The sequence below is a fragment of the Streptomyces sp. NPDC052043 genome (assembly GCF_044548235.1).
Lineage (GTDB): Bacteria > Actinomycetota > Actinomycetes > Streptomycetales > Streptomycetaceae > Streptomyces.
The window spans coordinates 288357-402429 of record NZ_JBIUBT010000007.1; the positions used below are offsets into that span (position 1 = coordinate 288357).

Here is a 114073-nt window from a genome sequence, read left to right on the forward strand (position 1 = left end):
CCGTAGAAGAGGCGGTCGACCAGGTGCTGCGTGCGGTCGCGCAGCGGCACGAAGGACAGTGCCACGCCCGCCGCGGCGACCGGGGCCGCGACCTGCCGGGAGACCACGCGGGTGGCCAGCCCCGTCAGCACGGCGAAGCCGATGATCAGGGCGGCGGTGATCGCGCCGTAGACCAGGGAGCGGCGCAGGATCGTGTCGATGGACCACAGCCGGTAGCGCAGCACGGGTACGGCCAGGGTCAGGACGAACACGACCGCGTCCAGACTGTTCGTCAGCGACGGCAGTCGCTCCGTGACGGCGAGCGGGAACAGTGCCAGCGCCACGATCACGCCGACCGCCCGCCACTTCAACTGCTGACGGGCGACGCCGTCGGCCCGGGCGAACCGGACCACGACACCGATGCCCGCGATCAGGCCGAGCAGCACCACCACAGGCGCGAGGAGGGTCGCCGCGTCGGCGATCCGGCCGACCGCGCTCCCACCGGTGAGCGGGTGGGAGAGGCCGGTCACGCCGCCCCCGACGTCCCGCAGGGTCGTGCCGCCGAGCAGCCCGCCCACCATGACCAGCGCGGTGCAGGTGATGATCACCTTCTCCAGGACCGCGCTCCACCGGCCGGCCGGACGCCCGGACGGGAACCGGAGGTTGATCAGCCCCTGCGCGGCGACCGGCGCGAACGCCAGGGTTCCGGCGGTCAGCCCCCAGCGTGCCGGGACGCCGCGGTCGCCGTCCAGGACAGCCGCGTACGCCGGCGGCAGGGCCAGCACCTGCACGACGACCAGCACCGCCGCCCCGGCGAGCAGCCACCCGAACGGCAGGTCCGGACGGCGGTCGATGAGCAGGGCCCCCGCCACGCCGTACGCGATCAGCGTGACCAGTGGCTCCACCCAGGCCGGGGACCCGTCGGAGTCCGGCATCGGATGCCCCGCGGTCACCCACCACAGCAGGAAGCCCACCCCGACGAGGACGGCCGCCAGCGTCGCGGCGGCCCATCGGCTGCCGTCCCGGGTCCGGTGTCCGCGCGGAGTGTCGATACCGCGAGTATCCCGACCCGCGTCCGGCGCCGACAACGGCCGCGTTTCCCGAGTTTCCGGGAAACCTTCCCGATCCGCCCGGGAACCGGGGCGTCCCCCGCCGGACACGACCGCGCGGACTCGGGAAGGCGAGCCCTGGGCCGGGGATCCCGGCGCGCCCGACGCTGGTCCGGCCATCGCCGTGTCCAGGAGGCCGTCATGAGGACGATTCGCTGCTCCGCCGCCGTCGCGACCCTCGCCATGTCGCTGCTCAACCTTCCGATCGCCCTCGACGACGGAGGCAACGGCGTACCCACCCCGGCCGCCTGGCTGATCAGCCTGCTCGGCGTCGTCGGCGTCATCGCCGCGATCGCCCTGCTCCGCTCCGCCGCCTGGGCCACGCCCGCCGTGCTCACCGTCGGCGCGCTCAACCTGATCGGCGCCGTCGTCGCCCTCGTCCGGAGCTGGGACGGCGCCGTCATCGGTCTCGTCCTCAGCGCCGCCGGCACCGGCCTGGCCCTCGCGTACGCCGTGGGCCGGACGGCGAAGACGCCACAGACGAGCTGACCACCTTCACCTCTCCCACGGGAACGGAGGTTCCACCATGCAGTCCGACACCGACACCGACACCGACACCGACCCCGAGCCGACCCGCGCGGCCTCGCCGCAGCAGCCCAAGCCGCTGAAGGACGTGCGAGGGTTCTGGCGCGTCCTGCTCGCCGTCGTCACCCCGCTGCCGATGACCGGAATGGGGCTCAGCTACATCCTCAGCCCCGTCGACGGGGGCTCGTCGTTCGAGGACACCGTGACCGCCTACACCGGCCACCTCGACCAGGCCCGCGTCACCCAGTACCTCGGTCTGCCGTTCCTGGTCCTGCTGATACCGGCGACGTTCGCCGTGATCTGGGTGTCCCGCCGGGGCGCACCCCGGCTCACCACCGCCGGCGGGCTCCTCGCGCTCCTCGGTCAACTGGCCGGATTCCCCCTGAACCAGGGCGGCGACCTGCTCGCGTACACGACGGCGAAGAACGGCCTTGACGTGACGACCGTGGCCGCGCTTCAGAAGGCCCTGGAGGAGGACCCGTTGGCCCTGACGGGCGGCCTGCTGTTCATCATCGGCATCGTCCTGGGGCTGCTGCTGCTCGGTCTCGCCCTGTGGCGCAGCGGGGCCGCGCCGGCCTGGGCGGGCATCGCCCTGGCACTGGGCGGCTTCACCCACCCCTTCATGCCGGGGCACGTCGCATCCGGCGTCGGCCTGCTCGTCGCCGCGGTCGGCTTTGCCGGGGCCGGCTGGGCGCTCCTGCGCATGAGCGACGACGACTTCGACCGAGCGCCCGGCCGCCCCGCCTGACAGGTCCGTGTCCGGCGGGTCACCCGCTACCGGGGCGCCGGAACCACGTGTCCGAGCGCGGGCGGCGCGGCCGGGATCCGCTCCAGGACGCCGCCCGCGAACACGTCGTACAGCGGCAGCGTCTCCAGGTGCACGTAGCCGATGTGGCAGTCGCACACAGCCAGCGGGCACGGACGGGGGCGCAGGGCCCGCCGGTAGGAGCTGTCGTACAGATGGCCCAGCTCCGACCGGACGAAGTGGCAGCGGCGCACTGTGCCCTCGCCGTCCACCGAGACGACCGACTCTCCCGTACGGCAGGGCAGACCCGCGCTGCGGTGCGGGTGGCGGCTGTACGGGAAGAGTGGGTCCAGGGCCGTCCACCGGTCGGCCTCGGCGTCGGTGTAGGTGTGCCCCTCGGCGGCGTTGACCCACAGGTACACGTGGGAGGGGAGGTCGGTGCGCAGCCGGCGCGCGTCCTCCAGGTGCTCGGGGAGGCCGACGACTCCGACGCTGTGGCGGACACCGCGCGCGGCCAGGTCGTGGCACTTGGCCAGGAAGCGGTCGTACGGCGTCTGCCCGGGGTGGAAGGTGCACCACAGGGCGAGGGTGTCCAGGTCGGCCGCGTCCAGCCAGTCGGTGCGGCAGCTGAGGTTGGTCTGGATCGCCACCCGGCGGATGTGCGGCAGCCGGCTCAGCTCCGCGAGCGTACGCCGGTACCAGGAGCGCACCAGGCCCTCGCCCCACGGGGTGAAGAGCAGCGAGAGACGGTCGTCGCGCTGCGCCGCAGCCCAGGCGGCGAAGCGTTCCAACGCGGCTCGGTCTGCGGAGAGTTGGGCACGGCTGTCCCGGCGCTTGGCGAACGGGCAGTACGGGCAGTCGTAGTCGCACGACGCCAGCGGGCCGCGGTAGAGGATCGTCAGGTCCATACGGGATGCGGCCTCCGTCACTTCGGCCGGTAGGCGGTCATGCGGTCGCGCACGGCGACGGAGAACAACTCGGGGCCCAGCGCGTCGGAGTGGGCCAGGCCCTCCGGGGAGAGCCGCAGCAGCTCCGGGCCCGTGGAGTCGTCCAGCCAGCCGCGCGCGCGGAACCGGTCCAGCTCGGCGGCGAAGTCGTCGTCGGGCGCCGTGCCGAAACGGGTCCGGTACTCCGCCACGGGCAGGCCCTCGGCCTGAAGCAGCGACTGGAGCAGATGGCGGCGCCGGGACTCGTCCGCGTCCATCTCCCAGCCGAAGTCCGCGTGCCTGAAGCCCTCGGCCGGGCGTGCCGTGTAGTCGTCGATGATCGCGCGGATGCGGTGCATGTCCACGGCGTAGTCGAAGGAGTAGTGCAGCGTGGAGGTGTACGAGCGGGAACCGCAGCCGAGGCCGACCATGCCGTCGGTCTGGCACGCGTAGTCCTCGCCGCCGGTGGCGGGGGCGCCCGCACGGCGGAACATGCGCATCGACACCTGCTCGTAGCCTCGCGCGAGCAGGTGGTCGCGGCCGTGGCGGTACAGCCGCAGCCGCTGCTCGTCCCAGTCGGCGTCGCCGCCGGGGGCCGACCCGCGGTGCCGGCCGAGACCGGTGAGCGGGCGCACGTAGAGGGGATAGAGATACAGCTCCTCCGGCCGCCAGGCGAGGGCGGCGTCCAGGGAACGGGTCCAGGACGCCTCGGTCTGGCCGTCGATGCCGTAGATCAGGTCGATGTTGAGGACGGGGATGGCCGTGTCACGGATCCGGGCGAGGGCCGCCTCGACGTCCGCCCGGCGCTGGGGGCGTACGGCCGTCCGCGCCTCGGAGTCGACGAAGCTCTGCACGCCCAGGCTCAGCCGCGTGGTGCCGCGGGCGGCCAGCACGGCCAGCCGGTCGGCGGTCGCCGTGGCGGGCGAGGCCTCCACCGACAGCGGGATCGCGGAGAGGTCGGCGCCCAGACCGCGCTCGGCCAGATCGCACAGCCGCTCCAGCTCCGCCGCCTCCAGGAACGTCGGAGTGCCGCCCCCGAAGGCCGCGTTCGCGAACCGCGCCTCGTCGCCCAGCGCCTCGCGCACGGTGTCCGCCTGACGCTCCATCGCGTCCAGGTAGGCGGTGGTCAGACCGTCCGGCGCCCCGATCCGGGTGAAGAGGTTGCAGAAGCCGCAGCGGACTTCGCAGAACGGTATGTGGAAGTAGAGCGAGAGGGCGTCCTTCGGTTCGTTCGCCCACAGCGCGCGCAGGGACGCCCGCTCCCGGGGGAGTGGGCGGTACGCGGTCTTGTGCGGGTACGCGTAGACGTACTGCTGGTACGGGCGGACGGTGCGGGGCGCGGCCGCCGCCCCGGTGCTGGTGCTGCCCATGGTCATCGGGCCCCGTCGACGAAGAAGTGGGCGTAGGGCACGGTCCAGACGACGTCGTGGCCGATGCGGTGGCCGTGGTAGCCGTCCTCGCCGTACGCCGTGCCGTGGTCGGAGCAGACGATGGCGAAACAGGGGCGGCGGCTGCTGACGGCGGCCAGGAGCCGTCCCATGTGCCGGTCCACGTACTCCAGTGCCGCGGCGTGGCTGGCCCGCGTGTCGCCGGCCTCGCGGGTGGCGCCGGGCAGGTGGAACCAGTTGGGCTGGTGCAGGGCCGACGCGTTCACGAAGAGGAACAGGCGCTGATCCTGGGGGAGTTCGGCCACGACCTTCTCCGCGCGAGCCACCTGGGCCTCGAAGGACGTGGGGGAGGTGACGCCGAACTCCGGTTCCCAGTGGCTCTCCTGGAACATCCCCGGCAGGACCGAGCCCAGTGGCCCCTGTTGGTTGAAGAAGCCCACACCTCCGATGCACACGGTGCGGTAGCCGACGGCGGCCAGACCCGAGACCAGGTCGGGGGTGTCGTGGACGAAGGTGCCGTTCGCGGTGGTCTCACTGCCCGCGAACCGGGCGGCGAAGAGCCGGGGATGCGGACCGGGCGCGGCCGGTGTCGGCAGGAAACCCGCGAACATCGCCTGGTGGGAGGCGTAGGTGAAGCTGCCGGGGGCGTGCCGGCGCTCCCAGGCGCCGCCGGGCAGGTGCCGGGCCAGGTGCGGGATGCGTCCGGCCGCCGCCAGCTCCTGCGCCACGTCGTAGCGGAGGGTGTCGAGCGTGACGAACAGGAGGTCGTGGCTGCCCACGATGTCGTTCATGTCAAGCGGCGCTGTCATGGTGGTGCTCCTTGCGTTCTGCTCGCCGTGCGGCGGCAGGGGCGACGGCAGGTCCGGCGACTGCGGGGGTCGTCGCGGGGGTCGGTGCGGGAGCCTGCGTGAGGGCCGGTGCGGTGGCGACCTGTGCGAGGGCCGGTGCGGCGGCGACCTGTGCGGCGTAGGTGTCCAGGCCCTCGGCGCCGCTGCCCGGCAGGCCGGTGAGGCGGGGCAGCAGGTCCCCGAAGGCGTTCACCTCGCCGACCGTGAAGCGGCGCCAGCCCGTCGCCGGGAGGATGTCCACGCCGACGCACAGGGTGCCCGGGAAGCACGAGGCCGCCTGTTCGGCCACGTCCAGCACGTCGGTGAAGTCGCCCCCCGCGGCCCGGATCGCCGCGCGTGCCGAGTCCAGGTCACCACGGGCGCCACCGAGGTGCAGATTCGTCATGGGGTGCCGGCTGGTCCGTACCACGGCATGCGTGGCGCGTCCTGCCACCACGACCACCCGCAGGTCGGCGGCCCGGCCGCCCTGCGAGGCCTTCGGCAGCCACCGCTCGACGTGGACCCCGTCCGGGACCAGGGCGTCGACGAGGGCCGCGACGCCGGCCTCCGAGGTGTAGTGGCGCACCCGGAGGGAGTTGTGGAGGCGCCCGTCGGCAGTGGTCTCCACGGAGGTCGTCGCCCTGACCCGGCCCGGTCCCGCCAGCGTCAGCGCCACGACACCGGAGGCCGACGACCCGTGCGCCGGCTTCACGAACGCCCGTGAGATCCGGGCCGCCGTCAGCTGCTCCCGAAGCCCGTCCCGCCCCGACCAGCCGCCGAACGGACCCGTCAGAGCCGGAGGGACCGGGACGCCCGCGGCGGCGAGCCGCGCGTGGCAGCGCCGCTTGTCGAACATGACCGCGACGTCCTCCGGGTCGGCGGTCGTCACCGCGCCCGCACGCCGCGCCGCGGCGGTCACCTCCCGCACCGCGGCGGTGAAACGGCGGTGCCACAGGGCCGTTCCCTCGACCCGGGTCGGGTCGTCGGTGTCCCGCAGCAACCGGTCGACCTCGGCGTTCTCGCCGGGGGAGTCGAGCCGCACCAACTCGCCCGGCGTGAAGGCGTACCGCCCGCGCAGCACGTCCCGCCACGCGAGCACACGGGGTGCCGGGTGACCGGCCGCCCGCACGGCGTCCGCGAACATCGTCGTCCGCCGGTTCTCGGGATTGCCGACGACGGCGAACCGAAGGCCGACGGCGGACGCCGGACAGGACGGCCTCATTCCGCGACCGCGGTGAAGCGGTGGACGACGCCGTCGTCCTCCCACACCTGGCCGCGCTCCGACAGGTCGACCTCGACGCCGGACGGCTCCAGCGCCGTACGGATCCGCTCGGCCACGGGCTCGCTGAGGAAGTTGTGGTGGAGGTCGAGCCGGGTCAGGTGGGTGAGCGGTCGACCGCCGAGCAGGGCCGTCGCGCCCTCGTCGGTGAGTACGCCGAGCGACAGGTCGAGCGAGGTCAACTCGGCGACGACGGGGGCCCCGGCGACGGCGGTGGCGATCTCGTCCTGGATCTCGCTGTTGCGCAGCCCGAGATGGCGCAGCGCAGGGAAGCGTCCGCCGGCCAGGATCGGGGCGAGGTCGGCGACCTGCGTGTCGCCGCCGTACTCCTCCACCCCGAGCCACAGGTCGAGGTGCTCCAGGGCGGGGAACTCGCCCGCGGCGACACCGCGCACGACCTCGCCGGGCAGACCGCCGGCCTCGAAGCGGAGCCTGCGCAGACGCTCGTGCCGGACCGCCGGGAAGCGCAGCCCGGTGCCGCCGCGGACCCCGAACTCCTCCAGCAGCGGATACGCCTCGAGGACCGGCGTGACATCGCACTGCTCGATCCAGGAGATCTCCGCCTCCTCCATCTCCAGGTCCCCGATGAACACGGCCCGAAGCGCGGTCAGCCGGTCACGGGCGGCCACGAGGCGCCGCACGATGCCGCTGGAGTCGTTGTCGTACGGCTCACCCCACTGACCCACGATGAGGGCACGCACACCGGCGGGGTCGACGGAATCGAGGAAGCGGTCCCACAGGGCACCGAAGTCCTCAGGGGAGTCCCCGTACGGTTCGACGGCCAGCCGCCAGGCCGCGGCCCCCGCCTCCGGCAACTCGCGCTTCCCCGCGAACTGGGCGAAGTCGAAGGCCGGGAGGCCATGCAGCTCCTTCAGATGCTCGACGTGGGACATGTCGCTGGCCTCCTGGTGCTCGCACGCGTTGCGCCGTTCGCGAAGAGTTGTACCAAGCGGCTCTGACATCGAGGTGACGGGCCGGGTGCGTCGGGGGGCGCGACGCACGATGTCGGCCCTGTCCAGGGCCTAACGGCCCCTGCCACCAGGGACGTTGGGGAAAATGCCCCTAATGTCATACTGACCTGCGGTTTCATCGGACGGAGCGTCCGTTGTTCCCGTCGTATCCGGCTACCGTTCCGCACACGTTTCTTCAGGAGCCCACCCATGTCTCGACTCATCCGCCAGCTCCCGGGCAGCGCACCTGACCGCCCGGCCCGGTGCGCACCGGCCCCGGCCGTCGCACCGGGCACGGCTGGAAGGGACGCCGCGCGGTGGACCGCCGTCGGGCGTGAGACGCGGAAGGGTCGCTGATCATGAGCGCGGAAGACGGGACGTACCACGCACTCCTGGCCCGGCACGACGCCATGCGACTGCGCCGGCAGATGCTCTCCACCGGCGGCTTCCCGGGCACGGACAGCGGCAGCGGCATAAGCGGCCCGGTCGGGCCGTCGTGCGACGGGCAGCCGTATGGCGGCCAGCCGCACGAGGGGCAGCCGTACGAGGGGGCGGCCGATCAGCAGATCATCATGCGGCACCTGGACCTGGTGACGCCGTTCGAAGAGCTGATCGCCCACCTCTACGACGCGCTGTTCACCCGGCACCCCTCCCTGCGGTCGCTGTTCCCCGCCGAGATGGCGTTCCAGCAGGCCCACCTGGCGAGGGCGTTCTGGTACCTGCTCGAACACCTCGACCGGCCCGAGCAGATCACCGCGACGTTCACCCAGCTGGGCCGCGACCACCGCAAGCTCGGTGTGCGCCCGGCGCAGTACGCGGCGTTCGAAACCGCGCTCGGCGAGGCGCTGCGCATCCGTGCCGGCGAGCACTGGTCCGCGGAACTCGAGCAGGCGTGGGTCCGGATGGTGCGCTTCGGGATCACCGCCATGGTGCGGGGCGCCGACGCGGCGCTGCACGAGCCGCCGTGCTGGGAGGCCACGGTGACGGCCCATCGGCTGTGCGGCCCGGACCTCGCGGTGCTCCGGGTACGACCGCACGAGACGTTCCGGTACCGGGCCGGGCAGTACACCGCGTTGGAGTCCGCGCGGCTGCCGCACACCTGGCGCTCGTACTACCCGGCCGGCGACCCCGGCCGGGACGGGGAGCTGGAGTTCCACGTCCGGTGCACCGGCACCGGCGGCGTGAGTGAGGCACTGGTGTGCCACACCGCGGTCGGGGACCGGGTACGGCTCGGTCCTCCCAAGGGGAACCTGGGGCTCGGCGAGGAGCCGACGGGTGAACTCCGGCTGGTGGCCTGGGACACCGGCTGGGCCGCGATGAAGGCGCTGCTCGAGGAGCTGGAAGGCCGCCTGCGGCCGGCGTCCGAGCACCGGACGGGCCGGGTGCGGCTCTTCCTGGGCGCCGACGCGCTGTCCGACCTGTACGACACCGAGTACCTGACCGGGTTCGAACGCCGCCGCCCGTGGCTGACCGTGGTCCCGGTGACGGGCGGGGTACCGGGGGAGGGCGCGTACGACCGCCTGGCCCGCGCGGTGACCCGGAGCCGCCCCTCGCCGGCCGGCCGCGCGCTGCTCGCCGGGCCGCCGGCGATGGTCCGGACGGTGACGGCCGCGCTCACCCGCGCCGGGCTGCCCGCCGAACACGTCCGCCACGACCCGCTGCCGGCCGGCCCGCGGGACCTGCCCGCATCCGTCGGCGCCTTCGGCTCGGCCGGCGCCCGGATGTTCCGGAGCCAGTCGATCCTGGCGTGACCGACCGCCGCGACGGCCGCCGCCTGTTTCCGGAGCCGACCGGGAGCTGACGGAGGCCCCGTTTACGCGAAAGCCCTGCCAACCGCAAGGAACGGCAGGGCTTTCGTGTCGCCTGCACGGCTGGCACCATGGCCCGCCAGGGGGGCGTGAATGTCATGTTCGAGTCAGAGTCGGCCCGGGGGACTCGCGTGACCGCGGCACGATCCGCTACGCCGACGCCCGAACCAGGCTGCGACCTGCCCTCCGGACCACTTGTCCCCTGCTTCCAGGCGGTGCAGATGAAGAAGAGACTGTGCGGTGCCGGTGCTGCCCTCGGCGCCCTCGTCGTGATGGGCGTCGTCCCGGCACAGGCGAACCCGGCACAGGCGAACCCGGCACAGGCCACACCGGCGCAGGCGTCGCCGGACACACAGCCGGGTCGGCAGGCCCGGACCCTGCCACTGGGACCGTCCGACCTGACCGAGACCCGCACGACGACAACCCTCCAGCCGGGCGTCACCCTCACCCGCATCGTGCGTGGTGCCACCGACTCGGCACTTCGCTGGACGGTCGAGGTGTCCATTCCCGGCGGTGAGACGTCACCGGACCCCGACGCGCCGCCGACCGCCCTGAAGGACAGAGCGAGCGCTGACGAGCTGGCCGCCGATCTGCAGCGCGACGGCTTCCAGGCCCGGGTCGAGCAGGTGACGACGTCGAGTACGGCCGACTACGCCGGAGGCACGCTCGGGTGGCGGGTCCGCATCGGTTCGTTCGACGCGCAGTCCGACGCGACCTCCGAACAGACCCGGTTGAAGGCGGCGGGGTACGCGGGATCAGCGGTGTACACCGGCTGGGACGGCGACCGCACGGCCCGGGGCCCGTGGCGGGTCGACGTGCTCACCATCGACCCGCACCGGTTCCACGGGGGCCTCAAGGCGTCGTACGGCCCCGACCTGGAGAACCGCGAGACGACCAGCGAGCTGTCGAACGCGGCCGACGCCACCGCGGCGGTCAACGCCGGGTTCTTCGTCCTCGACCCCCTCGCGGGCGCGCCAGGAGACCCGGCAGGCGTCGGTGTCTATGACGGCCGCCTGCTGAGCGAACCCGTCAACGGGCGTCCCGGTCTCGTCACGCACGCCGACGGCAGCCGGACCGAGATCACCCGCTTCACCTGGCAGGGGCGGGTCACCGGCCGGGGCACCTCGCTGAGCCTGAACGGCATCAACCGCGTGCCGGGACTGATCAGGAACTGCGGCGGCGACGCACACGACATCCCGACCTCACTCCCGCTGCACGACGTGACCTGCACCAACGCCGACGAACTCGTCGCCTTCACCAGTGACTTCGGGCAACGCACCCCGCAGGGCGAGGGACTCGAAGCAGTCCTGGACGCCCATGACCGAGTCGTGGAGCTGCGCACGCCACGTGGCGGACCGCTCCCGGCCGGCGGCAGCTCCGTGCAGGCCACCGGCCGGCGCGTCGCCGAGCTGACCGCCCTCGCACGGACCGGTGACCACCTGAACATCAAGGCCACCCTGCTGGACGGACGGGGACACCCGGTGACGCCCTCACCCAGGACCGACATCGTGAACGGCGGCCCCGAACTGGTCCGCGACGGCCGGCTCCACGTCACACCGGCCACCGACGGCATGGTGCACCCGGACGACCCGAGCTTCTACTACGGCTGGGTGCACAAGCGAAACCCGCGCACGCTGGCCGGAGTGGACGCCGCCGGACGCACGGTGCTCATCACCGCCGACGGACGCAGCACCGGCGCGCTCGGGCTCAGCATCACCGAGAGCGCCGACATCGCCAAGGCACTCGGACTGCGCGACGCGATCAACCTGGACGGCGGCGGCTCCACCACGATGGTGGTCGACGGCAAGGTCCTCAACCAGCCGTCCGACGCCGCCGGCGAACGCCCCGTCGGAGACGCCTTGCTGATCCTGCCCCAACGGAGTTGACCCCGCCCGGTCGAAGAAAGCTCGAGCCGCGACCAACCACAGGGAGCCGCGATGACCCTTCGAACCCGAGTCCTGCTCGTCCTCTCCGCACTGCTTCTCACCCTCGCGCCGACCACGCCGACCGCCTTGGCCCGCGCCGCCTCGCCCGCGGCGACGGGGGCGGCCGACGCCGCCCTTGCCCCTTCCCCGAAGCCACGAGGCGCCGAGGTCGTCGCGGTCACCCAGGTCGCGGACCGCCAGGTCGACCTGTCCGTGCGCTCACCGGCCCTGGGCGGCCGGACGGTCAAGGTCCGGCTCCTCACCCCCGACGGCTGGAACCCGAGCGATCGACGCCAACATTGGCCGACCCTCTGGCTGCTGCACGGCTGTTGCGGGGACTACACCTCCTGGACCGCCCTCACGGACGTCGCCCGCATCGACAGCCTGCGCAACGTGCTCGTGGTGATGCCGGAGGCCGGCTGGAACGGCTGGTACAGCGACTGGTGGAACCACGGCCGGGGCGGCGACCCCGCGTGGGAGACCTTCCACACCGTGGAGCTGCGGCAGCTCCTGGAGCGTGACTGGGCCGCCGGCAGCAACCGCGTCGTCGCCGGCCTGTCGATGGGAGGCCAGGGTGCCCTGCTGTACGCCGCCCGGCACCCCGGAATGTTCAAGGCGACCGCGGCGTACTCCGGCTCGGCGCACCCGCTGCTGAACGAGGAGTCGGTGAACCGCATCCTGGGCTACTTCGCCGGCCAGGGCGACGACCCCCTGCGGGTCTGGGGCGACCCGGTCGCCCAGCGCGGCATCTGGGCGGCGCACGATCCGTTCCACCTGGCCAAGCGGCTCAGGCCGATTCCCGTGTACCTGTCGTGCGGTGACGGCTCCACGGGCCCCCTGGACTCCCCGGGCAGCACGAGCGAGCTCGAGTCCGACTTCAACCGCCAGAACCACGCCCTGGCCGCCGAACTGGCACGCGTGGGCGCCAAGCACGTGACCACCCATTTCTACGGACCGGGAACCCACGGCTGGGCCTACTGGGAGCGCGAGCTGCACGCCTCACTGCCGATGCTGCTGGGCGCCCTGCGCGTCGACGGCTGACCCTGCACGCCTGGTGGCGATGAACGCGGACCGCTCAGGGAGAACCTCCTGAGCAAGCCGTGAGACGAAAGCGGTCAGCGTGGCGCGGCGGCCACCGGCGCACCGGGCCGGCTGGGTCCTGGTGGGGGCCCAGGACCCGGCCGGCGCCGTGGACCGTCGCTGTCATGCGGTGGTGAGCAGGGACTCCAAGGCCGTCGCCGTGGCCGGATGCCGGCTCGTCAGCGCGGCGCCCGAAGGCGCGGAGCCGTACGCCGCCGCCCACACCCCGTCGCAGCCCAGCAGCTCCGCCACCGCGTCGCACGTCGCCGGGTACGCGGTCAGCAACCCGACACCCGACGGCAGCGGGACGTCGGCCGGCGTCCACCCCTGCGTGCAGCCGAGCAGCTCCGCCACCGCGTCGCAGGTCGCCGGATGCGCCGGCACCAGCGCGGCGCCCTGGCGGCCGTGCTCCGCGGACTGCGTCCGGCGTCCGGCGGGCGTGGCCGGGGGCGTGCGCCACGGCGGTATCCACGTGTCCAAGGCCGCCAGCCGGCCCGGGAAGATCCGCCCGGCCTCGCGGATCAGCAGCGGGGCGAGCTCCGCGGCACCGGACCGCAGGGTGGTGATGAGCAGCGGCAGCCAGGGCAGCAGCACCGCGTCGGGCAACCGCCCGAACGCGTTCGACACCGCCTCCACGACCACGTCCGCCAACCCCGGCACCGGCTCCAGCGCGTGGACGAAGCCGCTGAGGTAACGGGGATAGGCGGGCACCACCAGCGGATTGTCCAGCAGCGCCTCGCACCGGGCCCGCAGCTCCGCCCGGGACAACGTGCCGAGCTGCACCTGCGCCGCCCACAGCAGGGCCGTCTTCGACGGCTCCTCGGGATGCGACTGGGCGACCGCCAGCTCCAACTGGGCCCGGTCGCAGCCCAGCGACAGCGCGAGGCTCTCCATGCTGAACAGGAAGCCGAGCATCGCCGCGACCTGCCCGACCGTCGCGTCCTCGTCCCGGAACGCCATCGGCAGCAGCGTGCAGTAGTGGGCGTAACCGGTCTTGACGAACGACTCGATCCACGACGGCAGCACCGGTTCACTCGTGCGGTAGTACGCCAGCAGCCCCCGCACCCGGCGCAGCACCTCCGGAGCGCCGTCGACACTGCGTTCGGTGGCGAGCACCTTCAGCGCGTGCGTGCCGAGTTCGTCGGCGAGGCGGCGGCTGCGCAGGTACAGGGTCGTGTCCTCCACCGCGGCCAGTACGGTCGCGGTCGTGGCCTGCGGGGCGTAGGCGTCGCGCCGCAGCCGCTGCTCCAGGACCTGCTCGATGCTGACGCCCTCGTAACCGAGTTCGATGAGGGCCCGCTGGTGGGTGCCGAGCGCCAGGTCCCAGGACTCCTGGATCGAACGCTCACCGAGCCGCCGTTCGCCCATGATCGGCCGGGCCGCGCCGTGCGGCATCAGGCGCCGCAGCATCCACAGGACGCCGGAGCAGGCCTCGAGTTCCGGCCGGGAGGCCATGTCCAGCAGGGCGCGTTGCACGCCGCGCTGCTGGAGCTTCAGCCCGAGCGGCGCCAGCCGGTCGTGCACGTCGCGGGCGAGTGGCGGCAGCGCGTCGTAGCCGACCTGGCCGATCCGGTCGCCGCCCATCATGATCTCGACGAGGCGCCGCACGTCCCGCCGCCCCGGCACGGCGTCCTTCTCGATGCAGGTGACCGCGGCGTCCTGGAAGTCGTACGGCGTGGGCTTGGCCCGGTCCCGCATCCCGGCGAGCAGGACCGACGTCTCGAACACCGCGATGGCGTCGGCGGTGGAGGCGAGATAGCCGTTGCGCCGGGCCGCGCGCACGATGTCCACCGACCAGCCGAGCAGTTCGGCCTCGTCCAGGCCGTCGAGCACGGGCGGTCTGCGCAGGAAGCCGGACAGCCGGTCCGCGGCGGCGGACTCCGGTGCCGGAACGGTGACTTCCCCTCCCCGGACCTTCGCCGCCGAGGCCTTCTTCGCGGGGGTCTTCTTCGCCGCGGACTTCTTCGCACCCGCCTGGCCCGCCAGCCGGTACGGCCGCACCCGGGTGCGCTTGAGGCTCTTCGCCCACTCCGTCGAGGCGATCGACACCGAGCCGGCGGCAAGGCCGAACTGCGCCTCGATCGCCGCGTGGCTGGACGGGATCAGCCCGTACTGCCAGGTGGTGGCGGTGCGCGGGGAGATCGTGAACGTGTCGGTGCCGCCGTGCACGCCGAACTCCTCGACACGGCTGACCGCGTGGAACGCCCCGCACACGTACAGGCAGTCCGCCGGATCGGTCCCGGTGGCCTCCAGGTGCTCGCGCATCCGGGTCCACATGTACCGTTCGCGGTCCTCGTCCACCCGGACGCGGTCGCCGTCGCCCGGAGCGAGGCGCCGGAACAGGCTGCCGACGAGGAGCATCACCTGGCGATAGGTGTCGTGGTCGGCGGTGCTGTCGCCGAGCGGCACCTCGACGTACTGGTGCCACCACTCCGACCAGTGCCGCACCTTGCCGTGGCGCAGCAGGTGCTCCTCCAGTTCGGCGAAGCGCGGCCTCAGGTCGCCGAGTTCGACGCCGACGGCCTCGCCGTGCAGCGCGGCCTCGGCCTCGGCCGGAGGGTCGGTGTCCCGCGCCGCGCCCTCCCGCGTCTGCTCGCCGCGGGTGTCCCACTGGAAGACGTGGTCGGCGGACCGGTCCACGAGGACCAGCTCCACACCCGGGGTGTCCAGGGCGTAGGCGACGGCCTGGTACTCGGCGGACGCCTCGGTGATCGGCGCGACGACCGACAGCGGAGCCCAGTCCTGGGGGAAGCCGTCGACGTCACCGGCGAACGCCTGCACCGCCACCGGCAGGCGGCAGTTGCGCAGTTCGGTCAGCAGCGGTGCCATGTCCTCGCACAGCTCCAGGTAGACCACCTTGGGCTGCTTCTCGCGCAGCCGCCGGGCCATGGCGGTCGCCGAGGCGGGGGAGTGATGGCAGACGGGGAAGATCTCCAGCGGCTCCCGCAGCGCCCGGTCGACGTCGTCGACCATGCCGAGCAGGATGCCCTCCAGGGCGTCGGGCCCGCCCGCGAACGTGGCGGCCGCCTCCCTCAGTTGCCCGCGCAGCGGGGCGAACGTGCCGCTCTCGTGGGGCCCGCTCATGACAGCGTGGCGATCGCGTCGCGGCCGCCCTCCAGGAACTCGGGCCAGGAGCCGCCCTCCTCCTTGCTGCGCGGCTCGACGACACCGTGCAGGTACTTGTTGAGGATGGCCAGGTCCTCGGGCTCGCGGCGGGTGAGGGAGCCGACGAGCGAGGAGGCGAGCGTGCGGGCCGTGAGGGCGCGCTCACCGAAGAAGTTGCTGTGCAGGACGGCGTCCTCCAGCACGCCGATCTGTTCGGCCGTCGACAGTGCCGACTCCAGCTTCTCGTCGTCGCTGCCGGCCGCGGCGGCGGACTCGCGCAGGTCGGCGAAGCTCTGCAGGAGCACGTCGAGCAGGGTCGGCGGCACGTCGAGGTCGATCGAGTGCCGGCGCAGCAGTTCCTCGGTGCGGAAGCGGACGATCTCCGCCTCGCTCTTCTTGTTCGTCACGACCGGGATGCGGACGAAGTTGAAGCGGCGCTTGAGCGCGGAGGACAGGTCGTTGACGCCCCGGTCACGGCTGTTGGCCGTGGCGATGATCGAGAAACCGGGCTTGGCGAAGACGATGTTGTCGCTGCCGCCGCTCTCCAGTTCGGGGACGGAGATGTACTTCTCGGAAAGGATCGAGATCAACGCGTCCTGGACGTCACTCGTGGACCGGGTCAGCTCCTCGAAGCGGCCGATGGCACCGGCCTCCATCGCGGTCATGATCGGCGAGGGGATCATCGACTCCCGTGACTGGCCCTTGGCGATGACCATGGACACGTTCCACGAGTACTTGATGTGGTCCTCGGTGGTGCCCGCCGTGCCCTGGACGACCAGCGTGGAGTTGCGGGATATCGCGGCGGACAGCAGCTCCGCCAGCCAGCTCTTGCCGGTGCCGGGGTCGCCGATGAGCAGCAGACCGCGGTCGGACGCGAGGGTGACGATGGAACGCTCGACGAAGCTGCGGTCGCCGAACCACTTCTGCGCGATCTCCCGGTCCAGGCCGTCGGCGCGCTCGGAGCCCAGGATGAACAGGCGGACCATCTTCGGGGACAGGCGCCAGGAGAACGGCTTGGGACTGTCGTCGATCGACTCCAGCCAGTCGAGTTCCTCTGCGTACTTGATCTCGGCGGGGGCACGGAGCAGGTCGGACATGAGGCAAGGGCCTTTCCATGGGGTGATCACCACGACGCGGACGTACGGTCGGTGATCAGGTGAGAAACGTCTTGAGTTCGTGTACGAGCTTCTTGATGTGGCCGGAGATCACCGGCGTGCCGAGGTCCTTGAACCGCTCCCGGAACCACGGGTTGACGCTGCCGCGCCCGGAGCTGGTCACCGAGCCGACCGGGATGAACTTCGCTCCCGAGCGGTGAACGGCGGCCATGCTGTCGAACAGCTCCTGGTGGCGCCACTCGTAGAAGTCGGAGATCCACACCACGACGGTGTTGCGCGGCTCGGCGATCTTCGGCTGGGCGAGCTGCATGGCGACGGTGCCGTCGGTGCCGCCGCCCAGCTTGGTGCGCAGCAGCGTCTCGAACGGGTCGTGCGCCCAGGGGGTGAGGTCCAGGGCCTGGGTGTCGTAGGCGATCAGGTGGACGTCCACCTTCGGCAGCCCGGCGAAGATGGAGGCCAGGATGGTGCAGTTGACCATCGAGTCGACCATGGAACCCGACTGGTCCACGACCACGATCAGCCGCTGAGGCGTCGTTGTGCGGCTGGTGTGCCGGTAGTAGAGGCGGTCGACGTAGAGCCGTTCCTCCTCCGGGCTCCAGTTGGTGAGGTTCTTCCAGATGGTGCGGTCGAGGTCGAGGTTGCGGAACACACGCTTGGGCGGCACGGACCGGTCGAGCTCGCCGACGGTGGCCTTCTCCACCTGGGTGCGCAGCACCTCGGTGACCTCGTCGACGTAACGGCGGATCAGCGCCTTGGCGTTGGCCAGGGCCACGCCGGAGAGGTTGTTCTTGTCGCGCAGCAACTGCTCGATCAGGGACATGCTCGGCGTCAGCCGCGAGGCCAGCTGCGGGTCGGCCAACACCTCGCGCAGGTGCATGCGCTTGACGAGATCGCCTTCGATGGAGCCGAGTTCCGGACCGATCGCGGGGATCAGCCGGCTGAGGTCGGGCGCGGGGCCGCCGATGCCGGTGCCGGTCGGGCTGACGCCCCCTCCGGCTCCCCTGCGGTGGGTGCCGCCGCGCCCGCCGCGCAGTTCGCCGGGCCGGCAGCCCAGGGCCCGCTCCAGCCAGCCCGCGTCGGACTGCCAGCGGGCCAACTGCTCGGCGGTGACGGTGCCGGGGCGGGCGTCGAAGACGTTCAGCAGCACCTTGGACGCGAGCGCCGCCCGCCGCACCTCGGCGGCCCGGTCGCGCTCGCCGTCCTCGTCGGGCGCCGGTGCCATCAGCCCGTCGAACTCGGCGGCCAGCTCCGGATGCCGCTGCACGACGGAGTCGACCGACGCACCGGGATCGAGCAGCGCGGACGGCAGGCCGATGTCCTCGACCACGGCGAGACTCGCCGACTCCAGGGAGGCCTGCTCCTCCGGGTCGAAGAGACGGGCCAGCAGCCGCCAGTAGAGGACCTGCCGCCGGTTGTCGTACGGATCGGGCTCGGGGGCGTCCGCGTGCCCGCTGGCGTAGTGGGTCAGCCGGTGGGTCATTTCCGCAGCAGCCTTCCGGCACGTTCGCGCAGCACGGTGACGGCGTCGGTGGCGGCCTTCTCGGCCCGGACCCCGGCCTTGTCGGCCGTACCCCCGGCCCAGGCCCCGGCGTGCACGGCGACGGACTTCTTCCGTACGGTCCGCTCGACGGCGAGCGGCTGGAGGAGGAACGCCCCGGCGTCCCAGCGCAGCAGCCCGACACACGCGCCGGACGCGGCGACGACCTCGGGCGAGAGCGGGCCCGCGGCCGGGACGCGGTCGGTGTCGACGGCCAGGCGGTACCCCGCGACCTGGAAGACGACCCCGTCGTCGCCCTCCTCCACGCCGTACCCCTCCAGCAGGACGGGCACCGCGATCCGGGCCGGGTGCCGGTCCAGCGGCGCCACGGCGAAGGCGGCGGCGGTGGGCAGGGCCACCCGGGCGGTGGTGAGGACCTCGGCCGCCTCGCCCATGCGCGCCCGGGCGTCGTCCCACATCAGGTCGCCCTCGGCGGTGACGGGCATCGCGTCCAGGTCCATGGCGCGGCCCTCGCTGACGGCCCCCAGCAGGGACATGTGCGGCCGCAGCAGCTGCCACAGACCGGCGCCGACGACCGTGTCGGGCTTGGGCGCCGAGGCCGAGGCGCGCACCAGCCGGGGCGTGCCACCGTCCGCGGGCTCGAACACCGCGTGCACCTGCACCTGTACGGCGGTGGCGTGCTCCTGCACGTCGACACCGAGCGGCAGCAGCCGGCCGGTCGCCTCGGCCACGGAGGCAGCGCGCCCCGCACCCGGCAGCGTCAGCAGCAGGGCACGCGACCACAGGTCGGCCCAGCGGCGCACGGGGACGCGCTCCAGGGTCGCCCCCGGGCAGGAGGCGGCGAGTTCGGCGGCGAAGCCGTCGAGCAGCGTGGCCAGGCGGCGCAGCGCCGGGTCGGGCAGCAGCGCGGAGACGACCGGCGCGGCCCCGTCGACGAGTTCGTGGTCGATGTTCTGCCAGCCGGCCCGCGCCAGGTCGCACAGCCAACCACGCGCGGCGGCGTACAGATTCGCCGCGTGTTCGTCGTCGCCGGCCGCCGCGGTGACGGCTTCCTCGACCCGCGGCCGGCCGACGGCCTCCTCGACGCGGGCGGTCAGCGCGTCGTGCACGGAACCGAGCAGGGCGGTGCGGGCCGCGGCGAGCGCGACGAAGTGGTCCTCGCCGGCGGCTCCGGCGACCGCCTTGTCGGCGGCCTCGGCCACCCGCGCGGCCAGCGGCGTCCCGGCGACGCCGTCGGCGAGCCCGGTCAGCCCGGCGGCCTGGCCGGGCTGCGGACGCAGCAGACCGGCGACGAGGGCCTCGTCGAACCCGTCCACGGCCGCGAGCGCCTCGTCGAGGCCGTCGACGGCGTCGGAGAGCAGATCGACATGCATCAGGCCACCGCCCTCGTCGTCGGGAACCACTGCATTTCGGGCAACGGTGCGGTACTCGGCGCGAGTTCGAGATAGGCCAGGTGCCGAAGGAACCGGCTGAACACCCGGGCCGCGGCGGAACTCCCGGCCGCCACGGGGCGGGTGACCGTCATGGCGTCGGTGACGGCGTGCGCGTCCGGCTCCGCCGCGTCCACCTCGACCTTCAGGTAGCGGGCCACGCGCGCGGCGCCGTACTGCAGCACGGCCTCCCCGACGAGCGCGCGGATGTGGTTGCAGAACATCCCGCGGGCCCCGCCGCAGGGGCGGTTGTTGTTGGTGCTGCACGCGAACGCGTACGTCCCCGCCTCGACCGAGGACACGTACACGCGCCCGATGTCCGACCCGCTGGAGACCACCCCCTGCAACCGCCCGTCGGCCAACTCGACGAACGGCACCTTCGCGAGCTTCCGCGGCCGCGCGGACGGCACCACCCGCGCCGTGCTCGACTTCTCCCAGACCGACAACGCACCATCTCCCATGCATGCGAAAGGGGGCGCTCACGCCACCTCGGCGGAACGAGATCGAACCTAGCCGGGGCCACTGACAACGCCCCGGAAGACGGTCGGGGAAGAGAGCGGGGGCGTCGGTGTGCGGCGCGGCGAAGGCGACGCGCCGGCTCGACCCACCACCGCGGCCTCACTCGTTGCGCAACGCCTGGGCCACCGTCAGCCGTGCCGCGCCCCGTGCCGGGACGAACGCGCCCAGGACCGCGATGGCGACGCCCGACAGGGCCAGGAGAGCCAGGGTGCCGGCCCGCCAGACGTCCGTCATGAAGGCGGGCAGGACGATGTCCACGGCGTCCGCCATCCGCGGCACCACCAGGTGGTAGCCGGCGATGCCCAGCGGGACACCGAGCAGGGAGCCGACCGCGCCGAGCAGCGCCATCGACGTCACCACCATCACCGTCACCTGACGCGGTGTCATGCCGATCGACTTCAGCATGCCCAGGTCGCGGCGCCGGTCCCGGGTGTTGAGGACGACCGTGTTGAGGACGCCGAGGGAGGCCACCACGGCGAGCATCGCGGTGAGCAGCGCCGCGGAGCCGACGATGGTCTGGGTGATGGTGTTCGGGCCTTGCGGCACCGGGTCGATCCCGTTGTCGACGGTTCTGGCCGCGCGCGCGTAGGCGGCCGGGTCCGCGCCGCCGCGCAACGTGATGAGGTACGCGATGGGCTTCTCGCCCGGGGACAGCGCCGTCAGCGTCGGCCAGTCGGCGAAGATCAGCTGACCGTTGACGTCCATGGACTCGCCGACGACGACCACCTTCTCCCGGCGGTCGCCCTTCCCCAGGACGAGCCGGTCACCGACCCGCAGGCCGTGCCGGTGCAGAAAGGCCGAGGGGGCCACGATCTCGCCGGTCCGGCGCGTCCACCGGCCTTCGACGAGCACGGTGTCCGACTGCGGCCGGTCACCGCGGCGCCCCTCGATCATCACCGACCGCACCGAGCCGGCGATACGGGCCTCCGCGACCCCCCTCGCGGTGATGCCGCTCGCACCGGGCAGCGCGCGCAGCAGCGACTGGAGCGCGAGGTCCTCGTGCTCCGCCTCGATCACCTTGCCGTGGCTGACCCTGCTCGCGTACACCGAGACCTGGTAGGCGTCCCGGCCCGCGTCCCCGAACCTGGTCATCGTCGTTCCCAGGCCGGTCGCGAACGTCACGGTGGCCACCCCGAGGACCACGGCGGCGAGCGTGAGGCCGCTGCGACCCGGCCGGGCGAACGGCAGGCCCACCCCCAGGCTCACCGACCGCGGCAGCCCGCTGCCCGCCAGCCGGCGCTGAATGCCCAACGCCCGCCCGGCGCGCGGGGCGCTGCCCGCGCTGATCGCCCGCGCCGCGGACAGCCGGTGCGCACGCGCCGCCGGACCGAGCGCGGCAAGCACGCAGACGGCGGGCATGCCGAGCAGCGCGAGCACGTTCACCCAGGGCGCGATGCCGACGCTGTGGTGGAACATCCCCGCGTCCGGCCCCATGAACACGAACTGAAGGAGGGGACGCGCCAGCAGATTCCCGACGACGGTGCCGACCACGCAGCCCGCGACCGCGGGGACGGAGACCATCGTGAGGTAGACGGCGACGACCTGCCCCGGCGTGAACCCCAGGGCCTTGAGGATGCCGATGTGCCGGAAGCCGGAGATCACCGCGCCGCTCACCACGTTGCCGACGATGAGCACCGCCACCACGATGCCCAGAACACCGAACGCCATCAGGTACGGGGCGTAGGCCCGTGCCGAACTTCCCACCTGGCTCTTGAGCGTGAGATACGACTGGGATGCGGTGAGCGCCTCCTTGGGCAGCCCCGGGGTCACCGCGGACAGGTCCGCGCGGAGCCGGCTCTCCGAGGACGCGTCCGTGAAGCGGAACAGCATCTGCGTGGCCGTCGGGTGCAAGGCCGGCATCTGGCCGGGCGCGACCCAGGCGTCCGCGGTGCGGCTCATCTCGAAGCCGAACCCGACGATGGTGAGCGTCGGGCCCGAGGGCACCTTGATCCGCTCGCCGAGGTCGTGCGCCGTCCCGTCCGACTGCCGGTTCACGACGATCTCACCGGGCCGGGTGGCCCAGCGGCCCGCCCACAGGTCCACCCGGTCCACCGGGCCCCCGGGACCGGGACGGCCCACGACCGTGACCGCGCCGGGAAGACCGTGGGCGTGGGCGCCGTCCCTCGGCAGGTCCAGCACGGCCTGCGCGAAGGGCCCGGCAGCGGCCTCGACCTCGGGCCGCCGCGCCGCCCGCGCCAACTGCGCGTCCGAGACCCTGGCCGGATCGAACGCGGCGACGACATGCGGGCCGCGCTGCTCGGCGAACGCCTTGTCGAACGGCGCGGACGCCGCGTCGACCAGGCCGAGCGCGACCACGATCGCCCCGGTCGAGGTCAGCGTGACCAGCCAGATGACGATCGTCTGGAGCCTGCGCCGCCGTACGGCCGCGCGCGCGGCCCGCCACACCGCCCTCATGCGGACGGCTCCAGGGTGTGCTCGCCGGCCACCCGGCCGTCGGCGAGCAGGACCAGCCGGCTGGCGCAGCGTCGCGCGAGGTGCTCGTCGTGCGTGACCAGGACCAGCGTCTGCCCGATCTGGTTGAGGTCGAGCAGCAGGTCCATCACCTGCTCGCCGGAGCGGCTGTCCAGGGCGCCGGTCGGCTCGTCGGCCAGCAGCAGGGCGGGGCGGTTCATCAACGCCCGGGCCACGGCGACGCGTTGCCGCTCGCCGCCGCTGAGCACGGCGGGATAGGCGTTGCGGCGGTCGGCGATGCCGAGTTCCTCGAAGAGCTCCAGGGCGCGGCGGCGGGCCTGCCGGGCCGGGGTGCCGGTCAACTGCGCGGCCAGGGCGACGTTGTCCAGCGCGGACAGGTCGTCGATGAGGTTGAAGAACTGGAAGACCATGCCGATCCGCCGCCGCCGGTACAGGGCGAGACCCTTCTCGCTCAGTGCCCCGACGTTCTCCCCGTGCACGAGGACCGTGCCGCCCGTCGGACGGTCCAGGCCCGAAATCATGTTGAGCAGCGTGGATTTGCCGCACCCCGAGGGTCCCATCACCGCGACCGCCTCCCCGGCCCGGATCCGAAGCGACACCCCGTCCAGGGCCGTCGTCCCGCCGTACTCCTTGCGCACACCGTCGAGTCGGACGACGGCCTCTCCGCTGCTGTCCTCAGTGACCATGCACGGGACGCTAGGCGAAGACGAGTGCGGGGACATCGCCCTGCGGAGGGCACTCGGACCCGCACCTCATCCTCCGGATGCAGCGCCGTGGATCCACAGGCTGATGCGGATCGGACGCCGTTCTGCGAAGGTGACCTTCGTGTGGGAGTGGGAGACGGACGCCCTGGTCGCAGTGCTGGGGGTGACGTGCGCGGCCGCCGGATGGCTGGCGGTGGCGCTCGTGCGTACGAGGCGCCGCTGGCGGACCGCCGTGGGAGAACGCGGCTGGCTGCTGGAGCGGGAGCGGGCGAGCGCCGCCCGCAGTGCGGTGGCGGCCGAACGCGACCGTATTGCCCGGGAGTTGCACGACATCGTCAGCCACAACGTCAGCCTTATGGTGGTTCAGGCCGGGGCCGCGAGGGAGGTGCTGGGCACCATGCCGGACGAGGCCGCGGCGGCGCTGAGGGCCGTGGAGGACGCGGGGCGCGGCGCGATGACCGACCTGCGGCACCTGCTGGGCCTGCTGGCGCCGTCGCAGAGCGGCGAGGACACGGACTACGACGACCTGGTCGAGGGCGCGGGAGGCGATCGCAGAGCCGCGGGGCCGGCGCCGCAGCCCGGCCTCGACCGGCTCGGCCCGCTCGTCGACCGGATCTCGTTCGCCGGACTCCCCGTGGAGGTACGGATCTCCGGCGAGCCGCGCCCGCTGCCCGAAGGCATCGACGTGACGGCCTACCGCATCATCCAGGAGGCCCTGACCAACGCGCTCAAACACGGCGACGGCGGCAAGGCCGAGGTGACCGTGCGGTACGCGGACCACACCCTGCGCGTCGAAGTGCTGAACACCGGCCCCAGCGTGCTGACCGGCACCGCACCCACACGGAGCACAGGTCGCGGGGACGGTACGGGCCGTGGACTCCTGGGCCTGCAGGAGCGGGTCGCGGTGTACGGAGGGGACCTGGACGCCCGCCGCCGGCTCGGCGGCGGCTACCGGGTGCGGGCACGCATACCCCTGGACCGCCCATGACGACGACCACGCCAGGTCCCGCGCCCCGCGTCCTCGTCGCCGACGACCAGACCCTCATCAGAACGGGCTTCCGGCTGATCCTGACCGCTCGCGGCATCGACGTCGTGGGCGAGGCGGCAGACGGCGAGGAAGCGCTGGCCGCGGCGAGCGAACTCAGGCCGGACGTCGTCCTGATGGACATCCGCATGCCGAACATGGACGGCCTCGAAGCCACCCGCCGCATCCTGGAACGGCTCCCCGACTGCCGGGTGCTCATCCTGACCACCTTCGACCTGGACCGCTACGTCTACACCGCGCTGTCCGTCGGGGCCAGCGGCTTCCTGCTGAAGGACGTCACCCCGGAACACCTGGCGGCGGCCGTACGCCTCGTCGACACCGGCGACGCCCTGCTGGCCCCGTCCATCACCCGCCGCCTGGTCGAACGCTTCGCCTCGGAGCCCACCCGTACCCCCGCCGTGCACGCCGACCTGGCCACGCTGACCCCCCGCGAGCTGGAAGTCCTGACCCTTCTGGCCCGTGGCCTCTCCAACGCCGAACTGGCCACCGAACTGACCCTGAGCGAGGCCACGGTGAAGTCGCACGTGGCCCGCATCTTCGCCAAACTGGCTCTCCGCGACCGCGCCCAGGCGGTCGTGCTCGCGTACGAGACGGGGCTAGTCCGGCCCGGCGGCGGCGGGGGGAGCAGACTCGCGGAGCCGTGACCGGGCCCATGGCCCGGCCTTCTTCCTTGGCCTGGTCACCTACTTGACGCACCTTTTGGTCCAGTCCACTCTGGGCGTGCGCATCACGGCTGCCGTTCCCCACCGAGGCAGCACCCCCCATTTGCCGCCGGCCCGGGAGGCGCCGCCATGGTCAGAGCACTCTCACCCTCAAGCCCGGCCTCGCGGCAGGCGAACCGTGGCACCAGGACGGTGGTGGGCGCGGCCGTGGCCGCCGCTCTCCTCAGCGCCGGCCTGCTTGTCCTGCCCGGCACCGCGTTCGCGGACGCCGTCCTGCCCACCCCTGCGCCCTCCGGCGGGGAGCAGACGGTACGCGTGTCGGACGGCAAGGGCCTCAAAGCGGCGCTGGCGGCCGCCCTGCCCGGGCAGACCATCGAGCTGGCGGACGGCGCCTACTCGGGCAACTTCAAGATCACCGCAGGAGGAACGGCGAGCGCGCCGATCACCCTCACCGGTTCCCGGAACGCGGTCCTGTCCACGCCCTCGGGCGGCGGCAACGGCATCCAGCTCACGAGTGCTCCGTACTGGACGATCAGCGGCATCACCCTCACCGGTGGCCAGAAGGGCATCATGGTCGACTCCTCCGACCATGTCGTCGTCGACGCGGTGGAGGTCCACCGCACGACCATGGAGGGCATCCACTTCCGGACGTCCAGCAGCTACGGGGTCGTGAGGAACTCCTTCGTCCACGACACGGGCACGTCCCGCAACGGCATGGGGGAGGGGGTGTACGTCGGGACCGCGAACACCCTCACGGACGCCAGCGATCACGTCCAGATCATCGACAACCGGATCGGTCCCAACGTCGGCGGCGAGAACATCGACATCAAGGAAGGCACCACCGGAGGCCTGATCTCCGGGAACACCTTCGACGGCAGCGGTCTCACCGGGGCCAACTACGACGACTCCTGGGTCGATGTGAAGGGCAACGGGTACACGATCGAGAACAACCGGGGCATCCGCACGACCAACGACGGCTATCAGACGCACAGTCAGTTCCCGGGGTGGGGATGCGGCACGGTGTTCCGCAACAACGCCTCGGACCTGACCGGTTCCCCCGGCCCCGACCGCTATGCCATCAACATCACCAACTACGACCCGGCCGCCTGCCCCGCGACGGTCACTTCGGACAACAGCGTCACGGGCGGCAGGGGCCTGGTCAACCCCGGCGTTCCGGTCACCTGACGGACGGGGTTCACCTCTTCGCGTCGGCGGTTCCGCGGGCATTCACCGGTAGTCGTCGGGGTGGCCCTGCATCCAGGTGTTGACCTCCTCCCGGGAGTCCAGCAGAAGCTTCTGGTGCCGTTTGAGGTTCTCGAAGGAGAAGTCGCCTTCGAGGGCGTCCTGCATCGCGCGGATCCGGGCGAGCGGACCGGCGAAGTGACCGGTGCCCTTCGGGCTGGCCTCCATCGAGTTGTAGAGGTCGTCGAGGTTGGTCAGTACCCGGTTGAGGAAGTACTCGCAGTTCCCCGGGGTGGTGCAGCCGTCGCTGTACGTGGCCTGGAGGACGGCGAAGGCGTCCCGGACCTGCGCTACCGGTGCTCCCGGCGCGGCTTCTGTGGTCGGGTAGCCCGCCGTCGCGGAAGGGCTCGCCACTGGCGCGGCGGGAGTCACCGGAGCGCTGCTCGCGGCACCGACCGGCCTGGCCGAGGACGAGGCCTTGCCCGAGGCCGACGCCGTGGCGTCGCCGTCTCCGGACGAGCACGACGTCAGCAGGACGGCGGCCAGCAGTATCGGCGCCGCGCGCCGTGCGGCTGTGGCTGAATGCATGGGTATCCCCCCGTTGGTCGAGACGCAGTGATCACTGCCTAACAGCCCGACCGAAGCCCTGTCCACCTTTCCGCCGGCTGGTACGGATGGCCGCCGGACAGTCCTCTTCCTGAACACGGCGCGGGCCGGTCCAGGGGACCGGCCCGCGCTGTTTCACGGAGATGGCGTCACGAGCTCTTCTTCAGCGTGAAGTTGCCGGTGGTCGTCTCCCCCTTCTTGATCTTCACGGTGGTGGTCACCGGCTGGTAGCCGTCCTTGGACACGATGACGGTGGCCGGCTTGCCGCGGCTGTCGAACCACAGGCCGAAGGTGCCGTCCTTGGCGGTCCGCAGCGTGTAGCTCGCCGCAGCGGTGTCGATCTGGACGGTTGCCCCGGCCAGGGGCGCGCTGCCGCCCTTGCCGTCGGCCTCCAGCACGGTGCCGGCGTACTTGCCCCAGTCCTTCGGCGGGCTGACGTGCATCTTCACGTCGACCGGGGTGCCGGCGTACGGGGTGTCGGTCTGGACGGTCAGAGCCGCGGTGTACGCACCGGGCTGGGTGACCTCCTCGACGGTGGCGTCCAGACCGACCGTGATCGTGGCGCTCGCCCCGGGCTGAAGCGTCACCTTCTGCTCGGAGAGGGACAGCCAGCTGACGTCCGAGGAGCCGCCGGTCTGGTCGTAGCCGGGCAGCACCTCCACGGTGGCCACCGGCGGCGTGAAGCTGCCGCCGGGGCTGCCGCCGACCTTGTAGAAGCCGGCCGCGCCACCGGTGCGGTAGACGGAGTTGTTGGCGTTGGGCAGGGCGGTCCAGGCGCCGGTGCCCGGGTCGAAGGCGAAGCCCTGGTTGGTGATGGCGGTGCTGTCGTTGGTGACACCGGCCGAGACCAGCAGCAGACCGTTGGCCGCTGTGGACGCCGAGCCCCACAGGTCGATGGGCAGGTCGGCCAGGGCCGACCAGGTGTCGGACGCCGGGTCGTAGACGTAGGTGTGCTTCACCGAGCCCGCGTCGGTGGTGCCGCCGGCACAGTAGAGCTTGCCGCCGATACCGCCGCAGGCCTCCCAGGCGATCGACTCAGGGTAGGAAGCGACCTGCGACCAGCTGTCGGACGCGGCGTCGTAGACGGTGACGTCCTTGGTGCCGCAGACGCTGGCGGTGCAGCCGCCGACGACGTACAGCTTGCCGTCGAGTACCGCGCTGCCCGAGCCCGCGTACGGCTTGGGCGAGGACGCCTTGGTGCTCCAGGAGTCGGAGGCCGGGTCGTAGACCTCCAGCTTGGCGTCGGGGTTGCCGCTGGCACCCCAGCCGCCGACCGCGTACAGCTTGCCGCCGATGAAGCCGCGAGCCGGGGACTCACGGGTGTCGGTGGCGGAGGCCAGCTTGGACCAGGAGCCGGTGTCGGGGTCGTAGGCGTACAGCGCGTTGGTGTCCACGCTGCCGGTGTAGCCGAAGGCCGAGTAGACCTTGCCGCCGTCGGCCGCGACCGCGTTGTCCTGCACGGTGGTGGGCAGGTTGGCCACCGGCTGCCAGGCATCGCCGCCCGCGTTGCCCACCACGGTGGGCTCCGCCTTGTTCTTTCCGTCGGCCTTGGCCGCGGAGAGCGGGGAGTAGTGGCCCTTCACCAGGTTGAGCGGTGCACCACCGGTGGACTGGCTCGTGAAGCCGCCGGACTGCTTGCCCAGGGTGAGGGTGGCAGGCGCCCCGCCGGTGTTCTTCACCGTCAGGTCCTGGGAGGCCGTCGTGCCCCACTCGACCGTCTTGTCGACCGAGCTGGGAGTGAAGACCAGCTTGCCGGCCTTCAGACCGAAGTCCGCCCGAGTGGTGCTGTCCGGTGCTACGTCCACCGTCTTGGCCAGGTCGGTGTAGTGCGACTTGGAGGCGGTGAGGGTGTGGCTTCCGGTCTTGGCGGTGAACATCCAGTAGAAGCCGCCGCCGAGCGCCGGGTCGTCCGGGGTGGCGGACGTGGTGGCCTTGTCCTGCGAGGCATCGGCGTTGACGACGGTCGCGCCGTTGATGCCCTCGCCGGTGTTGGAGTCGGTCACGGCGCCGGCGACCAGAGCGCCGGTGACGGGCTCGTAGGCACGCTTGCCGACGAACACGTTGTCGAGCGCCCACCAGTAGCCCCAGGTGGCCGTGAAGTGGAACCGCAGCTGCACACCGGACTTGCCGGCGTAGGCGGTCAGCGGGACCTCGACGTGGGCGGGGCCGGTCAGCGTGGTGGTGCGGTTCCAGACGTTGGTCCAGGTGGCGCCGCCGTCGGTGGTGACGTCGATGTCGCCGCTCTGGCCGGAGTAGCTCTTGTAGTCGGTGTCGAAGGAGAGCTGCGGGTTGGTGTTGCCGGTCAGGTCGAAGACCGGGCTGATCAGCGAGCTGTCCTGCTTCTTGCCGCTGCCGTAGTGGTCGCTGTCGACCATGGCGAAGCCGCCGGAGCCACCGGTGGTGTTGCCCCGCTTGCCCGGGTCGCCGAAGTCCCAGCCGCCGGTGGTGCCGTCGGCGTTGACGACGCTCCAGCCCTCGGGGGCCGCGGTGGTGGAGTCGAAGGGCTCCGTCGGACCGGTCAGCTTGAGCGCGTAGCCGGGGGCCGTGGCCGCCTCGACGTCCACCGGGACGGCGACGTTCAGGCTCTGTGCCGCGTCACCCACGGTCACCTGCTTGGTGACGGCCTGGTAGCCGGGGTACGCGGCGGTGAAGTGCAGGGTGAAGTCCTCGCCCTGCGGCAGGTCGACGCTGTACGCGCCGGTGTACGGGTCGGTGAAGACCGGAGCGCCGGGCATGCCGTCGACGGCGATCCTCGCGTAGAGCGGCCAGCCGTGGCCGGAGCCGTCGGTCACCTTGCCGCTGAGGGTCTGCCGGGCCACCGCGGCCAGCGTGAAGTCGGCCTTGACGGTGCCGTCCTCGACGACGGTGACCTTGGACGTCTTGGTTCCGTACCCGTAGGCGGACGCCGTCACGTCGTAGGCGCCTGGCGGCACGGTCAGACTGTAGTGGCCCTGGGCGTCGGTGGTGGTCCGGTAGTCACCGGCCACGACCGAGGCGCCGGCGAGCGCCTTGCCGGCGGTGTCGGTGACGCTGCCGGAGACCTCGCCGTGCGGGCCGCTGCGGAAGGCGGCGGGGCCGTTGGGCGTTCCCAGGCCGGTCGGTCCGTCGTAGCCGGGTCCGGCGGTGCACAGGTAGGCCGGGCTGCAGCTGCCGTTGGAACCCTCGGTCACGTCGTTGAGCGCGGACGGGCTCTGGTACGGGTACGCGTTCGGGTAGCTGCCCGGGGCGGGGGTACCGGCCACGGCGTACACGCCGGCGATGATCGGCGCGGAGGCGCTGGTGCCGCCGTACACGGACCAGCCGGAGCCGCCGTAGGTCTGGTACACCGAGACGCCGGTGACCGGGTCGGCGACCGCGGAGACGTCTGCGACAGTGCGCATGGCGCAGCCGGTGTCGGTCTGGAAGGACGGCTTGGGCTCGTACAGCGAGCAGCCCGAGCCCGGGCCGCCGTAGCTGTTGTGCCACACCGACTCGGACCAGCCGCGGGCGCTGGTGTCCTGCTTCAGGGCGGTGCCGCCGACGGCGGTCACGTACTGCGACGCGGCCGGGTAGGAGACGCCGTAGTCGTCGTCGCCGGAGGAGGCGACCATCGCCACGCCCGGATGGTTGTAGTGGGGGTCGTACTCCGTGGTCTCGGACGGGTCCTCACCGCTGCCCGGCGCAGAGGTGTAGCCGGTGCCGTAGGAGTTGGACACGTACTTGGCGCCCTGCACGACGGCCTGGTCGACGGCCGCGGCCATGTCGTCGAAGTAGGCGCTGTCGGCCTCGACCAGCAGGATGTGGGCGTTGGGGGCGGCCGCGGACACCATGTCGAGGTCGAGCGATATCTCGCCCGACCAATCGGGGTCGGGGGACGGGTAGTTCGTACCGCCGTGCTGGTCGATCTTCTTGAAGCAGCCGTTGTCGGTGGTGCAGGGGGGCAGGCCGTACTGCTGGCGGTAGACGGCCAGGTCGGCCTCGGCGGCCGGGTCGTCGTAGGCGTCGACGATGGCGATCGTCTGACCCGCTCCGCCGTTGGCCGGCAGGTTGTAGGCGCTCTGCAGGTCAGCAGCGCCGAAGCCGCTCGGCGTACTGGCCATCGGTTGGATGCCCTTGATGCCCTTGACGTCGGTGCGGCGCAGCGCCATGCAGCTGAATTCGCCCTTCTTGGGCGTGCTGCAGACCTGTTCCACCCCGGGATGTGCCGCGGTGGCGGCCTTCGGAGCGGCTGCCGCGGTGCCGCCCGCGGCCTGGGCGGCGGGCAGGGCCACCGTCATGGCGGCGACGGCGGCCGCGGTCAAAGCAGCCAGGCGCGCGGAGATCCTCCGCGCGCCCGGTCTGGAGTGCCTCGAAGTGCGCAATGTGTGACTCCCATGCTGTTGAGCCGGGGTCGACCTGTGCGCTGGTTCAAGGTCGACAGCGGATGGAATTCATCCGCTGTGAGACAACTAAGTGTCGACGCCATGTTCTCGACAAGAAAGCTTCAATGGCGGGGACATGACATGGCATGGATCCGCCAAGAGTGACAAAAGTGGATTTTCCAACGGAACATCATGGTTGGTGTGACGGACCCCCACAGTCGGGGTCGCGGCCAGGACGAGGAAAGAGCGGCTTCGCCCTCCCCGCGGCCCGACCCGACCCGGTTCTGAGCGGCCGGGTCGGGCTGCCGGGTCGGGCGCCGGCGGTGGTGCTGTGTCAACGGCGTGGCATTCGCACGGTGATCGGGGAGCTCTCGCGGCTCGCGCGGTCCACCGACGTGACCGTGTACGTCGTGCCTTCCGGGGCCGCCGGACCGGTCCACTGGCTGTCGCGGGCGCCCGGGAGCACCGCCACCAGATCGTCGTCGTCGGCGGTGTGCTGCCGCACTGCGTACAGCGCGGGGACGTGGTTGCCGCGGGAGCGCACCTCGATCCGGATCCCGCCGTCGGCCGTCCGGGCCGCCGACGCGAGCGGGGGCATGGGTGCGGGTCCGTGGGCGAGCCTCGGCAGGAGCGGTGGCAGCGCGGGCCGCATCCAGTGGTCGGCGCTCAGCCGGGCGACCGCGCCGATGCGGTCGGCGGTCACGTCCGCGGCGCTGAACAGGATCTCGCCGTTGATCTCCGGCAGTCCCCTGTCCATCGTGAGGTGCCGGGAGAGTTCGGCCGGGTCCTGCCAGGCGTCCGGTTGGGCGGGGTCGCCGGCCTTGTACAGGGCCTGGCCGATCCACAGCTGCACGTCGGTGCCGCGGACCGCCTGTGCCCACCACGGGGCGAGGACGGCGTAGTCGGCCACCGGGAGACCGATGTTCCAGTACAGCTCCGGGGCGATGTAGTCCAGCCAGCCCTTGCGCACCCAGCCGAGGGTGTCGGCGTTGAGCGCGTCGTAGGACTGGGTGCCGTTGGTGGCCGAGCCCCGCGGGTCGCTCGAGGCGTTGCGCCAGATACCGAAGGGGCTGACGCCGAACGCCGCCTCGGGCCGGACCGTGCGTACCCGGTCGCACACCTCCTGCACCAGCAGGTCCACGTTGTGCCGGCGCCAGGCGGCCCGGTCGGTGAAGTCCGCGCCGTACGTGGCGAAGGCGTCGTCGTCGGGGAAGTCCGCGTCGCCCACCGGGTAGGGGTAGAAGTAGTCGTCGAAGTGGACGCCGTCGACCTCGTAGCGTTCCACCGCGTCCATGATGGCGTTCTCGACGAAGGCGCGTGCGGCCGGTATGCCGGGGTTGTAGTACAGCTGGCCGCCGTAGGAGACGATCCACTCCGGGTGCAGCCGCGCCGGGTGGCTGGGCACGAGCTTGGTGACGTCGGACTGCAGCGAGACGCGGTACGGATTGAACCACGCGTGCAGGGCCAGCCCGCGGTCGTGCGCGGCCTGGACCATGAAGCCCAGCGGGTCGTAGCCGGGATCCTGGCCCTGAGTGCCGGTCAGGTACTGCGACCACGGCTCGTGGCGTGACGGCCAGAAGGCGTCGGCCGCCGGACGGACCTGCGCGAACACCGCGTTGAGTCCGATCGATCGGGCGTGGTCGAGCAGTGCGATGAACTCCGCCTGCTGTGCGGCGGGGCTCAGTCCGGTCCGTGAGGGCCAGTCGATGTTGGAGACGCTGGCGATCCACTCGCCACGCAGCTCGCGGTCGCGGTACGCGGTCGGGGTGCCCTCGGCGGCGGCCGCCGCGGCGGTGGGGATGGACGACCCCGTGGCGGCCAGGCCGGCCATCAGCCCTGCGGCCCGCAGCAGCACGCGGCGCGTGGGGCGAGGTACGGCAGGGCCATGGTGCGCGGTGTCGGTCACGCGGACTCCTGAAGAGAGACGGGAGCGGCTTGATCGGCTCACCGTTCCCACCGCGTCCCGCCCAGTCAACGAGCGGGGTGAAATAGTTACCGAACCGCTAGCAAGTGTCCAAGTCGCCTCTGGGGATGCGGAATTCGCTCCGTTCCGCGTGGCCGGGACTGTTCATGTCGCGGCATTCTGCGCGCAGCCCGCTAGCGGTACGCAACCGCCCCTCCTCCCGGGTCACTTCGGGAGGAGGGGCGGCCGGCCTTGGCCGTCGTCGGAGCGGGACGACAGCTGACGACACCTGGCGACAGCTACAGCGCGGCACCCCGGGAGTTCTCCCGGTGCCGGCTCCCTCCCTCCACGGTCGTCGTGGCGGGGCGTGTCGCGCGGGCGTACCCCGCCGCCGCCGTGAGGAACACGCCCATGACGGCGACGGGGGCTGCGGCGGTCACCCAGTGGGGGTCGGCGTCGGGGCCCGAGGCGGACTGCCAGGTCCAGGCCGCGACGGCCACCGCCGCGGCCAGGCCGCAGCCGAGGACGGTGGCGACGACGTTCCGGGAGTGGGACGGGCCGGTCGGGGCGGGGACATGACCCAGGCGTGTCCAGTGGCCGGCCATCTCGCGGGCCTCGCGCCTGCGCTGCGCGGCGGCGTGCAGGCGCAGGGCGCAGGCGACGGTGGCGCCGGCGACGGCCGCGGCGACCGGTGTCCACCATGCCTCGGCGACGAGCAGCAGCACGGCGAGGGCGCCCGCGCCGGCCCAGCCGGTCACGCAGGCCGCGGCGGCGATGCGCCGGAACTCGGGCCGGTCCGCGCCGGCCCGCAGGTCGGCGAGGGCCGGCACGTACCAGACGGAGCCCGCGGTGGTGAGCGCCGCGGCTCCCAGGGCGGCGACGGCGTGGGACACGGCCTACCTCGCCGCCTCTTCCACCGCGGCCCGCCCCGCGGTCCCGCCGACCCCGGCGACCCCCGTGACCCCGGAGATCTCCGGGTGGTGCAGGTCGAACGCCGGGGACTCGGTCCGGATCCGGGGCAGGGAGACGAAGTTGTGCCGCGGCGGCGGGCACGAGGTCGCCCACTCCAGGGAGCGGCCGTAGCCCCACGGGTCGTCGACGCCGACCGGCTTGCCGTACTTGGCGGTCTTCCAGACGTTGTAGAAGAACGGCAGCAGCGACAGACCGAGCACGAACGACCCGATCGTCGACAGGGAGTTGAGGAAGGTGAAACCGTCGGCCGCGAGGTAGTCGGCGTACCGGCGCGGCATGCCCTCCACACCCAGCCAGTGCTGGACCAGGAAGGTGAGGTGGAAGCCCACCGTGAGCGTCCAGAACGTGATCTTCCCGAGCCGTTCGTCGAGCATCTTGCCGGTGAACTTCGGCCACCAGAAGTGGAAGCCGGCGAACATCGCGTACACCACAGTGCCGAAGATCGTGTAGTGGAAGTGCGCCACCACGAAGTACGAGTCGGACAGATGGAAGTCCAGCGGCGGGGAGGCCAGGATCACTCCGGTCAGACCGCCGAAGAGGAACGTCACGAGGAAGCCCACCGTCCACAGCATCGGTGTCTCGAAGCTCAGGGAGCCGTTCCACATGGTGCCGATCCAGTTGAAGAACTTCACACCGGTCGGGACCGCGATCAGGAAGGTCATGAAGGAGAAGAACGGCAGCAGGACGCCGCCGGTGACGTACATGTGGTGCGCCCACACGGTCAGCGACAGGCCCGCGATGGAGATGGTGGCGCCGATCAGGCCCATGTAGCCGAACATCGGCTTGCGGGCGAAGACCGGGATGACCTCACTGACGATGCCGAAGAACGGCAGCGCCAGGATGTACACCTCCGGATGGCCGAAGAACCAGAACAGGTGCTGCCACAGCAGCGCACCGCCGTTGGCCGAGTCGAAGACGTGGCTGCCGAACTTGCGGTCCATCTCCAGGGCGAACAGCGCCGCCGCGAGCACCGGGAAGACCATCAGCACGAGGAGCGCGGTCAGCAGCACGTTCCAGGTGAAGATCGGCATGCGGAACATGGTCATGCCGGGCGCACGCATGCAGATGATCGTGGTGATGAAGTTGACCGAGCCGAGGATGCTGCCGAAGCCGGACAGCGCCACACCCATGATCCACATGTCGGACCCGATGCCCGGCGAGTGGACGGCGTCCGACAGCGGCGCGTACAGGAACCAGCCGAAGTCGGCCGCGCCCTGCGGGGTGAGGAAACCGGCCGCGGCGATGAGGGAGCCGAGCAGGAACAGCCAGTAGGCGAGCATGTTCAGCCGCGGGAAGGCGACGTCCGGGGCGCCGATCTGCAACGGCATGATCCAGTTCGCGAAGCCGGTGAAGAGCGGCATCGCGAACATCAGCAGCATGATCGAGCCATGCATCGTGAACGCCTGGTTGAACTGCTCGTTCGACATGATCTGCAGCCCGGGCCGGGCGAGTTCGGCCCGCATCGCCAGCGCCATCACGCCACCGAGGATGAAGAACGCGAAGGCGGTGACGAGATACAGCGTCCCGATCTTCTTGTGGTCGGTGGTGGTCAGCCACTCCACCCACGAGGGTCGAACGGGGCCGTGTCCTGGGACCTGGGCCGCCTGCCCTCCTGTCACCGGGCCGCCGGCCGCGCCCTTGTCCGCCACCGCGGTACCGGGAACCGGCGTGGCCTCGACCACGTCTTCCCGGTCTTCCGGCCGCGCTGCCGCCTGTTGTATGCGCACCTCGTCCACCGGACGGTGCCCTCCGCATCTGCTTGGTTCATCGACACAACGACGAGCCCGGAGGTGCTCCGGTTGAGGAACGGACCCGACCCTCCCGGCCGCCGCCTCATGATCCCCAAAGGGGCATGGGGTGCGGATAGGGCCGAACAGTCCCTCCGCGCCCCTCCGGGCAGGGCCTAACAGCCCTGCACCCGGGATCCCCGTTCTCACCGGCCGCCAGGAATTCCGGTGTCCGGAGAGGCGGCGACTGAGAGGCCATGAGCCGGCTCCGCTGTTCAGGAAATGAACGGCGGAGGGTTCGAGAGCGCTCTGCTGACGGGGAATGCCTCACGCGAGTGAACGAAGCGTCAGGAGGTGCGGGAGAGTCGGGCCAGGCGGGAGGTGTCATCACGTCAAGTCCCGCTGCCCGCTGGCGAGATGTCCCCCGCTTAGCCGAGCCGTCCGTGCGGGCCCCCGAGACCCAACCGTTGTACTGCTCTTTCCGCGCTCCTTCCTTGCCCTCCTGCCGCAGGTCAGGCGGCAGACCCAGGCCGTCTCGGGTCGGCCGCCCCGTCCCCATCGCCGCCGGCCGCCGATTCATCCCTGCCGGATCCCTTGACGACGCCTCGCCCGGAGGTTTAACTCACGTCCTAAATTAAGCCCTGAGGCGCCTTCGGAAGTCGAACCGAGCGAACCGGACCCGAGCGATCGAGCACGAGAACGAGCACGAGCACGGGGACACGGGAACGAGAGCGGTGTCGGCGTCCGGAGGACTCCTCGCGGTTCTCGACTCCCGGAAAGGGACACCAGGAGCCATGCGCAGCATCCGAGCCGCGGCCGTAGGCGCCGTCACCATGTCTCTCGCCCTTGCCGCCTCGGCCTGCGGAGGCGGTTCGTCGACGGGCGGCGGGTCCGACGACTCGCCGAAGACACTCACGTACTGGGCCTCCAACCAGGGCGCCAGCATCTCGATCGACAAGAAGGTCCTCCAGCCCGAACTCGACAAGTTCGAGAAGCAGTACGGGATCAAGGTGAAGCTGGAGGTCGTGCCCTGGTCGGACCTGCTGACCCGGATCCTCACCGCGACCACCTCAGGACAGGGCCCCGACGTCCTCAACATCGGCAACACCTGGAGCGCCTCCCTCCAGGCCACCGGGGCGCTGCTGCCCTGGGACGCCAAGAACTTCGACAAGATCGGCGGCAAGGACCGCTTCGTCGACTCCGCGCTCGGCTCGACCGGCGCCCAGGGCCAGGACCCGGCCGCCGTACCGCTGTACTCGATGGCGTACGCGCTCTACTACAACAAGCAGATCTTCGCCGACGCCGGCATCGCCAAGCCCCCGGCCACCTGGGACGAACTGGTCGCCGACGGCAAGAAGATCCAGGCCAAGGGCAAGCAGGTCATCGGCGCCGAGGGCGCCAACGTCTCGGAGAACATCCACCACGCCTTCGTCTTCGCCCAGCAGCACGGCGCCGACTTCTTCACCGCCGACGGCAAGCCCGACTTCACGAGCGACGGCGCGGTCGCGGCGGTCAAGCAGTACGTCGACCTGATGGCCAAGGACAAGGTCATCCCGCAGGGCGACGCCGAGTACGCGCAGAACCAGTCGGTCAGCGACTTCGCCAAGGGCCGCACGGCGATGCTGCTGTGGCAGTCCGCCTCCGCCAACCTCAAGTCCCAGGGCATGAGCGAGGACACCTACGGCATCGCGCCCGTCCCGGTGCAGTCCGGCACCCCCGGCACCGGCACCCAGGTCAACTCGATGGTGGCCGGCATCAACATCGCCGTCTTCAAGAACAGCCACAACCTCGACGGCGCCACGAAGTTCGTGAAGTTCATGACCAGTGACGAGGAGCAGAAGGTCCTCAACACCGCCTACAGCTCCATCCCGCCGGTCAAGACCGCCCAGGCGGACGCCGCCTTCAACTCCCCGGCCAACGCGGTCCTGAAGGACACCCTGGCCACGAGCGCCGCCGCGCTGCCGCAGGTCGCCGACGAGTCCCAGTTCGAGACGGCCGTCGGCACGGCCGTCAAGGACCTGTTCGCCGACGCCGCCGCCGGACGCGCGGTCACCACCGCCTCGGTGAAGGCCAAGCTGCTCAAGGCCCAGCAGCAGATGCCGGCGAAGTGAGCACGGACACCCCCATGACGACCACCGCTCCCGCGCACACCGGCGGGACGACGGCACCCGCGACATCACCCGGGGCGGCGCGCGGGCCGCGCCGCCCCGGGTGGCTCGGACGCGTCTCGCTGCCGTACCTGCTGCTCCTGCCCGCCCTGCTGCTCGAACTCCTGGTCCACCTGGTGCCGATGGTGATCGGCATCGTGATGAGCTTCAAGGAGCTCACCCAGTTCTACATCCGCGACTGGACCACGGCCCCCTGGTCCGGCTTCGACAACTACCGCATGTCGGTGGACTTCAACGCACCCGTCGGCGAGGCGCTGCTGCACTCCTTCCTCGTCACCGTCGCCTTCACCCTGCTGTCGGTCGGCCTGTGCTGGCTCATCGGCACCGCGGCCGCGGTCTGCATGCAGGACACCTTCCGCGGGCGCGGCCTGCTGCGCGCCCTGTTCCTGGTGCCGTACGCGCTGCCGGTCTACACGGCTGTCATCACCTGGGTGTTCATGTTCCAGCACGACAACGGCCTGGTGAACCACGTCCTGCACGACCAGCTGCACCTCACCGACAAGCCCTCGTTCTGGCTCATCGGCGACAACAGCTTCGTCGCCCTGCTGACGGTGTCGGTGTGGAAGGGCTGGCCGTTCGCCTTCCTCATCGTCATGGCCGGACTCCAGAACATCCCGGGCGAGCTGTACGAGGCCGCCGCGCTGGACGGCGCCGGGCTGTGGCAGCAGATCCGCCGCATCACCCTGCCGTCCCTGCGGCCCGTCAACCAGGTGCTGGTGCTGGTGCTGTTCCTGTGGACGTTCAACGACTTCAACACGCCCTACGTGCTGTTCGGCAAGGGCGCCCCGGAGGCCGCGGACCTCATCTCGGTCCACATCTACCAAGCCTCCTTCGTCACCTGGAACTTCGGCACCGGTTCCGCGATGTCCGTCCTGCTGCTGCTCTTCCTGCTGGTCGTCACCGGCGTCTACCTCGTGCTCACCTCACGCGGACGGAGGGCCGCCGATGCCTGACACCCCCAGGTCCGTGACGGCCGGTTCCCACCGGTCCCCGATGGCGCCGCCGCGCTCCTTCCTGTGGACCCGCCGGATCTTCCTCACCCTGCTGACCGGGTTCGTCCTGGTGCCCGTCTACGTGATGGTCTCCAGCTCGCTGAAGCCGCTCGCGGACGTCACGGGCAAGTTCCGCTGGTTGCCCAGCGGTCTGACCTTCCGCCCCTACATCGACATCTGGTCGACGGTCCCGCTCGCCCAGTACTTCGTGAACTCGCTGATCGTGGCGGGCGCGGCGACCGTCTGCTCGGTGGTGATCGCGGTGTTCGCGGCGTACGCGGTCAGCCGGTACAGCTTCCGCGGCAAGCGCGTCTTCACGGTCACCGTGCTCTCGACGCAGATGTTCCCGGGCATCCTCTTCCTCCTCCCGCTGTTCCTGCTCTACGTCAACATCGGCAACGCCACCGGCATCGCCCTGTTCGGCTCGCGCGGCGGCCTCATCCTGACGTACCTGACCTTCTCGCTGCCGTTCTCGATCTGGATGCTGATCGGGTACTTCGACTCGGTGCCGCGCGACCTGGACGAGGCGGCGCTGGTGGACGGCTGCGGACCGCTCGGCGCGCTGTTCCGGGTCGTCGTGCCGGCCGCGATCCCCGGCATCGTCGCCGTCGCCGTCTACGCCTTCATGACCGCCTGGGGCGAGGTGCTCTTCGCGTCCGTCATGACCAACGAGACCACCCGCACGCTCGCCGTGGGCCTTCAGCAGTACTCCACGCTGAACGACGTGTACTGGAACCAGATCATGGCCGCCTCGCTCGTCGTCAGCGTGCCCGTGGTCGCCGGCTTCCTGCTGCTCCAGCGCTACCTCGTCGCGGGGCTCACCGCCGGAGCGGTGAAGTGACCCCCGACACGCCCCCAACACGCCCTTCCGAAAGGACTTACGTGTCCGACGCCATCGACCTCGCCGCACTCCCGCACGACTTCCGGTGGGGCACGGCCACATCGGCGTACCAGATCGAGGGAGCCGTCGCCGAGGACGGCCGCTCGCCGTCCATCTGGGACACCTTCTCCCACACCCCCGGGAAGATCGACAACGACGACCACGGCGACGTCGCCTGCGACCACTACCACCGCTGGCGCGAGGACATCGCCCTGATGAGCCGCCTGGGCCTGAACGCCTACCGGCTGTCGATCGCCTGGCCGCGGGTGATGCCGGACGGCGACGGCCCCGTGAACCCCAAGGGCCTCGACTTCTACGACGAGCTGATCGACGGACTGCTCCAGGCGGGCATCACGCCCTCCGTCACCCTCTACCACTGGGACCTGCCGCAGACCCTCCAGGACCGCGGCGGCTGGCCCGAGCGCGCCACCGCCGAGCACTTCGCCGCCTACGCCTCCGTCGTCGCCGAACGCCTCGGCGACCGGGTGACCCACTGGACGACTCTCAACGAACCCTCCTGCTCCGCCTGGATCGGCCACCTCGAGGGCAAGATGGCCCCCGGCCTGACCGACCTGACCGCCGCGGTCCGCGCCTCCTACCACCTGCTCCTCGGCCACGGCCGGGCCGCCCAGGCGATCCGCGCCGCGACGACCGGCGCCGAGGTCGGCATCGTCAACAACCTCTCCACGGTCTTCCCCGCCGGCGACCGCCCCGAGGACGCGGCCGCAGCCCGCCGCCACGACGGCCACGTCAACCGCTGGTGGCTGGACCCCGTCCACGGCCGCGGCTTCCCCGCCGACATGCGCGAGGTCTACGGCGTCGACCTCCCCGAGCAGCCGGGCGACCTCGACACCATCGCCGCCCCGCTGGACTGGCTCGGCCTCAACTACTACTTCCCGGCGACGGTGGCCGACGACCCCGCGGGCCCGGTGCCCCACGCCCGCTCCGTACGCCGCCCGGACGTGCCCCGCACCGGCATGGACTGGGAGATCGACGCGTCCGGCATCGAGACGCTGCTGCTGCGCCTCACCCACGAGTACGGCGCGCAGAAGCTCTACGTCACCGAGAACGGCTCCGCCTTCCCCGACACGGTGGGCCCCGACGGCACGGTCGACGACCCCGGGCGCCAGGACTACCTGGTGGGGCACCTGGCGGCCTGCGCCTCCGCCGCTCGCAAGGGCGCCCCGCTGGCCGGCTACTTCGCCTGGTCGCTCCTGGACAACTTCGAGTGGGCGTACGGCTACGACAAGCGCTTCGGCCTCGTCCACGTCGACTACGCCACCCAGGCCCGCACCATCAAGGCCAGCGGCCACCGCTACGCGAAGATCGTGCGGGCGCACGGGGAGCTGGAGCGTTAGGCCGTCTGAGGCACCCATGACCCCGTGAGGGGCACAGGTCCGTCCCGAAGCCCCCGGAGCGGACCCCGCGCCCACACCTCAGGGTCATGGGTTCCCGTCCCCGGCCCCGCTCACCAACCGGCACCCGGGTGCCATCAGGTGATGATGCCGAGCGGCGCGGGTCGGGCGCACGGGTACAACCACGGGCTCTCACGGCCCTCCCGCAGACGGGCGAGCGCGGCCAGCGCGTCCGCCGCGTTCTTGCACCGTGGGTGCTGGACGGCGAACGCCTCTACGCGGCCGTGCTGGGCCACGAGCCAGTCGGCCACCGCCTGGACGTCGCCGTCGTACCACGAGAACCGGAAGTCCCCCCAGAGGAGGTCGGTGGCCCAGTCGACCACCAGTCGGACGAGGCCGGCGTCTGCCTCAGGGCCGAAGAGCCCTGAGACGTACCCGAGCCACGGCTCCAGGCCGCCCGTCGCGCCGGCTGTCCCCTCGATGAGTTCGGCGACATCCCAAGGGGGTCGGCCGTCGGTCACGGCGATGGCCACCAGAGCCCTGAGGGCCTGCTCGACCGCAGCACGCTCGGGCACCGGCCAGCCGACGAACCGGGCTCCGTAGCGGCCGAGACGGCCAAGTTCCAGGGCGGGGTCGACGCTGGCGACTCCGCCAAGCACACAAGGCGAAGAAACCGAACCTACCACCCGTGAACCAACTCACCCCGAATGGACGTCGGTCAGGCCCATCCCACGTCCGTTGTGACGCCGCGCCCGTCCCACATTGCTTGGAGTGGGTCCTGCGTCGCACTCCTCGGGGTCATGGGGGCCGGTCTCAGGAAGCGGCCCGGATTACATTCCCCGAGCGTTACGCTGCTTGGGCCGGCTCCAGGAGCGCCTCGACGGGGTCTGTTGCGGGGGCCGCGTCGGAGTTCTTGGGGCGGGACTCCTCCGGCGCGTCGGCCTTGGCGGCTGCCGTGCGTGAGCTTTGCCGCAGCCACAGCACATCCCGGCCGAACGACCACGCCAGCAGGCCCAGAGCCAGCAGCACCACACCGGCGTTGACCCATGGGGGCAGCAGGTCCGCGCCGGCGAGCAGCAGGCAGATGCCCTGGAGCGCGGCGACCGTCTTGCGGGCCGTGCTCGGGGGCAGGGGGGCGTTCAGCCAGGGCAGCACGCGGGCGGCGGCGACGAACGCGTACCGCATACCGCCGATCAGCAGCACCCACGGGCCGAGCCGGGTCGAGACGTACACGCTCAGGACCAGGATCAGGAACGCGTCCACCTCCATGTCGAAGCGGGCGCCGAGCGCCGTGGAGGTGCCGGTGCGGCGGGCCACCCTGCCGTCGACGCCGTCCAGGATCAGTGCCACCGCCGTGAGCGCGACCAGCAGCGACACCGGCGGCGCGCTCGCGAAGGAGTCCGCGACCAGCGCCGTCACCCCACCGACGAGAACGGCCCGGCCCAGGGTCACCCGGTTGGCCGGGCCGAAGGAACGCGGCCGCGAACGGCGCAGCGCCCGGGAGAGCACCGCCCAGGTGGCGACGGCGAAGACCAGGCCGGTCACCCAGCCCGCGGGACCCATGCCGATCGCCGGGCCGAGCAGGGCGAGCAACAGGATCTGCGCGCCCGCTCCCACCACGGTCTCCTGCTGGACCAGCCGTGCGTCGTACGTGTTGTTCAGGGCCACCGAACACCCTCCGGACGAGTGACAGAGTCGATCAACGCCGCGTACGTTGTGCGCGGCCTGTGCACTTCTCGGTACGTGAACAACTTCTCGATCGTTCAGGAGGATTCTCGATGAACCGCTCCGCGCGCGCCTTCTGGCTGACCTCGCCGGGCCACGGCGAGATACGCCGGACGGACCTTCCGGAGCCCGGGCCGGGCGAGGTCGTCGTCCGCGCGCTGTACTCCGGGATCAGCCGCGGCACGGAGACGCTCGTGTTCCGCGGCCAGGTGCCCGAGAGCCAGTACGAGGCCATGCGGGCGCCGTTCCAGGAGGGCGACTTCCCGGGCCCGGTGAAGTACGGCTACCTCAGTGTGGGCGTCGTGGAGGAGGGCCCACGGGAGCTGGCCGGGCGGACGGTCTTCTGCCTCCACCCGCACCAGAGCCGCTACGTCGTACCGGCGAGCGCGGTGACCCGTGTGCCGGAGAACGTGCCGGCCGGGCGGGCGGTGCTCGCGGGCACCGTCGAGACCGCCGTGAACGCGCTGTGGGACGCCGCGCCCCTGGTCGGCGACCGCATCGCCGTGGTCGGCGGCGGCATGGTCGGCTGCTCGGTGGCCGCCCTGCTGGCCCGGTTCCCCGGCGTGCGGGTGCAACTGGTCGACGCGGACCCCGCCCGCGCCGAGATCGCCGAGGCGCTCGGCACCGGCTTCGCGCTGCCCCAGGACGCGCTCGGCGCGTGCGACCTCGTCGTGCACGCCAGCGCCACCGAGCAGGGCCTCGCCCGCGCGCTCGACCTGCTCACCCCCGAGGGCACCGTGCTCGAACTGAGCTGGTACGGCGACCGGCGCGTCGCCCTCCCGCTCGGCGAGGCGTTCCACTCCCGCCGGCTGGTCGTCCGCAGCAGCCAGGTCGGCACCGTCTCCCCGGCCCGCCGCTCCAGCCGCACGTACGCCGACCGGCTGGCCCTCGCGCTCGACCTGCTCGCCGACCCGGCCCTTGACGCCCTCGTCACCGGGGAGAGCGCGTTCGAGGAGCTGCCGGAGGTGATGCCGAGGCTCGCCTCCGGGGAGATCCCGGCGCTGTGCCACCGGGTCAGGTACGCCGACTGAGCACGGCCGATCATCCGATCCGGGACGACAGGAGCGCCTGGCCCTGAGAAAGGCATGAGCGCCTGACCTTGAGAAAAGTGTGAGCGGGCACTGAACACGGGGAAGCGAAGAGCCGTACTACACGGCATCCCCCGGCAGGCACAGGCCGGGGGACCAGACGCGCCGCACCTGGAGGGTCGTCCGTTGTTCAGCATCACCGTCCGCGATCACATCATGATCGCCCACAGTTTCCACGGCGAGGTCTTCGGGCCCGCGCAGCGTCTGCACGGAGCCACGTTCCTCGTGGACGCCACCTTCCGGCGCGAACAGCTGGACGACGACAACATCGTCGTCGACATCGGACTGGCCACGCGGGAACTGGGCGCCGTGGTGGGCGAGCTGAACTACCGCAACCTCGACGACGAGCCCGACTTCGCCGGCGTCAACACCTCCACCGAGTTCCTGGCCAAGGTCATCGCCGACCGGCTCGCCGAACGGATCCACAAGGGCGCCCTGGGCGAAGGCGCCAAAGGCCTGGCCGGCCTCACCGTCACCCTCCACGAGTCGCACGTCGCCTGGGCGAGTTACGAGCGCGCGCTGTGACCGACACGACCGTCCACCGCCCCGCGCCCCTTGCCTACCTGCCCGCGCAGCGCGCCGGCTCGGAGAACGTCGGGATCATCCCCATGTCCCTGCGCACCGTGCACTTCGTCCTGCCGGGCGGCGTCGACGACCCGGCCACCCCGAGCGGCGGCAACGCCTACGACCGCCGGGTGAGCCTGGACCTGCCCGGCTTCGGCTGGCAGGTCAGGCCCCACGCCGTCAACGGCTCCTGGCCCCGGCCCGACGCCCGGGCCCGTGCGGAACTGGCCCGCGTTCTGCGGGAGTTGCCCGACGGCGCCGTCGTCCTGCTCGACGGACTGGTCGCCTGCGGCGTGCCCGAGGCCGTCGTGCCCGAGGCCGACCGGCTGCGCCTGGCCGTCCTCGTCCACCTGCCGCTCGGCGACGAGACGGGACTCGACCCGGCCGTGGCCGCGGAACTGGACGCCAGGGAACGCCAGGTGCTGCGCGCGGTCTCCGCCGTCGTCGCCACCAGCGACTGGGCGGTGCGCCGCCTCGTCTCCCACCACGGCCTCGCCCCCGACCGCGTCCACGCCGCCGCCCCGGGCGCCGACATCGGGCCCGTCGCCCCCGGCACCGACGGCGTCTCGCGGCTGCTCTGCGTCGCCTCCGTCACCCCGCGCAAGGGGCAGCACCGGCTGGTGGAGGCGCTGGCCGCGGTCACCGACCTGCCGTGGAGCTGCACCTGTGTCGGCGCGCTCACCCAGGACCCCGCCTACGTGGACCGGTTGCGCGGCCTGATCGCGGAGCACGGCCTACGGGACCGTTTCCACCTGGTCGGACCGCGGTCCGGGGCCGAACTCGACGCCAGCTACGCCGCCGCCGACCTGATGGTCCTCGCCTCCTACGCGGAGACGTACGGCATGGCGGTCACCGAGGCCCTCGCCCGGGGCATCCCGGTGCTCGCGACCGACGTCGGCGGGGTGGGCGAGGCGGTCGGCCGCGCCCCCGACGGCGGGGTGCCCGGCATCCTCGTACCGCCGGAGGATCCCGCGGCCCTCGCCGCCGAACTGCGCGGCTGGTTCGGCGAGGCCGACGTCCGGCGCCGGCTGAAGTCCGCCGCCCGAGGCCGGCGCGCCGCCCTGGACGGCTGGGCCACCACCGCCCGCAGCCTGGCCGGCGTGCTCGGCCGGCTGCCGAAGGAACCCCGGAGGGCGGCATGACCGGTGCGCTGGAGGCTGAACGGGGGCGGGGCGGGACGGGGTGGTCGGCCCCGGAGGCGGCGCGGCTCGCAGGAGAGGATCCTTCGATCATGGCGGAATCCGATGCGTTCTCCACACGGGCGGCTCAGGACGCCGCGTCCCCGGCGGTGATCCCGGGGGCCGGGCCCGCGCAGTGGCCGGGGGAGCGGCCGGGGGAGCAGCCCGGGGAGCGGCCCACGATGAGGCTTCGGGAGGGCCCGGCACAGGAGGAGCCGCCCCGGTACGCGCCCGAGTGGTTGGAGCTCCGGGAGGCGGCGGACGCCGCCGCGCGGGCGACGGAGTCGCTCGACCCGCTGCGGATCCGGTTGGTGAACCGGCCCGGCCGGCAGGGCGGGCTCGTCGTGCACGACCTGGGGTGCGGCACCGGCTCGATGGGCCGCTGGCTCGCCCCCCGGCTGGACGGCGCCCAGCACTGGGTCCTGCACGACCGCGACCCCTATCTGCTGCACTTCGCGGCCGTGGCCTCGCCGCGCGCCGCCGCCGACGGCAGCCGGGTCACCGTGGAGACGCGGCGCGGTGACGTGGCCCGGCTCACCCCGGACGCCCTGTCCGGCGCGTCCCTGGTCACGGCCTCGGCGCTGCTGGACGTCCTGACCCGCGAGGAGATCGACGCCCTCGCCGCCGCCTGCGCCGGAGCGGGCTGCCCGGCCCTGCTGACCCTCTCGGTGGCCGGCCGGGTCGAACTCACCCCGGCCGATCCGCTGGACGCCGAGATCACCGAGGCGTTCAACGCCCACCAGCGGCGCTCCGGACTGCTCGGTCCCGACGCGGTCGACGCGGCCCGCGAGGCCTTCGCCGCGCACGGCGCCACCGTACGGGTGCACCCGAGCCCTTGGCGGCTCGGCCCCGACCAGCGCGAACTGACCGCCCAGTGGCTGCGCGGCTGGGTCGGCGCGGCCGTCGAGCAGCGTCCCGAGCTGGGGCCGCCCGCCGACCGCTACCTCGCCGACCGCCTGGAGGCGTGCGCGGCGGGGGAGTTGCGGGTCGTCGTGCACCACACGGACCTGCTGGCGCTGTCCCGGCCGACGGATCGCGCCGCATGAGCGCGCAGACGGTGGACGCACCTCTCGTACGCGACCCGGAGGCGGGGACGTACGAGGGGGCCGGCGCCCCTGATCCGTCCGGTGCGCTCGACGTGTCCGGGGCGGCAGGAGCCCCCGACCCATCCCGTGTGCTCGACGCATCCGGTGCCGCCGTCCGCGGCCGTACCCCGCTCGGGGCGCTCTCCCGCCTCAACACCCGTGCTTTGCGGACCCACTTCGGCACCGTCACCGGGGTCGCCATCCTCGCCGTCCTGCTGTGGCGGCTGGGCACCGGTGTCTTCCTGGACGGGCTGCGGCGGATCGACACGCCGACCCTGCTCGCGGCGCTCGGCATCGGGCTGGTCACCACCGTGCTCAGCGCCTGGCGCTGGCAGTTGGTGGCCCGCGGCCTGGGCATCCGGCTGCCGCTCGGCCCAGCGGTGTCGGACTACTACCGTGCGCTGTTCCTGAACGCGGCACTGCCCGGCGGTGTCCTGGGCGACGTGCACCGGGCGGTACGGCACGGGCGGAGCACCGGTGACCTGGGGCGCGGCGTGCGGGCCGTGGTCCTCGAACGGGTCGCCGGGCAGATCGCGCTCGCCGTCACCGGCGCGGCGGTCCTGCTGACCCTGCCGTCCCCCGTGCGCGACCAGACCCGGCACCTCGCGGCGCCGGTCGCCCTCGCCGCCGTCGGCGCGTTCGCCATCGTCCTCGCCCTGCGCCCGAACCGCGCGCCCTCGCGCCGGGGGCGGGCCCTGCGCCGCGCTCTCGCCGAGGCCCGCGAGGGGCTGCTGTCCCGCCGCAACGGGCCGGGCGTCGCGCTGTCCTCGGCCGTCGTCCTGGCCGGGCACATCGTGATGTTCGTGGTCGCCGCGCACGTCGCCGTCCCCGCCGGCACCACCGTGCCCCTGATCGTCCTGCTGCCCCTGGCGGTCCTCGCGCTGGTCGCCATGGGACTGCCGCTGAACGTGGGCGGGTTCGGACCGCGCGAGGGCGTCGCCGCCTGGGCGTTCGGCGCCGCCGGACTCGGCGCGAGCGCCGGAGTGGCCGTGGCCGTGGTGTACGGGGTGCTGAGCTTCGTGGCCGGCCTGCCGGGCGCGTTCGTCCTCGTCGCCCGCTGGTACACCGCGATACGCACCGGGTCCCGCCCCGCCGAACCGGCCGCGGAACCCGGCCGCGCGTCCGGCGGGACCTACACGCGTCCGCTCTCCGGCAGCTCCGAGAGCTCCGAGCCCTCGGACGTGAGCAGCGAGAAATACGGCCCGAAGGAATCCGCCAGGCTGTTCAGCAGTTTCTCGCCCTTTTCCGCGGAACCGAGGGAAGGACGGCCGATGACGCCCGATTCGGTATAGGCGGACATTCCGGCGGTGAGCAGATGCCGCCGGTCGTCCGCGACGAAATCGGCGGACTCGTAACCGGCCCGGACCATTTCCGGATGGGCGTGCAGAAGAAGGGAGGTCTCGATTTCCCCCGCGTGCATGTCGGTGAGCGGCGAGGTGCGCACCCCGGCCGCCGCCAGGGCCGTCTGCCAGTCCTCCGCGGCGGGGAACAGCGCGAGGCGCTCACCGCGCGCGGAGGACTCCTGGACGACGTTGCCCAACACGTAGTTGCCGCCGTGGCCGTTGACGACCACCAGGGCCTCGACGCCGGAGCGGCGCAGCGAGTCCGCGATGTCCCGTACCACCGCATGGAGGGTCACGGAAGAGATGCTGACGGTTCCCGGCCAGGCGGCGTGCTCGTGCGAGCAGGAGATCGTCACCGGTGGAAGGAGGTGCACCGGGTACGCGTCGGCGATCCGGCGCGCGATGGCGCAGGCGACCAGCGTGTCGGTCGCCAACGGGAGGAAGGGACCGTGCTGTTCGAAACTGCCCACCGGCAGGACCGCCACCTGCCGTGAGAGGTCCGCCCCCCGCGTCCGTACGTCTTGCGTGGTGTCCGCCGGCAGCAGACCATGTGCCGTCGGCCGCGTTCCCGAACCGCTCATTGTTTTCCGGCCTTTCGTCTCTGCTTAGGAATCAGATCATGACAGAAGACCTCGGCGTTCTCGGCAAGAAGTCTTCCCGGCGCACGGGCGTGGAGCGCGTCGTGAATGCCCCACTGCCCACCGTGTACGGGAAATTCCAGGCGGTCGGCTATCTCGACCACGACCGCGGCGACGAACAGGTCGCGCTGGTGCACGGCGACATCGGCACCGACCGGGTCCTGGTCCGGCTGCACTCGGAGTGCCTGACCGGGGACGCCTTCGGCTCCCAGCACTGCGAGTGCGGCGACCAGCTCGCCGCCGCGCTGCGCGCCGTCGTCGCCGAAGGCAGCGGCGTCGTCGTCTACTTGAGAGGTCACGAAGGACGGGGCATCGGGCTGCTCGCCAAACTGCGGGCGATGGCACTCCAGGCGGAGGGGCTGGACACCGTCGAGGCGAACCTCGCGCTCGGCCTGCCGGTCGACGCCCGCGACTACGGCGTCGCCGCCGGGATGCTGACCGACCTGGGCGTGCGCTCGGTGCGTCTGCTGTCCAACAACCCGCGCAAGCGCGAGGCGTTGGTTCGGCACGGCATCCAAGTAGCCGAGCAGGTACCGCTGCTGATCCCGCCGTGCGAGAGCAACATCACCTATCTGCGCACCAAGCGGGAGCGGCTCGACCACCACCTGCCCCACCTGGACGCGGTGGCGCACCTGTCCTGAACGGAGCGGGAAGCCCGGCGGGCGACCGCCGGGATCCCCCGCCTCGCCCCCTTGCCCCGGGAGGCCCGCGGGCGGGGGAACGATCACGGGGAATGCGAGGCTCGGCCCGACGGGTTGACCGGAGTATGACTCAGGACACGCCGTACGACGCCGTACAGGAAGCCCTGCTCGCGCTGCTCTCCGAAAGCCGCGGCGGGGTGCTCGCGACCCTCAAGCGGGACGGCCGGCCCCAGCTGTCGAACGTCTCGCACGCCTACGACCCCGATGAGCGGGTCATCCGCGTCTCGATCACCGACGACCGCGCCAAGACCCGCAATCTGCGCCGGGACCCGCGGGCCTCCTACCACGTCACCAGCCCGGACCGGTGGGCCTACACGGTGGCCGAGGGCACCGCGGACCTGTCACCGGTCGCCGCGGACCCGTACGACGGGACCGTCGAGGAACTGGTCCGCCTCTACCGCGACGTCCTCGGCGAGCACCCCGACTGGGACGACTACCGCGCCGCCATGGTCCGCGACCGCCGCCTGGTGCTCCGCCTGCGGGTGGAACGGGCCTACGGCATCCCCAGGGGTGCCGCCGGCGGGTGAGATGCGCCCCGCGCGGGGCGGCTGCCGCGCCCGTGCGGCGGTCTCCGAGGCGCCTGGGCGTCCGGTGGCACGGGGCCTGTACGCGCCCGACTCACGGGCGCGTACGGCACTCCCCGGACGTGCCTGTGCGCCCAGCGGCGCGGCTTCCTGAACACACCCGGTGCACGCTACGGCCCCGCGCCCCGGACGCACCCGTGGCGCGCGTCCGGGGCGTCAGTCCTTCTTCGCCTCGTCCGCCGGCGCCGCCTCCACCGCGTGGCCGCCGAACTGGTTGCGCAGCGCCGCGACCATCTTCATCTGCGGGGAGTCGTCCTGGCGGGAGGCGAACCGCGCGAACAGGGCGGAGGTGATCGCCGGCATCGGCACCGCGTTGTCGATGGCGGCCTCCACCGTCCAGCGGCCCTCGCCGGAGTCCTCCGCGTAGCCGCGCAGCTTCTCCAGGTGCTCGTCGTCGTCCAGGGCGTCCACGGCGAGGTCCAGCAGCCAGGAGCGGATGACGGTGCCCTGCGTCCAGGAACGGAACACCTCGCGCACGTCGGTGACCGAGCCGACCTTCTCCAGCAGCTCCCAGCCCTCGGCGTAGGCCTGCATCATCGCGTACTCGATGCCGTTGTGGACCATCTTCGCGAAGTGGCCCGCGCCCACGCTGCCCGCGTGGACGAAGCCGTACGGGCCCTCCGGCTTGAGCGCGTCGAACACCGGCTTCAGACGCTCGACGTGCTCCTCGTCGCCGCCCACCATCAACGCGTAGCCGTTCTTCAGGCCCCACACGCCCCCGGAGACGCCCGCGTCGACGAAGCCGATGTCGCGCGCCTGCAACTGCCGGGCGTGCTTCTCGTCGTCCGTCCACCGCGAGTTGCCGCCGTCGACGACGATGTCGCCGGGTTTGAGCAGGGTCGCCAGCTGGTCGATGACACCCTGGGTGGCGGCGCCGGCCGGCACCATCACCCAGACCGTGCGTGGCGCCTCGAGCCGGTCCACGAGATCGACCAGGCCGTCCACGTCGGAGAGGTCCGGATCGCGGTCGTAGCCCACCACGGTGAGGCCGGCGTTGCGGAGGCGTTCCCGCATGTTGCCGCCCATCTTGCCGAGGCCGACGAGACCCAACTGCATCGCTGCCATGTCAGTTCACTTCCTGCCGGATGTCGGACATTCAGACGGTCTCCTTGGCGCTCTCGCCGCGCAGGGCGACCGCGTACATCTCGTCGGCGTCGAGGCGGCGCAGCTCCTCGGCGATGAGTTCGGACAGGGGGCGGACCTTCAGCGCGAGGGTGCGCGGCGGCTGGCCCGGCAGGGTCAGCGTGGCCAGCGGGCCCTCGGGCCGGTCGATGACGACCTCCCCGTTGTCGGTGCCCAGCCGCACGGCCGTGACGACCGGGCCGCCGGAGACCACGCGGTCCGCCCGCACGCCCAGCCGGGCCTCCAGCCAGCGGGCCAGCAGCTCCGCGCTCGGGTTGTCCGCCTCGGCCTCCACGGCCGCCGACACCACCCGCACCCGGGCCTGGTCCAGGGCCGCGGCCAGCATCGAGCGCCAGGGGGTGAGCCGGGTCCAGGCGAGGTCGGTGTCGCCGGGGGAGTAGTTGCGCACGCGCGTCTGAAGGATCTCCAGCGGGCGCTCGAAGGCGTACAGATCGGTGATCCTGCGCTGCGCCAGCCGGCCCAGCGGGTCCTTCGCGGGGTTCTCGGGCGCGTCCACCGGCCACCAGACGACGACCGGCGCGTCCGGCAGCAGCAGCGGCAGCACCACCGAGTCGGCGTGGTCGGACACCTCGCCGTAGGTGCGCAGGACGACCGTCTCGCCCGTACCGGCCTCGGAGCCGACCCGTACCTCCGCGTCCAGCCGGGAGTGCGTGCGGTCGCGCAGGGTGCGGGCGTGCCGCTTGATGACGAGCAGGGTGCGCGAGGGGTGCTCGCGCGAGGCCTCCTCGGCCGCCTTGAGCGCGTCGTAGGCGTTCTCCTCGTCCGTGACGATGACCATCGTCAGGACCATGCCCACGGCGGGTGTGCCGATGGCGCGGCGGCCCCGCACCAGCGCCTTGTTGATGTCCCCCGCGGTGGTGTCGGTCAGGTCGATCTTCATGGCCTGCGCCAGCTCCGTCCGTCTCGTGCGAGTATCTCGTCGGCCTCCGGCGGGCCCCACGTGCCCGCCGGGTACTGCGCCGGCCTGCCGTGGTCGTCCCAGTACGCCTCCACCGGATCGAGGATCTTCCAGGACTCCTCCACTTCCTGGGGGCGGGGGAACAGGTTGGCGTCGCCGAGCAGTACGTCCAGGATGAGGCGTTCGTACGCCTCCGGGCTGGACTCCGTGAAGGACTCACCGTAGGCGAAGTCCATCGTCACGTCCCGGATCTCCATGGAGGTGCCCGGCACCTTGGAGCCGAACCGGACCGTCATGCCCTCGTCCGGCTGGACGCGGATCACGATCGCGTTCTCGCCCAGTTCCTCGGTGGCCGAGGTGTCGAAGGGGGAGTGCGGGGCCCGCTGGAAGACCACCGCGATCTCGGTGACCCGGCGGCCCAGGCGCTTGCCGGTGCGCAGGTAGAACGGGACACCGGCCCAGCGGCGGTTGTCGATCTCGAGTCGCAGCGCCGCGTAGGTGTCGGTCCTCGAGTGCGGGTCGATGCCCTCCTCCTGGAGGTAGCCGACGACCTGGCTGCCGCCCTGCCAGCCCGACGCGTACTGGGCGCGTACGGTGTGGGTGCCCAGGTCCTCGGGCAGCCGCACCGACTTCAGCACCTTCAGCTTCTCGGTGAGCAGCGCCTCGGCGTCGAAGGCGATGGGTTCCTCCATCGCGGTGAGCGCCATCAGCTGCAGCAGGTGGTTCTGGACGACGTCGCGGGCGGCGCCGATGCCGTCGTAGTAGCCGGCCCGGCCGCCGATGCCGATGTCCTCGGCCATCGTGATCTGCACATGATCGACGTAGGAGCGGTTCCAGACCGGCTCGTACATCTGGTTGGCGAAGCGCAGGGCCAGGATGTTCTGGACGGTCTCCTTGCCCAGGTAGTGGTCGATGCGGAAGACCTGCTCCGGGGCGAAGACCTCGTGCACGATCCGGTTCAGCTCCCGGGCGCTGGCCAGGTCGTGCCCGAACGGCTTTTCGATGACCGCGCGCCGCCAGGCGCCCTGCGGGCCCTCCGCCAGGCCGTGCTTCTTCAGCTGCTGTACGACCTTGGGGAAGAACCTGGGCGGTACGGAGAGGTAGAAGGCGAAGTTGCCTGCCGTGCCGCGGGAGGAGTCCAGGTCCGCCACCGCCTCGCGCAGGCGCTTGAACGCCGTGTCGTCGTCGAAGTCGCCGGGGACGAAGCGCATGCCCTCGGCGAGCTGCTGCCAGACCTCCTCGCGGAACGGCGTGCGCGCGTACTCCTCGACCGCGTCGTGCACCACCTGCGCGAAGTCCTGGTCCTCCCACTCCCGCCGGGCGAAGCCGACCAGGGAGAAGCCCGGGGGCAGCAGCCCGCGGTTGGCCAGGTCGTAGACGGCGGGCATCAGCTTCTTGCGGGACAGGTCCCCGGTGACGCCGAAGATCACGAGCCCGGACGGCCCCGCGATCCGTGGCAGCCGCCGGTCCCGTGGGTCACGCAGCGGATTCACCCAATCGGCGGCCGCCGCCACCGGCACCCGGACCTCGGCACCCGCGTCCGGCGCCTGGTGCCCCTTGGCACGGGAGGTCCCGTTCCCGGTCCCGGTCCTGCGGCCGGGCCGCGCGGACGGCGCCTCAGGCGCCCGCGCGCGGGGGGTCGCCCGGCCGTGCGTGACCGCAGGGGCCTGGCTGTCCGTGGGGTCGGAGCTGGGGTTGGGACCGGAGCCTGAGCTGGGGCTGGGGCTGGGGCTGGGGCTGGGGCTGGGGCTGGGGCTGGGGCTGGGGCCGGCGGGGCCTTGGCCGGAGCCGGGACCGGAGCTGGGGGCCGTGGGCTTCGTGGCTGCGGTCGGCGCCCGGCCGCCGGCGGCCGCGGCGGCCGGTGGTCCGCTGTCGGCCGCCCGGGAGGCCTGTGCCGCCGCCTCGGTGGGCTTCTTGCTCATTCCACGTCAACTCCCTTGCCGTCGAAGGACCTGGCCACCGCGTCCGGTGGGTCGCCGCGCGGCGTGCCCTTGGCACGGTGACCACCGTGCCGGGCGCGACCGGCTCGTCCGCCTCCAGGGTGTCCTCGTAATACAGGGTGTCCTCGTACGGCGCATCCCTCACCTCGATCCGCGGATCCGCCCGATTAGCCTGTGGGCCTGGTGACGGTGATCCAAGACGGGAGACGTGCGTGATCATCTGGGTGAACGGCGCCTTCGGGAGTGGGAAGACCACCCTGGTCGACGAGTTGCACCGGCGCTGGCCTGCTGCTTTGGTCTATGACCCGGAGCAGATCGGTTACGTGTTGCGGGGCATCGTCGAGGTGCCGACCGGGAACTTTCAGGACCTGCGCCTGTGGCGCCGGCAGGTGGCCGGCATGGCCGTGGGCCTGCTGGAGGAGTACGCACGTCCGATCCTGGTTCCGATGACGCTGGCCAACCCGCGGTACGTCGCCGAGATCTTCGGCGCGTTGGAAGAAGCGGGAGCGACCGTCCACCACTTCTTCCTCAAGGTTCCGTCCGAGGTCCTGGCGCGACGGATCGACGCCCGGAGTGTCACGCCGCACGATCCTGAACGTGACGAGGCCGTCCGGCAGTGGTGCAAGGCCCAGATCGAGCAGTGCGTGGCCGCGGCGGACGCCTTGCCGGCGGACACGATCTTCCTGGACGGCGAGCGCCCCTGTCAGGAACTGGCCGACGAGGTCCTGACGCGCGTCGGGGTGGGAGTGGCCCCGTAGGCAGCGGACACGACACGGCGCCGGGGCCCCACGCACACGCGTGGAGCCCCGGCGCCATGCCGTGTGTGCCGGTCAGTGGCCGAAGTCGAACCAGTTGACGTTCACGAAGTCCGCCGGCTGGCCGCTGCTGAAGGTGAGGTACACGTCGTGGGTGCCGGTCACCGGGCCGATGTTCGCCGGGACCGTCGTCCATGACTGCCAGCCTCCCGTGCTGGACAGCGCGAAGCTGCCGACGGGGGCGTTGTCGCGGCTGTCCAGGCGCACCTCGACCAGCCCGCCGACCCCCTCCGCGGCACCGCCGGCGACCCGCGCGTAGAACTGCGTGGCCGGGGTGGAGCCGAAGTCGACGCCCCGGTAGAGGGCCCAGTCGCCGTTCGCGAGGGAGCCGATGTTCTGGCCGCCGCCGATGTCGGTGGTCGCCTCGGTGACGACGCCGCTCTGGCTGTCGTAGGACTCGGCCTCGATGGGGCTGTAGGCGTCCCGGTTGCCGGACGCGGGCGGTGTGGTACCGCTCCCACCGTCGGAGGACTGGAGCACCTGCACGTAGTCCACGGTCATCGGGTGGCCGGGCTCGGTGCCGGCGTCCGGGCCGCCGCCGAACGCGTCGGGGAAGCCGCCGCCCATCGCCACGTTCAGGATGACGAAGTACCCGTGGTTGGTGGCGTTGGCCCAGGTCGTCGCGTCCACCTGGTCGGCCTTCACCGTGTGGAAGTTGACGTCGTCGACGGAGAAGCGGATCTCCTCGGGGCTGGTCGACTTGTCCCACTCCATCGCGTAGGTGTGGAAGCCGGCCTGGCAGGTGGTGCCCGCGCACGACGTCGAACCGCCGATGCCCGTCGTCTCGTTGCACGGCCCGTCCGGGTTGGAGCCGCAGTGCATGGTCGCCCAGTTGGTGTTGAGGCCCTGGACGTTCTCCATGATGTCCAGCTCGCCCACCCCGGGCCAGTTCCAGTAGTCGCCGCGGAAGGGCGCGCCCAGCGTCCAGAAGGCGGGCCAGTACCCCTTGGCCGCGGCGCCGGTGACGTCGGGCATCCGGACGCGGGCCTGCACACGCAGCTTGCCGCCGGCCGGGGGCTGGAAGTCGGTGCGCCTGGTCTCGATGCGGCCCGAGGTCCAGTTGCCGGCGGCGTCCCGGAGCGGGGTGATGAGCAGGTTGCCGTTGCCGTCCAGGGCGACGTTGCTGGTGCTGGACGTCATCGTCTCGATTTCGCCGGTACCCCAGTTGGCGGCGCCACCCGGGTAGGAAGTACCGGTGTCGTACTGCCAGTTGGAGGTGTCGACACCGCTACCGGCCGGACCGTCGAAGTCGTCGAGGAAGACCTGCGTCCAGCCCGACGGGGGTGTGGGGGCGGAGGCGCTCGCGGGCAGGGTCCCGGCGGTGGCGACGGCCGCCGCCAGACCGAGCGTGCCGAGGACGGCGACGAGTGCGCGCCGCACGGAACGTCTGCGGCGCGCACCGGCGGGCGCGACGGGGGGTTCACTCATGGGGGGTGCCTCTCGGGTACGGAGTGGGGGTGCTCGGATGCCGTGCTCGAACACGTACGGGGAGGTCTTGAGAGCGCTCTCATCGATGGTTGCGCGGCCAATGTGCCCAAGGGCTCCGCCACCGTCAAGAGTTAAAGCAAAGAAAGTCCTTGGCCGGAACGGGAGTTCAAGGCTTCACAGCGACAGAAGGGATGTCCGACGTGTCCCCGGCCCCCGCCTCGCCGCCCCCCGGGGCCGATGGACGTAGGGTGCTGGCGTGAGGCTGACGATTCTGGGCGGTGGCGGATTCCGCGTGCCGCTGGTGTACGCGGCGCTGCTCGCCGACCGTGCCGAGGGCCGGGTCACCGAGGTCGTCCTGCACGACCTGGACGCCGGACGGCTGTCCGCGGTCACCAGAGTGCTGGCCGAACAGGCCGCCGGGGCGCCGGACGCGCCGGTGGTGCGGGCCACCACGGACCTGGACGAGGCGCTGCGCGGCGCGGACTTCGTGTTCTCCGCGATCCGCGTCGGCGGCCTGGAGGGACGCGCGGACGACGAACGGGTGGCGCTCGCCGAGGGCGTGCTCGGGCAGGAGACGGTGGGGGCGGGCGGCATCGCCTACGGACTGCGCACGGTACCCGTCGCCGTCGAGATCGCCCGGCGGGTGGCCCGGCTGGCACCCGACGCCTGGGTCATCAACTTCACCAACCCGGCAGGACTGGTCACCGAGGCCATGTCCCGCCATCTCGGCGACCGGGTGATCGGCATCTGCGACTCGCCGGTCGGCCTCGGCCGGCGCGTCGCCCGCGTGCTCGGCGCGGACCCGGGGCGGGCGTGGATCGACTACGTCGGCCTCAACCACCTCGGCTGGGTACGCGGACTGCGCGTGGCCGGCCGCGACGAACTCCCGCGCCTGCTCGCCGACCCGGAACTGCTCGGCTCCTTCGAGGAGGGCAGGCTCTTCGGCGCCGACTGGATCCGGTCGCTGGGCGCGATCCCCAACGAGTACCTGCACTACTACTACTTCAACCGTGAGGCCGTGCAGGCCTACCGGTCGGCCGGGAAGACCCGAGGCGCCTTCCTGCGCGACCAGCAGGCCGGGTTCTACGAGGAGTTGCGGGACCCGAAGGCCGCCGCCCTGCCCGCCTGGAACCGCACCCGCGCGGAGCGCGAGGCCACCTACATGGCGGAGAACCGCGAGGCGGCGGGGGCGGGGGAGCGGGAGGCCGACGACCTCTCCGGCGGCTACGAGAAGGTCGCCCTCGCCCTGATGCGGGCCGTCGCCCGCGACGAGCGCACGACGCTGATCCTCAACGTCCGCAACCGGGGCACCCTTTCGGTGCTGGACGCCGACGCCGTCGTCGAGGTGCCCTGCCTGGTCGACGCGAACGGCGCTCACCCGGTCTCGGTCGACCCGCTGCCCGGGCACGCGACCGGGCTGGTCTGCGCGGTCAAGGCGGTCGAGCGCGAGGTGCTGGCCGCGGCCGGGTCGGGCCGGCGTGCGACGGCCGTGAAGGCCTTCGCGCTGCACCCGTTGGTCGACTCGGTGAACGTCGCCCGCCGCCTCGTCGACGGCTACCTCGCCGTCCACCCCGGCCTGGCGTACCTCAGGTAGCCGGCCGGGCCGGTCGGTCGCTCCCCCGTAACGCGACCGACCGCCCCGGTCCCCCGTCTCCCCCGCGGTCCCCACCCTTGAGAGTCGCTGGTCCGGGCCCTGATACACCCCGGGCGGAAAATTTCCGGAAGAAGTTCCGGACGAGTTCCCGCACGGGGTGTCAGGTGATCAGCCGGTGAAGCCCGCCGTGATGGAGGTGAACTGCCAGTCGCTCTGGCTGATGCCGGAGCAGTTCTCCGCCACGCCGCCGCCCGGACACGGCCGGTCGCGGTTGACCGACCAGAAGGCGAGCCGGGCGATGTGGTGGCCGTTGGCCCAGTCACGTACTTGGGTCCAGACAGCCGGAGTTGTGTTCTCCTGCTGGTCGGACAGGCCGTTCATGCCGGAGATGCCGATGTGGGAGTAGGCGGTGGCATCGTCCCAGCCGAAGGTCGACTTCAGCTTGGCCTTCAGGCCCTCGGCCGCGTTCACGGTGTTGCCGTACATGTCCGCACCGCCGCCGAAGTCGAACGGCATGACGGTGAAGACGTCGATGTCCGCGTTCAGCGACTTGGCCTGCTCGATGAGGCGGTTGCCGTAGTAGGTCGGGCCGGTCGTCGAGGTGCCGAAGGTCACGATCGTCCTCAGACCGGGGTTGTTGGCCTTGACCGTCTTCAGTGCGGTGAGGATCTTCGCCTGCACGGCCTCGTTCTCGAACTCGTCCGAGTTCTCGACGTCCATGTCGACCGCCTTCAGGCCGTAGGCGTCGATCACCTTCTGGATCGCCCCGGCGAGCGCGCTCGCGGAGGAGCAGTTGGCCCCGAGCTTGCTGCCGCTCCAGCCGCCGAACGAGGGGACGACGTCACCGCCCGCCGAGCGGATCTGGTTGATGGTGGTCTGGTCGACACCGCCGGTCAGTGGCCGCTGGCCGTCCCAGGACGGGGTGCAGTCGCCCGAGTCGAGCACGAACGCCATCGTGAACCACTTGATGCCGGTCGCGCTCATCACCGAGGTCGCGCTCGGCGGGTTGCCCCAGCCCTCGTACAGGTACGGAGCCGCCTGCTTGAAGCCGCCGCCACCGCTGCCGCTGCCGGCGTCCGTGGTGACGGTGACGGCGTTGGAGGCGCCCGAGACGTTCCCGGCGGCGTCGCGCGCCTTGACCGTGAAGGTGTAGGAGGTGCTCGGCGACAGGCCGCTCACCGTGGCGCTCGTACCGGAGACGCTCAGCACCCGGCCGGCGCCGCTGTAGACGTCGTACGCCGTCACGCCGACGTTGTCCGTCGCGGCGTTCCACCGCAGCGACACGCTGGAGGACGTCTTGCCGGTGGAGGTCAGGCCCGTCGGCGCGGTCGGCGCCTGGGTGTCGCCACCACCGCCACCGCCACCGGGGCCGTCCAGACTGATGTCGTCGGCGTAGTAGGTCCCCTGCGCGTACCAGCCGTGGACGTACACGCTCGCGCTGGTCTGGGTGGCGCCGGTGGTGAAGGAGACCGCCAACCGGCTGTACGCCGACGGGGACGAGGTCCAGGTCGAGGCGCCGCCGTCGACGCCGAGGTAGACGTAGGAGCCGCGCACCCAGCCGCTCAGCTGGTACGTCGTGTTCGGCTGGACCGGTACGGTCTGGCTGCACTGGGCGTTGTCGTTCGACGTCACCGCGCCGGCGAGGGCCTTGGAGCCGCCGTGCACGGGGGAGGAGACCACCGAACCGAGGTTGCCGGTGCAGGTCCAGGGGGAGAGGCCGCCCGACTCGAAGTCGGGGTTGGCCAGGACGTTGGCCGCGTGGGCCGTGCCGGGGAGGGCGATGGCTCCGGCGAGTGCAAGGGCCGCGGAGCCGAGCAGGGCGAGGAGCCGACGTCCGGGACGTCTCCGTGTGGATCTCAGTGTGTCGCGCACGCTATCTCCCTGAAAGTTGGGGGCGTTCGGGAGGCACAGAGGCACAGAGGTGCAGAGAGGTGCAGAGAAGCGCAGGGCGGACTGTGCGGGAGGTGCGCCCACCAAGTTGGTATGGACCAATCCAGGTGTCAAGACATGACGCTGTGATTGGTCCATACCCATTCGGTGCGGGTCGGTCGCTAGTGTCGCGACGGGGCAAACGTTGCCTGTCGCGGCACTAGGCCGGGGCCCCGGTGCGGAAAGCGGCCTGTGCGGGCACCTCGGTCCGCTGCCCGGTCCGCGCCCCGGCCGTCGCCTCCGGCCGCAGCGGACGCGGCCCCGACACCACCGTGTAGTCCTGCCCGAGGAACGGCGGCGTCACTTCCCCCGGATCCTCGCCCAGCGCCAACCGGACGGCAATCCAGGGGGCGTTGACCCCGCACTGGGCGAGCTGGTGCAGGCCGCCCGCCGGGCGCGGGTTCACGTCCAGCAGCACCGGGCGGTCGCCGTACATGCGGAACTGGATGTTGGACAGATAGTGCAGCCCGAAGCCCTCCGCGATCCGCCGGGCGGGCTCCAGCCACTGCTCGTGCAGCGTGAAACCGCGGCGGCGGCCGTTCTTGGTGCGGCCCACGGCCAGCCGGATCCGGTTGTCCGGCCCGGTCAGGCAGTCGACCGACACCTCGGGCTGCTCCAGCCGGGGCATCACCAGCCAGTCCACCGGACCGTCCGCCTGCTCCAGGGCGCGCAGGACCAGGTCCAGCGGGACGTGCGGGCCGGGGAAGCCGTTCAGCTGCCTCAGCGAGAAGGGCGCGCGAGTGATGACCCGGAAGCCGACGCCGCCCGCACCCGCCGCGGGCTTGAAGCACGCCAAGTGCCCTGACTCCTCCAACTCCGCTACCGCGGTGAGGAGTTCAACGGGCGTGCGGACCCGCCACCACGGCGGCACCGGCACGCCGATCGACCGGGCCGCCTCGTACGCCGTCCCCTTGTCCGCGAAGACGGCCACCGCCTCCGGCGTCGGCGCGAGCAGCGCGGTGCCCACGGCCGCGAAGGCGGCGCGGTGCGCCACGATCGCGGCCTGGTTCAGCCGCGGCACGAACACGTCGATGCCCCGCCGCGCGCACTGGTCCAGTGCGTACTCGACGTAGGCGGCCGGGGACAGGCCCTCCGGTTCGAGCTCGGCGGTGTCGGCGGCGGCCAGCACGGGCGAGTCGGCGTCGCCGTGCGTGGCATGGATCTCGACGGCCCGGTCAGCGGGATTTCTCCGCAGCTGATCCATGAAGAAGACGTTCTCCGCGTACGTGCGGTTGAGCCAGACGCGTACGCGGGAGACCATGCGGGCCGCCTTTCGGAGGGGCGCGGGCAGGGCGAAGCGGGCCGAGCCCGGCCAGAGGGGGAGGAGGGACACCAATCCGCCCTGAAAGAAAGGGAGTTCGGGCGGCGGTGTTGCGGCGATCATACGACTTCCGCAGACCGGGTCGTGCCACACGGAGCCACCGCCCGGCCCGCCGCGGGCCCGTGTCCGCGGCCACTGCCGGATGCGCTTGTCCCCGGGCCGCAGGATGTGTTCTTGTGGTGCCCATCGAGCGCGCGACAAGGGGGCGAGAGGTGACGGGTGAGGCCGGTGGGACCGGGCGGCTGCTCGCCATCAGCGACCTGCACATCGGGTACAGCGAGAACCGCGCCCTGGTCGAGCGGATGGCCCCGGAGCAGGCCGGCGACTGGCTGCTGGTGGCCGGCGACGTCGCGGAGACCGTCGCCGACATCCGCTGGGCCCTGAAGACGCTGTCGGGCCGGTTCCGCAAGGTGGTCTGGGTCCCCGGCAACCACGAACTGTGGACCCATCCGCGCGACACCCTCACCCTGCGCGGCGTCGCCCGCTACGAACACCTGGTCGAGCTGTGCCGCGAACTGGGCGTGACGACTCCCGAGGACCCCTATCCGGTCTGGGACGGTCCGGGCGGCCCGGTGGCCGTGGCCCCGCTGTTCCTGCTGTACGACTACTCCTTCCTGCCGGCCGGCTGCGCGACCAAGGACGAGGGACTGGCCTACGCGCACGGCACCGGCGTGGTCTGCTCGGACGAGTTCCTGCTGCACCCGGACCCGTATCCCAGCCGCGAGGCCTGGTGCGCGGCCCGGGTGGCCGAGACCGAGCGCAGGCTCGCCGAGATCCCCGGCGACCTGCCGACCGTGCTCGTCAACCACTACCCGCTCCACCGGCACCCGACGGACGTCCTGTGGTACCCGGAGTTCGCCATGTGGTGCGGCACCCGGCGCACCGCCGACTGGCACCGCAGGTTCCGCGCCGCCGCCATGGTCTACGGCCATCTCCACATTCCGCGGACCACCCGGCACGAGGGCGTCCGCTTCGAGGAGGTGTCGGTCGGGTACCCCCGAGAGTGGCGAAAGCGCCCGGAACCACCGGGCAGGCTGCGCCCCATCCTTCCCCTGGAGGTCGGAACCCGGTGATCGAGGAACTGCTCCCGGACTCGGTGGTGGCCGTGGAGGCGTACGGCGACGACGGGACCGACCTCGCCCCGCTCCACCCCGAGGAGCAGGCGCTGGTGACGCGGGCGGTCGCCAAGCGGCGGCGCGAGTTCGCCGGTGTGCGCGCCTGCGCCCGCGTGGCCATGGAGAAGCTCGGCGTGCCGCCGCAGCCGGTGCTGCCCGGCGAGCGGGGCGCCCCGATCTGGCCGGACGGGCTGACGGGCAGCATGACCCACTGCGACGGCTACCGTGCCGCCGCCCTGGTCCGCACCACCGACCTGGCCTGTCTCGGCATAGACGCCGAACCCCACGCCCCGCTCCCCGACGGCGTGCAGTCCACCATCGCGCTGCCCGCCGAGGAGCGGCGCCTGGCGCGGCTGACCGCGCTGCACCCCGGCGTGCACTGGGACCGGCTGCTCTTCAGCGCGAAGGAGTCCGTCTACAAGGCCTGGTTCCCGCTCACCGGCAAGTGGCTGGACTTCGAGGAGGCGGACGTCGAGGTGAGCACCGCCGCGGGCCCGGCGCCGCACGGCGTCTTCCGCGCCCGGCTCCTCGTACCGGGCCCCCTGGTCGGCGGGCGGCGCCTCGGCCACTTCGACGGACGCTGGACGGTGGGCCGGGGCCTGGTGGTCACCGCGGTGACGGTCCCTCGCGCCTGAGGGGTCACGGCCCGGGGCACCAGCTGTGCAGAAGCCGGAAGAACACCTCCTCGTTGCCCGTCAGGCCCGCCCGGGCCAGCGCCTGTTCTGCCTCCGCGAGCACGGAGGGCGGGACCACCGGTGGGCGGGCGTCGCCCGGAGGGCCGTCGAAGGCGGCGCGTACCGTGTTCAGGAGCCTGAGATAGGCCTGGACGGCGGTGCGCTCGTGGTCGGTCAGCAGGGCGGTGGGCATGGATGGCTCTCCCCGGTTTCGGCGTCACACGGTCACGCGCCCGGTCGCCCGGACGGCGCAACGGCGCCTCCGCACGGCGGTGGCGCACCCTCCAGCTTGCCGCCCACCACTGACAATGCCCGCGCGCTCCGCGCCGGTTCGGCCACTCAGCTCAGCCGAACCAGACCCGCGGACATCGCGGCGCTGCCGCGCGCATGGCCGGTTGTCGCCGGAGGCTTGCGTGCCTGTGGCCGGTTGTCGCCGGGGGCTTGCGTGCCTGCGGGCGGTCGCCGCCGGGCACTTGCCGGCCCGCAACGGACCGTAACTCGTGGCCGGGGGTCACCAACTCGTGGTCGGGGGCGGTGCGTTCCCGGACGGGGCCAGGTCCTGGGCCGGCCCCCGGCGTCACCGCTCGGGCCGTTTGACGCTCTCCAGGAGCATGTCCAGCCACTCGGCGACCTTGTCGCGGTGCTGGTCGGTGGGCAGCTGTGCGGCCCGCCAGGCGATCCCGCGCACGCCGTGGTCCTGGAGCAGCCGCTCCAGCGGGTCGTCGGCGGCCGCGCCCGCCTCCCGCTCGCGGTCGGCGAGCCGCTGGAGGAGTTCCTGCTCGGTGTGCTGAAGGGCTCCCGCCAGGGCCTCGGGGTCCTCGGCGGTGAGGAATCCGGCGTGTACCCGGAAGAAGCGCTGGATGGCGTCGCAGTGCTCCATGGTGGGGCGCCGGTCGCCGTTGATCAGGGCCCCCGCCTGCTGCCGCGACATGCCCGCGCCGTCGGCGATCTCCTGCTGGGTGTAGCGGCGCCCGTTGGGCTTGAGCCGGGTACGGCGCAGCAGGTCGAGCCGTTGCAGGAAACGGGCCTGCACGTCCGGCTCGCCCGCGCACCGGCCGCCGAGCAGGGTGCTGACCAGCGCCTCCGGCACGCCGGAAGCCGCGGACAGGCGGCCGACGTCGAAGACCTCCGCCTGGGGCACGCCGAGCCGGTCGGCCAGCGCGGTGACGCGTGCGACGACGGCCGGCAGCGCGGCAGAGGCCGTGGCGCCCGGATCCTCGATGCCATCCGTCACCGACAGATCTCCTACGTCTCTCACAGGCTTCTCACAAAGGCGGGGTGCCGTGAACTTCCCGGAGGGTAACCGGTCGTTCGAACTCGCATCCAGGTCTCGCCACAACTGTGGCCAATTCCAGCCGTCAACAGGCAGGGAATGCCACGATAGTTGACACGCCTCATGGAGGGGAAGGAGGATCAAGGCGCCGCGTGAAGGCCGCAGAGGCAAGAGGGGTGACCTCCCGATGGCACATCAGGCAGGAGAACAGCGGCCGGCGCCGCGGTCCGTCCCTGTTCGTTCCGAGGCGCAGGCCTACCTCCGGGACTACACCACGTTCCTGGAGGCCGTCCCCTTCCCGTCCCTCGTCGTGGACCAGGCCTGGGACGTGGTCCTCACCAACAGCGCATTCACGTCACTCTTCCGTGGTGTCGGCCCGCACCCGACGGCCATGCCGGACGACAACTTCCTCCGGTTCGTCCTGTTCCACCCGGACGCGGGCACGGTCCTCGGCGAGCACGAGTCGCGCTGGTGCCTGCCGATGCTGGCGCACTTCGCCGCCACGGTGGAGCGCAGTGGCCACGACCACGGGCTCCAGGCGATCCTCCAGGACATCGCCGAGGATCCCATCATGGAGGCCGCCTACCGGCAGGGTCTGCCGCACTGGATCCGCGCGGTCGGTGAGACCGCGGTGGTGTCGGACGGCGCGGTGCGTCCCCTGCTGCACCCCGACCCGCGCTGGGGCGCCACCGAGTGCCGCATCATCGAGGAGACCCCGGCGACCCTCCAGGACCTCGGCTACACCCGTCTCACCCTGGTGCTCCGCGAGGCCCGTCGTCCCGCGCCCCTTCGGCGCGGGTCCGGGCGGGCCCGCCGCCCGGCCGGCCACCTGAGCGTGGTCTCGGCCCCGGAGGGCTGACCCGGCACCGTCGGCGTTCAGGTCGCCGACGGCGCCGGGCCGCCCCCTCCACGGGGCGTGCGACGTGCTCCCCTCCCGGTCACGCGGGCGTGACCAGGACCAGTGGTACGCCCCGGCACGGCACCAGCCGTCGTCCGGCGTGGGTCCTGGGCCGGCCCGGTTCCAGGACCGCCGAGAAGTCCGGGCCCCTGGTCAGGGAGCCGGCCAGGTGGGACGGGTCGGCGGAGGCCGCCACGCGGCCCCGGGCGTTCACCAGGTGGGCGGGGCCGGGCAGCTCGCGCAACAGGGGGAGTACGGCCGCCTCGAAGTGCCGTAGATACACGTCGGCCGCCGCCACCCCCGCGAACCGGCCCGCCACCTGGACCGGCGCGGACAGGGTCAGGCTGTACTCGTCGGAGCACAGGTAGTCCACGTAGGGCCCGGCCACGGCCCGCAGCCCGGTGTCGCGGGGCAGGGCGAACCAGTCCCAGTGGGTGTAGTCCGAGTACGCGGACTGCCCCGGATCCAGGTCGAGCAGCAGCGGCCGCACGTCCCCCCGCGCGGTGCACTGCCACCACTCCAGCCAGGCCGGCACGTCGGCCAGCAGTCCCGGCGCGGCGACGAAACCGGCCCCCGACACGAGCTCCTCGCGGCCCAGCCGCACATGCAGTCCCGGCCGCAGCGCGGCGAGGTCGGCGCTCACCGGTGCGCGGCCGTCGGCGACCACCCGCGCCAGCAGGTCAGCCGTCTCGGCGCGGATCTCGGCGACCGCGTCGAAGACCGCCTCCAGGGTGCGGCCCACCCGCGCGGCGACGCGCTCCTCGGCGCACGGCTCGCGGGTCGCGGTCGCCGCCCCGGCAGCTGCGCGGGTCGTGCTCATGGCGTCCTCCAGCGGACAGGGTCGGACGCCGCGCCGTCAGAGGCCCAGCCGTACGGCGACGAGTCGCGCCGCCGATTCCTGAACGCACCGCTCGGCCAGCGTACGGGCCGGATCACGGGCCCCATCCTGCACGGCGCAGACCACGGCGCGATGGCGATCTGCGACTTCTTCACGATATTCGTCGTCGCCGAGCACCAGGCACAGCAGCGCGCCGACCTCCGTCTGGAGCGCGATCTGCTCCCGGGTCAGCCGGGCGGACTGTGCGGCCGCCGCCAGCTCCACATGGAACCGGCCGTAGACCCGGCTGCGGGCCGCCGCGTCTTCGGCGCCCGCCAACTCCTCGACGGTGCGCAGCAGTCCGCCCAGATCGCCGGGTTCGGTGCGCTCGGCCGCCAGTGCGGCCGCCGCGCCCGACAGGGCGGCCCAGTGGTCGCTGAGGTCGCGCAGCTCCTGCGTGCTCCAGCCGTGCAGCCGGGTCCTCAGCCGCTCCTCGCCCGGAAGTTCGGGCACGGAGACGAAGCTGCCGCCGCCGCGTCCCCGCCGGGTGGTGACCAGGCCCTGCTGCCGCAGCGCCATCAGCGCTTCCCGCAGGGTCACCGTGGACACACCGAGCTGCCCGGCCAGGTCGCTCTCGCCGGGCAGCTGCTCCCCCTCGGCGAGCAGCCCGAGTTCGATGGCGTCGCCGATCCTGCGCACCACCGCGTCCACCCGCGCCCGGCTCTCCACCGGCGCGAAGACGACCCTGCGGGTACCGGCCCCGTCCCCGTCGACGATCCCGCGCCGGTTCCTGGCCCCGTTCTCGACGTGTCCCTGCTTCACGGCCACCACCTTGCCAGTTGACCCAAGTTTTACCCAGAGGCGGTCTTGAGGTTTGAACTATGACTTCATAGGTTTCCGATCAACGTTCGTGAGCGTCAGAAAGGTTCCGCATGAAGGGAGTTGCCGTCCGCCTGGAGGGCCTGCGCAGGACGTTCGGGGACACGGCCGCCGTGGCCGGGGTCGACCTGGAGATCCGGGACGGGGAGTTCTTCTCGATGCTCGGCCCCTCCGGCTCGGGCAAGACCACGGTCCTGCGTCTGATCGCCGGCTTCGAGGCGCCCGACGCGGGCCGCGTGGAACTCGCCGGGCAGGAGGTCACCGGCCTCGCCCCCTTCGAACGGGACGTCCACACCGTCTTCCAGGACTACGCCCTCTTCCCGCACATGACCGTCGAGCAGAACGTCGCCTACGCCCTGAAGATCCGCAGGGTGCCCCGGGCCGAACGGCTCGTCCGCGCCCGCAAGGCCCTCGCCGAGGTGCGCCTCGACGGCTACGGCGGACGGCGCCCGGCCGAACTCTCCGGCGGCCAGCGCCAGCGCGTCGCCCTCGCCCGCGCCCTGGTCGGCCGCCCCCGCGTGCTGCTCCTCGACGAACCGCTCGGCGCCCTCGACCTGAAGCTGCGCGAGCAGATGCAGATCGAGCTCAAGGCGCTCCAGCGCGAGGTCGGCATCACCTTCGTGTTCGTCACCCACGACCAGGAGGAGGCCCTGACGATGAGCGACCGCATCGCCGTCTTCCACCAGGGCCGCATCGAACAGGTCGGCACCCCCGCCGAGATCTACGAACGCCCGGCGACCCCGTTCGTCGCGTCCTTCGTCGGCACCTCCAACCTGGTCCAGGGCGAGTCGGCCCGGCGGATCCTCGGCGTCCCCGGAACGCACAGCATCCGGCCGGAGAAGATCCGCGTCCTGAAGGAGTCCGCCGTGGCCGACGAGCCCGGGCAGGCGACCGTCACGGGCACGGTCGCCGAGGTCGTCTACCTGGGCGACTCCACCCGCTTCCACGTCGACCTCGACACCGGCGGCCGCCTCACCGCACTCCAGCAGAACCTGGAGACCTCCGCCGAGGACGTCGCCGCCTACCGCGGCAGCCGCGTACGGCTGACGTGGCAGCGCAGCCACGCCGTCCCGGTCCCCGACGCCCGTTGAGCACCACCGTCCCCCCTCACCCATGGAGTACGACGTGCGCCTGACCCGAACCCTCCAGACGGCGGCCGCCCTCACGCTGCTGCTCGCCGCCACCGCGTGCGGCTCCTCCGACTCCGGGAGCGGCACCGACGCGACCGGCCTCAACCCGCCCGACCTCAAGGCGCGCTCCTCACTCGGCAAGACCGAGGGCCGGGTCAACGTGATCGCCTGGGCCGGCTACGTCGAGGACGGCTCCAACGACCCGAAGGCCGACTGGGTCAGCGACTTCGAGAAGCAGACCGGCTGCCAGGTCCACTCCAAGGTCGCGGCCAGCTCCGACGAGATGGTCAAGCTGATGAAGACGGGGGAGTACGACACCGTCTCCGCCTCCGGCGACGCCTCCCTGCGCCTGATCGCCTCCGGCGACGCCGCCCCGGTCAACACCGACCTCGTGCCGAACTACCGGGACGTCTTCGACGACCTGAAGATGCAGGCCTGGAACTCCGTCAAGGGCAAGGCGTACGGCATCCCGCACGGCCGCGGCGCCAACCTGCTGATGTACAACACCGAGAAGGTGCGGCCCGCGCCCACCTCCTGGGCGGCCGTCTTCGACGACGCGGCGACGTACAAGGGCCACGTCACCGCCTACGACTCGCCCATCTACATCGCCGACGCCGCTCTGTACCTCAAGGCCACCAGGCCCGAGTTGAAGATCAAGGACCCGTACGCGCTCGACCAGAAGCAGTTCGACGCCGCCGTCGCCCTGCTGAAGAAGCAGAACGCCGACATCGGCGAGTACTGGGGCGACTACCTCAAGGAGATCTCCGCCTTCAAGAGCGGGGACTCCCTGGTCGGCACCACCTGGCAGGTCATCGTGAACCTCGCCTCCTCCGAGGGCGCCAAGGTCAAGGCGTTCGTGCCGAAGGAGGGCGCGACCGGCTGGTCCGACACCTGGATGATCTCCGCGAAGGCCCAGCACCCCAACTGCGCCTACAAGTGGCTGGACTGGATCGTCTCCCCGAAGGTCAACGCCCAGGTGGCCGAGTACTTCGGCGAGGCCCCCGCCAACGCCAAGGCCTGCGAGCAGACCAGCGAGAAGGACTTCTGCGCCACCTACCACGCGGCCGACACCGCCTACTGGAAGCGGGTCGCCTTCTGGAACACGCCGATCCCGCAGTGCCTGGACGGCCGTACGGACGTCACCTGCGTGCCGTACGCCAAGTGGGTGCAGGCCTGGACCGAGATCAAGGGCTGAACCATGACCGCCACCGCTCAGGCCGCCGGACGACGAGGCTCCGGGGCCACCGTCCGGCGGCTGGCCGGGATGCTGCACCGCCGCCCCCGGCTGCGCCTGACCCTGCTGCTGTCCGCCCCGCTGCTGTGGCTGGCCGTGCTCTACCTCGGCTCGCTGAGCGTGCTGTTCCTCTCCGCCTTCTGGACGACGAACTCCTTCACGTCCGAGGTCGTCAAGGTCTGGTCGCTGGACAACTTCCGGACCCTGCTGACGACTTCCGTCTTCCACCAGGTGATCCTGCGCAGTGTCGGCGTGGCCCTGGCGGTCACCGCCCTGTGCGCGGTGATCGCCTTCCCGCTCGCCTTCTGCACCGCGCGCGTCGCCCGGCCACGGTGGCGCCCCCTGCTCGTGGTCGCCATCCTCACCCCGCTGTGGGCGAGTTACCTGGTCAAGGTGTACGCCTGGCGGCTGATCCTTTCGCAGGGCGGGCTCGCGGACTGGATGCTGAAGCCGTTCGGGCTGAGCGGGCCCGGTTTCGGCCTGCCGGCCGCCCTCCTCACCCTGACCTACCTCTGGCTGCCGTACATGATCCTGCCGATCCACACCGCGCTGGAGCAGCTTCCGGCCAACCTGCTCGACGCGTCCGCCGACCTCGGGGCACGCCCCTGGCGCACCTTCCGGTCGGTGGTGCTGCCGATGGTGCTGCCGGCGGTCGCCGCCGGGTCGGTCTTCACCTTCTCGCTCAGCCTCGGCGACTACATCACCGTGCAGATCGTCGGCGGCAAGACCCAGCTGATCGGCAACCTCGTCTACTCCAACATCGAACTCAACCTGCCCATGGCCGCCGCGCTCGGCACGGTGCCCGTCGTCGTCATCGTGCTCTATCTGCTGGCGATGCGCCGCACGGGCGCCCTCAGCAGCCTCTGACCGTCCTCGGCAGCCTTCCCAGGGGGGTGTACCACGTCATGCAGCTCTCCCGTGGCGCGCGCGTCGCGCTGCGCGTCGCCGCCGCCTTCGGCTTCGCGGTGATCTACGTCCCGCTCCTGCTGGTCCTCGTCAACTCCCTCAACCCGGACCGCAGCGCCAGTTGGCCACCGCCCGGCCTGACCCTGCACTGGTGGTCGGTGGCCTGGGACAACTCGGGGGCGCGCGGCGCCGTCTGGGTCTCGGTGAAGGCGGGCCTGGGCGCCACCGCGATCGCCCTGGCCCTCGGCACGCTCATCGCCTTCGCGGTGGCCCGGCACCGCTTCTTCGGCCGCGACACCCTCTCCTTCGTGGTCGTCCTGCCGATCGCGCTGCCCGGCATCGTCACCGGCATCGCCCTGAACTCCGCCTTCTCCACGGTGCTCAGGCCGCTCGGTGTCGGCCTCGGCCTGTTCACCGTGGTCGTCGGGCACGCCACCTTCTGCATCGTCGTCGTCTTCAACAACGTCGTCGCCCGGCTGCGCCGCACCTCCGGTTCCTACGAGGAGGCGGCGATGGACCTCGGCGCGAACACCTTCCGCGCCTTCGTCGACGTCACCTTCCCGCTGGTCCGCTCAGCGCTGTTCGCCGGCGGCCTGCTCGCCTTCGCCCTGTCGTTCGACGAGGTCGTGGTCACCACGTTCACCGCGGGACCCGGCGTGGAGACCCTGCCCATCTGGATCTTCAACAACATGACCAGGCCCCAGCAGGCCCCCGTGGTGAACGTCGTGGCGGCCGTACTGGTCCTGCTCTCCGTCATCCCGATCTACCTCGCCCAGCGCCTGTCGTCGGACACGGCGACCGCGAGCCGGGTGTAGGCAACAGGCCCCGGCCGAGCACGAGCCGGTTCTTCGCAAGTGACTTGCACTGGCTTGCGCTACTCTTGCGTGCATGACGCGACGACTTGCGGAAGTGGCGAAGAAGGTCGGGGTCAGTGAGGCCACGGTCAGCCGGGTGCTCAACGGGAAGCCCGGAGTGTCCGACGCCACCCGGCAGACGGTGCTCTCCGCGCTGGACGTGCTCGGCTACGAGCGGCCCACACAACTGCGCGGCGAGCGGGCCCGGCTGGTGGGCCTGGTCCTGCCGGAGCTGCAGAACCCGATCTTCCCGGCCTTCGCGGAGGCCATCGGCGGCGCGCTGGCCCAGCTCGGGCTCACCCCGGTGCTGTGCACCCAGACCAAGGGCGGGGTCTCCGAGGCGGACTACGTGGAGCTGCTGCTGCAACAGCAGGTCTCCGGTGTCGTGTTCGCCGGCGGTCTGTACGCCCAGGCGGACGCGCCGCACGACCACTACCGGCGGCTGGCCGACCGCAACATCCCCGTGGTGCTGGTCAACGCGGCCATCGAGGACCTCGGGTTCCCCGCGGTGTCCTGCGACGACGCGGTCGCCGTGGAGCAGGCCTGGCGGCATCTGGCCTCCCTCGGGCACGAGCGGATCGGCCTGGTGCTCGGGCCGGGCGACCACATGCCGTCCGCGCGGAAGCTGGCGGCGGCCCGCGCCCTGGCGGGGGAGCTGCCCGACGAGTTCGTGGGCCGGGCGATCTTCTCCATCGAGGGCGGCCACGCGGCCGGGGCCAAGCTGATCGACCGCGGGGTCACCGGCTTCATCTGCGCCAGCGACCCGCTCGCGCTGGGCGTCGTACGGGCCGCCCGGCGCAAGGGGCTCGACGTGCCCGCCCAGATCTCCGTCGTGGGCTACGACGACTCCGCGCTGATGAACTGCACGGAACCGCCGCTCACCACGGTGCGCCAGCCCATCGAGTCGATGGGCAAGGCGGCGGTCGAGCTGCTCCACGCGCAGATCGGCGGCACCTCCGTACCGGCCGACGAGCTGCTGTTCGAGCCGGAACTGGTGGTCCGCGGCTCCACCGCGCAAGCGCCGCGTGACTGAGATCCAGTAGATCCTCTGTCCTGTCGAATAATTACAGATTCTGCGCGACATCTTGCGGACACCTGTCGCCGGTGCTTGAGTGTGCGGCGCCCACAGCTCCTGTCCAGAGGGGTCCACCGATGTCAAGCACCGGCTTCCGCCGCACCTTTGTGGCGATCGGCGTCTGTTCCTCCCTTGCCCTCGCCGCCTCGGCGTGCGGGTCGTCGAACGACGAGTCGTCCGGCGGCAAGACCCGCATCACCGTCAACTGCGAGCCGCCCAAGAGCGCCAAGGTCGACCGGAAGTTCTTCGAGGAGGACATCGCCTCCTTCGAGAAGCAGAACCCGGACATCGACGTCGTCGCGCACGACGCCTTCCCCTGCCAGGACCCGAAGACGTTCGACGCCAAGCTCGCCGGCGGCCAGATGGAGGACGTCTTCTACACGTACTTCACCGACGCCAAGCACGTCGTGGACATCAACCAGGCCGCGGACCTCACCCCGTACGTCAAGGAGTTGAAGAGCTACGACACCATCCAGCAGCAGCTGCGCGACATCTACACCGTCGACGGGAAGGTCTACGGCATCCCGCGCACCGGCTACTCGATGGGCCTGATCTACAACCGCAAGCTCTTCGAGAAGGCGGGCCTCGACCCCGACAAGCCGCCGGCCACCTGGGAGGAGGTCCGCGCCGACGCCAAGAGGATCGCCGCGCTCGGCGGCGGCACCGTCGGCTACGCCGACTACAGCGCCCAGAACCAGGGCGGCTGGCACTTCACCGCCGAGCTGTACTCGCAGGGCGGCGACGTCGTCGACGCCGACGGCAGGAAGGCCACCGTCGACACCCCCGAGGGCCACGCCGTGCTCCAGAACCTGCACGACCTGCGCTGGACCGACGACTCGATGGGCAGCAAGCAGCTCCTCGTCATCAACGACGTGCAGCAGATGATGGGTTCGGGCAAGCTCGGCATGTACCTCTCCGCCCCCGACAACATCCCGATCCTGGTCAAGGAGAAGGGCGGCAACTACAAGGACCTGGCCCTCGCCCCGATGCCCGGCGGCCACGGCACGCTCATCGGCGGCGACGGCTACATGTTCAACAAGAAGGCCACACCCGACCAGATCCGCGCCGGCCTCAAGTGGCTCGACCACATGTTCCTCACCCCCGGCGCCGGCTTCCTCGGCGACTACGCCCGCGCCAAGAAGAACGACGGCCCGGTCGGCCTGCCCGAGCCACGCCTGTTCACCGGCGCCGCCGACGCCAAGGACCAGGAGATCAAGAAGGCCAACGCCAACGTCCCGGTGAAGAACTACCAGGCCTTCCTCGACGGCAACAAGAACCTCCAGCTGAAGATAGAGCCGCCGAACGCCCAGCAGATCTACTCCGTCCTCGACGGCGTCGTCTCCGCCGTCCTCACCAAGAAGGACGCGAACATCGACCAGCTCCTGGGGGACGCCTCCGGCAAGATCGACAGCATCCTGGCCCGGAGCTGACACCGATGACGAAGACGGCAGCGCGGCGACCCGCCCCGGCGGTCGCCGTACGCCCCCTCCCGGCGCCACCCCCGGCGGGGGGCCGGAGGCGGCGGCGACGGCACGACCAGCTCCACGCCTACGGATTCCTCCTCGGCGGCCTCGTCTGCTTCGCGCTGTTCTCCTGGTACCCGGCGATCCGCGCGGTCGTGATCGCCTTCCAGAAGTACACGCCGGGCTCCGCACCCGAGTGGGTCGGCACCGCCAACTTCACCCGCGTCCTGCACGACCCGGAGTTCACGGCGGCCTGGCGCAACACGCTCACCTTCACGCTGCTGGCCCTGCTCATCGGCTTCGCCGTCCCGTTCGTCCTCGCCCTGGTCCTCAACGAACTCCGCCACGCCAAGGCCTTCTTCCGGGTCGCGGTCTATCTGCCGGTGATGATCCCGCCGGTGGTGAGCGCCCTGCTGTGGAAGTGGTTCTACGACCCCGGCGCCGGCCTCGCCAACGAGGCGCTGCGCTTCCTGCACCTGCCCACCTCGAACTGGACCAACGGCGCCGACACGGCCCTGGTCTCCCTGGTGATCGTGGCGACCTGGGCCAACATGGGCGGCACCGTCCTGATCTACCTCGCCGCGCTCCAGTCCATCCCCGGCGAGCTGTACGAGGCCGCCGAACTGGACGGCGCGAACCTCCTCCAGCGCGTGCGGCACGTGACGATCCCGCAGACCAGGTTCGTCATCCTCATGCTGATGCTCCTCCAGATCATCGCCACCATGCAGGTGTTCACCGAACCGTTCGTCATCACGGGCGGCGGCCCGGAGAACGCCACGGTCACCGTCCTCTACCTGATCTACAAGTACGCCTTCCTCTACAACGACTTCGGCGGGGCCTGCGCGCTCAGCGTGATGCTCCTGGTGCTGCTCGGCGCGTTCTCCGCCGTCTACCTGCGGCTCACCCGCACCGAGGGGGACGCATGAGCACCCGGACCCTCGTCTCTCCCGCCGTCCTGGCCCGCCCCCGCGGCAAGGCCGTCTACTGGACCGTGTTCACCGGTGTCGTCCTGCTCTTCGCGCTCGCCTTCCTCTTCCCGGTCTACTGGATGGCGACCGGCGCGATGAAGTCCCCGGACGAGATCGCGCGGACCCCGCCCACCCTGCTGCCCGAACGCTGGCACCTCGACGGCTTCACCGACGCCTGGGACCTGATGCAGCTCCCGCAGCACCTGTGGAACACGGTGGTGCAGGCCGCCGGCGCCTGGGCGTTCCAGCTGGTGTTCTGCACCGCCGCCGCCTACGCCCTGTCCAGGCTGAGACCCGCCTTCGGCAAGGTGATCCTCGGCGGCATCCTCGCCACCCTCATGGTCCCGGCCCAGGCCCTCGTCGTACCGAAGTACCTGACGGTCGCCGACCTGCCGCTGATCCACACCAGCCTGCTCAACGACCCCCTCGCGATCTGGCTCCCGGCCGTCGCCAACGCCTTCAACCTCTACCTCCTCAAGCGGTTCTTCGACCAGCTCCCGCGGGACGTGCTGGAGGCCGCCGAGATCGACGGCGCCGGACGGCTGCGCATCCTGTGGTCGGTGGTGCTGCCCATGTCCCGGCCGGTCCTCGGGGTGGTCTCGATCTTCGCGCTGGTCTCCGTGTGGCAGGACTTCCTGTGGCCACTGATGGTCTTCTCCGACACCGACAAGCAGCCGATCAGCGTGGCCCTCGTCCAGCTGTCGCAGAACATCCAACTCACCGTGCTGGTCGCCGCGATGGTGATCGCCAGCATTCCGATGGTCGCCCTGTTCCTCGTCTTCCAGCGGCACATCATCGCCGGGATCAGCGCCGGCAGCACCAAGGGCTGACACGGCCCACCTCGACAGAAAGGCACGCACTGTGGGACAGCCCACCCATGCCCGCAAGCAGACCGACTGGTGGCGCTCCGCCGTCATCTACCAGGTCTACGTGCGCAGTTTCGCGGACGGCGACGGGGACGGCACCGGCGACCTCGCCGGAGTCCGCGCGAAGCTCCCGTACCTCGCCGAACTCGGCGTGGACGCCCTCTGGTTCACCCCGTGGTACCTGTCGCCGATGAAGGACGGCGGCTACGACGTCGCCGACTACCGGGCCATCGACCCGGCCTTCGGAACCCTCACCGAGGCGGAGAAACTCATCTCGGAGGCCAGGGAACTGGGCATCCGCACCATCGTCGACGTCGTACCGAACCACGTCTCCGACCAGCACCCGTGGTTCCGCGCCGCGCTCACCGCACCACCGGGCAGCCCGGAGCGCGAGCTGTTCCACTTCCGCCCGGGACGCGGCGGCAACGGTGAACTGCCGCCCAACGACTGGCCGTCCCAGTTCGTCGGCTCCACCGAACCGGTCTGGATGCGGCTGCCCGACGGCGACTGGTACCTGCACCTGTTCACCCCCGAGCAGCCCGACCTCAACTGGGCCCACCCGGTGGTGCGCCAGGAGCACGAGGACATCCTGCGCTTCTGGTTCGAGCGGGGCGTCGCGGGCGTCCGCATCGACTCGGCCGCCCTGCTCGCCAAGGACCCCGCGCTGCCGGACCTCGTCGAGGGCCAGGGCCCCCACCCGTTCGTCGACCGTGACGAACTCCACGACATCTACCGCTCCTGGAGATCCGTGGCCGACGCCTACGACGGCGTCTTCGTCGGCGAGGTGTGGCTGCCCGACCCGGAGCGTTTCGCCCGCTACCTGCGCCCCGACGAACTCCACACGGCCTTCAACTTCTCCTTCCTGTCCTGTCCCTGGGACGCCGGACGGCTGCGGGACTCGATCGACACGACGCTCGCCGAGCACGCCCCCGTGGGGGCACCCGCCACCTGGGTGCTGTGCAACCACGACGTCACCCGCACGGTCACCCGCTACGGCCGCGACGACACCGGATTCGACTTCGCCACCAAGGCCTTCGGCACCCCCACCGACCTGGCCCTCGGCACCCGGCGGGCCCGCGCGGCCGCCCTGCTCTCCCTCGCCCTGCCCGGCGCGGTCTATCTGTACCAGGGCGAGGAACTCGGCCTGCCCGAGGCCGACATCCCCCTCGACCGCGTCGAGGACCCGATGCACTTCCGCTCCGGCGGCAGCGACCCCGGCCGTGACGGCTGCCGGGTCCCGCTGCCGTGGGCGGCCGACGCGCCGTACGCCGGGTTCGGCTCCCGCGAGGAACCATGGCTGCCGCAGCCGGCCGGCTGGCCCGCGTACGCCGTAGACCGGCAGCAGCGCGACCCCTCCTCCATGCTCACCCTCTACCGCGAGGCGATCCGCCTCCGCCCGGCCTTCGGCGACGCCCCCCTGACCTGGCTGCCCGCCCCCGAAGGCGTCCTCGCCTTCACCCGCGCCGCGGGCACCACCTGTGTCGTCAACCTCGCCGCCACCCCCGCCGAGCTCCCCGCCCACACAGAACTCCTGTTGAGCAGCGGCCCGTTGGACCAGTCCGGCCGTCTCCCGCAGGACACGGCGGCCTGGTTGCGCGCCTGAGCGAGCCGCACAGCCAGGCCGCCGCAACGCACCGCGCTATCCCGTACCCCCACCACGAAGGGATCAGCACATGCACGCGCACACCAGAGCCGGATCAGCCCGGCGCCTGCCGGCCATCGGGGCGAGCGTCGCCCTCGCCGCCGGCATGCTCGTCACCCTCGGCGCGCCCGCCGCCCACGCCGCGGCGGGCGCCACCCTCCCCTTCACCTCGGTCGAGGCGGAGGCGGCGACCAGCAACGGCACCAGGATCGGGCCGGACTACACCCAGGGCACCCTCGCCTCCGAGGCCTCCGGACGCCAGGCCGTCCGGCTGGCCGCCGGGCAGCGCGTGGAGTTCACCGCGCCGAGTGCCGCGAACGCCGTGAACGTCTCCTACAGCGTCCCCGACGGCCAGTCCGGCACGCTCAACGTGTACGTCAACGGCACCAAGCTGAGCAGGACGCTCGCGGTCACCTCGAAGTACTCCTACGTCGACACCGGCTGGATCGCCGGCGCCAAGACGCACCACTTCTTCGACAACACGCGGATGCTGCTGGGCCAGAACGTCCAGCCCGGCGACAAGGTCGCCGTCGAGGCCGCCGACGTCCAGGTCACGGTGGACGTCGCCGACTTCGAGCAGGTCGCCGCGGCCGCCTCCCAGCCCGCCGGATCCGTCTCCGTCACCGACAAGGGCGCCGACCCCAGCGGCCAGGGCGACTCCACCCAGGCCTTCCGGGACGCCATCGCCGCCGCACAGGGCGGCGTGGTGTGGATCCCGCCGGGCGGCTACCGGATCACCTCCTCCCTCAGCGGCGTCCAGAACGTCACCCTCCAGGGCGCGGGCAGCTGGTACTCGGTCGTGCACACCTCCCGTTTCATCGACCAGCCCAGTTCCTCGGGGAACGTGCACATCAAGGACTTCGCGGTCATCGGCGAGGTCACCGAGCGCGTCGACTCCAACCCCGACAACTTCGTCAACGGCGCGCTCGGACCCGGCTCCTCCGTCTCCGGCATGTGGCTCCAGCACCTGAAGGTCGGCCTGTGGCTGACCGGCAACAACGACAACCTCGTCGTCGAGAACAACCGCATCCTCGACACCACCGCCGACGGCCTCAACCTCAACGGCACGGCCAAGGGCGTGAAGGTCCGCAACAACTTCCTGCGCAACCAGGGCGACGACTCACTGGCCATGTGGTCGCTGTACGGTCCTGACACCGACAGCAGCTTCGAGAACAACACCGTCTCGCAGCCGAACCTCGCCAACGGCATCGCGATCTACGGTGGCACGGACATCACGGTCAGGAACAACCTGATCTCCGACACCAACGCCCTCGGCAGCGGCATCGCGATCTCCAACCAGAAGTTCCTCGACCCCTTCTCGCCGCTGGCCGGCACCATCACGGTCGACGGCAACACCCTGGTGCGCGCCGGCGCGATGAACCCCAACTGGAACCATCCGATGGGCGCGCTGCGCGTCGACTCCTACGACAGCGCCATCAACGCCACCGTCAGCATCACCAACACCACGATCACCGACAGCCCTTACAGCGCCTTCGAGTTCGTCTCGGGAGGAGGCAACGGGTACCCCGTCAAGGGCGTCACCGTGGACGGCGCGACCGTGAAGAACACCGGCACGGTCGTCGTCCAGGCCGAGGCGCAGGGCGCGGCGACCTTCCGCGGCGTCACCGCCGCCGGCGTGGGCGTGGCAGGCCTCTACAACTGCCCCTACCCGGCGAACTCGGGCAGCTTCGCGCTGGCCGACGGCGGAGGCAACTCCGGCTGGAACACGACCTGGTCGGACTGCTCGACGTGGCCGCAGCCCGGCCAGGGCAACCCCGACCCCGACCCGGGCCGCAACCTCGCCCAGGGCCGCCCGGCCACCGCCACCGGTTCCCAGGACGTCTACACCCCGGGCAACGCGGTGGACGGGAACGCCAGCACCTACTGGGAGTCGACCAACAACGCCTTCCCGCAGTCCCTGACGGTCGACCTCGGCTCGAACCAGGCCGTCCGCCGCCTGGTGCTGAAGCTGCCGCCGGCGCAGGCCTGGGAGGCCCGCACCCAGACCATCACCGTGCAGGGCAGCACCGACGGCTCGACCTACTCCACCGTCGCCGGCTCCCAGGGCTACCGCTTCGACCCGGCCACCGGCAACACAGCCACGGTGTCCCTGCCGGCCGGCACCAACCTGCGCTGGCTCCGCCTGACGGTCAGCGCCAACACGGGCTGGCCGGCCGCCCAGTTCAGCGAAGTGGAGGCCTACCTGACCCCGTGACCGCCTGACCGCCCACCCCCCGCGCTTCGCCGACGGGACGGATCCGCACACGCGGCCTCCGCAACCCGGCGAAGCGCGGGGCGTGGTGCGCGGGCGCCACAGCTTGCGCATCCTAGACTCGCCCGGTCGGCAGCGTTGATCACTCGGTACGGCAGACTACGCAGCGAAGTCGTAGGCGCAAGCGTCCCGCACCCGAGTTGGCCGGGGCGGGGCGCGCTGGCGTAGGGCCTAGATCTGGGTGGCGTACGAGACGAAGTCGTCCCACACGCTGGGGGAGAGGGCCAGCTGAGGGCTCTGCTCGTCTTTGGAGTCCCGGACGTGGACAGTGGCGGGAGTGAGAGCGACCTCGATGCAAGCGTCGCCGTCGGAGCCGCTGTGACTGCTCTTGAACCAAGTCAGGTCGGACATGCTGCTCATGGCGCTCCTCGCATTCGCTTCAGTAGGCTCCGCGAGTCTTCGGGGTTGAGAGCCTGCGAACGCAGTTTTGCATACCGCTGGAACATGATGCTGACCTCGCCGGGGTTCGTGACCAGAAGCCCGCCGCGCTGTCCTTCCGCATACCCGAACCATCGGTGGTCCGGCGTCTCCAGCAACATCAGCGGTCCATCGAATCCCGCGTGGTCAGGCTGTCGTAGCGGCATGACCTGCAACTCGACGTTGAAGCGGCTCGACTGGACGATCAAGTGGTCGATCAGCTCGCGCGTAACGTCGTCGCCACCTGTCGTGCGCTCGATGAGTGCCTGCTCGATGATGAAGCTGAACGCGATGGGTGGCTTGTGGTCCAGGAGCTGCTGCCGCTCCAGACGTGCGGCCACCTGGTCATCTACCTGCTCCTCCTCCTTCACTGGCGGGACGCTGACAGTGATCGCACGTGCGTAGGCCTCCGTCTGCAGAAACCCAGGGATGACGCGGCACTCGTACGTCCAGTAGGTGATGGCAGATTTCTCCAGCCGCGCCCACTGCCGAAACCACGCCGCCAGCCCCGGCTGCCGAGCCAAGTGGCCCGCGGCCTTCCGTAGCGCGCCCGTGTTGCCCAGGGCCTCCTCCGCCCGCTCCACGAAGGCCGGGTCCGGCATGCGGCGCCCCAATTCCACCGATGCCACCGTGTGTTTGGAGAAACGGACCCGCTCGCCCAGTTCAGCCCGGCTCAGCCCGGCGTGCTCCCGCAGCGCCTGGACGACCGCGCCGAACGTCCGCAGACTGTCCGAGCAATCGGGCTCGCCGCCCGTCCCCGCGCCCACCGTGCTGTCCGCCACCATCGGCCACCTCCCGCGCACCCGCCCCGCCGCACACATCGAGCACGACCATGGTTACGGGTCGTCATGTGTACCGTCCAGTCCGTGACTGTGTACGCTGCCGCAGCGTACGCACTGCCTGCCTGGTCAAAGGGTGGTCCGGGCCGCCAGATTGGGCCCATGACCGCACCCTCCGCGCCTCAACCGTCGGTTACCGTACGTATGTTCAGTCAGCGTTTCAGCTCCACCCCACTCGGCGCCCGCCTCGCCCGGCACCTCGCCCTCACCCAACTGCACACCTGGGGCATCCCGCACGGCACCTCGCTCTCGGACACCGCCGCCACGATCGTCGGAGAACTGGCCGCCAACGCCGTGACCCACGGCCGCGTACCCGGCCGGGACTTCGAACTGCGTCTGGCGCACACCCCGGACGTCCTGCTGCGCATCGAGGTGTCCGACACCCGAGGTGAACGCCTGCCGCCGGGGCCCGCCGACCTCCCACCGTCACTGCCCCTTCTCGACGAGACGGGTCGGGGCCTGTTGCTCGTCGACGCGCTCGCCGACCGGTGGAAGGTGCTGGACCGAGTGTCCCTGGGCGTGTCTCTGCCCGGGAAGACGGTCCGAGTCGAGCTGGACCTGCCGGCCGCGCGACAGCGCCACCGCGCCCCCTCAGCTTGACCCCGCCCAGCCGGGCTCGCCCCCCATGCCGAACTGGGACCAGCAGTATCGGGACTGGTCGAGCCGTCGCAGCAGCAGTTGCGTCGCGGGTCCCGAGAGGTCTGCTGTCAGAGGGGTATGTCAGTGTCTGCGCATGCTCGAGATCGTGGTGAAGACGGAGAACTGGGAGCGGCACGTCCGTGTGTCCGCCGAGGAGCTGGCAAGGCTGGTCCGGCGGATCGGTGGTGACGGTGACCGGTTCCTGGTGGTCCAGCGGATACCCGACCTGCCTGACGTCTTCGCCCAGGTGTGGCACAAGGCCGGTGCTGACTACACGCTGGAGTACCGCGACGGTGCCGCTGACCGGCAGTTCCAGGCGATGATCGACGAGCCCGAGGGCGTGATTGCGGCGATGACCGGCTGGGCATGCCAGGAGGCCGGATGGGACGGTGGTCTGGCTTGGTCGCTGCTGGACATGGGTCCCGCCAGCGAGGTGCCGCCGCTCGACCTTCACGAAGACGAGCGCGAGGAGTTGGAGAAGCGCGTCCGTGAGGTGCTGGTTGGCGGCTACGCCTCTCTCGCCGAACTGGCCGAGCTCGCTGAGGAGTATCTGGTCACCCATGAGCGCCGGCCCGTCTCGCGCGAGCAGGCACAGTCGCTGGCCGACCGGTTGTGGCTGGAGCGGGTCGCGGAACAGGCCGAGTGGCAGGGCGAGACGGACCCTGAGCGGCTGACCCGCGCGTTCACCGCCCTGCAGGATGCCGGTATCACGGCCCGCGAGAACTTCACCTGTTGCCGTAGCTGTGGCCAGTCCGAGATCGGTGGTGAAGGCGGCCCCGACGCCCGCGGCTTCGTCTACTTCCACGCCCAGTGCACGGACTCTGCCGCGGCCGGCCACGGACTGATGCTCCTCTACGGCGGTTTCGATGGCTCGTCCGAGACCACTGCAGCCATTGGCCACGAGGTCGTGGCCGCACTCGAAGCAGTCGGTCTCCACGCCGAGTGGGGCCATGACCCCGGCCGGGCCATCACCGTCACCCCCCTGGACTGGCGCCGCCGCCTGGTCGGCTAGGTGATCGATTCCAAGCCGTCAGTGGTCATGCGTGGTCAGCGACCGCATGACGGGCTGGTTGGTGTGTGGGCGCGTTCGGCAACTGCCTTGTAGGGTCCGGGGGATGACCACAACTCCCTCGTCCCGCGGATCCAGTTCCGACGCCGCCGAGATGTTCCTGCGCGACTTCCACAACAAAGGACCCGGGCGCCAGTCGGTCAACACGGAGCGGGCCCCGCTCGCGGACGGCCGCACCGGTTACCAGGTTCTGGCCGCCGAGGTCGCCGGGGCCCGTCGGGTGCTTGACCTGGGCTGCGCGGACGGCGCGCTGCTGGAGGTGCTGGCCGCGGCCGGTGCCGAGGAGCTGGCGGGCATCGACCTGTCGGACCAGGAGCTGGCGCTGGCCCGGATGCGTCCTGCTCTCACCTGTGCGGACCTGCGGCAAGGGCGGGCCCAGGAACTGCCCTTCGCCGACAACTCCTTCGACGCCGTGGTGTCGCACATGGCGCTGATGCTGATGCACGACGTGGACCGGATAGCCGCCGAGGCGGCTCGGGTGCTGGCGCCCGATGGCCGGCTCGCCGTCGCCGTCGGGGGCGGGGCCGTCGACGGCCAGGCCATGAGCCTGTTCCTGACCCTCGCCCGCCCCTACTTCAAGGCGGCATCGCCGGAGCGGTCCATACCGCGGCTCGGCGATGGCAGGGCCCGCAGCCGGGAGGGCCTGGACGAATTGCTGGGCCCAGCGGGATTCGCGCCGGTGAGCTGGGACACCGTCGTCATCGACTTGGGCGGCACCCCGGAACAGGTCTGGGATTTCACCACCGAAGTCTTCTACGACATGGTGGTGCTCGACCCGGAGCAGACCGCGAGCCTACGCGCCGAGTTCCTCGCCGCTGCCCCAGCCCTACTGGATGCCGACGGCCGTATTCCCTGCGGCATGCGCCTCAACATCGCCGCCACCCGGCTGCTCCCCACTCACCATGGGGCGAACTGATTGCCACAGGGCCCACCCCCTTAAAATCGATCATCCAGTCAAGAGCACTTTGACGACAGGTCCTAGAGTGAGCGGATGGTCGAACCTGATGTGCGGGACATGCGGGCGGGGCTGCCCGCGCACGCGATCGTGGTCGGAACCGAGGCTCTCGCCCGGCCGACGCGGAACTCGGTGGGCGGCTGGCCCTTCCTCAACGAGGACCAGGAGTGGCCGGAGTGCTTCTGTGGCGATCGGATGGCGCTGTTCTTCCAGTTCGATATTCCTCCGGACCTGGAACCCTTCGGCGGAGACCACCTGTTGGTCTTTCACTGCCGGGCGCACAACGACGCATCCGACCCGCAACTCACTGACGGCCGGCTCGTGCCCCGGTACTGGGACGCTCCACAGCCGCCGTATCCGGGTCCGTTCTGGAGCCTGCTCCTCCAGCGCCATGCGAGGCTGCCTGTGGCGGAGTCCGAACCATCCCTGTGCGCCCTTCCGCTGACCCTGCGCCCCTTCGTGGACCATCCCAACGCGCGAGGGCTGGGGGCCCAGACATTCAAAGTGGGCGGTATGCCGTCCTGGGCGCAATACCCCGAGTTCTACCGGTGCGCGTGCGGCGCCGATCTGGTGTACCTCTGCCAGGTTCCGGAGGGCATGGAGTTCGCCGTCCATCCGGGCCAACCTGAGCAGCCCTACAGCATCGGCGCCGACACCTACGGGCTCTTCCTCAGCAACGAGGTCTATCTGCTGGCTTGCCCGGCCCACTGCGACCCGGCTGCAGTCTGGCCGGTGAACCAGAACTGAAGGGCTGCCTGGCCCTGACACCGTTGCCCCCGGGCCCGGCTCCGCGACGTGTCATGGCGCGGGACCACCCGCCCGCCCCGGGCTCAACCCGGCGCGACAAAACCGGACTCGTACGCCGCGATGACCGCCTGGGTGCGGTCGCGGGCGCCGAGTTTGGTCAGGACCGCACTCACGTGGGACTTGACGGTCTCGGTGCCCACCACCAGACGTGCGGCGATCTCCGCGTTCGACAGGCCGCGGGCCATGAGGCGCAGCACCTGTTCCTCCCGGTCGGTCAGCGCGGCGCGCTCCATGGCCGTGCGGGCCGCCGTGTTGCCGTGGTCCTCGCCGTACCGGGCGGCCAACTCCCGCAGCGCCGCCGGGAACAGCAGCGAGTCACCCGCGGCCACCAGCCGTACCGCGTGCACGATCTCCGCCGGGCGTGCCCGCTTGAGCAGGAAGCCGTCGGCGCCCGCGCGCAGCGCCCCGTACACGTACTCGTCGTTCTCGAAGGTCGTCACCACCACGATCTTCGGGGGGTCCGGCACGGTGCGCAGCACGGCCCGGGTGGCCTCGATGCCGTCCATGAGCGGCATGCGTACGTCCATCGCGACGACGTCGGGGCGCAGTTGCCGCACCAGGGGGATCACGGCGGCCCCGTCGGCCGCCTCGCCCACCACCTCGATGTCCGGCTGCGCCTCCAGCACGGCACGCAGACCCGCCCGCACGAGCGGCTCGTCGTCGACGAGGAGAACGGTGATCGCCATTCGGTCAGCCTAGTGTCCCGGCAGGCACCGGATCACCGCAGTGGCAGGTCGACGCGCACCAGCCACCCGTCGCCCTCCCGGCCCGCCCTGGCCTCGCCGCCGAGCAGCGCCGCCCGCTCCCGGATCCCGCGCAGCCCGCGGCCACCACCCGCCCCGGCCGCGCCGCCCGCCGCCCTGACCGCGTCGGCCGTCGAGCCCCCGCCGCCGGCCGTCGAGCCCGCCCCGGCCAGTGAGTTGCGCACCTCCAGCCGCAGCCGTGCTCGCTCCACGGCGATGCGGACGCGCACGTCGACGGGCCCCGCGTGCCGCAGCACGTTGGTGAGCGCCTCCTGGAGGATCCGGTAGCCCTCGCGGGAGACCGGTCCGGGTACGTCCTCCAGCGGTCCGGTCACCTCGGCGTCGACCCGGGCGCCCGAGGACCGCGCGGATTCCAGCAGCCGGTCCGCCTGGCCGAGAGCGGGGCGTGGGCCGGCCGGCCGTCCCGTGTCCCGGAGCATGAGCAGCACCTGCTCCAGGTCCTCCAGCGCGGCCCGGCCGGTCTCCTCGATGGCCTCCAGCGCCCGGTCGGTGAACTTCGGGTCGGCGGCCGCCCGCGCGGCACCCGCCTGGACCACGGCCAGCGTCAGCGCGTGGCCGAGGGAGTCGTGCAACTCCCGCGCGATCCGGTTGCGTTCCAGCAGCCGCTCGGTGCGCTCCTCCAGTTCCGACAGCCGCTCCCTGACCGACGGCCCCAGCAGACGGCGGGCGGCCTGGGACATGAGGGCGCCCGCCGCGGCGGCCACCGCGAGCAGCACCAGCACGGGCACCGGTACGAGGAGGGCGTACCCCCAGCCGGTCCCGGGAACCTGAAGGAACGGGTCGGCGACGCCGGGATCCCCGGTGGCCGCCCCGACGAGCGACAGCGACAGCGCCATCAACTGGCCCGACACCAGCGCGAGGGCGAGTCCCGCCTCCATGCGCAGCACCATCCAGGCACCCGTTCTGGCCCGGTCGCTCCACGAGGCGGACGGCATGGCGGAGACGCCCGGATCCTCATCGCTCCGCACGCGGGCATGCGGCCCGGGGAACAGCATCAGCCGTGCCTGGAGCCCCTCCGCGCGGCGGATCGAGGGCACCAGGGCAACGGCCAGTACCAGAGGGACCGGAAGCACCGCGATCAGTGCCCAGTCGGCGGCCGACGGGTCGGCCAGGCCCGGATAGACCATGGCGCAGACGATCGGCACGATCGCCCCCATCAGCAGGTGGAGCCAACGGGTGTAGGTGACCGCCTGGGTCAGCGGAGACAGCTGGGACAGCGGGCCTGGCATGCCGTCATCCTCGCAGAGCGGGCCGGACCGCCGTCTCCCCCGCACGGGGGAGGCGGCCTCCTCCGGTGGGGGAGGCCCAACCCCCGCCCGCGCGGCCACGCTGTAGCCATGAACAGTATCCAACTGCGGGACCTCACGAAGGAGTACCGCGACACCCGGGCCGTCGACCGTCTGACGTGCAGCATCGAACCGGGCCGGGTCACCGGGTTCCTGGGCCCCAACGGTGCCGGCAAGTCCACCACCATGCGGCTCGTCCTCGGCCTCGACCGCCCCACCGCCGGCTCCGCCACCGTGGGCGGCCGCCCCTACACGTCCCTGAGTGAACCCCTGCGCACCGTCGGCGCCCTGCTGGACGCGCAGGCGGCCCACGGTTCCCGCACCGCCCGCGACCATCTGCGCTTCCTCGCCGTCAGCAACCGCCTCCCGGCCCGCCGTGTGGAGGAGGTCCTCGAGGACACCGGTCTGGCCACCGTGGCACGCCGCCGCATCCGCACCTTCTCCCTCGGCATGCGCCAGCGCCTCGGCGTGGCCGCCGCGCTCCTCGGGGACCCGCCCGTCCTCATGCTGGACGAACCCGCCAACGGTCTCGACCCGGAAGGGATCGTCTGGATGCGCGAGCTGCTGCGCCGGCTGGCCCGGGAGGGCCGCACGGTCCTGGTCTCCAGCCACCTGATGAACGAGACCGCGGCCTTCGCCGACCACCTTGTCGTGCTCGGCCGGGGCCGGCTGCTCGCCGACACCCCCATGGAGGACTTCATCGACCAGCACAGCCGGCCGCGCGTCCGGGTGCGCGTCGGCGCCCCCGCCCGGCTGCGGGCCGCGCTCCTTGCCGAGGGATACACGGTGGCGGACGGCGACGGCGGCGGCCCGCTGGTGGTCGAGGGCGCCAGAGCCGAGCAGATCGGAGCGGTCGCCGCCCGCGAAGGCATCCCGGTCCTCCAGCTCACCGACGAACGGGCCTCCCTGGAGCAGGCCTATCTCGCCCTCACCACGGGCGAGGCCGAGTTCGCCGCCGCGGCCACCGAGACCGCCGCGGCCACCGGGGCCGCCGCGTCCCCGACCACCCCGCAGGAGGTGTGACCATGTCCGTCACGGCCGTTCTCCACTCCGAGTGGATCAAGATCAGGTCGGTGCGGGCGAGCTTCGGCTCGCTCGTCGCGGTCTTCGCCGCCACCCTGGCCATCACCCTGCTCGTCTACTCCACCGTCGGCCGGGCGGAGGCGGACAACGGTGAGGATCCCCTCTTCGGCGCCTTCTACGCGATCAACTTCGCGCAGATCGCCGCCGTCGCCTTCGGGGCCACCGCCGTCTCGTCCGAGTACACGGGCGGTGCCCTGCGGATCTCCCTGTCGGTCGTGCCGCGCCGTGGCCTGTTCTGCGCGGCCAAGACGGCCGTCCTGGGGGCCGCCGCCCTCGCCGTGGGGCTCGTGACCGGATTCACCACGTTCCTCGTGGGCCAGGCGTTCCTGGGGGAGTACGCCATCGGCCTCGACGCGCCGGGAGCGCTGCGGGCCTGCGTCGGCGCCGGGATCTACCTCGCCCTGATGGCCCTGCTCGCCGCGGGACTGACCTTCCTGCTGCGCAGCGCCGTCGCGGTGCTCAGCCTGCTCATCCCGTTCATCCTGATCGTGTCCTTCGTGGTCGGAGACATCGCCGAGGGTGCCGCCGGCTATCTGCCGGACCGGGCCGGACAACAGGTCCTGCACCAGCAGGTGGCCGGCGGTCCCGGTCCGTGGACGGGGCTCGCGGTGACCGCGCTGTGGGCGGCGGCCGCGTTGCTGGCCGGCTGGTGGTCGCTGCGGCGACGCGACGCCTGACCCCCCGGCCTCGGCGTTCCAGCCCTCGGCCTCGGCGTTCCAGCCCTCCGGCCTCGGCGTTCTCGCCCTCCGGCCTCGGCGCTCCAGACCGCCGGGGCCGCTCTATTTGCGTGTCAACGCAATAAGCGGCACACTACCTGTCGGCACCCGCCTGTCGCGCCGTGCGCGAGGCCCGTGTCCCCCGACGGAACCGCATGGCTGAACGGAGGCACTCGTGGACATCGACCCACCCAGTCCGCGCGGCCTCTCCGGCGATCTCTGACCGCCGCCCCGGTCGTCCGCTTTTTTCTCGTTCTTCTCGTTTCTTCTTGCGTTCCTCTTTCCCCCTCCTTCTTCCCCTCTTCTTCCCTTCTTCTCTTTTTGCCGCTTTCTCGCCGTACCCTGTCATGCCTGGCCCTGGGCGAGCGTCGCCACCGCGGCGCGCTCGCACCGGGGCATCCATGTGCCGCAGTCCGGGCGGAGCGCGGTTGGAGGTGCCTGTGATGTCGTTCCGGACGAGTGCGCCCGCCTCGCGCTCGCGGGCCTCGTTCCCCGCCCGGGTCGCCGGCGGTCTCACCCGGATGACCTGGGTGGACCTGGTTGTCGCCGCAGCGGTTCTGGTGCTGCTGTACGTCACTCTGCACGTGGGGAAAGGGATCACGGTCTCGTTCTCCACCAGCCAGTCCGCGAAGGTGGACACCGGCATCGAACAGCTGCCCTACGATGCCGCCCGCTCACTGCTGCGCATGTTCGTCGCCCTGACCCTGTCCACGGTGTTCACCTTCGTCTACGCCTACGCCGCCGCCAAGAGCCGCCGTCTGGAACGGGTCCTGATCCCGGCGCTGGACATCCTCCAGTCCGTGCCGGTGCTGGCGTTCCTGACGGTGGCGGTGACCGGGCTCGTCGCGCTGTTCCCGGGCTCGATGCTCGGCCTGGAGTGTGCCTCGATCTTCGCGATCTTCACCTCCCAGGCGTGGAACATGACCTTCGGCTTCTACCACTCCCTCACCTCGCTGCCGCGCGAACTGGACGAGCTGTCGCGGTCGTTCGGCTTCACCCGTTGGATGCGCTTCTGGAAGGTGGAGCTGCCCGCCGGGATGATCGGCCTGGTCTGGAACGGCATGATGAGCTTCGGCGGCGGCTGGTTCTTCCTCGTCGCCTCCGAGGCGGTCACCCTCGGTCACACCGACTACGCCCTGCCCGGCGTCGGGTCCTACGCCGGGGCCGCGATCGCCGACGGCGACCTGGCCAAGGTCGGCTGCGCCATCCTCACCATGGCGATCATGGTGATCGGGGTGAACTTCCTGTTCTGGCGCCCGCTGACCGCCTGGGCGGAGAAGTTCAAGATCGAGCAGTCCGAGGCCAGCGAGGTGCAGCGGTCGGTCGTCCTGGACTTCCTGCGCCGCTCCGACTGGCCCCGGCTGGCCGGCCGCCTGCTGCGTCCGGCCGGCCGGGCGCTGAGCCGGGCCGGGCGCGTCTTCGGCACCGACGACCGGCCGCTCGTGGTGCAGCAGGGCAAGCGGCGCGCCGGGGACGTCGCCTTCGCCCTGGTGGCGGGCGGACTGATCGTCTGGGGCCTGGTCGACCTCTGCCTCTACCTGTACGACCACACGGGCCTGGGCGTCTTCGGCGAACCACTGCTGCTCGGGCTCGCCACCCTGGCCCGCGTCACCGTCCTGGTCGCCGTGGCCACAGTGGTGTGGGTGCCGATCGGCGTGAAGATCGGTTTCTCGCCGCGGCTGACGAGGATCGCCCAGCCCGTGGTGCAGGTGCTGGCGTCCTTCCCGGCGAACTTCCTCTTCCCGCTGGCCGTGTGGTTCTTCCTGCGGACCGGCCTGAGCATCGACATCGGCGGCATCTTCCTGATGGCGCTGGGCGCCCAGTGGTACATCCTGTTCAACACCATCGCCGGTGCCATGGCCATACCCACGGACCTGCGTGAGGCCATGGACGACCTCGGGGTGCGAGGCTGGCAGCGCTGGCGGCGGCTGATCATCCCCGGCATCTTCCCCTCCTACGTCACCGGCGGCATCACCGCCTCCGGCGGCGCCTGGAACGCCTCCATCGTCGCCGAGGTCGTCACCTTCGGCGGCGTCACGCTCACCGCCACGGGCCTGGGCGCCTACATCGCCCGCGCCACGGAGGAGGGCAACCATCCCCAGCTGATCGCCGGCGTCGTGGTGATGAGCGCCTACGTCGTCTGCCTCAACCGCTTCCTCTGGCGCCGGCTGTACCGGCTGGCCGAGTCCCGGTACTCCCTGTGATCCCCCTCCGTCCGCGCCCCGGGCGCCCGCTCGTACTCCGCACCCCACAGCTTGGACATGCCATGGCGATGAACACCCTCGAGGTCACGAAGAACGCCCGCCCGGCCGACGGCGAGCTGCTGCTGGAAACCGTCGGCCTGACGAAGTCGTACGCGGGCGCCGACGGCGAACTGCCCGTGCTCTCCGGCATCGACCTTCAGATCCGCGCCGGTGAGGTCGTCGCGCTGCTGGGCAAGTCCGGCTCGGGCAAGTCGACGCTGCTGCGCTGTCTGGCCGGACTCCTCCCGGCCAGCTCGGGCACCGTCAGCTACAAGGGCGCCCCGCTGACCGGCGCCAACCCCGGTACGGCGATGGTGTTCCAGACGTTCGCGCTGCTGCCCTGGCTGACCGTGCAGCAGAACGTCGAACTCGGCCTGGAGGCCAAGGGTGTGCACCCCGTGGAGCGCGCCGAGGCCGCCCGCCTGGCCATCGACCTGATCGGCCTGGACGGCTTCGAGTCCGCCTACCCCAAGGAGCTGTCGGGCGGCATGCGCCAGCGCGTCGGCTTCGCCCGCGCGCTGGTGGTCGAGCCGGACGTGCTGATGATGGACGAGCCCTTCTCCGCCCTGGACGTGCTCACCGCGGAGAACCTGCGCGGCGAGCTGATGGAGCTGTGGGAGTCGGGCCAGTTCCCGACCCGGGCCATCGTGCTGGTCACCCACAACATCGAGGAGGCGGTCCTGATGGCCGACCGGATCGTGGTGCTCGGCTCCCGTCCCTACGGCACCATCCGCGAGGTCTTCGAGGTCGGTCTGGACCGGCCCCGCGACCGCAACTCCGCCGCCTTCGAGGACATGATCGACCGGGTCTACCGCACCATGACCGGCCGGCAGAAGGAGAGCCGTACCCCCGGCCGCCAGGAGCAGGCCGACCTGGAGAAGCGGACGGTGGCCAACACCCCGCTGCCGCAGGCGAGCGTGGACGGGCTGTCGGGCCTGGCGGAGCTGGTGCTGCACCGGGGCGGGCGCTGCGACCTCGCCGATCTCGCCGACGACCTCGGCCTCGAGGTCGACGACATCATGCCCCAGGTCGACGCCCTGGACCTGCTCGGTTTCGCCGGGTTCAGCGGCAACGACCTGCTGCTCACCGACACCGGGACCGCGTTCGCCGGGGCCGACGTCCAGGAGTCGAAGACCATCTTCGCCGGGGCCGCGATCCAGCTGCCGCTGGTCAAGGTGATCACCAGCAGTGTGCGGGGCAAGGCGGACGGCACCGCGCGGGCGGGCTTCTTCCGTGATCTGCTGGCCCATCACTACACCAGCGAGCAGGTCGAGCAGCAGCTGGAGACGGCCACCGACTGGGGCCGCTACGCCGAGCTGTACGCCTACGACGCCGGACCCGAGGAGTACCGCCTCGACGACACCGGCGACGCGGCCGCGCCCGTGGGCGCCCCGTACGCCGGCTGAGTCCCGCGGGGCCGCCGCGTCAGGGGGTGCCGTCCAGGGCCGCGCGGCGCGAGCGCAACGGGTTGGCGGCGGTGGCCCGCCGTGGTGCGAGCGCGCCGTCCTCGCCGCCGGGGCCGCCGGTGCCCGGGCCGCCGCCGTCGGTGCCCGCGAGGTGCGCGGCCTCCAGCAGGGGTCGCACCTCGGCGGCCCGGTAGTAGATGCGCGTGCCGTCCCGGCGCGTGGTGACCAGACCGGCCGCCCGCAGCTTGGCCAGGTGCTGGGAGGTCGCGGCCACGTGGGCACCCAGTATCCGGGCCAGCTCGCTCACCGGCTGCTCACCGTGGCTGAGTGCCCACAGCAGCCGGTAGCGGGAGGGGTCCGCCACCGCCTTGAGCACCGCCACCGCCCGGTCCGCCGCATCGGCGTCCCACACCTGTCCTTGCGTATCCATGCAACTATGGTACCGGCGGTCCGCCGGGCGGCTCCAGCGCGGCGGGCTCCGACCTGGCGGGCGCGGGCTCCGGCAGCCGGGGCTTTCGCCGCCACGGGACGGGCCAGGACAGATCGAGGAACGCCTCGGCCTGGAGCGCGGCCAGGCTGATGCGGAGCAGGTCCCGACCCGCGGGATAGACCAGGAACCTCGGTTCCCACCGGGGCTGGAACTTGGCGTTGAACTTGTACAGCGACTCGATCTGGAACCAGCGGGAGAGGAACAGCAGCAGGCCGCGCCAGGCGCGCAGGGCCGGTCCGGCGCCCAGGCGTTCACCGCGGGCGAGCGCGGCGCGGAACATCGCGAAGTTCAGCGAGACCCGGCTGACGCCCAGGCCGGGGGCCTGCTGGAGGGCCTTGACGATGAGGAGTTCGTTCAGGCCGGGGTCGGCCGTGCGGTCGCGGCGCATCAGATCCAGGGAGATCCCGTCCGAGCCCCAGGGCACGAAGTGCAGGACGGCGCGGATGTCCCCACCGGGCGCGGGGGCGCCGCTTTCCGGCTCCTTGTGCGCGGTGACGACCACGCAGTCGCCGTCGCCGGGCGCGCCGAAGCGGCCGAGGGCCATGGAGAACCCGCGCTCCACCGCGGTGCCGCGCCAGGCGGCCGCCGCCGCCCGGATCTGCTCGGTCTCCTGCGCGGACAGATCGCGCACACGGCGGACGCGGCAGGTGTAGCCGCCGCGTTCGATGCGGTTGACCATCTGCCGGACGTTGCGCATCGGCCGCCCGGACAGGGTGAAGGCGTCGGTGTCGACGACGGCCTCGTCGCCGATCTCCAGCGCGTTCAGGCCGGCTTCGCGGGTCCACACCTCGCCGCCGGTCTCGCTGCACCCCATCACCGCGGGGACCCAGGCGTGTCGGGCGGCGGTGTCCATGAACTCCTTGATGGCGCCCGGCCAGGCCTCCACGTCGCCGATCGGGTCGCCGCCGGCGAGCATCACGCCGGACACCACCCGGTAGGCGATCGCCGCCTTCCCGGTGGGGGAGAAGAGCACGTTCTTGTCGCGGCGCAGCGCGAAGTAGCCGAGCGAGTCCCGCTCACCGTGCCGGTCCAGCAGGGCGCGCAGCCGCCGTTCCTCGTCGTCGCCGAGGACGGGTACGGGTGTGGAGGGGCGCAGCGCGAGGTAGAGGGTGGTGGCCGCGGTCAGCAGGCCGAGCCCGGCGAGCGAGTAGTACACGAGGTCGCCGGTGCGGTCGCTGGCGTAGTGCACCGGTCCCTCGATGCCGACCAGGCCGTAGGCGACGTGCTGGATCCGGTCGGACAGCGGGGCCGCGGCGACCTTGCGGCGGTGCGCGCCGACGATCAGCAGTCCGGCGCCGAAGCTGAAGGCGCTCAACAGGAGGAAGTTCCACACCGCCCGCCACCGGGTGCGCGGGTCGGACAGCGCGTAGAACTCCCGGCGGGCGACGAGCAGCAGGACGAACAGCAGCACGGTGACGGCGCCGGGCACATGCTGGTGCCAGTGCAGCAGTTGCAGTGCCGCGCCCGTGGGCAGCAGGATCATCACCCCCCGCCAGGCACGCCGTTTGCGGCGGCGCAGCGCGTGCGCCAGCATCACCATCAGCACGCCCACGATCAGCGAGGCGGCGGTCGCCAGGGTCGACACGGCGCCGGGCAGGGCCACGGCCAGCGTCTGCACCCGCCCGTGCCGCACACGGGGGAAGATCGCCCCCGCGATGTCGAGCACACCCACGAGCAGGCACAGATAACCGGCCACGGCGGGCACTCGGTGGTACGAGAGGGTGCGAAGACGATTCCGCGAGGAGCCTTCGTCGGTGGTCACGGAGTCCTTCACGAGGGGCCAGCGTAGAGCCTGCCGAGCGGGCGTGACCAGGGGAGGGGGGCGTAAGGGGGTCGTTGAACCCCACCGTTCCTCGGCGTGCTTCACTTAACGAATTGCGCAAGTGGGAGATGATGGCGTCCGTGCCGTGCGGGAGCCGGGACGGCCTGCCGGGGCGCGGTCCGAGCCAACCGGAGCGAACCGGCGTGAACCAGAGCGAAGGAGAGCCGCGATGGACGTCGGGAGCGGGCTCATGGGGCCGGGGATCACCCGGACGACGGGCCGGCGCGCGGGGCCGGGGCCGCGGACGGCCTTCGGCTCGCTGCTGCGGCGGCTGGACTGGCCGCTGCTGGGCGCCGCGCTGGCCCTGTCGGTGCTGGGCGCGCTGCTGGTGTACTCCGCGACCCGCGGCCGCACCCAGCTGACCGAGGGCGACCCGTACGCCTTCCTGACGCGCCATCTGATCAACATCGCCATCGGGGTCGCCCTGGCCGTGGGCACCATGTGGCTGGGCCCGCGCCGGCTGCGGGACCTCGTCCCCGTCCTGTACGGCGTCACGCTCCTGCTGGTACTCGCCGTACTGACGCCGCTGGGCGCGACGGTCAACGGGTCGCGGCGCTGGATCATGATCGGCGGGATGTCCATCCAGCCCGCGGAGTTCGTCAAGGTCGCCATCGTGCTGGCCATGGCCGTGCTGCTGGCCACCAAGGTGGACACGGGCGACCGGCCGAGCCCGGACAACCGCAGCGTCCTGGAGTCCCTGGCGGTGGCCGGCGTGCCCGCCCTGCTGGTCCTCCTCACGCCGGACCTCGGGCAGTTCATGGGCATCGGCGTGATCGTGCTCGGGGTGCTGCTCGCCTCCGGTGCCTCCGCGCGCTGGGTCACCGGCCTGCTCGCGGCCGGAGCCCTGGGGGCCGTGGCGGTGTGGCAGCTGCATCTGCTGGACCAGTACCAGATCAACCGGTTCGCCGCGTTCGCCGATCCCGCCCTCGACCCGTCCGGGGTCGGCTACAACACCAGCCAGGCCCGGATCGCCATCGGCGCCGGCGGTCTGCTGGGCCAGGGGCTGTTCCACGGAGCGCAGACCACCGGGCAGTTCGTGCCCGAGCAGCAGACCGACTTCGTCTTCAGTGTGGCGGGGGAGGAGTTGGGCTTCCTGGGCGCCGGGGCGCTGATCGCCCTGCTCGGCGTGGTGCTGTGGCGCGCGCTGCGCATCGCCCGCGCCTGCCCCGACCTGTACGGAACGGTGGTCGCGACGGGCATCGCGGCCTGGCTGGCCTTCCAGGCCTTCGAGAACATCGGCATGAACCTCGGCATCATGCCGGTCACCGGGCTGCCGCTGCCGTTCGTCAGCTACGGCGGCTCGTCGATGTTCGCCGGCTGGGTCGCCGTGGGCATCCTCCAGGGCATCCGGCTGCAACGCCCGCTGTCCGCCTGACCCAGGGCCTGGCATCAGACCCCGGGCGCCTCAGCGGCGGCGCCCGGCGCGGCGCGGCAGCAGGGCCGAGCGCACCCGGCGTCCGCGGCCCTCCAGCGCCTTGCGGACCGCGGGTTCGCTGCGGGCCGCGGCGAGCAGGAGCCCCACCGCGTACAGGGTGGCGATCAGCGAGCTGCCGCCGTAGGAGAACAGCGGCAGGGGTACGCCCGCGATGGGCACGAGCCCCAGGACGCCGCCGAGGTTGATGAAGGCCTGCACCGCGAGCCAGGTGACGACGGAGCCGGCCGCCAGGCGCACGAACGGGTCGCTGCGGCGGGTGGCGATGCGCAGGCCGCCCGCGAACAGCGCGGCGAACAGGGCCAGTACGGACAGGGTGCCGAACAGGCCCAGTTCCTCCCCGGTGACGGCGAAGATGAAGTCGGTGTGCGGTTCCGGCAGCTGGCCCCACTTCTCCACGCTGGCGCCGATGCCGTTGCCGAACAGGCCGCCCGTCGACAGCGCGTACAGACCGTGCACCACCTGCCAGCACTGGTCGTTCGGGCCCGGGTCGGTCGCGCCGAGGCAGGCGAACCGCGACACCCGGTGCGGGGCTGTCATGATCAGCACGGTGGCCAGGAGGGCCGTGCCCGTCAGGGCGGCCACGAAGAGCCGCAGTGGCGCACCGGTCAGCCACAGCAGGCCGAACAGCACGGCGCACAGGATGACCGCGGTCCCCATGTCCCCGCCGAGCATCATCAGCCCCAGCAGCAGCAGGGCGCCGGGCACCAGCGGCACGAGCAGGTGCTTCCACTGGCCCAGCAGCTTGTGCTGCTGCTTGCGGGCCAGCAGGTCCGCGCCCCACACGACGAACGCGACCTTGGCGAACTCGCTGGGCTGGAGCACGAACGGCCCGCCCAGGTCGAGCCAGTTGGTGTTGCCGTTGACGGTCCGCCCCAGCCCCGGCACCTGGACCAGCGCCATCAGGAGCACGGACCCGGCCAGCAGGGGGTAGGCCAGCCACCGGTGGGCCTTCATCGGCATCCGGGCGGCCGGCAGCGCCAGCGCCGCGCCGATCACCGCGAACATGATCTGCCTGCGCAGAAAGTAGGTGGCCGGAAGGCCGGAGCGCAGCGCCTGGATCTGCGAGGAGGAGAACACCATCACCAGGCCCAGGCCGGCGATCAGCGCCGCGCTGCCCGCCACCAGGTAATAGCCGGTCAGTGGCCGGTCCCAGGCCCGCCTCAGCCGCGTGCGGGCGCGGTGCGCGAGCGCGGCGGGAGCGGACACCCACCCCGTACGCCCGTCGCGCGGTCGGCCCACCGGTTCCGGGACCCGCGGGGTCTGCCGGCGTTCGGGCGCCGCCTTGGCGCCCGGAGGGCGCGGCGCGCGCTTCTCCGCGCGGACACTCTGTGAATTGCGCATATGCGCAACCGTAGAGCGGCGGGAGCGGTCTCCCCGGGCGCGGCGCTCCGGTGCCGGCGGCGAGTCGCCGTTTCGCGGCACGCGTGCAGGGGCGCGCGGTCCCGGCCGCGCGGAACGAGCGGTCATCGTGGTCGTCCGCCGTCCCCTCAGGCCCGCGGCGCGCGACCGCGCCACAACGGGTTCCGGGGCCGGCGCTGTTCGAGGCGCACGGCCCGTGGCCCGTCCGTCCCCTCCGTCGTCTCCGTCGTCTCTCGGCCCGTCCGTGCGGTCGGCGGTGTGGGGAGGGGGGAGGGTTCCTCGCCCCGGTCGAGGACCGTGACGAGGTCGGCAGGATGGCTCACGCCGCCCATCTTCCCCGGTCAGGACCCCAATTCGCCAGCCGGGCAAGCTCGGTGACGGTGAGGGTGCGCGTCCGGAGGCTTCCCGGACCTCGAGTCCGACGGGCGGGAGATCGCCTCGGGTCAACAATTGCGCAACCCGTAAACTGTCTCCATGGAATCCGGTGGTGTGGTGGGGCAGGAGGCCGCGGTCCTCGAGGGTGGGCCGGCGGACGGGATGCGGGTCGAGGTCGCCGGGCGGCCGTGGGTGCTTCAGGTGTCGTTCCCCTGCGGGGTGGAGGCGCCGCGGGACGGCGTGCGTGTGGATGCGGTGTACGTCTACCGTCGTGACGCGCGCGTGAAGGGCGAGCCGCTGCGCTACGGCTTCGACGTGGCCAGTCCCTGACCCGTCGCGACGGTTCGGGGTGCGGTCGGTCGTGCACCCCGTCGCGGAGCGCTCTCATCAACTGTTGCTACATTGCGCAACTGTACAACCATTGGGTGGGGAGAGTCGTCCCCTCCGTATGAGTACGACGGATGAGGGTGCGCGCATGACGACCAGCGACAAGACGGCTCCGCCACGCCGCCGGAGCAGGGGTGTCCCGCCCCAGCGCCGGGGCGGTTCCCGCCGCCGCGCCTCCGGCGGCCGCGGCAAACGCACCCGCGGGCGGACGGTCCTGGTGGTGGCGCTGTCCCTGCTGGTGCTCGGCACCGCCGGTCTGGGCTGGCTCTATCTGCGGCTCAACGGCAACATCAACACCTTCGCCGCCGACGGCCTGTCCGGCGACCGGCCCGAGGCGGGCTCGTCCAAGGGGGAGAACGTCCTGGTCATCGGCTCCGACGCGCGCGTCGGCGGCAACGACGCCCTCGGCGGCGGCAGCAAGGACGACATAGGCCGCTCCGACACCGCGTTCCTGCTGCACGTCTACGCCGACCACCGGCACGCCCTCGCGGTGTCCATCCCCCGGGACACCCTGGTCACCATCCCGCCCTGCAAGCTTCCCAACGGCAGCTGGACCGAGGAGCAGCCGAACACGATGTTCAACGCCGCGTACTCGGTCGGCAGCACCGCCGCGGGCAACCCGGCCTGTAGCCAGAACACCGTCGAGCACCTCACCGGGCTGCGCGTGGACCACACCGTCGTCGTCGACTTCAAGGGATTCGCCGCGCTCACCGACGTGGTGGGCGGGGTGCCGGTGTGCGTGCCGCAGGACATCTACCAGAAGGACCTCAACCCCAACCGGGCGACCCGCGGTTCACTGCTGTTCACCAAGGGCGAGCGGAGCGTCGCCGGACAGCAGGCGCTGGACTGGGTCCGCATCCGGCACGGCATCGGCGACGGCTCCGACATAGGGCGGATCAAGCGCCAGCAGGCGTTCGTCGCCAGCCTCATCAAGAAGGTCAAGGCCGACGGGTTCACCCCGACCAAGCTGCTTCCCCTCGCCGACGCCGCGACCAAGTCGCTCACCGTGGACCCCGGTCTGGGCTCGGCCGACAAACTGCTGTCGTTCGCGATGTCGCTGAAGAACATAGACCTGCACAACACCAAGTTCGTCACGGTCCCGTGGCGCTACCAGGGAGCGCGGGTCGCCGTCGTGGAGCCGGACGCCTCGGAGCTGTGGGCCGCGCTCAGGGCCGACCGCACCATCGACGGCAAGGACGCCGGCGGCGACAAGGGCAAGGCGGGTGCCTCCGCGTCCCCGGACACCGGCCGCAGCGACCTGGGCAAGGGCATCGACGTGAGTGTCTACAACGGCACCACCACCCCCGGCCTCGCCACCCGCGGCGCCTCGGTGCTCACCGGCAGCGGCTTCACCGTCACCGACACCGGGAACGCGGGCAGCCAGAACCACGCCGCCACCCTGATCCAGTACGGACCCGGCCAGCAGGCCGAGGCCGAGACGGTCGCCAAGCTCTTCCCCGGTGCCGAGCTCCAGGCCCTGACCGGACCGGGCATCAACGTGGTCCTGGGCGAGGACTTCACGGCCACCGCGGACGGGGCCTCGGCCGAGCCGACCTCCATGCCCACGTCGGTGGCGGCGGAAGCCCGCTCGGCCGACGACGACCTGTGCTCCAACCTGTCCTACGGATAGGCCGGGCGCGCCGGTGCGGAGCCCTGCCCGCCCGGCCGCCGACGGCGAAGGGCCGCACCCGCTTCTGCGGGTGCGGCCCTCGTGCTTCAGTGCGTCAGGGGCGCACATCAGGCAGAGGCGACGCCGCTGCCGGCCTTGCGACGGCGCACCACGAACACGGCGCCCGCGCCGACGGCGACCGCGGCGCCGCCCGCCAGGGCGATCGCCGGCAGCGCCGAGCTGGAGCCGGTCTCGGCGAGGTGGCCCTGCGGGACGATCTCGTTGTCGCCGGCCGGCTTGACCGGCAGCGACTTCCTGCCGCCCTGCGGCTTGGCGTCGCCCGGGTTGGCCTGCTTGGAGCCGGCGGCGAGGACGTCGAACTGGTAGAAGTCGTCGTCGCTGGAGTAGACGCAGTTGCCCTTGTCGTCGGCGTACATGCCGATGGAGATGGCGAAGCCCAGGCCGGCCGGGGCCTTGCTGTCGATGCTCAGCCGCAGGTCGATGGAGAAGGACTCCTTGGCCCGCACGTCCGTGTAGCCGAGGTAGCCGGCGCCCTCGTCGTTCTCGTCCAGGGAGATGTTCTGCCACGTGCCGGTGGCCGGGTCCTTGAACTGGAGCGTGAGGTAGCCCGAGGTGACTTCGTACGTCTTCTCGTCGACCTGAGCGGCGAACACCCCGAGGTCGACACGCTGGTAGGCGTTGTCGCCGGAGTTGTTGACGTTCAGCTTGAAGTTGTGGAAGCCGCTGCCCGCGACGATCTTCGAGGGCAGGCCGGACAGGCTGGTGTGCAGGTTCTTGTCCTGCTTGTAGTCGTCGGTGTCGTTGCACACCTGCGGGCCCGGCGTCTCGGAGGGCGAGGCGCTGGGGGTGGGGGTGGGGGTGGGGGTGGCCGACTCGTCGTCGGTGGGCGTGGTGCCCTCGTCGTCCTTCGAGCCGGACCCGTTCTCGGGGTTGTCGGACTTCTCGCCGGTGTCGTCCGACTGCTCGTCGGTGGCGGGGGTGGTGGTGTCGTCGGCGTCCTTCGAAGGGTTCCCCTTCTCCTCGGTCTGGTCGTCGCCGTTCGACGGGGCGTCAGCGTTCGGCTGGTCGTCAGCGTTCGGCTGGTCCTCGGTGTTCGAGGGGGCCTCGGTGTCGGCCGCCTCGGCAGCCGTCGTGGCCGGAGACTCCGTGGCGAAGGCGGCGGGGGCCGCAAGAAGCACAGCGGGTGTGATGGCTGCCGTGGCTGCTGCGAGAGCCAGGGAACGGCGAATCTTCATGCGAACCTCGAAAGGAGTGGCCAATGTATGCGCAAAGGAGATCGCCGAAAGCTGTGAAGGGTTGCCCGGAGAACCGAGGTCTCATGTGTGACGTACGTCACTCACGAGGACGGGTCCCGCCCGCCCGGCGGTAGTGTGCGCCGGTGAGTACGTACTCGAACACACCGGCAGGTTGGTACCCGGATCCGCACGGAGCGGCCCAGACGCTGCGTTACTGGGACGGTTCCCAGTGGACGGAGCACACCCACGCCGACCCGCAGGCCCACGTCGCGCAGCAGGTGCCGCCGCAGCCGGCCGCCCCCGACCCGCGCGTGCAGCGCCAGGTCCAGCACCAGGCCGGCGTCGCTCCGGGGGTGCAGGGCGGCGGTTCGCTGTTCAGTGAGCCGGTGCTCGTGGTGAACCAGAAGGCCAAACTGATCGAGCTGACCAACGAGTACGAGGTCTTCGACCAGCACGGCAACCGGATCGGCGCGGTCACCGAGGTCGGGCAGAGCGCGCTGAAGAAGGCGGTGCGGTTCGTCTCCAGCCTCGACCAGTTCATGACGCACAGGCTGGAGATCCGCGACGCCTACGGCACACCCCAGTTGGTGCTCACCCGGCCGGCGAAGGTCCTCAAGTCGCGGGTGGTGGTGTCCCGTCCGGACGGCTCCGAGGTCGGCGAGATCGTCCAGCAGAACGTCTTCGGCAAGATCAACTTCGCGATGAACGCGAACGGTCAGCAGGTCGGCGCGATCAAGGCGGAGAACTGGCGCGCCTGGAACTTCGCCATCGTCGACCACGCCGACAACGAGGTCGCCCGGATCACCAAGACCTGGGAGGGTCTGGCCAAGACGATGTTCACGACCGCCGACAACTACGTCCTCCAGATCCACTACCAGCTGCCCGAGCCGCTGCTGAGCCTGGTGGTCGCCACCGCGCTGACCGTCGACACGGCGCTCAAGCAGGACTCGCGCGGCTGGAACTGACCGGCGGTCACAGCGGGGTGAGGTGTCCCGGCCCCAGCGGCCGGGACGGCGGCGCCGGTTCCCGGGAGGGCGGTTCCGGCTCCAGGGCGAGCAGGGCGGCCACGGGATGCGCCGGGCCGCCGCCCTGTCCGGAGTGCTCCGGGCCCTGTCCGGGGTGCGCGTCCGCGGGCCCCGCCTCCTGGGGGGTTGCCCGCGCGAGCACCACAACCCCCCAGGAGGCGAGGGCCGCGCCCGCCGACGCCAGCAGCACGCCCGTCGCGCCACCCCGCAGTCCCTGGCCGAGCAGGGTGAGCCCGATCAGCGCGGCCGCCGCCGGGTTGGTCAGCGTCAGCACCGCGAGCGGGGCGCCCAGCCCCTCCCGGTAGGCGGTCTGCGACAGCAGCAGGCCACCGGTCGCGAAGGCCGCGACGAGCAGCGCCACCATGATCACGCGGGCGCTCAGCAGCGGGCCGGAGTGGTCCGTGGCGGCCACCGTCACCGTCTGGGTGAGCGCGGAGGCCACGCCCGAGGCGACCCCCGACGCGGTCGCGTGCCGCAGGCCCGGCCGCGCTCCGGGCCGTGACAGTGTGCCGATCAGGACGGCCGTGGCGCCCGCGACCGACAGTGCTTCGACGGGGCTCAGTACGCGTTGTGGGGCAGGCCCGGAGGCCGCGAGGAGCAGGGCGGCGAGGCCGAGCAGTGTGCACGCGGTGCCCCGCCACTCGGCCGGCGCGACCCGTCGCCCGGCCATCCGCGCCCCCAGCGGCACGGCGGCCACGAGTGTCAGCGCGCCGAGCGGCTGGACCACGGTGAGCGGGCCGTACTTCAGGGCCGCCACGTGCAGCAGGGCCGCCGATCCGTTCAGTGCGACGGCCCACCACCAGGCGCCCGCGCGAAACAGTCCGCGCACGCCCGTGCCAGGGGTGCGCGCGGCGAGCCGCTCCTGGGCGACCGCGGCCGTCGCGTAGGCGACGGCCGAGAACAGCGACAGGACCACGGCCGTCAGGGCGGCGCTCACCGGCCCGCTCCCGCCGGGGTGTTCCCCCCGGCCGGCCGGGACGCACGGACGAGCGGGCGCCGCGCCGGTCCGCCGTGCTCCGCTTCGGCGGCCTCGCTTCGGGTTGTCATGCCAGGCCCTCTCGTGACGGTCGTGCGTGGGTGGTGCTGTCCGCCCCGTGTCGTTGTATGGTACATCGATACGCAAGCGTACCGATACGTCAGTGTACCGATACGCGGGCGTACCGGTACACTGACGTATCGATGGACGTTCGCCGACACGGGAGAGCGGGTCCTGATCCCGGGCTCGAGCTCCCGGGACACGAGTGAGGAGCGCAGCGATGGCATCGCAGGCCGCGGACGAGCCGGAGACGGTTGTCGCCCCGCGCCGCTCCAAGCTCACGCCGGAGCGTGAGCAGGAGTTCTTCGACGCCGTGCTCGAGCAGATCCGCGAGCACGGCTACGACGCCGTCACCATGGAGGGCGTCGCCGCCAGCACCCGGTGCAGCAAGTCGACGCTCTACCGGCAGTGGCGGACCAAGCCGCAGTTCGTGGCGGCGGCCCTGCGCTCCAGTGGCCGCTGCCGCTTCGCCGGCATCGACACCGGCTCGCTCACCCAGGACCTGCGGGAGGTCGTACGGGTCGCGGGCGAGTGGTCGGGCCGGGACACCCGCCTCCTCCAGGCGCTCGGGCACGCGATCATGCTGGACCCCGAGCTGAAGCGGGCGCTGCGCGAGACGCTGGTCGAGCCGGAGATCGCCGCGCTGCGGGAGATCCTGCGGCGCGGGGTGGAGCGGGGCGAGGTCCGCGCGGACCACCCCGCGCTGGAGTTCGTGCCGGCGCAGCTGTTCGGCGTCCTGCGGATCCGGCCCGTGCTGGAGGGGGCGTACGCCGACCCGGACTACCTGGTCCGGTTCCTGGAGGCCGCGGTGCTGCCGGCACTGGGCCTCGGTTCACGACCCAGGCCGCCGTCCCCGGGATGACCGGGCGGTGACCTGCTCGCGCCGCACCGTGGGGACGGGGGCGGCGCGCACCCCCGGCCGGGCGGGGTACCTCTGGAGCGGAGAGGTGCCCCGCCCGGCCGCCGTACGTCGGGGCGCGGTGCGGACGCCGGCTCAGACGTTCTGGCCGCTGCCGCCGCCCGAGGACACCTCGATGCCCCGGGTGATGTCGTCGATCACGGACTGCGGCTCCCCGACGTCGAGGCCGAAGCGGACGACGACCAACTGCCGGGAGTCGGCGGGCGAGGGGAAGGCCAGCGACTCCACGTACCCGTCGGCGCCCTTGCTGGTGACGGCCTTCCAGCGGACCAGGTAGCCCTTCTGCCCGGCCACCGTCACCGCCTTGGAGGCCAGCACCTGGTGGGAGGTGATCCCGCCGTAGGCCCCGCCCCCGTAGGAGTCCTCGGCGTTCGCCGCTATGTCGGCCTTGGCGACCTCCTCGGGCGTGCTCCCGCGGGTGCCCAGCGCGAGCGCGGGCGCCGAGAAGGCACCGCCCTTGGTACAGCTCTTGGAGGTGTCGCCGGGGCACTTGTAGGCGTCGTTCGACGTGACCTGGGCGCCCACCCCCAGTTCCTGGCCGTACCAGCCGTCGGGTATGGGCAGGCTGATGCCGCTGACCGCGTCGGTCACCGAGCCGCTCTTGATCTTCGGTGCCTCGGACGGCCCGCCGCCCGACCCGCCGGAGTCGCCCGAGCCGCCGGAGTCCCCCGACCCGCCGGAGTCCCCCGACCCGCCGGAGCCGCCCGGGCCGCCGAAGGGGCCGCCGTCCTCGCCGCTGCCGCCCCGGCCGTCCGGCCCCTGCCGGGATCCGGCACGGCCGTCCTTGCCGCCGGTGTCGTGGGCCAGCGCGTACACGCCGACGCCGATGCTCGCCAGCACCGCGGCCGCCACCGCGACGGCGATGCCGGTGCGCAGGCCGCGGCGCGCGGTGCCGGGCGGCCGGCCCGGATATCCGGGGTGCGCCGGATAGCCCGGATACCTGGGATACCCCGGATGTCCCGGGTGGTCCTGGTACGGCCCGGGGGTCGCCTGCTGTGCCGGGGGACCCCACGCGGCGGCCGACCCGACGGGACGGGTCTGGTCCGTCCATGCCCTACCGTCCCACCAGCGCTCGGTGGCGGGGCCGTCACTTGTCTGCCCGGGGTCGGGGTACCACCCGGGAGGAGTCACCTGCGTCATGTCCCTACCGTATGAGGCGTCGGTGAAAGCCCGATGAGAGGACCCCGGTCACGCTCCCCGCGCCCCCTTTACCGCAGGTCACCCGTCAAGGCAACAGGAGCGGGACGGGCCGCCGCGCCGGCCGCTCGGGTACTACGCTCGAAGTCTGCAGGCTGCCGGGTGACTTGGGGAGGTAGCGGGATGACGGAGGGACGGCCGGGTACGGCCGCCTCGGCCTCGCTGTGGGAGCGTGACGAGGAACTCACCGCCGTCGTACGCGCGCTCGACGTCCTGTGCGCCGACCGCGCGTCCTCGGGAGGACTGCTGGTCCTGGAGGGCGAGGCCGGTCTGGGGAAGACCGCCCTGCTGACCGAGAGTTACCGCATCGCCCGGGCACGCGGCTGCGCGGTGTGGTCGGCGCGCGGCGGCGAGACCCTGCGCTCCGTCCCCTTCAACGTGGTGCGGCAGTTGCTCCAGCCCGTGCTGTTGTCGCTGATGCCCGAGGAGGCCCGCGAGTACCTCGGCGACTGGTACCACATCGCCGGCCCCGCCCTCGGCATCGCGGAACCCCGGGACGGGCAGGCCGACCCGCAGGGCGTGTGCGACGGACTGGTCGCCGCCGTGCGCCGGCTGGCCGAACGCGAGTGGCCGCTGGTGCTGCTGATCGACGACGCCCACTGGGCCGACGTGGAGACCCTGCGCTGGCTCGCCGCGTTCGCCGAGCGCCTCGACGACCTGCCCGTGCTGCTCGTGGTGGCCCGCCGGCCCGGCGGGACCGGCGGCGAGGGCGCCCGGTGCCTGGACGCCGCCGTCGCCGCGGCGGGCGTGCACACCCTGAGCGCCCTGACCCCCGAGGCGACCGCCGGACTCACCCGCACCGCCCTCGGCCCGCACGCCGACGCCCCGTTCTGCCGCGAGGTGTGGGCGGTCACCGGCGGCAACCCCTACGAGACCGTCGAACTGCTCGCCAAGGTGCGCGACAGCGAGCTGGAACCGGTCGAGGCCCGGGCCGCCGAGCTGCGCGCCCTCAACCGCTCGGCCCGCGGCGGCGGCCTCATCACCCGCCTGGAGGAACTCGGCATCGACGCCACCCGGTTCGCCTGGGCCGCCGCCGTCCTGGGCGCCGGCATCACCGTGGACCTGGTCACCCGGCTGGCCACCATGAACCGGGACGACGCCGCGCGCTGCGCTGCACTGCTGTGCCGCGCCCGCATCCTCACCGAGCCGGACCCGGCGACCCGGGGCGGCGGCGGGGAGCTGGAGTTCGTGCACCCGCTGATAGCCACCGACGTCTACAACTCCATCCCGGACGCCCTGCGCACCGCCCTGCACGGCATCGCCGCCCGGGTCGTCGCCGACTCCGGGTTCGGCGCCGCCGCGGCCTCCCGGCACCTGCTCCAGGTCCACCCGGACGACGACGAGGAACTCGTCGAGCAGCTGCGTCAGGCGGCCCGCGAACACCTCGCCGTCGGCGCGTCCGACGCGGCCCGCCGCTGCCTGGAGCGGGCCCTGCTGGAGCCGCCGACACCCAGGACGCACGCGCGCGTGCTCTACGAACTGGGCTGCGCCACGCTGCTGACCGCGCCCGCCACCACCATCGAGCACCTCCAGCGGGCGCTCGCCATACCGGGTCTGGACGGCGCCATCCGGGTGGACGCCGTGTGGCGGCTGTCCCAGGCCCTGCTCCACAACGACCAGCCGGCGGAGGCCGTCCGCACGGTCGCGGCGGAGGCCGCCCGCCACGAGGCGGGGCCCACCCGGATGCGGTTGCAGGCCGTGCGGTACATGTGGGAAGGCCTGAACACCGGCGGGACCGGCTCCCCGCGTCGCTCCGAGCGGCTCGCCCACCTCGCCGCCGGCTGCACCGGACGCGACAACTCCGAACGTGCCCTGCTGATCCTGCGCGGCTTCGACGCCATGACCCGCGGTGAGAGCGCCGAGGAGGTCGTCGAGCTGTGCGACCGGGCCCTCGTCAACGGCAGCCTCGCACCCGGACTCGGCTGGACCGACACCGAGTGGGGCATCGAACTGCTGCTGATGCTCGCCAGCGCCTACGCCTACTGCGACCGCCTCGACCGGGCCGAGACCCTCTACTCCGAGGGTCTGCGCGCCTACGAGACCGCCGGCTGGAGCGGGGGCCACCTCGCCCTCGCCCACGCCTACGTCGGCCTCGGGCACCGCAGGCGCGGCCGGCTGCGGGAGGCGGAGGAGTCCCTGCGCGCGTCGCTGCGCCTGGCCGAGCGGGTCGGCCGCGGGCTGCCCCTCTACTGGACGGCGACCTGCAACCTCGTCGACACCCTGCTCGCCCGCGGCCATGTCGAGCGGGCCTGGGAGGTCGCCGAGCAGCACGCCTTCGCCCCGCCCTACCCGTCGACCATCGTGCTGCCCGACCCGCACAGCGTGCGCGGCCGGCTGCTGCTGGCCCTGGGCCGCACCGAGGACGGCATCAAGGAACTGGAGGCGGCCGAGAAGGCGGCGGCCGCCCGTGGCCACCAGAACCCGGTGACGGTGCCCTGGGCCGCCGACCTGGCCCGCGCGCTCGTCACCGAGCACCCCGAGCGGGCCGGCCGGCTCGTCGTCGGCCTCCGCCGCCACGCCGAGCGGTTCGGCACCGACACCGCCATAGGAGAGGCCCTGCGCTGCGCCGCGGCCCTGGAGACCGGCCGGCGCGCGGTCGGGCTGGCCGCCCAGGCCGTCACCTACCTGGAGGCCTCCCCCTGCCAGTACGAACACGCCGTCGCCCGCGTCGAGTTCGGCATCGTCTCGGGCTCGGCCTCCGAACTGGGCCGGGGCCTGGCCCTGGCGCGCTCATGCGGCGCGGACGGCCTGGCGGACCAGGCCGCACGACTGCTGGCATCGGACCACGGCCCGGCCCGGTCCACACCGTAGGACCCACCCGGCGGCCCACGCCGCGGACACGGGGTCAGGTATGTCGCCGGCGGCCGGCGGGCCGCCGACGGTGCCGGCCTCGCCGGGTCAGTCCTCGCCGGACTCCTCGGCGTCGGACTCCTCGGCCAGGACTCGCTGGGCCACCGCGAACGCCGAGTTCGCTGCCGGGACCCCGCAGTACACGGCGCTCTGGAGGAGCACCGCGCCGATCTCCTCCGGCGTGAGCCCGTTGCGGCGGGCCGCCCGTACGTGCATGGCCAGCTCGTCGTAGTGGCCGTGCGCGATCAGCGCCGTCAGGGTGACCATGCTGCGCTCGCGGCGGCTGAGCGTCGGGTCGGTCCAGATCTCGCCCCAGGCGTAGCGGGAGATGAAGTCCTGGAAACGGGCCGTGAACGGGGTCTGCCGGGCCTGCGCCCGGTCCACGTGTGCGTCGCCGAGCACCTCGCGGCGCACCTCCATGCCTCGTCGGGGAGCACCGCCGAGGTGGGTGCGCAGCGCCGCCAGGACCGCCTCGGGGCACTGTGCGGGCGCCAGGTGGGAGGCGCCGGGGATCTCCACCAGCGCGGAGCCGGGCACCGCGTCGGCGATCTGCCGCAGATGCGCGGGCGGAGTGGCCGGGTCCTCGCGGCCCGCGACGAGCAGTGTGCGCGCGCCGATCTCCGGCAGCCGGTCGGTCAGGTCGAAGGCGGCCAGCGCGTCGCAGCAGGCGGCGTACGCCTCCGGGTCGGCCTCCCGGTGGTCCCGGACCAGCCCCGGCACGGTGAAGTCACCGGCGAACCACCGGGCGCCGGCGCTCTCGGCCAGCCACTCCAGCCCGTCCCGCCGGACCCGCTCGGCCCGCTCCTGCCACGCCCTGGCACCGTTGAAGTGGGCCGACGAGCAGAGCACGGCGAGCGAGTCGACGCGCTCGGGATGGTGCACGGCCAGGTGCAGACCCACCGCACCGCCCAGCGACACCCCGGCGTACGCGAACCGTTCGACACCGAGCGAGTCGGCGAGCGCCAGCACCAGGCCGGCGAGGTCGCCGACAGTCGCGCCGGGCCCGATCAGCCCGGCCGGCGAACCCCCGTGCCCGGGCAGGTCCCAGCGGACCACCCGGTGGGAGACCGCCAGCTCGGGGGCGACCTTGTCCCACAGCGCGTACGACGTGCCGAGGGACGGCCCGAGCAGCAGCGGGGGAGCGGAGGCGGGTCCTTCGAGAAGGTGGTGCAGGGTCAACATCGCTCCAGGGAACGGTCGGTGAGGGCTCCGGCGGAGCCGGTGTAATGGGTCGGGTCGGTGAGCTCGCCCAGGTCCACGTCCTTCAACTCGGGCTGCTCGGCCAAGAGTTCGCCGAGGCCACGGTTCTCGGTGTAGGTGCGCCGGGCGAGTTCGGTGAGCAGCTCCTTCGCCCGGGCACGGCCGAGAAGGCGGGCCAGCTCGGCCGACAGCCGCTCGGAGACGATCAGCCCGTGGGTCAGCCCGAGATGCGCGCGCATCGCGTCGGCGTCCACCCGCAGCCCCTCGGTCAGCTCCACGGCATCGCGGGCCGCGCCGCCGACGAGCCGCAGCAGCTCCCGCAGCGGCTCCCATTCGGCGTGCCAGGCACCGGGCGGCCGTTCGTCCTGCGCCGCCATCGACCCGTAGAGGGTGGCCGCGAGTTGCGGCGCGCGCCGGGCGGCGGCCGCGATCAGCGTGGACCGCACCGGGTTCGCCTTGTGCGGCATGGCGGAGGAACCGCCGCCCCTGCCCTCGGCGAGTTCGGCGGTCTCCGTGCGCGCCAGGACCAGCACGTCCGCGGCGATCTTGCCCAGCGCCCCGGCGGTGAAGGCGAGGCATCCGGCGAGGTCGGCGACCGGGGTGCGCAGTGTGTGCCAGGGCAGCAGCGGCTCGCACAGGTCCAGTTCACGGGCGTACGCGGTGACGAGCGCCAGCGGGTCCTCGGCGCCGTACGCGGAGAAGGCCGCCAAGGTCCCCGCCGCGCCGCCGAGTTGGACGGGCAGGGAGTCCCGCACCCGGGTCAGGCGGTCGCGGGCGTCCAGTACCAGCGACCGCCACCCGGCGGCCTTCAGGCCGAACGTCGTCGGCACGGCGTGCTGGGTCAGCGTCCGTCCCGGCATCGCCGTGTCCCGGTGTTCGGCGGCCGTCCGGGCCAGCGCCTGTTCGGTGCGGGCCAGGTCGGCCAGGACCAGGTCCAGGGTGCGCACGGCGACCAGCATCGTCGCCGTGTCCATGATGTCCTGGCTGGTCGTGCCGCGGTGGACGTAGCGGCCGTACTCCTCGCCCACGGCCCGGGTGAGGTCGGCGACCAGCGGAATGACCGGGTTGCCGCCCCCACGGGCGCGCTCCGCGAGCGCGCGCACGTCGAAGCGGCCCGGATCGGCGGCCCGGGTCACCGCCTCGGCCGCACGGGCCGGGGCCAGGCCGAGCGCGGCCTGGGCCCGGGTGAGCGCCGCCTCCGCGTCGAGCAGGGCCCCCAGATAGGCCAGGTCGCTCGTCGCGGACGCGGCGGGGGAGCCGGCCCACCCCGGGCCGAGCAGGCCGACGTCGAGGCCGACAGCGGCGGGATCAGCGGCAGGTGGTGTCACCGGAACTCCAGGAAGACCGTCTCGCCCTCGCCCTGAAGGCGGATGTCGAAACGGTATGCCCCACTGTCCTCCCGCGCGGCGATCAGCGTGTCGCGCCGCTCCTCGTCCAGTTGGGCGAGCAGTGGGTCGGCGGCCAGCGCGGCCTCGTCACCGGGCAGGTAGATGCGCGTGAACAGGTGTACGAGCAGCCCGCGCGCGAACACGCACACGCTGAGGTAGGGGGCGTTCCGGCCGCGTGCTCCGGGGCGCAGCGTCCGCGCGTACCAGTGGCCGTCGACGTCGGTCTGGATACGGCCGAAGCCGGTGAACTCCACGCCGTTGCGGCCGAGGTGGTCGCCGGAGGCCGGGTCCCGCCGCATCGAGCCGTCGACGGCCGGCAGGTTGCCGTCCGGGTCGGGCCCCCAGACCTCCACCAGGGCGTCCGGCAGGGGCCGCCCCTCGCCGTCGTACACGTATCCGTGCACGGTGACGGTGTCCGGGTGACCCAGGGGCGCGATGTCCTCGCCGCCGCGGAAGGGGAGCGCGTAGCCGTAGAAGGGGCCCACCGTGTGCGAGGGAGTGGGCAGCACGTTCTCGGGGCTGCTCGTGTCGATCTTCGTCATGGCAGGTCAGAGTCCTTCTTCGATCCAGGTGGCGTGCGGGCCGTCCAGCACGATGTCCCAGTGGTAGCCGAGCGAGAACTCCGGCACCGACAGGCTGTGGTCGTAGGTGGCGACCAGCCGCTGCCGGGCCGCGTCGTCCGTCACGGAGTGGAGGATCGGGTCGTACGGGAACAGCGGGTCGTTCGGGAAGTACATCTGCGTCACGAGCCGCTGTGTGAACGCCGACCCGAAGAGCGAGAAGTGGATGTGCGCCGGGCGCCAGGCGTTGACGTGGTTGCGCCACGGGTACGGGCCCGGCTGGATGGTGGTGAACCGGTAGAAGCCGTCCTGGTCGGTCAGCGTGCGCCCGACGCCGGTGAAGTTCGGGTCCAGCGGGGCGTCGTGCTGCTCGCGCTGGTGGGCGTAGCGGCCCGCGGAGTTGGCCTGCCAGATCTCGACGAGCTGGCCGCGCACCGGCCGCCCGTCGCGGTCGAGCAGCCGCCCGGAGACCGTGATCCGCTCGCCGACCGGCTCCCCGGTGTGCTGGCGGGTGAGGTCGTTGTCGATCCCGGTGATGTCCCGCTCGCCGAACGCGGGCGAGGCCAGTTCGACCAGCTCCGGGTCCTTGCTGACGTCGATGGCGACCAGCGGCTGCCGGGGGTGGCGCAGCACCGAGGAGCGGTACGGCGCGTAGTCGCGGCGCGGATGGTGCTCGACCGGGGCGCCGTCGGCGACGCGCTTGTCGTACGCGGCGCGTTCGGCCGCGATCTCCTGGTCGATGTCGTGCTGAGTGAGAGTCATGGAGTTTCCTAGCGTTCCGCCGGGCGTCCGGCGACCACGGACGGTCGGCCCAGACAGTCAGAGCAGTCAGTCAGGGCAGTCAGTCAAGGCAGATAGTCAGCGCACTGACTATTTTCTCGGTGCCCTCACGCTGCCACTCGGGGCGCGCGCAGTCAATACCGTGTCGACCGGGATGAGCAGGGCGATTGAAGGATCCGAGAAGCCGTGGCGCGCGGCCGGCCCCTCGGCGGTATTGTTCAGTGCACCTACAAAAAGCCACGGGCGACACGACGGACCGACGCGAGGAGCGCACATGGGCGCGGTGGACCTCTCGACCCACCCCGGGCATCTGGCCCGGCGGTTGCAGCAGGCGCACTACCTGCTGTGGAACACGATGGTCTCCGAGGAGATCACCTCGCCGCAGTTCGCGGTCCTGAACGTGCTCGTCGCCGAGCCGGGGCTCGACCAGCGCACCGTGGGGGAGCGGGTGGGCCTCGACCGGTCCACCATCGCCGAGGTGGTCAGCCGCCTCGGCCGGCGCGGGCTGCTCGACAAGGTGCGTGACCCGCAGGACGGCCGCCGCTTCCTGCTGCGACTGACCGACGACGGCGAGCGCACCCACCGGAAGCTCACCGTGCGCACGGCCCGGATGAACCAGGTCTTCCTGGGCCCGCTCAGTGCCGAGGAGCAGGCCCTCTTCTTCGATCTCATCGGGCGGGTCGCGGACGCGGCCGAGGGACTGCGCCATCCGACGGAACCGCTCGCCGCGCAGCCCTGACCGCGCCCGGCGCCGTTCCCGGCCGCCGTCCGGTCGCCGTCCGCGGGTCACCGGTCGGGGGTCACCGGTCGGAGGTGAAGACCACCCAGACCTGGCCCCGGGCGAAGTTCACGTCCGTGCCGTCGGCGGCCGTGAACCGCGTGCCGTCGGCCGCGCTCGGGCGTTTCCAGGTGGCGTCGTACACCCGCCCGTCGCGCAGCACCTCCGCCTTTCCCGAACCGACGGTCTCGGTGTACGGGGTGTAGTTGCCGAGCGTGTCGTGCAGGTCCGACCTGCGCACCCTCACGTGCTGCACCACGACCGTCGCGGGAACCACCTGCCCGCCGTCGGTCGTGACGGTCGGCCGGCCGTCCATCGCCACCTTCCAGCCGTGCCGCCCCGCGGACCAGGTGAAGGTGAAGCGGGCCGCCGGGTAGCGGACCGTGCGCGAGGTCTCGGGGCGGCCGCCCGCGGGTGCCGGGCCGTAGTGGAAGCCGGTGGTCAGCGCGTCCGCGCCGGAGGCCGAGCCGAGGAGCCTGCCGGGGCGCAGATAGAGGTTGTGCGGGGCCGGCTTCGCGGTGCCCCGGAAGTACGCGTCGGGCTTGGCGTCGGGCGTTTTCGCGGCCAGCGGGGCGGCCTCGATCAGCGGCAGCAGTTTCTTCTGGGCGCCGGAGAAGGCGAGCGTGGGGCGGTCGAACTGGCGTAGTAGTTCGAGGTCGGACTCGCGCGCGCTGCGCACCGGTCCGACGACCGGGGGCAGCCGGGTGGCGTAGAGCGCGATCAGGCGGCTCAGCCCGCCCTCGACCTGCTCGGTGTACACGATGTCGGCGGCGTTCAGACCGGTCTGGGGGCGGGCCGCCCCCACGTTGTCGATCTTGACGGCGAGGACCGGTCCGGCGTGCTTCGGGCTCGGTGCCGGGGTCTGCGGCGGGTCCGGTTCCGGCATCGGGGAGGACGCCTTTCCGCCCCGCCCGTCCTGGACGGTGCCGTGCCGCGCCGTGCAGCCCGCCGTCAGGGTGGCCGTCGCCATGGCGGCCAGCAGCGCCACCGCCGAGGCCGTGTACCGTGCTCGCGCGTTTCGTCCGATGCCCACCGTTCGGCCCCCGTCTCCGCGTCCCTGCCTCTGAATACCTCTGAATATGTGTTTGTCCGTTCATCGGTGGCCATACCCGTTCGGTTCCGACCGGGCACGGCCTACTGGGCCGATCGGCCCCCTGAGCCGACCTGCGGTTCGGTGGGTCGGGCCCGGGTACCCGGGCGCGGCAGGGGAGACGCGGAACGACGGAGGGAGCGCGCCGCGATGAAGGCAGTGACGTGGCAGGGCAAGCGCGACGTTCGGGTCGAGGACGTCCCCGATCCGAAGATCCAGGAGCCGACGGACGCCGTCATCCGGATCACCTCGACCGGGCTGTGCGGCTCCGACCTGCACCTCTACGAGGTGCTCACGCCGTTCATGACACCGGGCGACATCCTCGGCCACGAGCCCATGGGCATCGTGGAGGAGGTCGGCGCCGGGGTGCCGAACCTCAAGCCCGGCGACCGGGTGGTCGTACCGTTCCAGATCTCCTGCGGTCACTGCTTCATGTGCTCCGCGGGCCTGACGACCCAGTGCGAGACCACCCAGGTCACCAGCGAGGGCATGGGAGCCGCCCTGTTCGGTTACACCCGCCTGTACGGGGCCGTCCCGGGCGCCCAGGCCGAGTACCTGCGCGTGCCGCAGGCCCAGTTCGGCCCGGTCAAGCTTCCCGAGGGCCCGCCCGACGAGCGGTTCCTCTACCTCTCGGACGTGCTGCCGACCGCCTGGCAGGCGGTCGTCTACGCCGACGTGCCGCGCGGCGGAAGCGTGGCCGTGCTCGGACTCGGCCCCATCGGCGACATGGCGTGCCGGGTCGCCAAGGCACGCGGCGCCGAGCGGGTGTTCGGCGTGGACCTGGTCCCGGAACGGCTGGTCCGGGCGCGTCGGCGGGGCGTGGAGACGTACGACCTGCGCGGTTTCGACAACGAGAAGGAACTGGTCGCGGCGATCCGCGACGAGACCCAGGGACGCGGACCCGACGCCGTGATCGACGCGGTCGGCACCGAGGCGCACGGCAGCGCGGCCGCCCGGCTCGTCCAGCAGGCCGCGACGGTGCTGCCGCACGCCCTGGGCGGACCGCTCGCGGAACGCTTCAGCGTGGACCGGCTCGCCGCCCTGCACACCGCCATCGAACTGGTGCGCCGCGGCGG

94 protein-coding genes and 2 pseudogenes (2 of these 96 only partly in view) are annotated in these 114073 nt (G+C 72.0%); 50 read left to right on the plus strand and 46 right to left on the minus strand.

Going from position 1 to position 114073, the window contains the following annotated elements; translation table 11 throughout:
• Positions 1 to 1067, minus strand: the 5' portion of a protein-coding gene (locus tag ACIHCX_RS19920; RefSeq protein ID WP_400031132.1) for a sensor histidine kinase. 976 nt of this gene lie to the left of the window's left edge; 1067 of the gene's 2043 nt are visible here — the first part of the coding sequence; it begins with the start codon at positions 1065 to 1067; its stop codon lies beyond the left edge, outside the window.
• A gap of 162 nt (positions 1068 to 1229) precedes the next feature.
• Between ACIHCX_RS19920 and ACIHCX_RS19925 the strand changes: the two genes are divergently transcribed.
• Both ACIHCX_RS19925 and ACIHCX_RS19930 read left to right on the plus strand, forming a co-directional pair.
• Positions 1230 to 1577 carry a hypothetical protein gene (locus ACIHCX_RS19925; protein ID WP_400031134.1) on the plus strand — a complete coding sequence of 116 codons (348 nt, stop codon included), beginning with the start codon at positions 1230 to 1232 and terminating at the stop codon, positions 1575 to 1577.
• Between the two features lie 37 nt (positions 1578 to 1614).
• On the plus strand, positions 1615 to 2361 hold the full coding sequence (locus tag ACIHCX_RS19930; RefSeq protein ID WP_400031136.1) for a hypothetical protein: 747 nt from the start codon (positions 1615 to 1617) through the stop codon (positions 2359 to 2361).
• Between the two features lie 26 nt (positions 2362 to 2387).
• Here ACIHCX_RS19930 and ACIHCX_RS19935 read toward each other — a convergent pair whose 3' ends face one another.
• From ACIHCX_RS19935 to ACIHCX_RS19955, 5 genes are read right to left on the minus strand one after another with little or no spacing between them, the layout of a single operon-like run.
• Positions 2388 to 3266, minus strand: a complete 879-nt coding sequence (locus tag ACIHCX_RS19935) for an STM4011 family radical SAM protein (RefSeq protein WP_400031138.1) — start codon at positions 3264 to 3266, stop codon at positions 2388 to 2390.
• A gap of 17 nt (positions 3267 to 3283) precedes the next feature.
• On the minus strand, positions 3284 to 4654 hold the full coding sequence (locus ACIHCX_RS19940; RefSeq protein WP_400031140.1) for an STM4012 family radical SAM protein: 1371 nt from the start codon (positions 4652 to 4654) through the stop codon (positions 3284 to 3286).
• Between the two features lie 2 nt (positions 4655 to 4656).
• Complete coding sequence (locus ACIHCX_RS19945) at positions 4657 to 5463, minus strand: STM4013/SEN3800 family hydrolase (RefSeq protein ID WP_400031362.1); 807 nt, start codon at positions 5461 to 5463, stop codon at positions 4657 to 4659.
• A gap of 1 nt (position 5464) precedes the next feature.
• The gene (locus ACIHCX_RS19950) at positions 5465 to 6721 is read right to left on the minus strand and encodes an STM4014 family protein (RefSeq protein WP_400031142.1); all 1257 of its coding nucleotides are present in this window, start codon (positions 6719 to 6721) and stop codon (positions 5465 to 5467) included.
• Complete coding sequence (locus ACIHCX_RS19955; protein WP_400031144.1) at positions 6718 to 7671, minus strand: STM4015 family protein; 954 nt, start codon at positions 7669 to 7671, stop codon at positions 6718 to 6720. Before ACIHCX_RS19955 ends, ACIHCX_RS19950 begins: the two co-directional genes overlap by 4 nt.
• A 416-nt stretch (positions 7672 to 8087) precedes the next feature.
• Between ACIHCX_RS19955 and ACIHCX_RS19960 the strand changes: the two genes are divergently transcribed.
• From ACIHCX_RS19960 to ACIHCX_RS19970, 3 genes are all read left to right on the plus strand, one after another.
• Positions 8088 to 9479 carry a globin domain-containing protein gene (locus ACIHCX_RS19960; RefSeq protein ID WP_400031147.1) on the plus strand — a complete coding sequence of 464 codons (1392 nt, stop codon included), beginning with the start codon at positions 8088 to 8090 and terminating at the stop codon, positions 9477 to 9479.
• A 329-nt stretch (positions 9480 to 9808) separates the two neighbouring features.
• Positions 9809 to 11422, plus strand: a complete 1614-nt coding sequence (locus ACIHCX_RS19965; RefSeq protein WP_400031364.1) for a phosphodiester glycosidase family protein — start codon at positions 9809 to 9811, stop codon at positions 11420 to 11422.
• Between the two features lie 51 nt (positions 11423 to 11473).
• A complete protein-coding gene (locus tag ACIHCX_RS19970; protein ID WP_400031149.1) occupies positions 11474 to 12502 on the plus strand; it encodes an alpha/beta hydrolase in 1029 nt (342 codons plus the stop codon).
• 162 nt (positions 12503 to 12664) lie between these two features.
• Here ACIHCX_RS19970 and ACIHCX_RS19975 read toward each other — a convergent pair whose 3' ends face one another.
• The 7 genes from ACIHCX_RS19975 to ACIHCX_RS20005 form a co-directional block, all read right to left on the minus strand.
• Positions 12665 to 15625 (minus strand): hypothetical protein, encoded by a 2961-nt coding sequence (locus tag ACIHCX_RS19975; RefSeq protein ID WP_400031151.1) that lies wholly within the window; start codon positions 15623 to 15625, stop codon positions 12665 to 12667.
• A complete protein-coding gene (locus tag ACIHCX_RS19980; RefSeq protein ID WP_400031153.1) occupies positions 15622 to 16743 on the minus strand; it encodes an AAA family ATPase in 1122 nt (373 codons plus the stop codon). Before ACIHCX_RS19980 ends, ACIHCX_RS19975 begins: the two co-directional genes overlap by 4 nt.
• A gap of 55 nt (positions 16744 to 16798) precedes the next feature.
• Positions 16799 to 18241, minus strand: coding sequence for a VWA domain-containing protein (locus tag ACIHCX_RS19985; protein ID WP_400031155.1), 1443 nt, complete (start codon positions 18239 to 18241; stop codon positions 16799 to 16801).
• Positions 18238 to 19632 (minus strand): hypothetical protein, encoded by a 1395-nt coding sequence (locus tag ACIHCX_RS19990; RefSeq protein ID WP_400031157.1) that lies wholly within the window; start codon positions 19630 to 19632, stop codon positions 18238 to 18240. The genes ACIHCX_RS19985 and ACIHCX_RS19990 overlap by 4 nt, the downstream gene beginning before the upstream one ends.
• Positions 19632 to 20150 carry a hypothetical protein gene (locus tag ACIHCX_RS19995; RefSeq protein ID WP_400031159.1) on the minus strand — a complete coding sequence of 173 codons (519 nt, stop codon included), beginning with the start codon at positions 20148 to 20150 and terminating at the stop codon, positions 19632 to 19634. The genes ACIHCX_RS19990 and ACIHCX_RS19995 overlap by 1 nt, the downstream gene beginning before the upstream one ends.
• Positions 20151 to 20307: 157 nt before the next feature.
• Positions 20308 to 22623, minus strand: a complete 2316-nt coding sequence (locus tag ACIHCX_RS20000; RefSeq protein ID WP_400031161.1) for an ABC transporter permease — start codon at positions 22621 to 22623, stop codon at positions 20308 to 20310.
• On the minus strand, positions 22620 to 23327 hold the full coding sequence (locus tag ACIHCX_RS20005; RefSeq protein WP_400031163.1) for an ABC transporter ATP-binding protein: 708 nt from the start codon (positions 23325 to 23327) through the stop codon (positions 22620 to 22622). Before ACIHCX_RS20005 ends, ACIHCX_RS20000 begins: the two co-directional genes overlap by 4 nt.
• 103 nt (positions 23328 to 23430) lie before the next feature.
• On the opposite strand from ACIHCX_RS20005, the gene ACIHCX_RS20010 reads away from it, so the two are divergent.
• From ACIHCX_RS20010 to ACIHCX_RS20020, 3 genes are all read left to right on the plus strand, one after another.
• The gene (locus tag ACIHCX_RS20010; protein ID WP_400031165.1) at positions 23431 to 24333 is read left to right on the plus strand and encodes a sensor histidine kinase; all 903 of its coding nucleotides are present in this window, start codon (positions 23431 to 23433) and stop codon (positions 24331 to 24333) included.
• On the plus strand, positions 24330 to 25034 hold the full coding sequence (locus ACIHCX_RS20015; protein ID WP_400031167.1) for a response regulator: 705 nt from the start codon (positions 24330 to 24332) through the stop codon (positions 25032 to 25034). The genes ACIHCX_RS20010 and ACIHCX_RS20015 overlap by 4 nt, the downstream gene beginning before the upstream one ends.
• 147 nt (positions 25035 to 25181) lie before the next feature.
• Positions 25182 to 26237, plus strand: a complete 1056-nt coding sequence (locus ACIHCX_RS20020; protein WP_400031169.1) for a NosD domain-containing protein — start codon at positions 25182 to 25184, stop codon at positions 26235 to 26237.
• Between the two features lie 42 nt (positions 26238 to 26279).
• Here ACIHCX_RS20020 and ACIHCX_RS20025 read toward each other — a convergent pair whose 3' ends face one another.
• From ACIHCX_RS20025 to ctaD, 5 genes and pseudogenes are all read right to left on the minus strand, one after another.
• Positions 26280 to 26822, minus strand: coding sequence for a hypothetical protein (locus ACIHCX_RS20025; protein ID WP_400031171.1), 543 nt, complete (start codon positions 26820 to 26822; stop codon positions 26280 to 26282).
• 167 nt (positions 26823 to 26989) lie between these two features.
• On the minus strand, positions 26990 to 31120 hold the full coding sequence (locus ACIHCX_RS20030; protein ID WP_400031173.1) for a carboxypeptidase regulatory-like domain-containing protein: 4131 nt from the start codon (positions 31118 to 31120) through the stop codon (positions 26990 to 26992).
• Between the two features lie 691 nt (positions 31121 to 31811).
• Positions 31812 to 33011: pseudogene (locus ACIHCX_RS20035) on the minus strand (glycoside hydrolase family 10 protein); the annotation flags it as partial.
• A gap of 371 nt (positions 33012 to 33382) precedes the next feature.
• Positions 33383 to 33976, minus strand: a complete 594-nt coding sequence (locus ACIHCX_RS20040) for a hypothetical protein (protein WP_400031175.1) — start codon at positions 33974 to 33976, stop codon at positions 33383 to 33385.
• Positions 33977 to 33979: 3 nt separating this feature from the next.
• Positions 33980 to 35674: a cytochrome c oxidase subunit I gene (gene ctaD, locus ACIHCX_RS20045; protein WP_400031366.1), complete on the minus strand. Its 1695-nt coding sequence runs from the start codon at positions 35672 to 35674 to the stop codon at positions 33980 to 33982.
• 902 nt (positions 35675 to 36576) lie between these two features.
• On the opposite strand from ctaD, the gene ACIHCX_RS20050 reads away from it, so the two are divergent.
• Genes ACIHCX_RS20050 through ACIHCX_RS20065 form a run of 4 tightly spaced genes read left to right on the plus strand, consistent with a single transcriptional unit; the run spans position 36577 to position 41180 of the window.
• Complete coding sequence (locus tag ACIHCX_RS20050; RefSeq protein ID WP_400031177.1) at positions 36577 to 37893, plus strand: ABC transporter substrate-binding protein; 1317 nt, start codon at positions 36577 to 36579, stop codon at positions 37891 to 37893.
• A 14-nt stretch (positions 37894 to 37907) separates the two neighbouring features.
• Positions 37908 to 38903 carry a carbohydrate ABC transporter permease gene (locus tag ACIHCX_RS20055; RefSeq protein WP_400031179.1) on the plus strand — a complete coding sequence of 332 codons (996 nt, stop codon included), beginning with the start codon at positions 37908 to 37910 and terminating at the stop codon, positions 38901 to 38903.
• Positions 38904 to 38943: 40 nt separating this feature from the next.
• Positions 38944 to 39783 carry a carbohydrate ABC transporter permease gene (locus ACIHCX_RS20060; protein ID WP_400031368.1) on the plus strand — a complete coding sequence of 280 codons (840 nt, stop codon included), beginning with the start codon at positions 38944 to 38946 and terminating at the stop codon, positions 39781 to 39783.
• Positions 39784 to 39824: 41 nt separating this feature from the next.
• A complete protein-coding gene (locus ACIHCX_RS20065) occupies positions 39825 to 41180 on the plus strand; it encodes a GH1 family beta-glucosidase (protein WP_400031181.1) in 1356 nt (451 codons plus the stop codon).
• A gap of 134 nt (positions 41181 to 41314) precedes the next feature.
• Here ACIHCX_RS20065 and ACIHCX_RS20070 read toward each other — a convergent pair whose 3' ends face one another.
• On the minus strand, positions 41315 to 41836 hold the full coding sequence (locus ACIHCX_RS20070; protein WP_400031183.1) for a hypothetical protein: 522 nt from the start codon (positions 41834 to 41836) through the stop codon (positions 41315 to 41317).
• 187 nt (positions 41837 to 42023) lie between these two features.
• Complete coding sequence (locus tag ACIHCX_RS20075; RefSeq protein ID WP_400031185.1) at positions 42024 to 42845, minus strand: CDP-alcohol phosphatidyltransferase family protein; 822 nt, start codon at positions 42843 to 42845, stop codon at positions 42024 to 42026.
• A 110-nt stretch (positions 42846 to 42955) separates the two neighbouring features.
• Here ACIHCX_RS20075 and ACIHCX_RS20080 point away from each other — a divergent pair, with 110 nt between their 5' ends.
• From ACIHCX_RS20080 to ACIHCX_RS20100, 5 genes and pseudogenes are all read left to right on the plus strand, one after another.
• Positions 42956 to 43933, plus strand: a complete 978-nt coding sequence (locus ACIHCX_RS20080; RefSeq protein ID WP_400031187.1) for a zinc-binding alcohol dehydrogenase — start codon at positions 42956 to 42958, stop codon at positions 43931 to 43933.
• Between the two features lie 183 nt (positions 43934 to 44116).
• On the plus strand, positions 44117 to 44515 hold the full coding sequence (locus ACIHCX_RS20085; RefSeq protein ID WP_400031189.1) for a 6-pyruvoyl trahydropterin synthase family protein: 399 nt from the start codon (positions 44117 to 44119) through the stop codon (positions 44513 to 44515).
• Positions 44512 to 45696, plus strand: coding sequence for a glycosyltransferase family 4 protein (locus ACIHCX_RS20090; RefSeq protein WP_400031191.1), 1185 nt, complete (start codon positions 44512 to 44514; stop codon positions 45694 to 45696). Before ACIHCX_RS20085 ends, ACIHCX_RS20090 begins: the two co-directional genes overlap by 4 nt.
• Before the next feature lie 89 nt (positions 45697 to 45785).
• Positions 45786 to 46778, plus strand: coding sequence for a methyltransferase domain-containing protein (locus ACIHCX_RS20095; protein ID WP_400031193.1), 993 nt, complete (start codon positions 45786 to 45788; stop codon positions 46776 to 46778).
• Positions 46775 to 47788: pseudogene (locus ACIHCX_RS20100) on the plus strand (lysylphosphatidylglycerol synthase transmembrane domain-containing protein); the annotation flags it as partial. The gene ACIHCX_RS20095 and the pseudogene ACIHCX_RS20100, both read left to right, overlap by 4 nt.
• Positions 47789 to 47949: 161 nt before the next feature.
• Here ACIHCX_RS20100 and ACIHCX_RS20105 read toward each other — a convergent pair.
• Positions 47950 to 48741: a creatininase family protein gene (locus tag ACIHCX_RS20105; RefSeq protein ID WP_400031195.1), complete on the minus strand. Its 792-nt coding sequence runs from the start codon at positions 48739 to 48741 to the stop codon at positions 47950 to 47952.
• A 38-nt stretch (positions 48742 to 48779) separates the two neighbouring features.
• On the opposite strand from ACIHCX_RS20105, the gene ribA reads away from it, so the two are divergent.
• Together ribA and ACIHCX_RS20115 are read left to right on the plus strand one after the other, a co-directional pair.
• The gene (gene ribA / locus ACIHCX_RS20110) at positions 48780 to 49439 is read left to right on the plus strand and encodes a GTP cyclohydrolase II (protein WP_400031197.1); all 660 of its coding nucleotides are present in this window, start codon (positions 48780 to 48782) and stop codon (positions 49437 to 49439) included.
• Between the two features lie 125 nt (positions 49440 to 49564).
• The gene (locus ACIHCX_RS20115) at positions 49565 to 50026 is read left to right on the plus strand and encodes a PPOX class F420-dependent oxidoreductase (RefSeq protein WP_400031199.1); all 462 of its coding nucleotides are present in this window, start codon (positions 49565 to 49567) and stop codon (positions 50024 to 50026) included.
• Between the two features lie 213 nt (positions 50027 to 50239).
• Here the strand turns inward: ACIHCX_RS20115 and gnd are convergent, their stop codons facing one another.
• Genes gnd through zwf form a run of 3 tightly spaced genes read right to left on the minus strand, consistent with a single transcriptional unit; the run spans position 50240 to position 54046 of the window.
• Complete coding sequence (gene gnd / locus ACIHCX_RS20120; RefSeq protein WP_400031370.1) at positions 50240 to 51139, minus strand: phosphogluconate dehydrogenase (NAD(+)-dependent, decarboxylating); 900 nt, start codon at positions 51137 to 51139, stop codon at positions 50240 to 50242.
• Between the two features lie 40 nt (positions 51140 to 51179).
• Positions 51180 to 52106, minus strand: a complete 927-nt coding sequence (gene opcA, locus ACIHCX_RS20125; protein ID WP_400031201.1) for a glucose-6-phosphate dehydrogenase assembly protein OpcA — start codon at positions 52104 to 52106, stop codon at positions 51180 to 51182.
• On the minus strand, positions 52103 to 54046 hold the full coding sequence (gene zwf, locus ACIHCX_RS20130) for a glucose-6-phosphate dehydrogenase (RefSeq protein WP_400031203.1): 1944 nt from the start codon (positions 54044 to 54046) through the stop codon (positions 52103 to 52105). The genes opcA and zwf overlap by 4 nt, the downstream gene beginning before the upstream one ends.
• 230 nt (positions 54047 to 54276) lie before the next feature.
• On the opposite strand from zwf, the gene ACIHCX_RS20135 reads away from it, so the two are divergent.
• Complete coding sequence (locus tag ACIHCX_RS20135; protein WP_400031205.1) at positions 54277 to 54822, plus strand: AAA family ATPase; 546 nt, start codon at positions 54277 to 54279, stop codon at positions 54820 to 54822.
• A gap of 72 nt (positions 54823 to 54894) precedes the next feature.
• Here ACIHCX_RS20135 and ACIHCX_RS20140 read toward each other — a convergent pair whose 3' ends face one another.
• Positions 54895 to 56307 carry a glycoside hydrolase family 16 protein gene (locus ACIHCX_RS20140; RefSeq protein ID WP_400031207.1) on the minus strand — a complete coding sequence of 471 codons (1413 nt, stop codon included), beginning with the start codon at positions 56305 to 56307 and terminating at the stop codon, positions 54895 to 54897.
• 256 nt (positions 56308 to 56563) lie between these two features.
• Between ACIHCX_RS20140 and ACIHCX_RS20145 the strand changes: the two genes are divergently transcribed.
• A complete protein-coding gene (locus ACIHCX_RS20145) occupies positions 56564 to 57901 on the plus strand; it encodes a 6-phospho-beta-glucosidase (protein ID WP_400031209.1) in 1338 nt (445 codons plus the stop codon).
• A gap of 168 nt (positions 57902 to 58069) precedes the next feature.
• Here ACIHCX_RS20145 and ACIHCX_RS20150 read toward each other — a convergent pair whose 3' ends face one another.
• The gene (locus ACIHCX_RS20150) at positions 58070 to 59773 is read right to left on the minus strand and encodes a carbohydrate binding domain-containing protein (RefSeq protein WP_400031211.1); all 1704 of its coding nucleotides are present in this window, start codon (positions 59771 to 59773) and stop codon (positions 58070 to 58072) included.
• 217 nt (positions 59774 to 59990) lie between these two features.
• The gene (locus tag ACIHCX_RS20155) at positions 59991 to 61091 is read right to left on the minus strand and encodes an ATP-grasp domain-containing protein (protein ID WP_400031372.1); all 1101 of its coding nucleotides are present in this window, start codon (positions 61089 to 61091) and stop codon (positions 59991 to 59993) included.
• Positions 61092 to 61363: 272 nt separating this feature from the next.
• Here ACIHCX_RS20155 and ACIHCX_RS20160 point away from each other — a divergent pair, with 272 nt between their 5' ends.
• Together ACIHCX_RS20160 and ACIHCX_RS20165 are read left to right on the plus strand one after the other, a co-directional pair.
• Positions 61364 to 62224, plus strand: a complete 861-nt coding sequence (locus ACIHCX_RS20160; protein ID WP_400031213.1) for a metallophosphoesterase family protein — start codon at positions 61364 to 61366, stop codon at positions 62222 to 62224.
• A complete protein-coding gene (locus ACIHCX_RS20165) occupies positions 62221 to 62901 on the plus strand; it encodes a 4'-phosphopantetheinyl transferase (protein WP_400031215.1) in 681 nt (226 codons plus the stop codon). The genes ACIHCX_RS20160 and ACIHCX_RS20165 overlap by 4 nt, the downstream gene beginning before the upstream one ends.
• 4 nt (positions 62902 to 62905) lie before the next feature.
• On the opposite strand, the gene ACIHCX_RS20170 is transcribed toward ACIHCX_RS20165, so the two are convergent.
• Both ACIHCX_RS20170 and ACIHCX_RS20175 read right to left on the minus strand, forming a co-directional pair.
• Positions 62906 to 63133, minus strand: a complete 228-nt coding sequence (locus tag ACIHCX_RS20170; protein ID WP_400031217.1) for a hypothetical protein — start codon at positions 63131 to 63133, stop codon at positions 62906 to 62908.
• Between the two features lie 384 nt (positions 63134 to 63517).
• A complete protein-coding gene (locus ACIHCX_RS20175) occupies positions 63518 to 64174 on the minus strand; it encodes a helix-turn-helix domain-containing protein (RefSeq protein ID WP_400031219.1) in 657 nt (218 codons plus the stop codon).
• Between the two features lie 226 nt (positions 64175 to 64400).
• On the opposite strand from ACIHCX_RS20175, the gene ACIHCX_RS20180 reads away from it, so the two are divergent.
• The gene (locus ACIHCX_RS20180) at positions 64401 to 65072 is read left to right on the plus strand and encodes a hypothetical protein (RefSeq protein ID WP_400031221.1); all 672 of its coding nucleotides are present in this window, start codon (positions 64401 to 64403) and stop codon (positions 65070 to 65072) included.
• Positions 65073 to 65151: 79 nt separating this feature from the next.
• Here ACIHCX_RS20180 and ACIHCX_RS20185 read toward each other — a convergent pair whose 3' ends face one another.
• Both ACIHCX_RS20185 and ACIHCX_RS20190 read right to left on the minus strand, forming a co-directional pair.
• Positions 65152 to 65931, minus strand: a complete 780-nt coding sequence (locus ACIHCX_RS20185) for a cache domain-containing protein (protein ID WP_400031223.1) — start codon at positions 65929 to 65931, stop codon at positions 65152 to 65154.
• A 36-nt stretch (positions 65932 to 65967) separates the two neighbouring features.
• A complete protein-coding gene (locus tag ACIHCX_RS20190) occupies positions 65968 to 66705 on the minus strand; it encodes a FadR/GntR family transcriptional regulator (protein WP_400031374.1) in 738 nt (245 codons plus the stop codon).
• 155 nt (positions 66706 to 66860) lie between these two features.
• On the opposite strand from ACIHCX_RS20190, the gene ACIHCX_RS20195 reads away from it, so the two are divergent.
• The 10 genes from ACIHCX_RS20195 (at position 66861) to ACIHCX_RS20240 (ending at position 79160) form a co-directional block, all read left to right on the plus strand.
• The gene (locus tag ACIHCX_RS20195; protein ID WP_400031225.1) at positions 66861 to 67898 is read left to right on the plus strand and encodes an ABC transporter ATP-binding protein; all 1038 of its coding nucleotides are present in this window, start codon (positions 66861 to 66863) and stop codon (positions 67896 to 67898) included.
• 34 nt (positions 67899 to 67932) lie between these two features.
• Complete coding sequence (locus tag ACIHCX_RS20200) at positions 67933 to 69132, plus strand: ABC transporter substrate-binding protein (protein ID WP_400031227.1); 1200 nt, start codon at positions 67933 to 67935, stop codon at positions 69130 to 69132.
• A 3-nt stretch (positions 69133 to 69135) separates the two neighbouring features.
• A complete protein-coding gene (locus ACIHCX_RS20205) occupies positions 69136 to 70038 on the plus strand; it encodes an ABC transporter permease (protein WP_400031229.1) in 903 nt (300 codons plus the stop codon).
• A gap of 38 nt (positions 70039 to 70076) precedes the next feature.
• Positions 70077 to 70892 carry an ABC transporter permease gene (locus ACIHCX_RS20210; protein ID WP_400031231.1) on the plus strand — a complete coding sequence of 272 codons (816 nt, stop codon included), beginning with the start codon at positions 70077 to 70079 and terminating at the stop codon, positions 70890 to 70892.
• A gap of 73 nt (positions 70893 to 70965) precedes the next feature.
• Positions 70966 to 71964, plus strand: a complete 999-nt coding sequence (locus tag ACIHCX_RS20215) for a LacI family DNA-binding transcriptional regulator (protein ID WP_400031233.1) — start codon at positions 70966 to 70968, stop codon at positions 71962 to 71964.
• Positions 71965 to 72083: 119 nt separating this feature from the next.
• Complete coding sequence (locus ACIHCX_RS20220; protein ID WP_400031235.1) at positions 72084 to 73436, plus strand: ABC transporter substrate-binding protein; 1353 nt, start codon at positions 72084 to 72086, stop codon at positions 73434 to 73436.
• A 5-nt stretch (positions 73437 to 73441) separates the two neighbouring features.
• Positions 73442 to 74395, plus strand: a complete 954-nt coding sequence (locus ACIHCX_RS20225; protein WP_400031238.1) for a carbohydrate ABC transporter permease — start codon at positions 73442 to 73444, stop codon at positions 74393 to 74395.
• Complete coding sequence (locus tag ACIHCX_RS20230; RefSeq protein WP_400031240.1) at positions 74392 to 75267, plus strand: carbohydrate ABC transporter permease; 876 nt, start codon at positions 74392 to 74394, stop codon at positions 75265 to 75267. Before ACIHCX_RS20225 ends, ACIHCX_RS20230 begins: the two co-directional genes overlap by 4 nt.
• 31 nt (positions 75268 to 75298) lie before the next feature.
• Complete coding sequence (locus ACIHCX_RS20235; protein WP_400031242.1) at positions 75299 to 76906, plus strand: glycoside hydrolase family 13 protein; 1608 nt, start codon at positions 75299 to 75301, stop codon at positions 76904 to 76906.
• 70 nt (positions 76907 to 76976) lie between these two features.
• The gene (locus ACIHCX_RS20240) at positions 76977 to 79160 is read left to right on the plus strand and encodes a discoidin domain-containing protein (protein ID WP_400031244.1); all 2184 of its coding nucleotides are present in this window, start codon (positions 76977 to 76979) and stop codon (positions 79158 to 79160) included.
• A gap of 228 nt (positions 79161 to 79388) precedes the next feature.
• On the opposite strand, the gene ACIHCX_RS20245 is transcribed toward ACIHCX_RS20240, so the two are convergent.
• Positions 79389 to 79568 (minus strand): DUF397 domain-containing protein, encoded by a 180-nt coding sequence (locus ACIHCX_RS20245; protein ID WP_400031246.1) that lies wholly within the window; start codon positions 79566 to 79568, stop codon positions 79389 to 79391.
• A 5-nt stretch (positions 79569 to 79573) separates the two neighbouring features.
• Positions 79574 to 80419 (minus strand): Scr1 family TA system antitoxin-like transcriptional regulator, encoded by an 846-nt coding sequence (locus ACIHCX_RS20250; RefSeq protein WP_400031248.1) that lies wholly within the window; start codon positions 80417 to 80419, stop codon positions 79574 to 79576.
• Between the two features lie 156 nt (positions 80420 to 80575).
• On the opposite strand from ACIHCX_RS20250, the gene ACIHCX_RS20255 reads away from it, so the two are divergent.
• From ACIHCX_RS20255 to ACIHCX_RS20270, 4 genes are all read left to right on the plus strand, one after another.
• Positions 80576 to 81073 (plus strand): ATP-binding protein, encoded by a 498-nt coding sequence (locus ACIHCX_RS20255; protein ID WP_400031250.1) that lies wholly within the window; start codon positions 80576 to 80578, stop codon positions 81071 to 81073.
• Between the two features lie 133 nt (positions 81074 to 81206).
• Positions 81207 to 82124: a DUF6891 domain-containing protein gene (locus tag ACIHCX_RS20260; protein ID WP_400031252.1), complete on the plus strand. Its 918-nt coding sequence runs from the start codon at positions 81207 to 81209 to the stop codon at positions 82122 to 82124.
• Between the two features lie 103 nt (positions 82125 to 82227).
• A complete protein-coding gene (locus ACIHCX_RS20265) occupies positions 82228 to 83097 on the plus strand; it encodes a class I SAM-dependent methyltransferase (protein ID WP_400031254.1) in 870 nt (289 codons plus the stop codon).
• Between the two features lie 75 nt (positions 83098 to 83172).
• The gene (locus ACIHCX_RS20270; protein ID WP_400031256.1) at positions 83173 to 83883 is read left to right on the plus strand and encodes a hypothetical protein; all 711 of its coding nucleotides are present in this window, start codon (positions 83173 to 83175) and stop codon (positions 83881 to 83883) included.
• Between the two features lie 83 nt (positions 83884 to 83966).
• Here the strand turns inward: ACIHCX_RS20270 and ACIHCX_RS20275 are convergent, their stop codons facing one another.
• Together ACIHCX_RS20275 and ACIHCX_RS20280 are read right to left on the minus strand one after the other, a co-directional pair.
• A complete protein-coding gene (locus ACIHCX_RS20275; RefSeq protein WP_400031258.1) occupies positions 83967 to 84629 on the minus strand; it encodes a response regulator in 663 nt (220 codons plus the stop codon).
• Between the two features lie 32 nt (positions 84630 to 84661).
• Entirely contained in the window at positions 84662 to 85936 is a 1275-nt protein-coding gene (locus ACIHCX_RS20280; protein WP_400031260.1) for a sensor histidine kinase, read from the minus strand.
• Positions 85937 to 86044: 108 nt separating this feature from the next.
• Between ACIHCX_RS20280 and ACIHCX_RS20285 the strand changes: the two genes are divergently transcribed.
• The 4 genes from ACIHCX_RS20285 (at position 86045) to ACIHCX_RS20300 (ending at position 91441) form a co-directional block, all read left to right on the plus strand.
• On the plus strand, positions 86045 to 87016 hold the full coding sequence (locus ACIHCX_RS20285) for an ABC transporter ATP-binding protein (protein WP_400031262.1): 972 nt from the start codon (positions 86045 to 86047) through the stop codon (positions 87014 to 87016).
• 2 nt (positions 87017 to 87018) lie between these two features.
• Entirely contained in the window at positions 87019 to 87753 is a 735-nt protein-coding gene (locus ACIHCX_RS20290; protein WP_400031264.1) for an ABC transporter permease, read from the plus strand.
• A gap of 482 nt (positions 87754 to 88235) precedes the next feature.
• On the plus strand, positions 88236 to 89996 hold the full coding sequence (locus tag ACIHCX_RS20295) for an ABC transporter permease (RefSeq protein ID WP_400031266.1): 1761 nt from the start codon (positions 88236 to 88238) through the stop codon (positions 89994 to 89996).
• A gap of 62 nt (positions 89997 to 90058) precedes the next feature.
• On the plus strand, positions 90059 to 91441 hold the full coding sequence (locus ACIHCX_RS20300) for a nitrate/sulfonate/bicarbonate ABC transporter ATP-binding protein (RefSeq protein WP_400031268.1): 1383 nt from the start codon (positions 90059 to 90061) through the stop codon (positions 91439 to 91441).
• A gap of 19 nt (positions 91442 to 91460) precedes the next feature.
• Here the strand turns inward: ACIHCX_RS20300 and ACIHCX_RS20305 are convergent, their stop codons facing one another.
• Together ACIHCX_RS20305 and ACIHCX_RS20310 are read right to left on the minus strand one after the other, a co-directional pair.
• Positions 91461 to 91871 carry an ArsR/SmtB family transcription factor gene (locus tag ACIHCX_RS20305; RefSeq protein ID WP_400031270.1) on the minus strand — a complete coding sequence of 137 codons (411 nt, stop codon included), beginning with the start codon at positions 91869 to 91871 and terminating at the stop codon, positions 91461 to 91463.
• A 4-nt stretch (positions 91872 to 91875) separates the two neighbouring features.
• Positions 91876 to 93693: a phosphatidylglycerol lysyltransferase domain-containing protein gene (locus ACIHCX_RS20310; RefSeq protein WP_400031272.1), complete on the minus strand. Its 1818-nt coding sequence runs from the start codon at positions 93691 to 93693 to the stop codon at positions 91876 to 91878.
• A gap of 250 nt (positions 93694 to 93943) precedes the next feature.
• Between ACIHCX_RS20310 and rodA the strand changes: the two genes are divergently transcribed.
• A complete protein-coding gene (rodA, locus tag ACIHCX_RS20315; protein ID WP_400031376.1) occupies positions 93944 to 95128 on the plus strand; it encodes a rod shape-determining protein RodA in 1185 nt (394 codons plus the stop codon).
• A gap of 30 nt (positions 95129 to 95158) precedes the next feature.
• On the opposite strand, the gene ftsW is transcribed toward rodA, so the two are convergent.
• Positions 95159 to 96529, minus strand: a complete 1371-nt coding sequence (gene ftsW / locus ACIHCX_RS20320) for a putative lipid II flippase FtsW (protein ID WP_400031274.1) — start codon at positions 96527 to 96529, stop codon at positions 95159 to 95161.
• A gap of 492 nt (positions 96530 to 97021) precedes the next feature.
• On the opposite strand from ftsW, the gene ACIHCX_RS20325 reads away from it, so the two are divergent.
• Together ACIHCX_RS20325 and ACIHCX_RS20330 are read left to right on the plus strand one after the other, a co-directional pair.
• Entirely contained in the window at positions 97022 to 97252 is a 231-nt protein-coding gene (locus ACIHCX_RS20325) for a hypothetical protein (RefSeq protein ID WP_400031276.1), read from the plus strand.
• A 145-nt stretch (positions 97253 to 97397) separates the two neighbouring features.
• Positions 97398 to 98939: an LCP family protein gene (locus tag ACIHCX_RS20330; protein ID WP_400031278.1), complete on the plus strand. Its 1542-nt coding sequence runs from the start codon at positions 97398 to 97400 to the stop codon at positions 98937 to 98939.
• Between the two features lie 107 nt (positions 98940 to 99046).
• Here the strand turns inward: ACIHCX_RS20330 and ACIHCX_RS20335 are convergent, their stop codons facing one another.
• Positions 99047 to 100174 (minus strand): LAETG motif-containing sortase-dependent surface protein, encoded by a 1128-nt coding sequence (locus ACIHCX_RS20335; RefSeq protein WP_400031280.1) that lies wholly within the window; start codon positions 100172 to 100174, stop codon positions 99047 to 99049.
• A 143-nt stretch (positions 100175 to 100317) separates the two neighbouring features.
• On the opposite strand from ACIHCX_RS20335, the gene ACIHCX_RS20340 reads away from it, so the two are divergent.
• Entirely contained in the window at positions 100318 to 101139 is an 822-nt protein-coding gene (locus ACIHCX_RS20340; RefSeq protein WP_400031282.1) for a phospholipid scramblase-related protein, read from the plus strand.
• A 7-nt stretch (positions 101140 to 101146) separates the two neighbouring features.
• On the opposite strand, the gene ACIHCX_RS20345 is transcribed toward ACIHCX_RS20340, so the two are convergent.
• The gene (locus tag ACIHCX_RS20345; RefSeq protein WP_400031284.1) at positions 101147 to 102136 is read right to left on the minus strand and encodes a hypothetical protein; all 990 of its coding nucleotides are present in this window, start codon (positions 102134 to 102136) and stop codon (positions 101147 to 101149) included.
• Positions 102137 to 102455: 319 nt separating this feature from the next.
• Here ACIHCX_RS20345 and ACIHCX_RS20350 point away from each other — a divergent pair, with 319 nt between their 5' ends.
• The gene (locus ACIHCX_RS20350; protein WP_400031286.1) at positions 102456 to 103097 is read left to right on the plus strand and encodes a TetR/AcrR family transcriptional regulator; all 642 of its coding nucleotides are present in this window, start codon (positions 102456 to 102458) and stop codon (positions 103095 to 103097) included.
• A gap of 132 nt (positions 103098 to 103229) precedes the next feature.
• Here ACIHCX_RS20350 and ACIHCX_RS20355 read toward each other — a convergent pair whose 3' ends face one another.
• A complete protein-coding gene (locus tag ACIHCX_RS20355) occupies positions 103230 to 104294 on the minus strand; it encodes a DUF2510 domain-containing protein (protein WP_400031288.1) in 1065 nt (354 codons plus the stop codon).
• A 180-nt stretch (positions 104295 to 104474) separates the two neighbouring features.
• Between ACIHCX_RS20355 and ACIHCX_RS20360 the strand changes: the two genes are divergently transcribed.
• Positions 104475 to 107162, plus strand: a complete 2688-nt coding sequence (locus ACIHCX_RS20360) for an ATP-binding protein (protein WP_400031290.1) — start codon at positions 104475 to 104477, stop codon at positions 107160 to 107162.
• A gap of 87 nt (positions 107163 to 107249) precedes the next feature.
• Here ACIHCX_RS20360 and pcaD read toward each other — a convergent pair whose 3' ends face one another.
• Genes pcaD through pcaH form a run of 4 tightly spaced genes read right to left on the minus strand, consistent with a single transcriptional unit; the run spans position 107250 to position 111111 of the window.
• Positions 107250 to 108383 (minus strand): 3-oxoadipate enol-lactonase, encoded by a 1134-nt coding sequence (gene pcaD, locus ACIHCX_RS20365; protein WP_400031292.1) that lies wholly within the window; start codon positions 108381 to 108383, stop codon positions 107250 to 107252.
• Complete coding sequence (gene pcaB, locus ACIHCX_RS20370; RefSeq protein ID WP_400031294.1) at positions 108377 to 109729, minus strand: 3-carboxy-cis,cis-muconate cycloisomerase; 1353 nt, start codon at positions 109727 to 109729, stop codon at positions 108377 to 108379. The genes pcaD and pcaB overlap by 7 nt, the downstream gene beginning before the upstream one ends.
• Positions 109726 to 110331, minus strand: coding sequence for a protocatechuate 3,4-dioxygenase subunit alpha (gene pcaG / locus ACIHCX_RS20375; RefSeq protein ID WP_400031296.1), 606 nt, complete (start codon positions 110329 to 110331; stop codon positions 109726 to 109728). Before pcaG ends, pcaB begins: the two co-directional genes overlap by 4 nt.
• A 6-nt stretch (positions 110332 to 110337) precedes the next feature.
• The gene (gene pcaH / locus ACIHCX_RS20380; RefSeq protein WP_400031298.1) at positions 110338 to 111111 is read right to left on the minus strand and encodes a protocatechuate 3,4-dioxygenase subunit beta; all 774 of its coding nucleotides are present in this window, start codon (positions 111109 to 111111) and stop codon (positions 110338 to 110340) included.
• Between the two features lie 292 nt (positions 111112 to 111403).
• Here pcaH and ACIHCX_RS20385 point away from each other — a divergent pair, with 292 nt between their 5' ends.
• Positions 111404 to 111868: a MarR family winged helix-turn-helix transcriptional regulator gene (locus ACIHCX_RS20385; RefSeq protein ID WP_400031300.1), complete on the plus strand. Its 465-nt coding sequence runs from the start codon at positions 111404 to 111406 to the stop codon at positions 111866 to 111868.
• A 61-nt stretch (positions 111869 to 111929) separates the two neighbouring features.
• On the opposite strand, the gene ACIHCX_RS20390 is transcribed toward ACIHCX_RS20385, so the two are convergent.
• On the minus strand, positions 111930 to 112934 hold the full coding sequence (locus tag ACIHCX_RS20390; protein ID WP_400031378.1) for a DUF3048 domain-containing protein: 1005 nt from the start codon (positions 112932 to 112934) through the stop codon (positions 111930 to 111932).
• A 213-nt stretch (positions 112935 to 113147) separates the two neighbouring features.
• On the opposite strand from ACIHCX_RS20390, the gene ACIHCX_RS20395 reads away from it, so the two are divergent.
• Positions 113148 to 114073 carry the 5' portion of a zinc-dependent alcohol dehydrogenase gene (locus ACIHCX_RS20395; RefSeq protein ID WP_400031302.1) on the plus strand. The gene runs 265 nt beyond the window's last position, so only the first 926 of its 1191 coding nucleotides appear in the window; the start codon lies at positions 113148 to 113150; its stop codon lies beyond the right edge, outside the window.

Excerpts from the sequence above, each read along its gene's own strand:
- ACIHCX_RS19925 (WP_400031134.1), top strand. The coding sequence starts at position 1,230 with ATGAGGACGATTCGCTGCTCCGCCGCCGTCGCGACCCTCGCCATGTCG.
- ACIHCX_RS19930 (WP_400031136.1), top strand. The coding sequence starts at position 1,615 with ATGCAGTCCGACACCGACACCGACACCGACACCGACCCCGAGCCGACC.
- ACIHCX_RS19935 (WP_400031138.1), bottom strand. The coding sequence starts at position 3,266 with ATGGACCTGACGATCCTCTACCGCGGCCCGCTGGCGTCGTGCGACTAC.
- ACIHCX_RS19940 (WP_400031140.1), bottom strand. The coding sequence starts at position 4,654 with ATGGGCAGCACCAGCACCGGGGCGGCGGCCGCGCCCCGCACCGTCCGC.
- ACIHCX_RS19945 (WP_400031362.1), bottom strand. The coding sequence starts at position 5,463 with ATGAACGACATCGTGGGCAGCCACGACCTCCTGTTCGTCACGCTCGAC.
- ACIHCX_RS19950 (WP_400031142.1), bottom strand. The coding sequence starts at position 6,721 with ATGAGGCCGTCCTGTCCGGCGTCCGCCGTCGGCCTTCGGTTCGCCGTC.
- ACIHCX_RS19955 (WP_400031144.1), bottom strand. The coding sequence starts at position 7,671 with ATGTCCCACGTCGAGCATCTGAAGGAGCTGCATGGCCTCCCGGCCTTC.
- ACIHCX_RS19960 (WP_400031147.1), top strand. The coding sequence starts at position 8,088 with ATGAGCGCGGAAGACGGGACGTACCACGCACTCCTGGCCCGGCACGAC.
- ACIHCX_RS19965 (WP_400031364.1), top strand. The coding sequence starts at position 9,809 with ATGGGCGTCGTCCCGGCACAGGCGAACCCGGCACAGGCGAACCCGGCA.
- ACIHCX_RS19970 (WP_400031149.1), top strand. The coding sequence starts at position 11,474 with ATGACCCTTCGAACCCGAGTCCTGCTCGTCCTCTCCGCACTGCTTCTC.
- ACIHCX_RS19975 (WP_400031151.1), bottom strand. The coding sequence starts at position 15,625 with ATGAGCGGGCCCCACGAGAGCGGCACGTTCGCCCCGCTGCGCGGGCAA.
- ACIHCX_RS19980 (WP_400031153.1), bottom strand. The coding sequence starts at position 16,743 with ATGTCCGACCTGCTCCGTGCCCCCGCCGAGATCAAGTACGCAGAGGAA.
- ACIHCX_RS19985 (WP_400031155.1), bottom strand. The coding sequence starts at position 18,241 with ATGACCCACCGGCTGACCCACTACGCCAGCGGGCACGCGGACGCCCCC.
- ACIHCX_RS19990 (WP_400031157.1), bottom strand. The coding sequence starts at position 19,632 with ATGCATGTCGATCTGCTCTCCGACGCCGTCGACGGCCTCGACGAGGCG.
- ACIHCX_RS19995 (WP_400031159.1), bottom strand. The coding sequence starts at position 20,150 with ATGGGAGATGGTGCGTTGTCGGTCTGGGAGAAGTCGAGCACGGCGCGG.
- ACIHCX_RS20000 (WP_400031161.1), bottom strand. The coding sequence starts at position 22,623 with ATGAGGGCGGTGTGGCGGGCCGCGCGCGCGGCCGTACGGCGGCGCAGG.
- ACIHCX_RS20005 (WP_400031163.1), bottom strand. The coding sequence starts at position 23,327 with ATGGTCACTGAGGACAGCAGCGGAGAGGCCGTCGTCCGACTCGACGGT.
- ACIHCX_RS20010 (WP_400031165.1), top strand. The coding sequence starts at position 23,431 with ATGCGGATCGGACGCCGTTCTGCGAAGGTGACCTTCGTGTGGGAGTGG.
- ACIHCX_RS20015 (WP_400031167.1), top strand. The coding sequence starts at position 24,330 with ATGACGACGACCACGCCAGGTCCCGCGCCCCGCGTCCTCGTCGCCGAC.
- ACIHCX_RS20020 (WP_400031169.1), top strand. The coding sequence starts at position 25,182 with ATGGTCAGAGCACTCTCACCCTCAAGCCCGGCCTCGCGGCAGGCGAAC.
- ACIHCX_RS20025 (WP_400031171.1), bottom strand. The coding sequence starts at position 26,822 with ATGCATTCAGCCACAGCCGCACGGCGCGCGGCGCCGATACTGCTGGCC.
- ACIHCX_RS20050 (WP_400031177.1), top strand. The coding sequence starts at position 36,577 with ATGCGCAGCATCCGAGCCGCGGCCGTAGGCGCCGTCACCATGTCTCTC.
- ACIHCX_RS20055 (WP_400031179.1), top strand. The coding sequence starts at position 37,908 with ATGACGACCACCGCTCCCGCGCACACCGGCGGGACGACGGCACCCGCG.
- ACIHCX_RS20060 (WP_400031368.1), top strand. The coding sequence starts at position 38,944 with ATGGCGCCGCCGCGCTCCTTCCTGTGGACCCGCCGGATCTTCCTCACC.
- ACIHCX_RS20080 (WP_400031187.1), top strand. The coding sequence starts at position 42,956 with ATGAACCGCTCCGCGCGCGCCTTCTGGCTGACCTCGCCGGGCCACGGC.
- ACIHCX_RS20095 (WP_400031193.1), top strand. The coding sequence starts at position 45,786 with ATGGCGGAATCCGATGCGTTCTCCACACGGGCGGCTCAGGACGCCGCG.
- ACIHCX_RS20105 (WP_400031195.1), bottom strand. The coding sequence starts at position 48,741 with ATGAGCGGTTCGGGAACGCGGCCGACGGCACATGGTCTGCTGCCGGCG.
- ribA (WP_400031197.1), top strand. The coding sequence starts at position 48,780 with ATGACAGAAGACCTCGGCGTTCTCGGCAAGAAGTCTTCCCGGCGCACG.
- ACIHCX_RS20115 (WP_400031199.1), top strand. The coding sequence starts at position 49,565 with ATGACTCAGGACACGCCGTACGACGCCGTACAGGAAGCCCTGCTCGCG.
- gnd (WP_400031370.1), bottom strand. The coding sequence starts at position 51,139 with ATGCAGTTGGGTCTCGTCGGCCTCGGCAAGATGGGCGGCAACATGCGG.
- opcA (WP_400031201.1), bottom strand. The coding sequence starts at position 52,106 with ATGAAGATCGACCTGACCGACACCACCGCGGGGGACATCAACAAGGCG.
- zwf (WP_400031203.1), bottom strand. The coding sequence starts at position 54,046 with ATGAGCAAGAAGCCCACCGAGGCGGCGGCACAGGCCTCCCGGGCGGCC.
- ACIHCX_RS20140 (WP_400031207.1), bottom strand. The coding sequence starts at position 56,307 with ATGAGTGAACCCCCCGTCGCGCCCGCCGGTGCGCGCCGCAGACGTTCC.
- ACIHCX_RS20155 (WP_400031372.1), bottom strand. The coding sequence starts at position 61,091 with ATGGTCTCCCGCGTACGCGTCTGGCTCAACCGCACGTACGCGGAGAAC.
- ACIHCX_RS20170 (WP_400031217.1), bottom strand. The coding sequence starts at position 63,133 with ATGCCCACCGCCCTGCTGACCGACCACGAGCGCACCGCCGTCCAGGCC.
- ACIHCX_RS20180 (WP_400031221.1), top strand. The coding sequence starts at position 64,401 with ATGGCACATCAGGCAGGAGAACAGCGGCCGGCGCCGCGGTCCGTCCCT.
- ACIHCX_RS20185 (WP_400031223.1), bottom strand. The coding sequence starts at position 65,931 with ATGAGCACGACCCGCGCAGCTGCCGGGGCGGCGACCGCGACCCGCGAG.
- ACIHCX_RS20195 (WP_400031225.1), top strand. The coding sequence starts at position 66,861 with ATGAAGGGAGTTGCCGTCCGCCTGGAGGGCCTGCGCAGGACGTTCGGG.
- ACIHCX_RS20205 (WP_400031229.1), top strand. The coding sequence starts at position 69,136 with ATGACCGCCACCGCTCAGGCCGCCGGACGACGAGGCTCCGGGGCCACC.
- ACIHCX_RS20210 (WP_400031231.1), top strand. The coding sequence starts at position 70,077 with ATGCAGCTCTCCCGTGGCGCGCGCGTCGCGCTGCGCGTCGCCGCCGCC.
- ACIHCX_RS20215 (WP_400031233.1), top strand. The coding sequence starts at position 70,966 with ATGACGCGACGACTTGCGGAAGTGGCGAAGAAGGTCGGGGTCAGTGAG.
- ACIHCX_RS20220 (WP_400031235.1), top strand. The coding sequence starts at position 72,084 with ATGTCAAGCACCGGCTTCCGCCGCACCTTTGTGGCGATCGGCGTCTGT.
- ACIHCX_RS20225 (WP_400031238.1), top strand. The coding sequence starts at position 73,442 with ATGACGAAGACGGCAGCGCGGCGACCCGCCCCGGCGGTCGCCGTACGC.
- ACIHCX_RS20230 (WP_400031240.1), top strand. The coding sequence starts at position 74,392 with ATGAGCACCCGGACCCTCGTCTCTCCCGCCGTCCTGGCCCGCCCCCGC.
- ACIHCX_RS20240 (WP_400031244.1), top strand. The coding sequence starts at position 76,977 with ATGCACGCGCACACCAGAGCCGGATCAGCCCGGCGCCTGCCGGCCATC.
- ACIHCX_RS20245 (WP_400031246.1), bottom strand. The coding sequence starts at position 79,568 with ATGTCCGACCTGACTTGGTTCAAGAGCAGTCACAGCGGCTCCGACGGC.
- ACIHCX_RS20250 (WP_400031248.1), bottom strand. The coding sequence starts at position 80,419 with ATGGTGGCGGACAGCACGGTGGGCGCGGGGACGGGCGGCGAGCCCGAT.
- ACIHCX_RS20255 (WP_400031250.1), top strand. The coding sequence starts at position 80,576 with ATGACCGCACCCTCCGCGCCTCAACCGTCGGTTACCGTACGTATGTTC.
- ACIHCX_RS20260 (WP_400031252.1), top strand. The coding sequence starts at position 81,207 with ATGCTCGAGATCGTGGTGAAGACGGAGAACTGGGAGCGGCACGTCCGT.
- ACIHCX_RS20265 (WP_400031254.1), top strand. The coding sequence starts at position 82,228 with ATGACCACAACTCCCTCGTCCCGCGGATCCAGTTCCGACGCCGCCGAG.
- ACIHCX_RS20270 (WP_400031256.1), top strand. The coding sequence starts at position 83,173 with ATGGTCGAACCTGATGTGCGGGACATGCGGGCGGGGCTGCCCGCGCAC.
- ACIHCX_RS20275 (WP_400031258.1), bottom strand. The coding sequence starts at position 84,629 with ATGGCGATCACCGTTCTCCTCGTCGACGACGAGCCGCTCGTGCGGGCG.
- ACIHCX_RS20280 (WP_400031260.1), bottom strand. The coding sequence starts at position 85,936 with ATGCCAGGCCCGCTGTCCCAGCTGTCTCCGCTGACCCAGGCGGTCACC.
- ACIHCX_RS20285 (WP_400031262.1), top strand. The coding sequence starts at position 86,045 with ATGAACAGTATCCAACTGCGGGACCTCACGAAGGAGTACCGCGACACC.
- ACIHCX_RS20290 (WP_400031264.1), top strand. The coding sequence starts at position 87,019 with ATGTCCGTCACGGCCGTTCTCCACTCCGAGTGGATCAAGATCAGGTCG.
- ACIHCX_RS20295 (WP_400031266.1), top strand. The coding sequence starts at position 88,236 with ATGTCGTTCCGGACGAGTGCGCCCGCCTCGCGCTCGCGGGCCTCGTTC.
- ACIHCX_RS20300 (WP_400031268.1), top strand. The coding sequence starts at position 90,059 with ATGGCGATGAACACCCTCGAGGTCACGAAGAACGCCCGCCCGGCCGAC.
- ACIHCX_RS20305 (WP_400031270.1), bottom strand. The coding sequence starts at position 91,871 with ATGGATACGCAAGGACAGGTGTGGGACGCCGATGCGGCGGACCGGGCG.
- rodA (WP_400031376.1), top strand. The coding sequence starts at position 93,944 with ATGGGGCCGGGGATCACCCGGACGACGGGCCGGCGCGCGGGGCCGGGG.
- ftsW (WP_400031274.1), bottom strand. The coding sequence starts at position 96,529 with ATGCGCAATTCACAGAGTGTCCGCGCGGAGAAGCGCGCGCCGCGCCCT.
- ACIHCX_RS20325 (WP_400031276.1), top strand. The coding sequence starts at position 97,022 with ATGGAATCCGGTGGTGTGGTGGGGCAGGAGGCCGCGGTCCTCGAGGGT.
- ACIHCX_RS20330 (WP_400031278.1), top strand. The coding sequence starts at position 97,398 with ATGACGACCAGCGACAAGACGGCTCCGCCACGCCGCCGGAGCAGGGGT.
- ACIHCX_RS20335 (WP_400031280.1), bottom strand. The coding sequence starts at position 100,174 with ATGAAGATTCGCCGTTCCCTGGCTCTCGCAGCAGCCACGGCAGCCATC.
- ACIHCX_RS20350 (WP_400031286.1), top strand. The coding sequence starts at position 102,456 with ATGGCATCGCAGGCCGCGGACGAGCCGGAGACGGTTGTCGCCCCGCGC.
- ACIHCX_RS20355 (WP_400031288.1), bottom strand. The coding sequence starts at position 104,294 with ATGACGCAGGTGACTCCTCCCGGGTGGTACCCCGACCCCGGGCAGACA.
- ACIHCX_RS20360 (WP_400031290.1), top strand. The coding sequence starts at position 104,475 with ATGACGGAGGGACGGCCGGGTACGGCCGCCTCGGCCTCGCTGTGGGAG.
- pcaD (WP_400031292.1), bottom strand. The coding sequence starts at position 108,383 with ATGTTGACCCTGCACCACCTTCTCGAAGGACCCGCCTCCGCTCCCCCG.
- pcaG (WP_400031296.1), bottom strand. The coding sequence starts at position 110,331 with ATGACGAAGATCGACACGAGCAGCCCCGAGAACGTGCTGCCCACTCCC.
- pcaH (WP_400031298.1), bottom strand. The coding sequence starts at position 111,111 with ATGACTCTCACTCAGCACGACATCGACCAGGAGATCGCGGCCGAACGC.
- ACIHCX_RS20385 (WP_400031300.1), top strand. The coding sequence starts at position 111,404 with ATGGGCGCGGTGGACCTCTCGACCCACCCCGGGCATCTGGCCCGGCGG.